General features: G+C 39.7%; 126 protein-coding genes, 1 tRNA gene, 1 pseudogene, 1 riboswitch and 1 other annotated feature. Of the genes and pseudogenes, 92 read left to right on the forward strand and 36 right to left on the reverse strand.

The features are described from left to right. Positions 1 to 76 precede the first annotated feature (76 nt). The 12 genes from Q7A53_RS07105 to Q7A53_RS07160 all read left to right on the forward strand — a co-directional run bounded on the left by Q7A53_RS07105 (position 77) and on the right by Q7A53_RS07160 (position 7,918). Complete coding sequence (locus tag Q7A53_RS07105; protein WP_411788447.1) at positions 77 to 427, forward strand: VOC family protein; 351 nt, start codon at positions 77 to 79, stop codon at positions 425 to 427. Between the two features lie 142 nt (positions 428 to 569). Then, complete coding sequence (locus Q7A53_RS07110) at positions 570 to 767, forward strand: hypothetical protein (protein WP_411788448.1); 198 nt, start codon at positions 570 to 572, stop codon at positions 765 to 767. 481 nt (positions 768 to 1,248) lie between these two features. Continuing rightward, positions 1,249 to 1,905, forward strand: coding sequence for a Type 1 glutamine amidotransferase-like domain-containing protein (locus Q7A53_RS07115; RefSeq protein ID WP_411788449.1), 657 nt, complete (start codon positions 1,249 to 1,251; stop codon positions 1,903 to 1,905). Between the two features lie 199 nt (positions 1,906 to 2,104). Beyond that, positions 2,105 to 2,941: an alpha/beta fold hydrolase gene (locus Q7A53_RS07120; RefSeq protein ID WP_411788450.1), complete on the forward strand. Its 837-nt coding sequence runs from the start codon at positions 2,105 to 2,107 to the stop codon at positions 2,939 to 2,941. 108 nt (positions 2,942 to 3,049) lie between these two features. Further along, positions 3,050 to 3,610 carry a nucleoside/nucleotide kinase family protein gene (locus Q7A53_RS07125; protein ID WP_411788451.1) on the forward strand — a complete coding sequence of 187 codons (561 nt, stop codon included), beginning with the start codon at positions 3,050 to 3,052 and terminating at the stop codon, positions 3,608 to 3,610. A gap of 103 nt (positions 3,611 to 3,713) precedes the next feature. Continuing rightward, complete coding sequence (locus tag Q7A53_RS07130) at positions 3,714 to 4,364, forward strand: DUF3108 domain-containing protein (RefSeq protein ID WP_411788452.1); 651 nt, start codon at positions 3,714 to 3,716, stop codon at positions 4,362 to 4,364. 276 nt (positions 4,365 to 4,640) lie between these two features. Further along, positions 4,641 to 5,096: an NUDIX hydrolase gene (locus tag Q7A53_RS07135; RefSeq protein WP_411788453.1), complete on the forward strand. Its 456-nt coding sequence runs from the start codon at positions 4,641 to 4,643 to the stop codon at positions 5,094 to 5,096. Positions 5,097 to 5,215: 119 nt separating this feature from the next. After that, positions 5,216 to 5,389, forward strand: a complete 174-nt coding sequence (locus tag Q7A53_RS07140) for a hypothetical protein (protein WP_411788454.1) — start codon at positions 5,216 to 5,218, stop codon at positions 5,387 to 5,389. 281 nt (positions 5,390 to 5,670) lie between these two features. Continuing rightward, positions 5,671 to 6,105, forward strand: a complete 435-nt coding sequence (locus Q7A53_RS07145) for an NUDIX hydrolase (protein ID WP_411788455.1) — start codon at positions 5,671 to 5,673, stop codon at positions 6,103 to 6,105. A 187-nt stretch (positions 6,106 to 6,292) separates the two neighbouring features. Further along, a complete protein-coding gene (locus Q7A53_RS07150; protein ID WP_411788456.1) occupies positions 6,293 to 6,817 on the forward strand; it encodes a P-loop NTPase family protein in 525 nt (174 codons plus the stop codon). An 88-nt stretch (positions 6,818 to 6,905) separates the two neighbouring features. Further along, positions 6,906 to 7,382, forward strand: a complete 477-nt coding sequence (locus Q7A53_RS07155) for a YjdJ family protein (RefSeq protein ID WP_411788457.1) — start codon at positions 6,906 to 6,908, stop codon at positions 7,380 to 7,382. Positions 7,383 to 7,564: 182 nt separating this feature from the next. After that, complete coding sequence (locus Q7A53_RS07160) at positions 7,565 to 7,918, forward strand: hypothetical protein (RefSeq protein ID WP_411788458.1); 354 nt, start codon at positions 7,565 to 7,567, stop codon at positions 7,916 to 7,918. Between the two features lie 148 nt (positions 7,919 to 8,066). On the opposite strand, the gene Q7A53_RS07165 is transcribed toward Q7A53_RS07160, so the two are convergent. Then, the gene (locus Q7A53_RS07165) at positions 8,067 to 8,705 is read right to left on the reverse strand and encodes a YczE/YyaS/YitT family protein (protein WP_411788459.1); all 639 of its coding nucleotides are present in this window, start codon (positions 8,703 to 8,705) and stop codon (positions 8,067 to 8,069) included. A 245-nt stretch (positions 8,706 to 8,950) separates the two neighbouring features. On the opposite strand from Q7A53_RS07165, the gene Q7A53_RS07170 reads away from it, so the two are divergent. Then, on the forward strand, positions 8,951 to 9,499 hold the full coding sequence (locus tag Q7A53_RS07170; protein WP_411788460.1) for a GNAT family N-acetyltransferase: 549 nt from the start codon (positions 8,951 to 8,953) through the stop codon (positions 9,497 to 9,499). An 86-nt stretch (positions 9,500 to 9,585) separates the two neighbouring features. Next, complete coding sequence (locus tag Q7A53_RS07175; RefSeq protein WP_411788461.1) at positions 9,586 to 9,888, forward strand: TIGR04104 family putative zinc finger protein; 303 nt, start codon at positions 9,586 to 9,588, stop codon at positions 9,886 to 9,888. Positions 9,889 to 9,955: 67 nt separating this feature from the next. Here the strand turns inward: Q7A53_RS07175 and Q7A53_RS07180 are convergent, their stop codons facing one another. The 3 genes from Q7A53_RS07180 to Q7A53_RS07190 are packed head-to-tail and all read right to left on the reverse strand — an operon-like array spanning position 9,956 to position 14,018. Beyond that, positions 9,956 to 11,815 (reverse strand): ABC transporter ATP-binding protein, encoded by a 1,860-nt coding sequence (locus Q7A53_RS07180; RefSeq protein WP_411788462.1) that lies wholly within the window; start codon positions 11,813 to 11,815, stop codon positions 9,956 to 9,958. Further along, positions 11,812 to 13,536 (reverse strand): ABC transporter ATP-binding protein, encoded by a 1,725-nt coding sequence (locus Q7A53_RS07185; protein WP_411788463.1) that lies wholly within the window; start codon positions 13,534 to 13,536, stop codon positions 11,812 to 11,814. The genes Q7A53_RS07180 and Q7A53_RS07185 overlap by 4 nt, the downstream gene beginning before the upstream one ends. Then, positions 13,533 to 14,018: a MarR family winged helix-turn-helix transcriptional regulator gene (locus tag Q7A53_RS07190; protein ID WP_411788464.1), complete on the reverse strand. Its 486-nt coding sequence runs from the start codon at positions 14,016 to 14,018 to the stop codon at positions 13,533 to 13,535. The genes Q7A53_RS07185 and Q7A53_RS07190 overlap by 4 nt, the downstream gene beginning before the upstream one ends. Before the next feature lie 324 nt (positions 14,019 to 14,342). On the opposite strand from Q7A53_RS07190, the gene Q7A53_RS07195 reads away from it, so the two are divergent. Both Q7A53_RS07195 and asnB read left to right on the forward strand, forming a co-directional pair. Beyond that, positions 14,343 to 14,798, forward strand: coding sequence for a lipocalin-like domain-containing protein (locus tag Q7A53_RS07195; RefSeq protein ID WP_411788465.1), 456 nt, complete (start codon positions 14,343 to 14,345; stop codon positions 14,796 to 14,798). Positions 14,799 to 15,087: 289 nt separating this feature from the next. Beyond that, entirely contained in the window at positions 15,088 to 16,932 is a 1,845-nt protein-coding gene (gene asnB, locus Q7A53_RS07200; protein WP_411788572.1) for an asparagine synthase (glutamine-hydrolyzing), read from the forward strand. Between the two features lie 13 nt (positions 16,933 to 16,945). On the opposite strand, the gene Q7A53_RS07205 is transcribed toward asnB, so the two are convergent. Then, positions 16,946 to 18,709 carry a glycoside hydrolase family 13 protein gene (locus Q7A53_RS07205; protein WP_411788466.1) on the reverse strand — a complete coding sequence of 588 codons (1,764 nt, stop codon included), beginning with the start codon at positions 18,707 to 18,709 and terminating at the stop codon, positions 16,946 to 16,948. Positions 18,710 to 19,005: 296 nt separating this feature from the next. On the opposite strand from Q7A53_RS07205, the gene Q7A53_RS07210 reads away from it, so the two are divergent. The 5 genes from Q7A53_RS07210 (at position 19,006) to Q7A53_RS07230 (ending at position 25,240) form a co-directional block, all read left to right on the forward strand. Continuing rightward, positions 19,006 to 20,289, forward strand: a complete 1,284-nt coding sequence (locus Q7A53_RS07210) for an extracellular solute-binding protein (RefSeq protein WP_411788467.1) — start codon at positions 19,006 to 19,008, stop codon at positions 20,287 to 20,289. Between the two features lie 71 nt (positions 20,290 to 20,360). Then, on the forward strand, positions 20,361 to 21,644 hold the full coding sequence (locus tag Q7A53_RS07215; protein WP_411788468.1) for a carbohydrate ABC transporter permease: 1,284 nt from the start codon (positions 20,361 to 20,363) through the stop codon (positions 21,642 to 21,644). Position 21,645: 1 nt separating this feature from the next. After that, entirely contained in the window at positions 21,646 to 22,488 is an 843-nt protein-coding gene (locus Q7A53_RS07220) for a sugar ABC transporter permease (protein WP_411788469.1), read from the forward strand. A gap of 39 nt (positions 22,489 to 22,527) precedes the next feature. Beyond that, positions 22,528 to 24,066, forward strand: a complete 1,539-nt coding sequence (locus Q7A53_RS07225) for an alpha-amylase family glycosyl hydrolase (protein ID WP_411788470.1) — start codon at positions 22,528 to 22,530, stop codon at positions 24,064 to 24,066. A 145-nt stretch (positions 24,067 to 24,211) separates the two neighbouring features. After that, positions 24,212 to 25,240 (forward strand): LacI family DNA-binding transcriptional regulator, encoded by a 1,029-nt coding sequence (locus Q7A53_RS07230; protein WP_411788471.1) that lies wholly within the window; start codon positions 24,212 to 24,214, stop codon positions 25,238 to 25,240. A gap of 47 nt (positions 25,241 to 25,287) precedes the next feature. Here Q7A53_RS07230 and Q7A53_RS07235 read toward each other — a convergent pair whose 3' ends face one another. The 3 genes from Q7A53_RS07235 to Q7A53_RS07245 form a co-directional block, all read right to left on the reverse strand. Further along, on the reverse strand, positions 25,288 to 26,148 hold the full coding sequence (locus Q7A53_RS07235; RefSeq protein WP_411788472.1) for an SDR family oxidoreductase: 861 nt from the start codon (positions 26,146 to 26,148) through the stop codon (positions 25,288 to 25,290). A 63-nt stretch (positions 26,149 to 26,211) separates the two neighbouring features. Further along, positions 26,212 to 27,105: a DUF4349 domain-containing protein gene (locus Q7A53_RS07240; RefSeq protein ID WP_411788473.1), complete on the reverse strand. Its 894-nt coding sequence runs from the start codon at positions 27,103 to 27,105 to the stop codon at positions 26,212 to 26,214. Positions 27,106 to 27,158: 53 nt separating this feature from the next. After that, on the reverse strand, positions 27,159 to 28,019 hold the full coding sequence (locus tag Q7A53_RS07245) for a DegV family protein (protein ID WP_411788474.1): 861 nt from the start codon (positions 28,017 to 28,019) through the stop codon (positions 27,159 to 27,161). A 188-nt stretch (positions 28,020 to 28,207) separates the two neighbouring features. On the opposite strand from Q7A53_RS07245, the gene Q7A53_RS07250 reads away from it, so the two are divergent. Beyond that, a complete protein-coding gene (locus Q7A53_RS07250) occupies positions 28,208 to 29,056 on the forward strand; it encodes a YitT family protein (protein ID WP_411788475.1) in 849 nt (282 codons plus the stop codon). A gap of 64 nt (positions 29,057 to 29,120) precedes the next feature. Beyond that, positions 29,121 to 29,960 (forward strand): BsuPI-related putative proteinase inhibitor, encoded by an 840-nt coding sequence (locus Q7A53_RS07255; RefSeq protein ID WP_411788476.1) that lies wholly within the window; start codon positions 29,121 to 29,123, stop codon positions 29,958 to 29,960. 203 nt (positions 29,961 to 30,163) lie between these two features. Here the strand turns inward: Q7A53_RS07255 and Q7A53_RS07260 are convergent, their stop codons facing one another. Next, positions 30,164 to 30,427, reverse strand: coding sequence for a NifU N-terminal domain-containing protein (locus tag Q7A53_RS07260; protein ID WP_411788477.1), 264 nt, complete (start codon positions 30,425 to 30,427; stop codon positions 30,164 to 30,166). A gap of 133 nt (positions 30,428 to 30,560) precedes the next feature. On the opposite strand from Q7A53_RS07260, the gene Q7A53_RS07265 reads away from it, so the two are divergent. Then, a complete protein-coding gene (locus Q7A53_RS07265; protein WP_411788478.1) occupies positions 30,561 to 31,388 on the forward strand; it encodes a DUF2785 domain-containing protein in 828 nt (275 codons plus the stop codon). A gap of 14 nt (positions 31,389 to 31,402) precedes the next feature. Beyond that, the gene (locus Q7A53_RS07270) at positions 31,403 to 31,819 is read left to right on the forward strand and encodes a hypothetical protein (protein WP_411788479.1); all 417 of its coding nucleotides are present in this window, start codon (positions 31,403 to 31,405) and stop codon (positions 31,817 to 31,819) included. Positions 31,820 to 32,016: 197 nt separating this feature from the next. Here the strand turns inward: Q7A53_RS07270 and Q7A53_RS07275 are convergent, their stop codons facing one another. The 3 genes from Q7A53_RS07275 to Q7A53_RS07285 form a co-directional block, all read right to left on the reverse strand. Beyond that, complete coding sequence (locus tag Q7A53_RS07275) at positions 32,017 to 32,223, reverse strand: DUF3813 domain-containing protein (protein ID WP_411788480.1); 207 nt, start codon at positions 32,221 to 32,223, stop codon at positions 32,017 to 32,019. A gap of 2 nt (positions 32,224 to 32,225) precedes the next feature. After that, positions 32,226 to 32,372, reverse strand: a complete 147-nt coding sequence (locus tag Q7A53_RS07280) for a hypothetical protein (protein ID WP_411788481.1) — start codon at positions 32,370 to 32,372, stop codon at positions 32,226 to 32,228. A gap of 95 nt (positions 32,373 to 32,467) precedes the next feature. Beyond that, positions 32,468 to 33,292 carry a Cof-type HAD-IIB family hydrolase gene (locus Q7A53_RS07285; RefSeq protein WP_411788482.1) on the reverse strand — a complete coding sequence of 275 codons (825 nt, stop codon included), beginning with the start codon at positions 33,290 to 33,292 and terminating at the stop codon, positions 32,468 to 32,470. A 182-nt stretch (positions 33,293 to 33,474) separates the two neighbouring features. Between Q7A53_RS07285 and Q7A53_RS07290 the strand changes: the two genes are divergently transcribed. From Q7A53_RS07290 to moaD, 5 genes are all read left to right on the forward strand, one after another. Next, positions 33,475 to 34,239 carry an alpha/beta fold hydrolase gene (locus tag Q7A53_RS07290; RefSeq protein ID WP_411788483.1) on the forward strand — a complete coding sequence of 255 codons (765 nt, stop codon included), beginning with the start codon at positions 33,475 to 33,477 and terminating at the stop codon, positions 34,237 to 34,239. A 73-nt stretch (positions 34,240 to 34,312) separates the two neighbouring features. Then, entirely contained in the window at positions 34,313 to 34,624 is a 312-nt protein-coding gene (locus Q7A53_RS07295) for a metal-sulfur cluster assembly factor (protein ID WP_411788484.1), read from the forward strand. Between the two features lie 62 nt (positions 34,625 to 34,686). Beyond that, entirely contained in the window at positions 34,687 to 35,205 is a 519-nt protein-coding gene (mobB, locus tag Q7A53_RS07300) for a molybdopterin-guanine dinucleotide biosynthesis protein B (protein ID WP_411788485.1), read from the forward strand. A 4-nt stretch (positions 35,206 to 35,209) separates the two neighbouring features. Next, positions 35,210 to 35,674 (forward strand): molybdenum cofactor biosynthesis protein MoaE, encoded by a 465-nt coding sequence (locus Q7A53_RS07305; protein ID WP_411788486.1) that lies wholly within the window; start codon positions 35,210 to 35,212, stop codon positions 35,672 to 35,674. Next, the gene (moaD, locus tag Q7A53_RS07310) at positions 35,674 to 35,907 is read left to right on the forward strand and encodes a molybdopterin converting factor subunit 1 (protein ID WP_411788487.1); all 234 of its coding nucleotides are present in this window, start codon (positions 35,674 to 35,676) and stop codon (positions 35,905 to 35,907) included. The genes Q7A53_RS07305 and moaD overlap by 1 nt, the downstream gene beginning before the upstream one ends. A gap of 49 nt (positions 35,908 to 35,956) precedes the next feature. On the opposite strand, the gene Q7A53_RS07315 is transcribed toward moaD, so the two are convergent. Continuing rightward, positions 35,957 to 36,763 carry an undecaprenyl-diphosphate phosphatase gene (locus tag Q7A53_RS07315; RefSeq protein WP_411788488.1) on the reverse strand — a complete coding sequence of 269 codons (807 nt, stop codon included), beginning with the start codon at positions 36,761 to 36,763 and terminating at the stop codon, positions 35,957 to 35,959. A 214-nt stretch (positions 36,764 to 36,977) separates the two neighbouring features. Then, positions 36,978 to 37,151: a YjzD family protein gene (locus Q7A53_RS07320; protein ID WP_411788489.1), complete on the reverse strand. Its 174-nt coding sequence runs from the start codon at positions 37,149 to 37,151 to the stop codon at positions 36,978 to 36,980. A 137-nt stretch (positions 37,152 to 37,288) separates the two neighbouring features. Between Q7A53_RS07320 and Q7A53_RS07325 the strand changes: the two genes are divergently transcribed. Continuing rightward, positions 37,289 to 37,837, forward strand: coding sequence for a hypothetical protein (locus Q7A53_RS07325; RefSeq protein WP_411788490.1), 549 nt, complete (start codon positions 37,289 to 37,291; stop codon positions 37,835 to 37,837). Positions 37,838 to 37,918: 81 nt separating this feature from the next. Continuing rightward, entirely contained in the window at positions 37,919 to 38,869 is a 951-nt protein-coding gene (locus Q7A53_RS07330; RefSeq protein WP_411788491.1) for a BMP family ABC transporter substrate-binding protein, read from the forward strand. Between the two features lie 259 nt (positions 38,870 to 39,128). Here the strand turns inward: Q7A53_RS07330 and Q7A53_RS07335 are convergent, their stop codons facing one another. Continuing rightward, on the reverse strand, positions 39,129 to 39,317 hold the full coding sequence (locus Q7A53_RS07335) for a hypothetical protein (protein ID WP_411788492.1): 189 nt from the start codon (positions 39,315 to 39,317) through the stop codon (positions 39,129 to 39,131). Between the two features lie 344 nt (positions 39,318 to 39,661). On the opposite strand from Q7A53_RS07335, the gene Q7A53_RS07340 reads away from it, so the two are divergent. Together Q7A53_RS07340 and fabF are read left to right on the forward strand one after the other, a co-directional pair. After that, positions 39,662 to 40,594 carry a beta-ketoacyl-ACP synthase III gene (locus tag Q7A53_RS07340; protein ID WP_411788493.1) on the forward strand — a complete coding sequence of 311 codons (933 nt, stop codon included), beginning with the start codon at positions 39,662 to 39,664 and terminating at the stop codon, positions 40,592 to 40,594. Positions 40,595 to 40,612: 18 nt separating this feature from the next. Further along, positions 40,613 to 41,854: a beta-ketoacyl-ACP synthase II gene (fabF, locus tag Q7A53_RS07345; RefSeq protein WP_411788494.1), complete on the forward strand. Its 1,242-nt coding sequence runs from the start codon at positions 40,613 to 40,615 to the stop codon at positions 41,852 to 41,854. A 129-nt stretch (positions 41,855 to 41,983) separates the two neighbouring features. On the opposite strand, the gene Q7A53_RS07350 is transcribed toward fabF, so the two are convergent. Next, positions 41,984 to 43,000, reverse strand: a complete 1,017-nt coding sequence (locus Q7A53_RS07350) for an LCP family protein (protein WP_411788495.1) — start codon at positions 42,998 to 43,000, stop codon at positions 41,984 to 41,986. A gap of 155 nt (positions 43,001 to 43,155) precedes the next feature. On the opposite strand from Q7A53_RS07350, the gene Q7A53_RS07355 reads away from it, so the two are divergent. Then, a complete protein-coding gene (locus tag Q7A53_RS07355) occupies positions 43,156 to 43,362 on the forward strand; it encodes a hypothetical protein (protein WP_411788496.1) in 207 nt (68 codons plus the stop codon). Between the two features lie 92 nt (positions 43,363 to 43,454). Beyond that, the gene (locus Q7A53_RS07360; protein WP_411788497.1) at positions 43,455 to 44,219 is read left to right on the forward strand and encodes a YjbA family protein; all 765 of its coding nucleotides are present in this window, start codon (positions 43,455 to 43,457) and stop codon (positions 44,217 to 44,219) included. 24 nt (positions 44,220 to 44,243) lie between these two features. Here the strand turns inward: Q7A53_RS07360 and trpS are convergent, their stop codons facing one another. Further along, a complete protein-coding gene (trpS, locus tag Q7A53_RS07365; protein ID WP_411788498.1) occupies positions 44,244 to 45,245 on the reverse strand; it encodes a tryptophan--tRNA ligase in 1,002 nt (333 codons plus the stop codon). Between the two features lie 55 nt (positions 45,246 to 45,300). After that, positions 45,301 to 45,499, reverse strand: a binding site (T-box leader). A 52-nt stretch (positions 45,500 to 45,551) separates the two neighbouring features. Further along, a complete protein-coding gene (locus Q7A53_RS07370; RefSeq protein WP_411788499.1) occupies positions 45,552 to 45,923 on the reverse strand; it encodes a DUF3899 domain-containing protein in 372 nt (123 codons plus the stop codon). A 407-nt stretch (positions 45,924 to 46,330) separates the two neighbouring features. Here Q7A53_RS07370 and Q7A53_RS07375 point away from each other — a divergent pair, with 407 nt between their 5' ends. The 8 genes from Q7A53_RS07375 (at position 46,331) to spxA (ending at position 55,121) form a co-directional block, all read left to right on the forward strand. Then, positions 46,331 to 48,016, forward strand: coding sequence for a peptide ABC transporter substrate-binding protein (locus Q7A53_RS07375; protein ID WP_411788500.1), 1,686 nt, complete (start codon positions 46,331 to 46,333; stop codon positions 48,014 to 48,016). A 179-nt stretch (positions 48,017 to 48,195) separates the two neighbouring features. Beyond that, positions 48,196 to 49,122: an oligopeptide ABC transporter permease gene (gene opp3b / locus Q7A53_RS07380; RefSeq protein WP_411788501.1), complete on the forward strand. Its 927-nt coding sequence runs from the start codon at positions 48,196 to 48,198 to the stop codon at positions 49,120 to 49,122. A gap of 6 nt (positions 49,123 to 49,128) precedes the next feature. Continuing rightward, positions 49,129 to 50,259, forward strand: a complete 1,131-nt coding sequence (gene opp3C / locus Q7A53_RS07385) for an oligopeptide ABC transporter permease (RefSeq protein ID WP_411788502.1) — start codon at positions 49,129 to 49,131, stop codon at positions 50,257 to 50,259. 16 nt (positions 50,260 to 50,275) lie between these two features. After that, positions 50,276 to 51,334 (forward strand): ABC transporter ATP-binding protein, encoded by a 1,059-nt coding sequence (locus Q7A53_RS07390; protein ID WP_411788503.1) that lies wholly within the window; start codon positions 50,276 to 50,278, stop codon positions 51,332 to 51,334. Further along, on the forward strand, positions 51,331 to 52,272 hold the full coding sequence (locus tag Q7A53_RS07395; RefSeq protein WP_411788504.1) for an ABC transporter ATP-binding protein: 942 nt from the start codon (positions 51,331 to 51,333) through the stop codon (positions 52,270 to 52,272). Before Q7A53_RS07390 ends, Q7A53_RS07395 begins: the two co-directional genes overlap by 4 nt. A 176-nt stretch (positions 52,273 to 52,448) precedes the next feature. Beyond that, the gene (locus Q7A53_RS07400; protein WP_411788505.1) at positions 52,449 to 53,666 is read left to right on the forward strand and encodes a putative glycoside hydrolase; all 1,218 of its coding nucleotides are present in this window, start codon (positions 52,449 to 52,451) and stop codon (positions 53,664 to 53,666) included. A gap of 159 nt (positions 53,667 to 53,825) precedes the next feature. Then, entirely contained in the window at positions 53,826 to 54,419 is a 594-nt protein-coding gene (locus Q7A53_RS07405; protein WP_411788506.1) for a GNAT family N-acetyltransferase, read from the forward strand. A gap of 306 nt (positions 54,420 to 54,725) precedes the next feature. After that, entirely contained in the window at positions 54,726 to 55,121 is a 396-nt protein-coding gene (gene spxA / locus Q7A53_RS07410) for a transcriptional regulator SpxA (RefSeq protein ID WP_411788507.1), read from the forward strand. A gap of 58 nt (positions 55,122 to 55,179) precedes the next feature. Here the strand turns inward: spxA and Q7A53_RS07415 are convergent, their stop codons facing one another. After that, a complete protein-coding gene (locus Q7A53_RS07415) occupies positions 55,180 to 55,848 on the reverse strand; it encodes a TerC family protein (protein WP_411788508.1) in 669 nt (222 codons plus the stop codon). A gap of 298 nt (positions 55,849 to 56,146) precedes the next feature. On the opposite strand from Q7A53_RS07415, the gene mecA reads away from it, so the two are divergent. The 3 genes from mecA to pepF all read left to right on the forward strand — a co-directional run bounded on the left by mecA (position 56,147) and on the right by pepF (position 59,957). After that, the gene (mecA, locus tag Q7A53_RS07420) at positions 56,147 to 56,851 is read left to right on the forward strand and encodes an adaptor protein MecA (RefSeq protein WP_411788509.1); all 705 of its coding nucleotides are present in this window, start codon (positions 56,147 to 56,149) and stop codon (positions 56,849 to 56,851) included. Between the two features lie 94 nt (positions 56,852 to 56,945). Continuing rightward, a complete protein-coding gene (locus tag Q7A53_RS07425; RefSeq protein ID WP_411788510.1) occupies positions 56,946 to 58,088 on the forward strand; it encodes a competence protein CoiA in 1,143 nt (380 codons plus the stop codon). Positions 58,089 to 58,151: 63 nt separating this feature from the next. Then, positions 58,152 to 59,957, forward strand: a complete 1,806-nt coding sequence (gene pepF, locus Q7A53_RS07430; RefSeq protein ID WP_411788511.1) for an oligoendopeptidase F — start codon at positions 58,152 to 58,154, stop codon at positions 59,955 to 59,957. 127 nt (positions 59,958 to 60,084) lie between these two features. Here pepF and Q7A53_RS07435 read toward each other — a convergent pair whose 3' ends face one another. The 4 genes from Q7A53_RS07435 to Q7A53_RS07450 all read right to left on the reverse strand — a co-directional run bounded on the left by Q7A53_RS07435 (position 60,085) and on the right by Q7A53_RS07450 (position 62,260). After that, positions 60,085 to 60,264, reverse strand: coding sequence for a hypothetical protein (locus Q7A53_RS07435; RefSeq protein WP_411788512.1), 180 nt, complete (start codon positions 60,262 to 60,264; stop codon positions 60,085 to 60,087). A 78-nt stretch (positions 60,265 to 60,342) separates the two neighbouring features. Then, complete coding sequence (locus tag Q7A53_RS07440) at positions 60,343 to 61,227, reverse strand: ClpXP adapter SpxH family protein (protein ID WP_411788513.1); 885 nt, start codon at positions 61,225 to 61,227, stop codon at positions 60,343 to 60,345. Continuing rightward, positions 61,224 to 61,625 carry a globin domain-containing protein gene (locus tag Q7A53_RS07445; RefSeq protein WP_411788514.1) on the reverse strand — a complete coding sequence of 134 codons (402 nt, stop codon included), beginning with the start codon at positions 61,623 to 61,625 and terminating at the stop codon, positions 61,224 to 61,226. The genes Q7A53_RS07440 and Q7A53_RS07445 overlap by 4 nt, the downstream gene beginning before the upstream one ends. Positions 61,626 to 61,678: 53 nt before the next feature. Next, positions 61,679 to 62,260 (reverse strand): CYTH domain-containing protein, encoded by a 582-nt coding sequence (locus tag Q7A53_RS07450; protein WP_411788515.1) that lies wholly within the window; start codon positions 62,258 to 62,260, stop codon positions 61,679 to 61,681. A 167-nt stretch (positions 62,261 to 62,427) separates the two neighbouring features. On the opposite strand from Q7A53_RS07450, the gene Q7A53_RS07455 reads away from it, so the two are divergent. The 3 genes from Q7A53_RS07455 to Q7A53_RS07465 are packed head-to-tail and all read left to right on the forward strand — an operon-like array spanning position 62,428 to position 64,759. Next, complete coding sequence (locus Q7A53_RS07455; RefSeq protein WP_411788516.1) at positions 62,428 to 63,063, forward strand: GTP pyrophosphokinase; 636 nt, start codon at positions 62,428 to 62,430, stop codon at positions 63,061 to 63,063. A gap of 20 nt (positions 63,064 to 63,083) precedes the next feature. Beyond that, positions 63,084 to 63,890 carry an NAD kinase gene (locus Q7A53_RS07460; RefSeq protein ID WP_411788517.1) on the forward strand — a complete coding sequence of 269 codons (807 nt, stop codon included), beginning with the start codon at positions 63,084 to 63,086 and terminating at the stop codon, positions 63,888 to 63,890. Then, on the forward strand, positions 63,890 to 64,759 hold the full coding sequence (locus tag Q7A53_RS07465) for an RluA family pseudouridine synthase (protein ID WP_411788518.1): 870 nt from the start codon (positions 63,890 to 63,892) through the stop codon (positions 64,757 to 64,759). The genes Q7A53_RS07460 and Q7A53_RS07465 overlap by 1 nt, the downstream gene beginning before the upstream one ends. Before the next feature lie 31 nt (positions 64,760 to 64,790). On the opposite strand, the gene prpE is transcribed toward Q7A53_RS07465, so the two are convergent. Then, entirely contained in the window at positions 64,791 to 65,525 is a 735-nt protein-coding gene (gene prpE / locus Q7A53_RS07470; protein ID WP_411788519.1) for a bis(5'-nucleosyl)-tetraphosphatase PrpE, read from the reverse strand. Between the two features lie 355 nt (positions 65,526 to 65,880). Beyond that, on the reverse strand, positions 65,881 to 67,053 hold the full coding sequence (locus Q7A53_RS07475) for an FtsW/RodA/SpoVE family cell cycle protein (RefSeq protein WP_411788520.1): 1,173 nt from the start codon (positions 67,051 to 67,053) through the stop codon (positions 65,881 to 65,883). A gap of 187 nt (positions 67,054 to 67,240) precedes the next feature. Here Q7A53_RS07475 and mgtE point away from each other — a divergent pair, with 187 nt between their 5' ends. The 4 genes from mgtE to Q7A53_RS07495 all read left to right on the forward strand — a co-directional run bounded on the left by mgtE (position 67,241) and on the right by Q7A53_RS07495 (position 72,366). Then, positions 67,241 to 68,605, forward strand: coding sequence for a magnesium transporter (gene mgtE, locus Q7A53_RS07480; RefSeq protein WP_411788521.1), 1,365 nt, complete (start codon positions 67,241 to 67,243; stop codon positions 68,603 to 68,605). 16 nt (positions 68,606 to 68,621) lie between these two features. After that, a complete protein-coding gene (locus Q7A53_RS07485) occupies positions 68,622 to 70,481 on the forward strand; it encodes a cation:proton antiporter domain-containing protein (protein WP_411788522.1) in 1,860 nt (619 codons plus the stop codon). A 173-nt stretch (positions 70,482 to 70,654) separates the two neighbouring features. Then, a complete protein-coding gene (gene fabI, locus Q7A53_RS07490) occupies positions 70,655 to 71,431 on the forward strand; it encodes an enoyl-ACP reductase FabI (protein WP_411788523.1) in 777 nt (258 codons plus the stop codon). A gap of 413 nt (positions 71,432 to 71,844) precedes the next feature. Further along, positions 71,845 to 72,366 carry a CotO family spore coat protein gene (locus Q7A53_RS07495; protein ID WP_411788524.1) on the forward strand — a complete coding sequence of 174 codons (522 nt, stop codon included), beginning with the start codon at positions 71,845 to 71,847 and terminating at the stop codon, positions 72,364 to 72,366. 45 nt (positions 72,367 to 72,411) lie between these two features. Here the strand turns inward: Q7A53_RS07495 and Q7A53_RS07500 are convergent, their stop codons facing one another. Beyond that, entirely contained in the window at positions 72,412 to 72,912 is a 501-nt protein-coding gene (locus tag Q7A53_RS07500; RefSeq protein ID WP_411788525.1) for a CotY/CotZ family spore coat protein, read from the reverse strand. Between the two features lie 191 nt (positions 72,913 to 73,103). Here Q7A53_RS07500 and Q7A53_RS07505 point away from each other — a divergent pair, with 191 nt between their 5' ends. The 5 genes from Q7A53_RS07505 (at position 73,104) to Q7A53_RS07525 (ending at position 75,217) form a co-directional block, all read left to right on the forward strand. Then, positions 73,104 to 73,322 carry a hypothetical protein gene (locus tag Q7A53_RS07505; RefSeq protein WP_411788526.1) on the forward strand — a complete coding sequence of 73 codons (219 nt, stop codon included), beginning with the start codon at positions 73,104 to 73,106 and terminating at the stop codon, positions 73,320 to 73,322. 63 nt (positions 73,323 to 73,385) lie between these two features. Continuing rightward, on the forward strand, positions 73,386 to 73,718 hold the full coding sequence (locus tag Q7A53_RS07510) for a DUF1360 domain-containing protein (RefSeq protein WP_411788527.1): 333 nt from the start codon (positions 73,386 to 73,388) through the stop codon (positions 73,716 to 73,718). Continuing rightward, entirely contained in the window at positions 73,715 to 73,930 is a 216-nt protein-coding gene (locus Q7A53_RS07515) for a hypothetical protein (RefSeq protein ID WP_411788528.1), read from the forward strand. The genes Q7A53_RS07510 and Q7A53_RS07515 overlap by 4 nt, the downstream gene beginning before the upstream one ends. Positions 73,931 to 73,990: 60 nt before the next feature. Then, positions 73,991 to 74,287: a hypothetical protein gene (locus tag Q7A53_RS07520; protein WP_411788529.1), complete on the forward strand. Its 297-nt coding sequence runs from the start codon at positions 73,991 to 73,993 to the stop codon at positions 74,285 to 74,287. Positions 74,288 to 74,311: 24 nt separating this feature from the next. Beyond that, entirely contained in the window at positions 74,312 to 75,217 is a 906-nt protein-coding gene (locus tag Q7A53_RS07525; protein WP_411788530.1) for an MBL fold metallo-hydrolase, read from the forward strand. Here the strand turns inward: Q7A53_RS07525 and Q7A53_RS07530 are convergent. The 4 genes from Q7A53_RS07530 to Q7A53_RS07545 form a co-directional block, all read right to left on the reverse strand. Further along, entirely contained in the window at positions 75,214 to 75,888 is a 675-nt protein-coding gene (locus tag Q7A53_RS07530) for a YetF domain-containing protein (RefSeq protein ID WP_411788531.1), read from the reverse strand. The genes Q7A53_RS07525 and Q7A53_RS07530 overlap by 4 nt on opposite strands. 94 nt (positions 75,889 to 75,982) lie before the next feature. Continuing rightward, positions 75,983 to 76,408: a GNAT family N-acetyltransferase gene (locus Q7A53_RS07535; protein ID WP_411788532.1), complete on the reverse strand. Its 426-nt coding sequence runs from the start codon at positions 76,406 to 76,408 to the stop codon at positions 75,983 to 75,985. Positions 76,409 to 76,410: 2 nt separating this feature from the next. Then, entirely contained in the window at positions 76,411 to 76,932 is a 522-nt protein-coding gene (locus Q7A53_RS07540) for a YjcG family protein (protein WP_411788533.1), read from the reverse strand. A 44-nt stretch (positions 76,933 to 76,976) separates the two neighbouring features. After that, the gene (locus tag Q7A53_RS07545; RefSeq protein WP_411788534.1) at positions 76,977 to 77,702 is read right to left on the reverse strand and encodes an alpha/beta hydrolase; all 726 of its coding nucleotides are present in this window, start codon (positions 77,700 to 77,702) and stop codon (positions 76,977 to 76,979) included. Between the two features lie 257 nt (positions 77,703 to 77,959). On the opposite strand from Q7A53_RS07545, the gene Q7A53_RS07550 reads away from it, so the two are divergent. Both Q7A53_RS07550 and Q7A53_RS07555 read left to right on the forward strand, forming a co-directional pair. After that, positions 77,960 to 78,032, forward strand: a tRNA-Val gene (locus Q7A53_RS07550). Between the two features lie 325 nt (positions 78,033 to 78,357). Beyond that, positions 78,358 to 79,062, forward strand: a complete 705-nt coding sequence (locus tag Q7A53_RS07555; protein ID WP_411788535.1) for a hypothetical protein — start codon at positions 78,358 to 78,360, stop codon at positions 79,060 to 79,062. Between the two features lie 473 nt (positions 79,063 to 79,535). Here the strand turns inward: Q7A53_RS07555 and Q7A53_RS07560 are convergent, their stop codons facing one another. Then, on the reverse strand, positions 79,536 to 80,261 hold the full coding sequence (locus tag Q7A53_RS07560; protein WP_411788536.1) for a hypothetical protein: 726 nt from the start codon (positions 80,259 to 80,261) through the stop codon (positions 79,536 to 79,538). Between the two features lie 268 nt (positions 80,262 to 80,529). On the opposite strand from Q7A53_RS07560, the gene Q7A53_RS07565 reads away from it, so the two are divergent. Next, entirely contained in the window at positions 80,530 to 80,805 is a 276-nt protein-coding gene (locus Q7A53_RS07565; RefSeq protein ID WP_411788537.1) for a hypothetical protein, read from the forward strand. A 191-nt stretch (positions 80,806 to 80,996) separates the two neighbouring features. Continuing rightward, positions 80,997 to 81,182 (forward strand): hypothetical protein, encoded by a 186-nt coding sequence (locus Q7A53_RS07570; protein WP_411788538.1) that lies wholly within the window; start codon positions 80,997 to 80,999, stop codon positions 81,180 to 81,182. A gap of 170 nt (positions 81,183 to 81,352) precedes the next feature. Here Q7A53_RS07570 and Q7A53_RS07575 read toward each other — a convergent pair whose 3' ends face one another. After that, the gene (locus tag Q7A53_RS07575; RefSeq protein WP_411788539.1) at positions 81,353 to 81,649 is read right to left on the reverse strand and encodes a hypothetical protein; all 297 of its coding nucleotides are present in this window, start codon (positions 81,647 to 81,649) and stop codon (positions 81,353 to 81,355) included. A 434-nt stretch (positions 81,650 to 82,083) separates the two neighbouring features. Between Q7A53_RS07575 and Q7A53_RS07580 the strand changes: the two genes are divergently transcribed. The 5 genes from Q7A53_RS07580 (at position 82,084) to Q7A53_RS07600 (ending at position 85,751) form a co-directional block, all read left to right on the forward strand. Further along, positions 82,084 to 83,043, forward strand: coding sequence for an ATP-dependent 6-phosphofructokinase (locus Q7A53_RS07580; protein ID WP_411788540.1), 960 nt, complete (start codon positions 82,084 to 82,086; stop codon positions 83,041 to 83,043). Between the two features lie 474 nt (positions 83,044 to 83,517). After that, positions 83,518 to 83,700: a YjzC family protein gene (locus Q7A53_RS07585; RefSeq protein WP_411788541.1), complete on the forward strand. Its 183-nt coding sequence runs from the start codon at positions 83,518 to 83,520 to the stop codon at positions 83,698 to 83,700. Between the two features lie 309 nt (positions 83,701 to 84,009). Continuing rightward, positions 84,010 to 84,609: a pyroglutamyl-peptidase I gene (locus Q7A53_RS07590; protein ID WP_411788542.1), complete on the forward strand. Its 600-nt coding sequence runs from the start codon at positions 84,010 to 84,012 to the stop codon at positions 84,607 to 84,609. Between the two features lie 91 nt (positions 84,610 to 84,700). Continuing rightward, positions 84,701 to 85,216 (forward strand): DUF3189 family protein, encoded by a 516-nt coding sequence (locus tag Q7A53_RS07595; RefSeq protein WP_411788543.1) that lies wholly within the window; start codon positions 84,701 to 84,703, stop codon positions 85,214 to 85,216. Between the two features lie 310 nt (positions 85,217 to 85,526). Continuing rightward, positions 85,527 to 85,751, forward strand: coding sequence for a hypothetical protein (locus Q7A53_RS07600; RefSeq protein WP_411788544.1), 225 nt, complete (start codon positions 85,527 to 85,529; stop codon positions 85,749 to 85,751). A gap of 216 nt (positions 85,752 to 85,967) precedes the next feature. On the opposite strand, the gene Q7A53_RS07605 is transcribed toward Q7A53_RS07600, so the two are convergent. Beyond that, the gene (locus tag Q7A53_RS07605) at positions 85,968 to 87,080 is read right to left on the reverse strand and encodes a 5-methyltetrahydropteroyltriglutamate--homocysteine S-methyltransferase (RefSeq protein WP_411788545.1); all 1,113 of its coding nucleotides are present in this window, start codon (positions 87,078 to 87,080) and stop codon (positions 85,968 to 85,970) included. A 67-nt stretch (positions 87,081 to 87,147) separates the two neighbouring features. Continuing rightward, positions 87,148 to 87,251, reverse strand: a riboswitch (SAM riboswitch). Between the two features lie 542 nt (positions 87,252 to 87,793). Here Q7A53_RS07605 and Q7A53_RS07610 point away from each other — a divergent pair. The 11 genes from Q7A53_RS07610 (at position 87,794) to Q7A53_RS07660 (ending at position 93,432) form a co-directional block, all read left to right on the forward strand. Beyond that, positions 87,794 to 88,162, forward strand: coding sequence for a rhodanese-like domain-containing protein (locus Q7A53_RS07610; protein WP_411788546.1), 369 nt, complete (start codon positions 87,794 to 87,796; stop codon positions 88,160 to 88,162). After that, complete coding sequence (locus tag Q7A53_RS07615; RefSeq protein WP_411788547.1) at positions 88,149 to 88,409, forward strand: metal-sensitive transcriptional regulator; 261 nt, start codon at positions 88,149 to 88,151, stop codon at positions 88,407 to 88,409. Before Q7A53_RS07610 ends, Q7A53_RS07615 begins: the two co-directional genes overlap by 14 nt. Positions 88,410 to 88,482: 73 nt before the next feature. Further along, the gene (locus tag Q7A53_RS07620; RefSeq protein WP_411788548.1) at positions 88,483 to 88,962 is read left to right on the forward strand and encodes a DsrE/DsrF/DrsH-like family protein; all 480 of its coding nucleotides are present in this window, start codon (positions 88,483 to 88,485) and stop codon (positions 88,960 to 88,962) included. Between the two features lie 83 nt (positions 88,963 to 89,045). Continuing rightward, complete coding sequence (locus tag Q7A53_RS07625) at positions 89,046 to 89,345, forward strand: rhodanese-like domain-containing protein (protein ID WP_411788549.1); 300 nt, start codon at positions 89,046 to 89,048, stop codon at positions 89,343 to 89,345. A 12-nt stretch (positions 89,346 to 89,357) separates the two neighbouring features. Next, the gene (locus Q7A53_RS07630; RefSeq protein WP_411788550.1) at positions 89,358 to 89,933 is read left to right on the forward strand and encodes a sulfurtransferase TusA family protein; all 576 of its coding nucleotides are present in this window, start codon (positions 89,358 to 89,360) and stop codon (positions 89,931 to 89,933) included. Positions 89,934 to 89,949: 16 nt separating this feature from the next. After that, a complete protein-coding gene (locus Q7A53_RS07635) occupies positions 89,950 to 90,348 on the forward strand; it encodes a DsrE/DsrF/DrsH-like family protein (protein WP_411788551.1) in 399 nt (132 codons plus the stop codon). Positions 90,349 to 90,364: 16 nt separating this feature from the next. Beyond that, the gene (locus tag Q7A53_RS07640; RefSeq protein ID WP_411788552.1) at positions 90,365 to 91,498 is read left to right on the forward strand and encodes an MBL fold metallo-hydrolase; all 1,134 of its coding nucleotides are present in this window, start codon (positions 90,365 to 90,367) and stop codon (positions 91,496 to 91,498) included. Positions 91,499 to 91,521: 23 nt separating this feature from the next. Further along, on the forward strand, positions 91,522 to 91,749 hold the full coding sequence (locus Q7A53_RS07645; protein WP_411788553.1) for a sulfurtransferase TusA family protein: 228 nt from the start codon (positions 91,522 to 91,524) through the stop codon (positions 91,747 to 91,749). Positions 91,750 to 91,802: 53 nt separating this feature from the next. Next, a complete protein-coding gene (locus tag Q7A53_RS07650) occupies positions 91,803 to 92,582 on the forward strand; it encodes a sulfite exporter TauE/SafE family protein (protein ID WP_411788554.1) in 780 nt (259 codons plus the stop codon). A gap of 38 nt (positions 92,583 to 92,620) precedes the next feature. Then, on the forward strand, positions 92,621 to 92,983 hold the full coding sequence (locus Q7A53_RS07655) for a rhodanese-like domain-containing protein (protein ID WP_411788555.1): 363 nt from the start codon (positions 92,621 to 92,623) through the stop codon (positions 92,981 to 92,983). A gap of 62 nt (positions 92,984 to 93,045) precedes the next feature. Beyond that, a complete protein-coding gene (locus tag Q7A53_RS07660) occupies positions 93,046 to 93,432 on the forward strand; it encodes a DUF302 domain-containing protein (protein ID WP_411788556.1) in 387 nt (128 codons plus the stop codon). A gap of 699 nt (positions 93,433 to 94,131) precedes the next feature. On the opposite strand, the gene Q7A53_RS07665 is transcribed toward Q7A53_RS07660, so the two are convergent. Then, on the reverse strand, positions 94,132 to 94,953 hold the full coding sequence (locus Q7A53_RS07665; protein WP_411788557.1) for a polysaccharide deacetylase family protein: 822 nt from the start codon (positions 94,951 to 94,953) through the stop codon (positions 94,132 to 94,134). Between the two features lie 103 nt (positions 94,954 to 95,056). Between Q7A53_RS07665 and Q7A53_RS07670 the strand changes: the two genes are divergently transcribed. Further along, positions 95,057 to 95,587, forward strand: a complete 531-nt coding sequence (locus Q7A53_RS07670; RefSeq protein ID WP_411788558.1) for a hypothetical protein — start codon at positions 95,057 to 95,059, stop codon at positions 95,585 to 95,587. Between the two features lie 66 nt (positions 95,588 to 95,653). Here the strand turns inward: Q7A53_RS07670 and Q7A53_RS07675 are convergent, their stop codons facing one another. After that, positions 95,654 to 95,791, reverse strand: a complete 138-nt coding sequence (locus Q7A53_RS07675; protein ID WP_411788559.1) for a YjcZ family sporulation protein — start codon at positions 95,789 to 95,791, stop codon at positions 95,654 to 95,656. Positions 95,792 to 96,367: 576 nt separating this feature from the next. Here Q7A53_RS07675 and ilvE point away from each other — a divergent pair. The 11 genes and pseudogenes from ilvE to Q7A53_RS07730 all read left to right on the forward strand — a co-directional run bounded on the left by ilvE (position 96,368) and on the right by Q7A53_RS07730 (position 108,324). After that, entirely contained in the window at positions 96,368 to 97,273 is a 906-nt protein-coding gene (ilvE, locus tag Q7A53_RS07680) for a branched-chain-amino-acid transaminase (protein ID WP_411788560.1), read from the forward strand. A 364-nt stretch (positions 97,274 to 97,637) separates the two neighbouring features. Continuing rightward, positions 97,638 to 99,353 carry a biosynthetic-type acetolactate synthase large subunit gene (gene ilvB / locus Q7A53_RS07685; RefSeq protein WP_411788561.1) on the forward strand — a complete coding sequence of 572 codons (1,716 nt, stop codon included), beginning with the start codon at positions 97,638 to 97,640 and terminating at the stop codon, positions 99,351 to 99,353. Further along, the gene (gene ilvN, locus Q7A53_RS07690) at positions 99,350 to 99,871 is read left to right on the forward strand and encodes an acetolactate synthase small subunit (protein WP_411788562.1); all 522 of its coding nucleotides are present in this window, start codon (positions 99,350 to 99,352) and stop codon (positions 99,869 to 99,871) included. Before ilvB ends, ilvN begins: the two co-directional genes overlap by 4 nt. A 27-nt stretch (positions 99,872 to 99,898) precedes the next feature. Further along, positions 99,899 to 100,930, forward strand: coding sequence for a ketol-acid reductoisomerase (gene ilvC, locus Q7A53_RS07695; protein ID WP_411788563.1), 1,032 nt, complete (start codon positions 99,899 to 99,901; stop codon positions 100,928 to 100,930). Beyond that, complete coding sequence (locus Q7A53_RS07700) at positions 100,917 to 102,461, forward strand: 2-isopropylmalate synthase (RefSeq protein ID WP_411788564.1); 1,545 nt, start codon at positions 100,917 to 100,919, stop codon at positions 102,459 to 102,461. The genes ilvC and Q7A53_RS07700 overlap by 14 nt, the downstream gene beginning before the upstream one ends. A gap of 15 nt (positions 102,462 to 102,476) precedes the next feature. Beyond that, entirely contained in the window at positions 102,477 to 103,583 is a 1,107-nt protein-coding gene (gene leuB, locus Q7A53_RS07705; RefSeq protein ID WP_411788565.1) for a 3-isopropylmalate dehydrogenase, read from the forward strand. A gap of 27 nt (positions 103,584 to 103,610) precedes the next feature. Further along, positions 103,611 to 105,029 carry a 3-isopropylmalate dehydratase large subunit gene (gene leuC, locus Q7A53_RS07710; RefSeq protein WP_411788566.1) on the forward strand — a complete coding sequence of 473 codons (1,419 nt, stop codon included), beginning with the start codon at positions 103,611 to 103,613 and terminating at the stop codon, positions 105,027 to 105,029. A 4-nt stretch (positions 105,030 to 105,033) separates the two neighbouring features. Continuing rightward, positions 105,034 to 105,647 (forward strand): annotated as a pseudogene (leuD, locus tag Q7A53_RS07715) (3-isopropylmalate dehydratase small subunit). A gap of 14 nt (positions 105,648 to 105,661) precedes the next feature. Further along, on the forward strand, positions 105,662 to 106,624 hold the full coding sequence (gene ilvA, locus Q7A53_RS07720) for a threonine ammonia-lyase (RefSeq protein WP_411788567.1): 963 nt from the start codon (positions 105,662 to 105,664) through the stop codon (positions 106,622 to 106,624). Between the two features lie 322 nt (positions 106,625 to 106,946). Next, entirely contained in the window at positions 106,947 to 107,912 is a 966-nt protein-coding gene (gene dapF / locus Q7A53_RS07725) for a diaminopimelate epimerase (protein WP_411788568.1), read from the forward strand. A 13-nt stretch (positions 107,913 to 107,925) separates the two neighbouring features. After that, positions 107,926 to 108,324 (forward strand): secondary thiamine-phosphate synthase enzyme YjbQ, encoded by a 399-nt coding sequence (locus tag Q7A53_RS07730; RefSeq protein WP_411788569.1) that lies wholly within the window; start codon positions 107,926 to 107,928, stop codon positions 108,322 to 108,324. Between the two features lie 47 nt (positions 108,325 to 108,371). Here Q7A53_RS07730 and Q7A53_RS07735 read toward each other — a convergent pair whose 3' ends face one another. Continuing rightward, positions 108,372 to 109,613: a YeeE/YedE family protein gene (locus Q7A53_RS07735; protein WP_411788570.1), complete on the reverse strand. Its 1,242-nt coding sequence runs from the start codon at positions 109,611 to 109,613 to the stop codon at positions 108,372 to 108,374. A gap of 582 nt (positions 109,614 to 110,195) precedes the next feature. On the opposite strand from Q7A53_RS07735, the gene Q7A53_RS07740 reads away from it, so the two are divergent. Next, entirely contained in the window at positions 110,196 to 110,435 is a 240-nt protein-coding gene (locus Q7A53_RS07740) for a hypothetical protein (protein ID WP_411788571.1), read from the forward strand. Positions 110,436 to 110,492 lie beyond the last annotated feature (57 nt).

A 110,492-nucleotide genomic window follows, 5' to 3' on the forward strand; every position in this document is an offset into this window, starting at 1 on the left:
CGGAAGTTATTCTACATAAGGCAATTTTGAGGATTAACGAGAAAGCTTAAATTCAAAATACCATGGGGGTGTAAGAATGAAAGTCAAGCGAATTGTTGCAAATATTGAAACGCAGGACACTTCCAAAGCAAAACAATTTTACGAGAAAATCCTAGGTCTCGATCAATTAATGGACCTAGGATTTATTGCAACCTATGGGTCTAATGAGAAAATGGCTACTCAAATAAGTTTTTTATCTGAAGGAGGGTCTGGTACACCAGTACCTGATTTGTCAATTGAAGTTGATAACCTAGACGAAGTTCTTACTCGTATAGAAGAAGCTGGAGTTCCATTTGAATATGGACCAACTACAGAACCGTGGGGAGTTCGACGTTTCTACGTTAGAGATCCGTTCGGGAAACTAGTCAATATTTTAACTCATGTATAAATTAATCAGGCAGGTTTGAGTTTTTACTCAATTGGGTGGAGCTGCCAGTTTTTGTGTTAGTTACTAGTTACTACAGAATAGGGACATTAGTCAATAATAGCCGTCTTTTCTCACTATAATTGCGATCGAGGAGTCTCTTCTTATGTTTAACGTTCTAGAAAACATATATGAATTATCGATAGCTATACTACTCTTATGTTCATTATTTTATGTAAGGCAGTTGAAAAAAACAAAGCGAAAAAGAAAGCTCACAACCTTTGAATTTGCTATGTATTTACTAACACAAATTGCAATTGTGTTATGGGTAAGTAGCTTTCTCCTTCTAAGATATGGAATTTAAGCTTTAAATTTTAATCGTTAAAGGGTGCTAGAGTTAAAAAACACTAAGATATCTCGGACCCGAGTCTGTGTCCAATTCTATAACAGAATAATTGCCCTCTTCTTAATGTATTTGACAGAAGTTGTAATGGAAATATGTCGATTAAGGTAATTAATTCCAATTATGATAAACTTATATTATCTAAGTTTACTGTATAAAGGTAGGGGATTAAATATGAAAAGAATTCTAATGGGTTCTATAATTTTCTCGTGTTTTTATAATCGGGGTGTATTGGTGAAAATTATGATTTTATTCCTCCTACCGTTACAATCTCGAATTTGTACGGCTCAAAGCAAGGAGAATTAGAAGAAGCAAATATAAATTGGTTTCCTCATTTGCTGAAGAACAAAATTAAATGGACTTTAGTTCTAGTGAGCAAAGAAAACAGTAAGAGTAACACTGGGAATGTATGATGGTTAACATTTTACTAAGGGAGGTACTTATGAAAACACATTATTATTTAGGTTGGTTTGAAAATTTATTTCCTGAGAATCTTAGTAAGGTTTTAAAGGAGGATATCACTGATAGAAAATCTATGGTTATGATTAGCTCGAATCCATCTCTTTATGGAGATGATGGTGCTACTGAACGGTCATGGCTTGATCAGGCAGGCATTATGTTTGATGAGTATCATTTAATAAATTATCGCGTCCAGAAGGAGGAAGTCCAAAAGTTAATTCACAATGCTTCAGTTATTTTCTTATTGGGTGGAAACATTCTTAATCAAAATGTTTTTTTGATGGAATATAAATTATCGGAATGGATTAAAAATAGCAGAGCCGTGGTGATGGGCGCAAGTGCTGGTGCAATCAACATGTCCGCTAAATGGTTATGCTCAAAAAACTTTGGAGATGAAGTTGAAGTAAGTTCTGTTTACAAAGGAATCGGCCTTGACGAAATTTCCATTTTATCTCACTTCGATCTTGAAAACAACATGGAGCTTGTTCAAAGAGAACTGTCTCCCTTGTCAGAAGAAATAAATATTTATGCGTCTAACAAAGATTGTGCTGTTCGTATAAAGGGGAACACAATTGATATCATTGGGGATGTATATTTAATTTCTCAATCACAAATTCAGAAATTGGATGAGACGATCTAGTTAAGGTGATTGGCTAAAGATTAATTGTAATAATTTTTTTTAGCATCTCTCTATTTTGCATTTAGTTATGGAAAACATGTAAATGTATTACATATTCTACGTCAACCGAGTAAGCTGAAAGTATAAGAGTATCTCGAATACAAGTCTTATAGAACGGAGGCTTATACGACAAAGACAGTTCCCAATTCAGGAGGTAAAAATGCTATCAGAAATAATAACATTAGCAGATAAATTAAAAGTAAAGATATATAAGTGGGGAAATCACCAAAAACAAACGATTGTATTATTGCATGGTCTCGGAAGTACGGGGATTAGTTTTGACGAATTAGCAAGAATGTTAAGTGAAGAATTTAGAGTAATTGCATTAGATTTGCCCGGTCATGGGGGTTCCTCACTTATTAATGATAATGGTGATATTTCTGTTGACTATTTAACAGAATGGCTAAAAAAGGTTATAGAACATTATGGCTTAAATAATTTACATATTGCTGGGCATTCAATTGGTGGATATATTGGGTTAGCTTATGCTAAAAAACATTCCTTAAATTCACTGATATTATTGGATGGAGGATATATTAGAGCAAGTCATATGCCTGAAAATTCTCTTAGAGAAGAATTGATGAAGGTGGAGCAGCATATTAGCAATTACAGATTTTCATCCTGGGAAGATTATGAAAATGAACTTGTGGATGCAGGATTATCCAATAGCTTGATAAGATTATCCAAACAAAGTATGAAAGAAAATAATGGTCAGGTAGAATTAATCGTAAGCTCTAATACGGCAAAGGAATTAGTAAAATGTACATTCTATGAACCATCTGATGATACTCTATCAGGAATAGAAATTCCTGTATTGTTACTTAAAAGCACAATACCCGAAGAATTCAATTTAGTTAGAAATAATGAAATTCATAGATTAAAACAGTATATGAATTTAAATGTCATTGATGTTGAGGGTGTTTCTCACGATCTCTATTGGGAAGCTCCGAAGTATATTTGTGATCAAATGAATAAATGGGTAATAAACCACAAATAAAACCTAATTCAAGTTTCAGCAATTTTTAAAATGTCCATTATCTCGATTTCAAGGCGTCAAGTGGCTATTTCCTGTAAATTTTAAACAATAGAGAGGGTGGTTAATCAATTGTATAAGACAAAAGTGATATCAATTGCTTCAGTTTCAGGTGGGGGAAAAACGGCAGTAACTAAGGAGCTGAGAAACAGGTTTAGACACGCTGAAACATTGTTTTTTGATAACTATGATTTTCATGGGGCTCCGGACGATCTAACTCAATGGGTTAAAGAGGGTCCTGATTACAACCAGTGGAACTTGGACCCTCTTATTGCAGATTTAAAGTCGTTAATAGAAGGAGACGTTCCCCCTGAATACATAATAATGGATTACCCGTTTTCATATAAGAATGATAAACTGAAAAACTTTATTGATTTGTCGATTTATATTGAAACTCCATTAGATATAGCTATGGGGAGACGATTGATAAGGGACTTTCCTTATGCAGCGTCTATTGAGATCCTAAATGATATAGAATTCTATTTAATTTCAGGAAGAGATGCCTATTTAGAAATGGAAGATACAATAAAACCTAACGCAGACTTTATCATGGATGGAGCTATGACAGTTTCTAAATTAGTAGATGCTATCTTAAAAAAGTTGAAAATCGAATCTTCATCAACGGTGTCTTGATATTGAATCTTACGGTTTAGGTAGTGGTAGTTACACAACAGTTATCGCCTTTCTACTAACGAGCAACAATGTGAAGAAGTAAATTGCATTAAGGGGGAGGAAAATGGCGTTTATTTTACCAGGAGATCCATCTGTTCCGTGGTCTTCTTTCAAGAATATAGTGGATAAGAAGGTAGTAATAATCCAAGAAAGAAACTTAAGAAAACAAGTTGGATTCACGACTGAAAGAATTACTAAAGAAGTATATAAATCCAAAAAAATGATAAAAAGGAGTCAAATATTGAAATCTGATTTGTTAGGAGATATAGAAGCAACATCAATATTTTCCAAAGATACATTTAAACCATACACACATCATATTTCTAGAAAAGGTTCTTTCAAAAAAGTAGAGTATTTTGAATCGTTCATACGGTTAATTCAAGGTGATTCGGAAAAAATTATAAAAATAGAAAACCAACTATTTGAAAGTCATTCAGTTGAGATGGTTATTCGGTTATTACCCTTACATCAAAGATATATTACTAACCTTTTTGCTTTTCACCCTGGTAAAGAGGAAGTAATAAATGTTGTTATAAGGGTGGTGTCAACTGACTTTGTAAAAAAGTGCGGAATGGATTGCGTTGAATCTTGGCAAGTTGAAGTGAACTTTGACGGTAATATACAGTTTTATTGGATTAGCATAAATGATAAAGAACTATTTAAACAAGAAAATGTTTTATCTCCTAATAAAAAGATGATATTTGAAAGGGAATAATGGGATGTAGTTTTAACGGGTCTATTGAAGAAATCTCAAAGTCTTACACTTACATAGCCCTTTCCATTGAACAAAATGACTTTGAACACCCATACAAAGAGTTAATGGATAGGAATATAAACACTCTGTCAAATTGAAGAAGAGATAGTCGTGAAAAAAATGATTAATTTTTACAGATCCTGATGGTCATAAAATTGAGTTTCATAGTGGTACCCTACAAGATCGTATTAATTCTTATAAGTATATAGATTTTTATGAATAGAAAGGAGTGTGTCCATGGCTGACTATATTATGAAAGTACGTAAAAAAGTTGGAACTATGCCCCTCGTTGTTAGCGTGGCAGGTTGTCTAATTCTAGATGAGCAAAATCGGGTATTAATGCAGCATAGAAAGGATAACCATCAATGGTCTCACCCTGGAGGAGCAGTGGAAGTTGGAGAAGCAGTAGAAGATACTGTTAAAAGAGAAGTATTTGAGGAGACAAGTTTACGAGTACAGGATCTAGAGCTTTTTAATATTTATTCTGGGGACTCTCAACATTACATTTACCCAAATGGAGACGAAGTCTATTTTGTTAACGTTATCTACATAAGTAAAAAATACGAAGGTACACCTACAGTAGATCTAGATGAGACAAGCGATTTACGTTTCTTTGAACTAAATTCTTTACCTCAAATGACTCCTAATAACCAAACAATCTTAGATGACCTAAAGAAGACAATATTGTATTAATGTTATTCGAAATAACTCGAAGTAGAGTAGTAAAACGACTATTCTACCCCCCATGTATTCAAAAGAAAAATGGAACAAGAGTTTGGATTAAATATAAGTAGTAGGAGGAGAATTGTAAGATGAATAAAAGAACAAAAGATCGTCTTATCTCTGCACTTACTTATGCAGTCCCTGCTATTCTCTTCGGATACTTCATATTTGGTGAAATAGAATGGGCACTTGTACTAGGCTTAACGATAGGCGGTTTCACTCTTCCTATAACAGGAAAGTTTGGACGTAGAGACAAATCGTAAACACCTCTTGTTTTAGTTTTCCAATAGTATCTTGACTTCGAGTCTAAAACAACCTGGGGCGATTGTTCAATTTAGTATTCTGCCTTTACAGCTAACTTCTTAAAGGTCTCTTAGAGAAAACGGTATTTAAAATATTTCTAGGGAGTGGTTCAAATGAGTAAAGTTAGAGTCTCTAAGGTGGATATAACTCCACAGTTTCCTACTGATGCTCAAAAGATTTTAAAATATTGACTAACCTATTTAAAAACATTGTTTGTCAATATGACTAGGAGGCAAAATATATGTTTTACCTTAATGTTGAAGCAGCTGTTAAAAAAGATAATAAGTGGTTAATAATTGGACGAAGTGAAAAAGAAGAACATGCTGGAGGACTTCTGTCGCTTGTGGGCGGCACTGTTGAAAAAGAAGGAAACTCCAGAAATATTTTGGAGCGAACTTTAAGGCGGGAACTTTTTGAGGAAGTCGGAATTAAAGTAGGAGATAAGATGGAGTATGTTAGAAACACTTCTTTTCAATTGGATGATGGTAGTGAGGTAATTGATATTGTGTTCTTATGTGAGTTAGCAGACGGTGCTCCATTTGTTAAAAGTCCAGATGAAGTTGACCATGTATATTGGATGACAACTGATGAAATAATTAAACACCCTAAAAGTCCAGTGTGGTTAATCGATAGTATAAGGGAATCTGATACTCTTATGAAATCGAAAGTTAAATAGATGTTAATGATCGCTAGCTAAAGCTTAAATTGATAATATCTCGAAACCAAGTGTTTAACTAGTGGGGAAGAGAGATATAAAGTAGCTGACTTTGTTATTACAAACCAGACGGTATAGCGGACGGGATCAGAGTTCCTCGGGTCTACACTGAAGAACAAATGAGCATCCAAAAGGTGGTTTTTCTTAAATGGCAATTCCAAAAAAGATACATATTATTGGCTCTGTCGGAAGTGGTAAAACGACTTTAGCAAGAGAATTATCGTCAAAGTTAGATATACCATATTACGAATTAGATAATGTAGTTTGGATACGGAAAAAGTCTGGAGATATAAGAAGAACTGAACAAGAAAGAGAAGAGTATCTAAATAGTATAATACTATCTGAAAGTTGGATAATTGAAGGAGTTCACAATGAAGATTGGGTAAGCAACAGTTTGCATAATGCAGATATGATCATTTTTTTAGATACAAGATATTCAATAAGAACCTATCGTATTATAAAGAGGTTTATTAAACAAAAACTCCGATTAGAAAAATCAAATTATAAACCCACATTCAAAATGTTCCTTAAAATGTTTAAATGGAACCGATATTTCGAGAACGTGGGAAAAGTTAATTTTTTCAATATCTATGGCAGACATAATGACAAGATAGAAGTTACTACAAACGTCAAATTAATCAAGAAACACTTAACTAAAGTCTGCGAAAGTTAAAGATTTATTCAGAGATATCTCGAAACTTTAATATCCCATTAAATTATGAATAAACAAAGCTGAATTTAATGTATTAAGGGGGATTCATGTGTTGATTTTAATACAGTTCTCTATTTTAATTGTATTACTCACGGGTTCCACACTAGTTGCTTGGTATGAGGGAAGTACCCTCCTGCAGAAACCCTGGGAATGGAATTATTCGACCCCGATTTCGCACATCCTTCACGGGGGAGTGGAAAGCAGGGATCAAATTTCACAAGTTGATTACTTTGTATATGCCGCGAAGTTTCAGCCTGCCTTTCCTATAGTTATGGTCTTAAGCAGTGTATATATCATCTTCCTTATTGGCTATCACTTTTTTAAATACAGACCAAAAAGATTTGCATATTATCTTTCCTTCTGGGGAATCATCTTTCTGATTCTTAACCTATTAATACATCATTCACCTACAGTAGGCGGGCAAATTTTATTTTATATCTGGTCGTTATTTGCTTTCTTATCTTTAGGAATAGCAGCGATCCTGTATTTCGGCTCATTTAATATAGGCAAGGGAGGCACTGCATAGGCGAAGCACAAGGAACAAAACCATTTTTTCTGTCTTAAACAAACTTCTAACCATCGTACATAGAAAAGATTTACACAGAATTCGACTTTAACTGAAAACCAGGCTAGGGCAAAGGAAGATAATGAAAGATACAAAGATATGAATCAAAAAGAGAAAGACGTTGTATAAAAAGAAGGGATACTTTGTTTAAAAAACTATTTTCAATTATTTTTGGAACTACGACAGCGCTATTTTCAAGTTTAGCTTTAATGACACATAATGGTGAATTACTAGTATCTCCGTCAATACAAATAATGTTGGGATTGGCTACAGGAAGTACTGTAGTGAATGGAATATCTGCTTTTCATAAAAAACAAAAGGGAATAGGCTTGTTTTTTACTTTTATAACTCTATTTTTGCTTACTGTTATCCTTCTAAATAACACCATGACTACCGAAGGAATTATTCCTGTATTAACTGTGTATATTATTTTCGGAGTTCCAATAGGTATCATTGCGATGCTTGAGCAGCGAATACATACTAGAAGTGAATGTTGATATAGGTATTTTAGTAAACGGTCCATTAATGAAATAAGCCCAATTAAAAAAGAGGAACTCCCGTGAAATAGGAAGTTCTTCTTTGTCAGGGAGCTCATAACTATACTAAACCTTTACCGTGCCATTCGATTTGTCTAACCAAGAGCATTTAGACAGCCTCTTGATAAACGCGTTCTCCGTCAGGATGAAATTTATAATAAAGCGGGTAGGCTCTAATATAACAAAGCTGGATAACTGGACCTAGGAATAACATAGGAGCTAATGTTCCAAGCCCTACAGGTCCACCTATCAACAAGGCAAGAGACGTCATGATTACTGCTACTACTGTTTGTCCAGACTGAATGCTTAAGTTGAAACGAGCGCTGACGGCTAAGAATAACTGATCCACAGGTGCACGCGGGAACTGAGGCAGAATGTAAATGGCGACCCCCAGCCCAATGATCACTACCCCTGCTAATAAAGTTAATACTTGCAATACAAAAGGTGCTGAAGTTAGATTTACGTTTTTAAAAACGACTTCCAGCCAAAAATCCAGAGTAATACTTTCTAAAAATACAGGAACAACTGCCCTTGGTTCGGGCCGCTGCTTCATTAATTTCGCATTAACGAAAATGATGATGAGTTGAAATGTACCGTACCAAAATCCTACCGTAAAACCGAGGTGGTCTGTGACACCGATAAAAAATGATGTCCAAAATCCAGCCCCTAATGAAGCATTAATCAAGAGCGCAACTCCAAAGAAATTAATGAGCATTCCTGCCAGGTAAACAAAGGAACGATAAAGCATGACGAACTCCTCCCTTCCATAATAAAGTCATGATAATAGAGACCTTCCTCTAAAAATCTGAACACAATTTTATTAGGGATTGATTTTACCGTCAATCGTAAAATCTTATAGAATTATTCTGATTTTAGTTAGGGTCCATAAGAAAACAACCATTGCGGGAAGGTAAGGGTGAAGCATTTGCTTATCCAATTAAAGAAGATGAAGGATAATTGACAAGCGCAAAATGAGAGAAGGAGAGATCTACCTTGGAACTACAACATAAACAATTTCACAATCATGAAGTGGAATACTGGATTAGATCGGCACGAGAAGAGGATGCTAAGCGCTTGTCTGAAATCAGACTGAAAATTGACGGGGAAACCGAGAACTTAGATAGAGAACAAGGGGAAGATTATATCGATGAAAAAGCTTTTAAACAACTCATAAAGGAAGATGCACAGCGGGGAAATAATCTTTTTTTAGTATCAGAAGTAAATGGGGAAATTGTAGGCTATTCCAGATGTGAAGGGAAAGTGTTGAAGAGAAGTGCCCATAAAGCTGAATTTGGCTTGGCTATTTTAAAAGCATTCTGGGGATTAGGGATAGGGGGGAATTTGCTGCGAGAAACTGTTCACTGGGCAGATGAAGCTGGAATTAAGAAAGTAACTTTGAATGTCATGGAAACGAATGATAAAGCTATTAATCTCTATAAGAAATTTGGTTTTGTAATCGAAGGTATTTTAAAGAAAGACAAGCAGCTATCGGATGGGGAATTCTATAATACCGTAATGATGGCAAGATTTCATGGGGAATGAATTTTTATAGATGAAACGTAGAACGAACAAGGAGCTATTACCTCATTGCGCCTGAAACGGCATGCAATCTTAGAGAGGGGGAGAATATGAAGAAGTGCAGCTCTTGCGGCAACCGCATATCACGTTGGTACATTATTAAGGAAACGTTAGGGAAGAAACAATATCCATTGGTGTGTGATCAATGTGGACAGAAACTATATTTTACAGCAAGGTCATTGAAAATCTCTTACTCTTTAGTGCCCGTTTTGCCAATAGTGCTTCTTCTTTTACTCCTATTCCATATCCCAGATTGGATAGCAGGCGTTGTTATTTTAATTCTCTTAACAAGCTTGTTCGTTATATATCCCTCTATTGTTCAATTGACAAATGATGAAGAAAGATGGTTTTAACTAGAAGTGAGGCTCACACAACATTATGTATGTAAAAGAGGGAGCGGCATTCGCTCCCTCTTTGCATTTACCCAGCGGCTTTCTTAGAAAACTGGCTATTGTACAGGTCAAAATAGAAACCTTCTTGAGCTAAGAGCTCTTCATGTGTGCCTTGTTCGATAACGGTGCCCTGATCCATGACGAGAATGAGGTCAGAGTCACGGATTGTAGATAGGCGGTGGGCAATGACGAAACTGGTACGCCCCGCCATTAGATGATTCATGGCCTGCTGGATCAGGACCTCAGTCCGGGTATCCACGCTTGAGGTAGCCTCATCTAATATCATAATCGAAGGGTCTGCTAAAATGGCCCGAGCTATGGTTATCAGCTGTTTCTGGCCTTGAGAAATGTTGGATGCTTCTTCATTTAAAATCGTGTCATAGCCTTCTGGCAGAGTCCGAATGAAATGGTCCGCATGGGCCATTTCTGCAGCCAAAATAATTTCTTCCTCGGTTGCGTCCTTTTTACCATAAGCAATATTTTCTTTAATGGTTCCGTTGAACAGCCAGGTATCCTGAAGAACCATTCCAAAGTTTTGACGCAGTTCGCTTCTGGATAGCTCTCTTGTATCTATCCCATCTATTTTAATGCTGCCGCCATTCAATTCATAAAAGCGCATTAACAGATTAATAAGCGTCGTTTTTCCAGCTCCGGTAGGACCAACGATTGCTACGGTCTGTCCTTGCTGGACCGCTATGTTCATATCCTCGATAAGTAAATCATTCTCATACCCAAAGTCCACGTGTTCGAAAGTGACGGTGCCGGATTTTTCACCTATATGCTGGGATGCATTTTCTTTTTCCTCTTCTTTCTCATCAAGCAGTTCAAATACTCGTTCAGCTGCAGCGACAGTAGATTGGATGATGTTCGCGATATTAGCGGTTTGGGTAATAGGTTGAGTGAACTGTCGTGTATAAGTGATAAACGCCTGGATATCACCAATCGATATCGCCCGCTGTGTTACCAGTATCCCGCCTACCACACTGATTAAAACATAACTGATATTTCCTATAAAGGTCATGATCGGCATGATAATCCCAGAGATAAACTGAGCCTTGCTGCCTGCTTGATATAATTCATCATTAACGTCGTCGAACTCGTCGCCTGCTTTCTTTTCATGGCCAAAGGCTTTAACGACTTGATGACCTGTAAACATTTCTTCAATATGGCCGTTCAATTGACCTAGTGTTCGCTGCTGGTCTGCAAAATATTTCTGGGACCTTTTTAAAATTGGCCTGATCGCAAAAATGGAGAGTGGCAGACTCACGATCGAGATTAAAGTCAATAAAGGACTTATGGATAACATCATAATGACAATCCCAACAATCGTTACGATTGAGGTGATAAACTGAGTTAAGCTTTGCTGCAGTGTACTGCTGATCGTATCGATGTCGTTAGTCATACGGCTGAGAATATCCCCGTTAGAATGACTGTCAAAATAACGCAGCGGCAGTTTTTCCAGCTTCTGGTTTACATCTTCCCTAAGGTCATAGGCCGTCTTTTGGGCGACGCTGGACATAATATACTGCTGGATAAAGTTGAAGATACTGCTAATTACATAAAGTCCAGCTAATATGAATAAGATTTGTGCAATCCGATGAAAGTCAATTCCACCCCCCTGGACGCCTTTCATTTTATCATAAGCGCCTTCGAACAATTCAGTTATAGCAGTACCCATAATTTTAGGTCCGACAATCGAAAAGACTGTACTTAATATCGCAGCGAAGAAAACGGCCGTTAATGCTTTGCTGCGAGGTCTCAAGTAACCTATGAGTCTTTTTAAAGTTGCTTTGAAGTTTTTTGGCTTTTGACCCATCATCATCATATTCCCGCCGCCAGGGCCAAATCCCGCCGGTCCTCCGCGTTGAGGTCTTCGTTGGTTACTCATGCTGATTCCTCCTCTGTGAGCTGTGACTTAACAATTTCACGGTAAACATCGCTCGTTTCAATCAGCTCTTCATGAGTGCCAGTGCCTGCAATACGGCCTTCTTCTAGAACGATAATCCGATCTGCATCAATGACGGTACTCACACGCTGAGCGACAATGACCACCGTTGCTTCTTTTGTTTCTTCCATTAAAGCGGAACGGAGGCGAGCATCCGTTTGATAATCCAAAGCGGAGAAACTGTCATCGAAAATATATAGATCTGGCTGCCTGATCAGCGCTCTTGCAATAGATAACCTCTGCTTTTGACCTCCGGATAAATTTGATCCGCCTTGCTCGATTTCTGAATCATAACCGTCTGGAAGCTTGTTAATAAATTCTTCTGCCTGTGCAATTTGCGCCGCGTGGACGAGCTCACTTTCGGAAGCTTCTTCTTTACCAAACCGAATGTTTTCAGCGATGGTTCCAGAGAAAAGCGTCGCCTTTTGAGGAACCAGACCAATTTTAGAGCGGATTTCCCTTTGAGAAGCTTCTTTAATATCCACTCCATTCACACGAATCGCGCCGTTAGATATTTCATAAAAGCGTGGAATTAATTGAACCAGGGTAGATTTCCCTGATCCTGTACCGCCAATGATAGCCGTAACCTCACCGGGATTTGCTGTGAAACTAATCTCTGACAATGCTGGTTCCTCAGCTCCTGGATAATGAAAGGTCACGTGGTCAAACTCAAGAGTTCCTTTGCTGCGATCAGCTTGTTGATCACCGTTATCTCCAAATGCCGGTTCCATTTCCAAAACCTGGTTTATTCGTTTTGCGGAAACATCTGCCCGAGGAACCATAACGAACATCATGGATGCCATAACTAATGCGAACATAATTTGCATGACGTATTGGATGAAAGCCATTAGATCACCAATTTGCATACCGCCATGGTCAATACGTATTCCGCCGAACCAAATAACTAAAACAACCGTTAAATTCATAACTAACATCATGACAGGCATCATAAGCGCCATGATTTTGTTTACTTTAATCGATACATCTGTTAACTCTTTATTTGTTCGTTTAAGTCGTTCTTTTTCTTCTTTTTCGCTGCTAAATGCACGGATTACTCGAATTCCCGTGAGGTTTTCTCTGAAGATAAGGTTTAAGCGGTCCAGTTTTTTCTGCACCGTCCGGAACAAAGGAATTCCTTTGTAGAGAATTAACAGGATGGATCCAATAAGGACAGGCATGATCAGCACAATGACTAGAGCAAGCTTGGCATCCTTTAAAACCGCCATAATAATCCCGCCGACCAGCATAATCGGAGCTCCTATAATCATTCTCAGCATCATAATGGTCACTTGCTGAACTTGAGTAATGTCGTTTGTAGACCGGGTAATGAGAGAGGCGGTTCCTACCTCATCAAATTCCTGGAGAGAGAAATTCTCAACATGATAAAAAAGTTTCCTTCGTACGTCTCTCCCTAAGCCAATCGCTGCTTTAGAGGAATAGTAGCTCGCTATTACAGATGCAATCGCTCCAAGAGCAGAAACAGCAAGCATGACTCCACCAATCTTCCAAATATACGAAACATTACCCACGACTACCCCCTTGTCAACAATGTCAGACATAAGAGTGGGAAGGTAAAGATTCGCCATTGATTGTAGGAAAATAAGAACGAAAACAGCGATAATCATCCATTTGTAAACGGATAGATGTTTTAATAATTTGATCATGTATGATCATCCCCTTGTTCCGATGTTTGCTCTTCAAAAAAGATAGAAAGCTGTTGAAGCGAAGACAAAAATTCTTTAAATTGTGTTTCTGAGAACAGGTCTGCAGCAGAATTTGTTATTTGGTGAATGCTACCTTCTTGCAAATGGATTCTCGAAAGGAGTTCTAACCCTTGTTCGCTAAGGGAAAGCTGCACCTCCCGGCGATTATCTTCGACTTGTTTCCGATGGAGAAGCCCAGCTTGAACTAGGCCATCTACCGACTGACTCAGCGTACTTTTTGGTAAAAAAGTTTTTTTGCCTACTAATTTTTGGGTCATTTCCTTTTCGAGAGAAAGGGTGATTAAAATGGTGTATTGAGGTACGGATAAATTGTTCATGCTTGCAGTTTTCTGGACAAATTGTGCGATATTTTTATTTAGTCTTGAGAATCCTCGCAGCAGTTGAATGCCTCGGGGAAGGTTATCTTCATTTTTCATACTCATTTCTCACTCCTTTAGTATAATTCAATTAGGAACTGTTCATATTGGAACTATTTAATTTTAGATCTAATTGGATGAAGAGTCAAAGATAATTTTTCCCAATTTAAAACTATTTTAAAGAGGGAGAGGAGAAGATAAGCATATAGAAAAAATTTCGAATAGAAAATCCCGTAAATAAAAGGAGGAATTATCCGCGATTCAACGTTCAAGGTGTTCACCATCCTAACTTTCGTGAAATTTGTTAAAATGTAAAGAGTAATAAAGGAGTTAAGAAGATTAAATCTTGATACTAATGAGAATGAGAAGTGAAAAAGGGGTAGTAGATGTATGGAAAACAAGAGATTAACTATACAAGAAATGCTTCCAGGTGCCTGGGAGTTAGTGAGTTATCAGGTAATGGATTCAAGAGGAAATGTTACCTATCCACTTGGAGCTGATGCCACAGGAATGGCTATTTTTCTTGCAGAGGGATTTATGTCCGTGCAAATCATGAGTTCAGGAAGGCCGTTGTATGCTGGTGGGGACATTCATCAAGGACCGGATAATGCTATGATCGCAGCAGCTAAAGGCTACCTTGCCTATTCAGGTTCCTATCAGATATTTGAAGACCAAGGTATGGTGGAACAACAAATGGAAGTGAGCTTAAACCCGAATTGGGCAGGAGATAACCAGCCGAGGTACATTCAATTCCTAGATGAGCGCCTAATTATTAATAGTCAGCCTGTGTTTATTCATGGTCAAGAACAAAATACTAAACTGATTTGGAAGAGGGCGGAATCTTAATAACTTTTAAACCCTCTTGAATTAGAAAGAAGCACCGAGCATGAATGCCCGGTGCTTCTTTCCTATGTTCTTCATCGACTGGCTAGGGGGGTAGATCTTGCCATTGGGGATATGGCTGTTATTAACAATGATAATCATTATCAATGAAGAAGTCAATGTTTTTCTCATTAGGTTTTCATTTCCTGCATATAATCAGTTATGATGTTTTTTTATTCGTCCCTGCAGCTTTCCATCAGAGAAGCTGAATATAGGGGACGATCACTTCAAGCGGCAAGGGATGGTGAAGCTGATGTGCGGGATCGTGGGCTGGATCGATTACAAGAATAAATTAAATGAAAAAGAAAAGGTATTAGATAAAATGGCGGCTACCTTAAGTCATCGGGGTCCAGATGACTACCAGAAGTGGATAAAAGGAGCCGCCTCCTTTGGTCACCAGCGGTTAATTGTTGTGGATCCCCAGGGTGGAAAGCAGCCGATGGTTCGAGAAGCTCGTGATGAGCGTTTTGTTCTCTGTTATAATGGAGAACTTTATAATACCGATGAGGTAAGAGATTCTTTAAAGTCAAAGGGATGGAGCTTTAACTCTCATTCCGATACAGAAGTAGTGCTGGTCAGTTATATGGAATGGGGGAAAGGATGCGTAGAACATTTAAACGGCATCTTCGCTTTCAGTATTTGGGAGGAGAAAAAACAACGACTCTTTTTGGCGCGTGACCGTTTAGGGGTAAAACCCTTGTTTTATAGTGATCATTCCAGCGGACTGATGTTTGCTTCGGAAATGAAAGCGATTCTTGCTCATCCTGATGTAGAGGCTAAAGTAGATCGGGAAGGTATCCATGAAGTGCTTGCTCTTGGGCCCTCACGTACACCGGGAAATGGAATATTTAAAAATATTAATGAATTACGCCCCGGTCACCGGGCATGGTGGGAGAATGGAAAGTTAGTTACAGACAGGTATTGGAATGTGAAAAGTGAACCCCACAAGGATTCATGGACGGATACGGTAGCGAAAGTAAGAGAATTGTTTCTCGATGCTGTAAATCGGCAGCTGGTCTCTGATGTTAAATTAGGTACTTTTCTTTCAGGAGGATTGGATTCCAGTGCCATTACAGCTATTGCCGCTGAAAAGTATAAGAAAGACCAGCTTAGTCCTCTTTATACATTTTCTATTGATTACAAAGATCAGGAGAAATTCTTTAAAAGAAATTCCTTTCAGCCAGATCGAGATGAAGAATATATAAAGCTGGTCAGCCAGCAGAATCAAACGCATCATTTAGTTATGAAAGCTTCCTCGGATGAACTGGTAGATCGCTTAAAACGGTCGGTTGAATTGCGTGATTTACCAGGAATGGCGGACGTTGATTCCTCTCTGCTTTGGTTTTGTGAGAATATTAAGAAGCATGTAACGGTAGCTCTATCTGGGGAATGTGCCGATGAAATCTTTGGAGGGTACCCATGGTTTTACCGGAAGGAAGATAAAGAAAGAAAAGGTTTTCCTTGGATCCGTTCCATTAATGAAAGAGTCGGTTTAATGCGCGATGACTTGGAAAATCAGTTCAATGTGGAAGACCATATGCTGAAAAGGTACCAGGAAACATTAGACGAAACACCTCTGCTCGCGGGGGAAAGCGAAGCTGCTAAACAGCAGAGGTATATGTTCTATTTAAATATGAACTGGTTTATGCAGACGTTATTAGAACGTAAAGACCGGATGAGTATGGGAGCAAGTTTAGAAGTCCGTGTACCATTTTCTGACCACAGATTAGTGGAATACGCCTGGAATATTCCTTGGGAAATGAAGTTCTACAAAGATCAGGAAAAAGGACTACTACGCGAAGCACTGCGCGGAGTGCTTCCAGATCGGGTATTATTCCGGAAGAAAAACCCCTATCCGAAAACGTTCCATCCGGATTATACGAATGGAGTCTGTGCGTGGATGGAAGAAATTCTTGCAAATACTCAATCTCCGCTATTTGATTTGTTTGATCGCAGCAAGGTGCGAAAATTAACAGAATCAAAAGGAAACTCCATTCAGACACCTTGGTTTGGCCAGCTTATGACCGGACCGCAGCTTATTGCCTATCTATGTCAGGTGGACTACTGGCTGACATCCTATCGAATTCAATTAAACTAATACAGCAAACCGCTCAGGATGTTCCTGAGCGGTTTTTCCTTTTATTGGATTCGATTACAATATAACCTTGTGGCAAGATTTCCAGGTTATTATCTATGATTTGAGTCTCACCGTCACTAAGAAGAGTTCGGACAGGCTCAAAAGGAAGATAGAACTGCTCTTTTTTCTCTGAATTATTTAAGCAGAAAAGTAAGGATTGTTCCTCTGTTTGCTTGTGATAAACAAGCACATTTTCGTATGCTCCTTCGAAAGAAAAAGATCCGTGGTTTCCAAATGCGATTTCTTCTTTCCGCAATTGAAGAAGCTGCTGAATAAAGTGATAAAGGTCTAGATCCTGCTGTTCTTTATTCCAAACCATGCAGGCACGGCATTCTGGATCTGCTCCACCCTTCATGCCTACTTCATCACCATAATAAATGCAGGGTGTACCGACGAAAGAAAGCTGAAACAAGTACATAAGTTTAACTTTGTGGATATTTTCACCTGCCAGCGTCAAAATTCTCGGCGTATCGTGACTATCGAGTAAATTGAAAGACACCTCGTTCACCGTTTCAGGATACATATGAAGCACTTTAACAATGATATCTTTAAATTGCTGAACAGACAGGTCTCCTTTAGCAAAGTAATTGATGACTCCATTGGTAAACGGATAGTTCATAACCGCATCAAATTGATCCCCATGAAGCCAGGGCATGGAGTCATGCCAGATCTCTCCAAGAATATAAGCGTCAGGCTTGACTGATTTTACTTCTTTTCTAAATTCTCTCCAAAAGGCATGGTCAATTTCATTTGCAACATCCAGCCTCCAGCCGTCAATATCAAATTCTTCAACCCAATATCGCGCGACTGTAAGCAGATAGTTTTTCACTTCCTGGTTCTCTGTGTTCAATTTGGGCATGCTTTTTACAAACCCAAACGTGTCGTAATTAGGTGGATCGGTGTGAATTTCATCTCCCCATATGTGAAACCAATTCCAATAAGGGGATTGTTTTCCTTTCGCGAGAACATCCTGAAATGGCGGAAAGTAATATCCGCTATGATTGAAGACTGCGTCCAGCATGACGCGAATGCCGCGATGGTGGCAGGCTTCTACAAGCTCTTTGAAAATTTCTTTATCTCCAAATTGAGGGTCAATCTCTAAGTAATCGATCGTATCATACTTGTGGTTAGAATAAGCAGTGAAAATAGGAGTAAAGTAAATCCCGTTAATTCCAAGCTCCGTTAAATAATCGAGGTGTTCGAGCACACCTTCAAAGTCTCCACCAAAAAAGTTTGAAGGGGAAGGTGCAGCTTTCCCCCAAGGCAATGTGCCATCAGGATTATTTGCAGAATTTCCATTAGCAAAGCGTTCCGGAAAGATTTGATACCATACCGTATCCTTTACCCAATCAGGTGCTTGAAAGACATCTGCCGCGTTTAAATAGGGGAAACAAAAGTGGTTCCCAATATCCTTAAGTGGTGGCTCATCAAAGAATCCTCTTTCCGTAAAGACCGTATGTTCTGTTTCACTTTCTACTATAAACGAATAGCGGAGGCGGCGGTAAGGGGGCTCTACAGAGGCAAACCAATAGTCAAACAAATCATCGCTGCCTGACTTGGACATGACCTTTCTATAAGTCTGCCATTTATCTTCTTTCCAATCATAAGGATCTCCGTATAGTAGAGTGACTTGATCGACGTCATTTTTTTTCGTCTGCAGTCGTAAATGAATCGTCTTTTCATCATAAGCGTAGGAGAAATTGTTACCAGGTCGATGGTAAATGGCTTCTTTTATCATTAAATTCATCCTTTCTGAACAAACGATTGCATTAAAATAAGCTCGTTTCTAAAAAATATTATATACTACTAAACTATATAATATAGGAGGTAGAGTCAACGCATGTATTCAAAAAAACATACGTATAATCCATTTTAACTTTATAATAGCAGAAATAAGAAATAAAAGTATTTTTATGAAACCGCTTGCATTAAATGCTAAAAATTGTATAATAAAAATCGTGATGTGTGCAATCGTTTTCCTGTTGCATCGATTTCATACATAATGAGCAGTAAATATTTGAAGGGGGAATATTCATGAAGAAATGGTTAGGGATGTTATTATCAGCGCTACTTTTAATTGGGGTGATGGCAGCTTGTGCTCCAGATCGTTCAAAAGAAGCAAATAGTTCCAGTGAAGGATCAGGAGATTCTGCCGATTCTCAAGATAAACCTGAAAAACTAGTAATCTGGGAAGATAAAGACAAAGGGGTAGCCCTTAAACCAGCAATTAAAAGTTTCGAAGAAAAATATGGGATTAAAGTGGAGTTTAAAGAACTTGATATGGCAACGAAAATGCGTGAACAGCTGCGGCTGGATGGCCCTGCTGGTACTGGCCCTGATGTTTTAACACTCCCGCATGACCAAATTGGTCAGTTGGCTACTGAAGGATTGATTGAACCATTAGATGTAGAATCCTCTGTCACAGATATGTATACAGATTCTTCTATTCAAGCCGAGACGTATGATGGAGAACTTTATGGCCTTCCAAAAGCTACTGAAACTCCAGTATTTATTTATAATAAGGATCTAATGTCTGAACCACCTGAAACTTTTGAGGACCTTTATAATTTTTCAAAGGATTTTGGCGGAAAAGATAAATATGGATTCCTAGCTCTCTGGGACAACTTCTACTTCGGAAACGCAATCATGGCGGGGTATGGCGGATATGTGTTTAATCGCCAAGATGGCAAGTTAAACCCTCAAGATTTAGGGGTGAATAATGAAGGAGCTATTGAAGGAGCGCAATATATCCAAAAATGGTATGAGAATATTTTTCCTTCTGGAATTATAGGCGAAAATGGCGGCTCCGCAAAAGACGGGCTTTTTCAAGAAGGAAAAGTAGCTTCCACAATGGACGGTCCTTGGGCTTATCAAGCTCTAGATGACGCGGGAATTGACTTTGGTGTGACGCCTCTTCCTAAACTTCCAAACGGTAAGTATCCTCAGACTTTCGTTGGGGTAAAAGGATGGCATTTGTCTGCACAATCTGAACATAAAGAGTGGGCAACTAAGTTAATCGAGTGGATATCTAATGAAGAAAATGCAAAAATTCGCTTTGAAAAAACTTCTGAGATTCCTCCAATCAAAACTTTAATAGATGATCCGATTATAGCGGAAAATGAACGAGCAAAAGCTGTTGCTGTTCAGTCACAGCGTGCAAACCCTATGCCTAATATTCCAGAAGTAAGTGAGGTTTGGGAGCCAATGGCCCAAGCGCTGCAATTAGTGGCTACGGGAAAATCTGAACCAGAAAAAGCTTTAAATGAAGCTGCAAAAACGATTAAGAGTCAAATTGAACTGAGTCACTCAGAAAATTAATGAATGGTGGGGCAGTACCTGACGATGAGGTGCTGCTTCCATTTTTTGTGATTTTAGAAAGGAGATATTACATGGGGGAACAAGTAAGCAGCACTAGTCATAGAAAAGTAGCTCTCGCTCTTTCCGTGATTCCGGGCATTGGTCAATTTTATAATAAACAATGGATGAAAGGACTGGTATTTTTAATATTAACCTCATCCTTCTTTGTAGTATTTGGGAACCTGCTGCAGTATGGCTTTTGGGGACTAGTTACCCTTGGGATCGATCCCGAATTTGATCATTCTATCTTTTTACTAGTTAAAGGGATTCTAGCGGTTCTGGTCACACTTATTGGATTTGGGATTTATTACTTGAATTTAAAGGATGCCTATAAAGTAGGAAAACAAAGAGATTTAAATGAGCGGCCAAACTCTGTAAGAGAACAATACCATACGCTGGTGGGCAGCGGATTTCCATACTTAATGATCTCTCCTGGATTTTTATTACTTATCTTTGTTGTAGTATTTCCGATCTTATTTGTCATTCTATTGGCATTTACCAACTATGACCTCTATCACTCTCCGCCAGCTCACTTAGTGGATTGGATTGGATTTCAAAACTTTGTGGACATTTTTAAAATACCTCTTTGGAGAGAAACCTTCTTCAACGTACTCGCTTGGACCATTGTATGGACTTTCGGTGCGACTACTCTGCAAGTGGCGTTAGGTATATTCCTAGCTGTTCTCATGAATCAGCCGGGCATTAAGTTTAAACGGGTGATCCGGACTATTTTTATTCTGCCTTGGGCTGTTCCGGCTTTTGTTTCTATATTAGTGTTTGCAGGAATGTTTAACGAGACCTTCGGAACCATTAATAATAATATTCTTTCAGTCTTTGGAATTGGTAGTATTCCCTGGATGACAAATGCATTGTACACGAAGATAGCCTTAATATTCATTCAAACGTGGCTTGGTTTTCCGTTTATATTTGCCATGACAACCGGAGTTTTGCAATCTATTCCTAACGAGCTTTATGAAGCGGCAAATGTAGATGGGGCAACTGTTTGGCAAAAATTTAAAAACATAACACTTCCTTTAGTGCTCTATGCAACTGCCCCGATCATTATTACCCAGTATACTTTCAATTTTAATAATTTTAATGTGATTTTCCTGTTTAACGGTGGGGGACCAGCTGTAAGCGGACAGAATGCAGGAGGTACAGATATTCTTATTTCTTGGATCTACTCGCTGACAATGACTTCTGCGCAATATGGAAAAGCTGCAGCAATAACTATGATTCTGTCACTTATCGTAATCGTCGTTGCCTTATGGCAGTTCAGAAGAACAAAATCATTCCAAGAAGAGGATATGATGTAATATGAATCAAAAAAGACAAAGAATTATTAACCTTACGTTGTCGTATGTCGTGATTATTATTATGGCTGTCATTATTCTTTATCCCATTCTGTGGATTATTGGTTCCTCTCTTAATCCTGGAAATAGTTTATCAGGATCTTCAGTCATTCCAAAGGATGCTACATTTGCTCATTACAAGGATCTATTTAATACGGAGAAAAGCAACTATTTACTTTGGTATTGGAATACTATGAAAATTTGTGTTCTAACGATGGTGGCATCAGTAGCTTTAGTAAGTTTTACTGCCTATTCCTTTTCCAGATATCGCTTTATTGGAAGGAAAAATGGTTTAATGACCTTTCTCATATTGCAAATGATTCCTAACTTTGCAGCATTAATTGCTATTTATGTTCTAGCTGTATTAACAGATTTACTGGATACTCATCTTGCCTTAGTTCTTGTTTATACGGGAGGCGCAATACCTATGAATACTTATCTCATGAAGGGTTATTTAGATACCATCCCTAAAGAGTTAGATGAATCAGCTAGGATGGATGGAGCCGGTCATTTTCGGATTTTCTGGCAAATTGTCATGCCGCTTGCTAAACCAATGATTGCTGTTATAGCTCTTTTCACTTTTATTACACCCTTCACAGACTTTATCTTAGCTAGAATACTTCTTAGATCAGAAGATAAGTTTACACTGGCCGTAGGGTTGTTTGAAATGATTTCGAAGCAGTTTGGAAATGAATTTACAAAGTTTGCTGCAGGGGCGGTACTTATTGCAATTCCAATATCTATATTATTTTTATCGTTACAGAAATATTTTATATCCGGTTTGACGGCTGGTGGTACAAAAGGATAATCTTATAGGCGTATATAGAAAAGTTAAGGAGGAGCGGAGATGAAGAAATTTGCAGCTTTATTCATGATCATCCCGTTTCTTCTTTTTTGCGCCCTTCCAGTAGGTGCCGCCGAAAAAGAAGAACGAGCATGGCAGGATGAAAGTATCTACTTTATTATGGTTGATCGATTTATGAACGGGGACGCGAGTAATGATTATGATGTGAACCCTGATGACCCGAAAGCTTATCATGGCGGAGATTTACAAGGGATTATTGATAAATTAGACTACATAAAAGACATGGGTTTTACCACCATTTGGCTGACCCCCATCATGGATAATCAGAAGAAGGGTTATCATGGCTATTGGATCAAAGATTTTAAAGCAGTGGATGAACACTTTGGTACGATGGAAGATGCCAAACGTCTTGTGAAAGAAGCTCATAAACGAGATATGAAAGTTATATTTGATTTTGTCGTCAACCATACAGGCGACCAGCACCCATGGGTAAGTGATCCTGCAAAGAAAGATTGGTACCATGAAGAACAGCCTATTATGGGGGATAGTCAGGGCGAGTTGGAAAATGGATGGTTATCTGGACTGCCAGATTTAAATACTGAAAATCCAAATGTGAAAAACTACCTTTTTGATGCTGCAGACTATTGGATCAATCAAACGGATGTGGACGGATTTAGGCTGGATACAGTTAAACATGTTCCTAAGGAATTTTGGTCCGAATTCGCCGCGCATGTAAAAGAAACGAAAAAGAATTTTTTCTTATTAGGAGAAGTATGGAGTGAAGATCCTTCTTACATAGCCGATTATGAAAAGACAGGAATTGATTCTTTTGTGAATTATCCATTTTATAAGGAAGCTTCTAAGACCTTTTCTGATGCTGGAAATTCTTTAAATGAGCTGTACACGGTTTGGGAACGCAGCCAGCATTATTTTAAGTCACCGAAAGTGCTGGGCAACTTTCTTGATAATCATGATAATGTAAGGTTCACCCATTTAGCTGTTCAAAATAAAAAGAATCCAGTTACTCGGTTAAAGCTGGGGTTAACTTATATGTTTACTTCCCCTGGAATTCCTATTGTTTATTATGGAACGGAGGTTCCTCTCGATGGCGGGGAAGATCCTGATAATCGCAAGATGATGGATTTCAAATCTTCTGATGACGATCTGACTAAGCTGCTCGATAAACTTAATGCGATGAAGAAACAATATCCTGCCTTGACTAAAGGGGATTTTAAAGAGCTTTTTAACGAAGAGGGATTTGCCATATTTAAGAGAACTTACAAAGACAATACGATGATTATTTCCATAAACAATGACACAAAAACACGGGCGGAATCTCTTAAGGATCTCCCGGATAATCAGCAGCTAAGAGGTCTATTACTAGATGGGATTGTTCGTCAAAGCAAGGATGGCAGTTATAAACTAGGAATGGACAGGGAAACTGCAGATGTATTTGTCGTTGAAGAAGATGAGGGATATAATTGGCTCTTCATTGGATTTGTAGGGGGAGTACTGGGATTGTTTGTCTTAGCTGTTACCATCATAAGTATAAAAAATAAAAAAACAACAACTGAGCACTAGAAGATAAATCTCGTGATTATGCAAAGCTTTTAAACAGGGCAGTCTAGAAGCTAATGGTATAATAGGAGCAGCACTTGTGAAATGAGAGCGATTTCAATCTTCATAACCATACTTACAACCATTAAATAATTAGAAGGTGAACTATATGGCAGTAACGATTAAGGACGTGGCCAGTGCGGCAGGTGTAGCTCCGTCTACGGTGTCCCGGGTGATTGCGGACCATCCTCGAATCAGTCCAGCTACGAAAAAAAGAGTAAAAAAGGCCATGAAAGATATGGGCTATCATCCGAATGTAAACGCAAGAAGTCTGGCCAACCGTTCTACACAAGCCATCGGAGTAGTTATGTCTTCAAGCGCAGATAAAGCCTTGCAGAACCCTTTTTTTCCAGAGGTGTTACGAGGAATAAGTGCGATTGCTCATAGTCTTGATTATTCGATGTTACTGTCAACCGGGGGAACAGATGAGGAAATGCTTGAAGGGGTAGAACGAATGGTTTATGGGAATCGGGTGGACGGAATTATTTTGCTTTATTCTCAAATTAATGACCCTGTTATGAATTTTCTGCTGGAAAAAGAGTTTCCTTTTACAATGATAGGGAAGCCCTTTGATCGGGTGGATGAGATTACCCATGTAGATAATGATAATATTCGCGGCGGGAAAGAAATTACCAATCATCTTATTGAGCTAGGCCATGACCGTATCGCCTTTATTGGAGGTTCTACAGATTTAGTCGTTACCCTTGACCGCCTAAAAGGATATCAGGTGGCGCTGCAAGAAGCTGGACTGCCGATTCGAGAAGATTATCGTGTTCATACAGAGTTCTTGAAATCCGGTGGCCGGGATGCAGTCCACCAATTATTTTCGTTGGAAAATCCTCCGACTGGGATTGTCATTGCTGATGACCTGATGACCATTGGAGTGATTAACATGCTAGAGGAATTTGGGATGTTAGTACCTGAAAATATCTCTATCGTAAGCTTCAATAACGTTTATTTAGCAGAGGTAACGAGACCCCCGCTTACTACGGTAGATATTCATATCTATGAGTTAGGGAGTCAGGCGGCTAAGTGTCTAATTGAAAAGGTTAGAAATAAGGACGAGCCGGCAAAGCGTATCATCGTGCCTTTTAATATTAAGCATCGTCTATCAACTCAACGAAATGAAACATTGTAAAAAGATCCGCAGTTTATCTACTGCGGATCTTTTTTGTGTAAAATAATTCAGCCATTAACAATAACTCCGCCGTTCACATGTATGACCTGACCGGTTACATAGGAGGAGTCCTGACAAGCTAAATAAACGTAAGCAGGCGCCAGTTCACTCGGCTGTCCCGGCCGCTGCAAAGGGACGTTAGAACCGAACTCTGAAACCTTCTGTTTATCAAAAGTAGAAGGAATTAAAGGGGTCCAGATGGGTCCTGGGGCAACAGCATTAACTCTTATTCCTTGAGTCGTCAGAGATTGTGACAGCGAACGAGTGAAAGAAGTAATGGCTCCTTTGGTTGCTGAGTAATCTATTAAATCTTTACTTCCTGCATAGGCCGTGATGGAGGTGGTGTTAATGATAGCCGCTCCATGTTTCATATGAGGAAGCAGAGCCTTTGTCATGTAAAAAAAGCTGAATATATTAGTTCTAAATGTTCGCTCCAGCTGTTCATTAGAGATGTTTAAAATGCTTGGCTGAGGATGCTGTTCTGCAGCATTGTTTACAAGCACATCAATCGCACCATAGTGCTGAATAATTTGCTGTGCCGCATCTGTACAAAAATGAAAATCTGCCAGATCACCAGAAATTAATAAGCATTTTCGTCCTTCTGCCTCGATCATTCGTTTCGTTTCCTTAGCATCCTCATGCTCATCATAGTAGATAATGCCGAGGTCTGCCCCTTCACGGGCAAAATGAACAGCAGCTGCTCTGCCAATTCCACTGTCTCCGCCCGTAATTACCGCAATTTTGTTGTTTAATTTGCTGCTTCCTTGATAACTGTCAGAAATAATTTTAGGCTGAGGAAACATCTCTGATTCAATACCTGGCTGACGATTTTGCTGCTGAGGGGGATTAATCGGTTTTTTTTCTGCCATAGTGATCCTCCTAAATCGGATTTATGGTTTAAGGATTCCCAACTATGGAGAGATTACTCTTCATCACTGCTGTCTTCTGGACCTTCGTGAGTAAAGCAGCCATCCTGCAAAGATTACTGCCCCCACTAGAAATAGAAACGGTGAATAACCAAGAATGAATACTGACAGGCTGGACAGAAAGCGGGTTAAGTGATTAATGGAGGAAGCGAAAGCTTGTTTGATTTTTTTCCAAGTATTAAAATGGTCGTTTTCAATTTTAGGAACGATCACATTCGTTTCTTTGATAGATAAAGTAATGGTGGAATAATCGGTTTGATTTTTATAATAGTTTATTTTACCTTTTATCACTTCGATATCTTCCTGCACACGTTCGAGGTCTTGAGAAATCTGAATTAAATCTTCAGTTTTTTCAGCTCCTTCCATGAAGTCAAGAAGGCGGGACTCAATCTTCTCTTTAGCTTTTAAGCGGGAGTTTAGATCTACGTACTCTGTAGTCACATCATTGGCGGAAACCTCTTTAGAAGTGACTTCACTATACTGGCTTACCCCGTCTAGAAGAGGTTGGAAATTTTCTTTAGGCACGCGTAAAGTAAGAGTTCCGGACCGATCTCCTTTTGCAGATTTATGAATATCTATTTGAGTGATGTGTGCCTTATATTTCTCGAGTTTTGTTTGAAGGGTACGGTAGAATTGATCGTAGTCTTCCGTGTTGAGCTGGACATGTGCCTTTTGAATAAGTAGAGCATCTTGAAGAGGTTTATCATTGACTGCTTTATCTGGCGGAAGCATTTCATCTGAATTTATAGATGAGGCGGATGAGTCAGTAACCTTTTGCTCACTGCTGATGGCTTCCGAATCAGCCATAGAAGAAGAGTCACTGCTGCTCTGATTCTGGGTGCAGGCAGCAAGCAGAATAAGCAGACTGATCCACATGATTCGGTTGAAGTTACTTTTCATTAGTAAAACCCCCTTTTAATTATAGTCGATTAAAAGGGGGGAAGAGTTACATATTATTTATATGGATGATTTAAAAAGAAAAGGGCAATGGTTCCTGGACCCGCGTGAGCGCCAATTGTTGAACCTACCATATCAATATGAATATCCTTAACGGTAAATTCAGAGCGAATTAGGTCTGCTACATATTCTGCAGTATCTCGTGCGTCGGCATGACTGATAGCGATTCGCTGATTTTGTAAATCGGTTCCGCGCTCAGCCATGACTTCAATCATGCGCTTAAACACCTTTTTTGAGCCGCGAATTTTTTCCAGAGGAACAAGGTTTCCATCTTCCATATGCAATAACGGCTTAATTTTAAGTAAGCTTCCGACAAAGGCGGAGGTCCTGCTTACGCGGCCGCCGCGGTATAAGTATTCCAAATTATCTACGGTAAATATATGTTCCATGTGTTCAGCATGATAGGTGCCTGTGTCGACGATTTCTTTTAATGAAGCCCCTTCTGCTGCAAGTTCTGCGATCCGAAGAATAACCAGTCCGTAACCTAAAGAAGCTGCCTTAGTATCCCTAACTTCAAATTTGGCGTTGGGATATTCGTCCTTCACTTCCTGTTCCACCATCTTTGCGGTTTGATAAGTGCCAGACAAGCCTGAAGAAAAAGCAAAATATACAAAGGGCTGCTCGTTTTTAGCATAGTTGATAAAGGCATCACGAAAAGCTTGAGGAGAAACCTGCGAGGTCTTAGGAGCAGCTCCTTCCCTCATAGCATCGTAAACTTCCTTCGGTGAAATGGTAATCCCATCTTCGTATTCTTCCCCTTGAAGAGTTACTCTGAGAGGCACCATATCAATACCAAACTGCTCTAAATCTTCTTGAGATAAGTCCGATGCAGAGTCGCAAAGAATTTTAACTTTCATATTATTTCTCACCTCCTCAATAAATTTCCATCTAAAAATAGTGTAGGCTTATCCTGATGCTTAGTCAAAATATATTGATTTATCTGCTGAGATTAACTAAAGTGGTTTAAGGGACACTATTATAATAAGCTTGCTGTTAAATTTAAACAGAAATAAAACCTATATGGTCGAGCGGTTAGGAGGTTACTATGTTTGCGTTTGAATTAAAAAGGATCATAGTGGTGATTTTTGGAGCGGTACTAAATGCCATATCACTTAATTTATTCTTAATCAAAGCGAATGTTTATGCAAGTGGTTTTACTGGGGTTGCCCAGCTTTTAACCAGTATTTTTCAAGATTTTCTGCACATCCCTGGAATCAATACAGGAATTATCTTGTTTATACTTAATATTCCAGTTGCTATATTAGGGTGGTATAAGGTTGGGAAAGGATTTACAGTCTATAGTGCTCTATCTGTAGTTTTTACTACTTTTTTCCTTACCGTTATTCCCGTTCAGCAATTATCCAATGATATTATCTTAAATGCCGTTTTCGGCGGGGTTATTGGAGGAATTGGAGTAGGAATAACGCTCAAGTGGGGGGCTTCAACAGGAGGACTCGATATTATAGCTATGGTTCTGTCTCGTATGAGAGACCGGCCAATTGGTATCTACTTCCTGATCATTAATAGTGCGATTATTGCTATTGCAGGCCTTCTTTATAAGCCAGAAAATGCTTTATATACTTTATTGACTTTGTATGTAACGACCAGAGTTATTGATGCTGTTCATACACGTCATGAAAAGCTTACAGCTATGATTATTACTTCTAAAGCAGCCGATTTAGAAAAAGCAATTCACGCCCAAATGGTCCGAGGAATTACTACTCTTCCTGCACGAGGTGCCTTTACTCAGCAAGACAAAAATATGCTGGTTATGGTTATTACAAGATATGAACTCTATGATCTTCAGCATATTATCTCAGAGGTGGACCCTTCTGCCTTTACGAACATTGTGCAAACGACGGGTATATTTGGATTCTTTAGAAAAGATGATTAGCAGGGTAACTATTTTTCCCGAAGTTCGTCTAATAGAATAAATTATACGAAAGGGAAGTGAAGCTATGATAAGGCTTCTGGCAGTTACTGCGGGGGTTATGATCATTCTTTTAGCCGGTTGTGTCACTCCTTCTGGCAAGGAGAAAATAAAGGAAGATGAGAAAGACAAGAACGAGGAGCCTGCTGCTCAAATGGAAGCTTTCATTGATCAATTATCTATGGATGCTACGGTAGAGGCAGCTTCCAGTCAGGTTGTGTTTAATTTTTCGCTCACGAATACAGGAGACAAACCACTCATCCTAGGATTTAATTCCGGCCAGCAATATGAAGTAACTGTGAAAAATAGTGATGGAAAGATTGTCTACTCTTATTCTGATGGTAAGATGTTCACGCAGCAGCTGACAACGAAAGAATTGGAAGGAAAGCAGGTATTACCCGGGAAAGAGACTTGGAATAAAGTAAAAGAGCCTGGAGAGTACTCCGCTCAGATCACTTTCTTAATTACGTCCATTAATGATCAGCCTGTTGAAGCTCAGCCTTTTCAAGTCAGTCAGTCGTTTACCATCGAGGATTCACAAGAACAAGTCAATGATCCAGACTCTAAAGCTTTCCGTAATGTGGAGATCACCGGTGAGCAGGGCAGTTACACGGTAAAGGGAGAGGCTCGCGTGTTTGAAGCAGGTTTTCTTTATAGTGTAGAGGACGGGCACCGGGTGCAAGTAGCACCGACTTCTGTTCAAGCTGAAGCTGGTGCGCCCGAGTGGGGGGCGTTTACTATTAAGATTAACATTCCTAAAGACCAGCTTCCTGACTACGGAACTTTAAATTTAACTCTTTATGAAGCCAGCCCGAAAGATGGACATCCTATTCATGTTCAGTATTTTCAATTAGAAGACTTTAACTAATAAAAGAAACTGGCTGGGATAACACTAGAAAACCCGAACCTTTAAATGATCGGTTCGGGTTTTCTGTGTTTTACTTTTAATGAAGGTGCGCTGATTTCACTAGCTTCGCCTTCTGATTTTCCAAGAAACGTTCCTATTCTACTGTTCGGCGTTCACCTGCAGATTATGAAGTTTAACCCCACCTAATTTCAGGGTTTTCTCCATTAATAGCCGTATTCTGCTAGTAAACCTTCAACTTTAGGTGTTAATGTTTCCCATTCAGCATTTGGAAGTTTGTTTACCGTAATAAAATTTTGGAAGCCGAATACATTATCTACTTCCTCGAAATTCATTAAGTCATTCATAATTTTATGTTCGCTCGTTTGCCCTGGCATAACGGAAACACTGCCGTCACCTTGAAAAATCAAAGAATCGGTAGTGAATTTGAGTGCGTTTGGGTTCGGTGTTTCTTCTACTTTAACAGACATACAAAAAATCCTCCTCTATAACATCTACTCCTATTCTAGCAGATAATTACGCTTGGCTAAACTAAACCAATCAACTTTATATGAAATTCACGTAGTTATGATACAATGAACTAATCTTTTCAGGAGGGATATTATGGATACAAGGCTCATCGATACACTACAGCAAATTAAAGATCAGGATTATGAAATCCCGGATCGTTTAAACTTGCAGGAATTAACCACTATGATGCTGCAAAGGATTGGAGCTGTGGATCCTATACTGCGTGATGATTTAATTCACCACCTTTTCAGCTATTTCATCGAGAACAACTATTATAATAATGACCAGTTAAAGAATATATTACAGTCTATTCTTAATAAGAATTATCTTTTCTATATGATTAGCTCAGCTAAAAAAGAGGAGGATGCGGTCTTTAAGCGAAGTTTCTCTGTTCTGCTTATTTCTCCAATCTTAAGAAAGCATCAGGAAGCTCCTTTTCTAAAGGAAGAGGAAGTGCATCGAGTTTGGGAAAACTTAAAAAAGTACATGCAGCAGGAAGCGGATCACCGAGCTTATGTGGAAGGCAAAGGCTGGGCCCATGCGATGGCCCATGCGGCGGATGCCTTAAACTGGACAGCCTCCTGTGAGGAAATTACATCAGAAGAAGTCATGAGTATGCTTCCGATCATTCGTACACAATTTCTAATAGATCAGCCTTATTTGTTTGATGAAGAAGAGCGTATGGTTACGGCTGTATTAACCATGTTTAATAAAATCAGCCAGAAAGATCGGATAAAATGGCTGGAAACGTTAATTTATGAGAGAGAAGGGTGGTCGAACCCAAAAGAAGAAATCATTATTAATAATAGTAAACACTTCTTAAGAGCTCTGTACTTCCGTATGCTGGATGGCGATCATCGTGAACTTCGTCAAGTGTTAGAGAATTTGCTAAGAGAGCTAAGGAAGCAGGAAGCTTATTAATTTGGGGGAATGATATGATTACCAAGGGTTTATGGGCGGGCACGGTGTCTGGGCTGGTTCTTGGGCTGTATATGTGGGCTGCAGAAGAGATAACTGGTTTGAAAGTATATACATTGTTAATGAATGTTGACTTTGTGCCTTTATTACAGGGGATAGAATGGCCATGGTTCATGGAATGGTTATTCCATATGAGTATTGCCTGGACCATTGGAATCGTTTATGCTTATTTGCTTGCTAAAATGAGTGAGAATAAAACAATCACCCGCTGGGTAACTGCTGGGGGTTTAGCCTTTCTTGCCGCTCTTTCCTACATTCCTCTTACTTTGCTGGCTGTGAAACAGACTCCTTCATTAACAAGTGGAGCAGCTGTCTTCCTTTGGCTGATTGGCCACTTGTTGTATGCAGGGAGTTTAAGACTTGCCTGCAGGTAAACCTTTTAACCTAAACAAAAAAGTCCCATGCGGTGCACTAGCCGCAAGGGACTTCTCTGCAATATAATTAGGGGAGATATTACTGTTATATTACCCTAACCAGAGAAAAGATAACTCCGTCAATAGACCGATCTTTTTTCCGTCTTTAGGATAAATTTAAAGAGATCAGACCCATGAGGGTCTGATCTCTTCCATTATTAACGCATGCTTTGGTTTTCATTATCAAGCTGCTGTTCCAATTGCTGTAGCTGTTGTTTCTCTTCTTGAGAACATTGGCTATATGCAGATTGGATCGCTTGCTTGGCTGCCTGCATATCTTCTTGACTAGCGGGTTGAGAACCATCACGTTTTTGTTTGAAACGACTTACCGCATCACGTGCATTTTCAAAAAGGGAATTGGCCATTTTTAGAACCCTCCTACAGTATGCTGCTGGGATTCGACTTCTTTACGGTCAGCTTCTGTAAGCCTTTTTGGCTCCATCTTGCTTTCATCAAATTGACGAACCTCTGTCCAGCGACGATCTTTGGTTTCTTGTTTCTTTTGCTGTTCCATGACAAGTCCTCCTGTCATAAAAAAAGCCTGAACGCTTTGTGCGTCCAAGCTTAGTATGGCTGACTGCCATCTGCTTATACATGAAAATTATTACATTACATGGCTTGTTTGTTTAATTTCAAATAATCGGTTAGAAATTCACTGATTCCGTCCTGCTCGTTCGTATCAGCAACATAGTCAGCTAAGTTTTTTAATTCATCAATCGCATTTCCCATGGCTACTCCTACGCCGGCATAATCAATCATTTCCAAATCATTATCTTCATCGCCAAACGCGATAATCCGCTCTTTAGGAATATGATAGTAACGCGCGATTTTTTCAAGTCCTACTGCCTTATTAAGCCCTGCTTTAACAATTTCGATAACATGCCATGGAGCTCCCCATTTGCGATGTTCAATAAGAGAGGCATGGTTGTCCAATTCTTTCCTTAATGCCTGGATTTTATCTTCTTCAGGATGAATTAGAAGGGAAGTAGGATCTTCGAGCAAGTTGTTCTGAAGGCTTCCGATCTTAATTGGATGTTCATCGCTATTATGGAAGATCTTCATAATTTCTTCATCCTGCCGATCCAAATACACCTTATCTTTTACCTCAGCTAATATGTTCTTCACACCAAGCTGGTAGCATTGGTGAATAATTTTCTTAGCGGTGCGAATACCTAGAGGAGAGTGCAGCGCATCCCATCTATGGTCTTTAGGGTGATGGATAAGTGCCCCATTAAAATTAACCATCGGGGTATTGAGCCCCATTTCATTATAATAATCAATACTCGCACGGTGCGGGCGGCCGGTAGCAATACAAACTATATGGCCTTGTGCTATGGCTTCAAGGACCGTGTTCTTCGTTCGTTCAGAAATCGATTTTTCATCTGTTAATAATGTGCCGTCTAAATCTAAAGCAATTAAATGTCTTTCTTTCATAACCTTCACCTCATTTGTATATTTAGTTTAGCTGGTAAAAAGGTGAAATGTAAAGAATTTCTCCCCTTGAGTAAAATGAAACACTTTCCAATGAATACGTGCAGTGTTACGATTACATTGTATCTTACTACTATTAGCAGTATTTTAAAGGAAAGTAAAGTTTAAGAAAGGGATAGAGAAAAATGATTGGAATTTATCGGGAAACTATAAAGAGTATTCCAGTATTAACGGTTGTGGATTCAAGGAAAAAAGAGGAACCGTTACCGGTATTTACATACTTTCATGGCTTCACATCTGCTAAGGAACATAACCTGCCTCAAGCTTATTTGCTGGCTCAACAGGGGTATCGGGTTATTTTACCAGACAGTATGTATCACGGGGAACGTGATGAGGAGATGTCCTCCCAAGAGCTGAATTTCAAGTTCTGGGAGATTGTATATCAAAATTTGAAAGAGCTGCAGGATATTAAAGATGATTTAGATGTCAATGGGCTGATCGATAAGCGTAGATTTGGGGTCGGAGGAACATCAATGGGGGGCATTACTACGGCCGCTGCGATGACGATGTATCCATGGATTCATGCCGCTACAGTGATGATGGGTTCACCTAAACCGACTGCCTTTGCTGAAAAACTCATCCATGATATTGCAAAGACTGGAATTGTCCTTCCGATTTCTCAGGAACAGCTGGATGAACTTTTTGAGTCATTAAATGCCATTGATCTATCCAAACAACCGGAAAAACTAGCTGGACGCCCCATTTTCTTTTGGCATGGCGATGCTGACCCGGTCGTTCCATTTGAACATTCTTATGATTTTTACAACGATACCATTCCGATGTATAAGAATCCGGAAAACATCAAGTTTTTAAGAGAAGTCGGCAGAGACCATAAAGTCAGCCGGTTTGCTGTTCTAGAAATGGTCAATTGGCTGGACTTAGTACTTTAAAGGACTTCTTTAGTTTATTCTAGGGAAGATTTTGTTTATAATAGGTTTGAACAATCAGGAAGGGGGAATTACTTTGGATACAGCACTTGAAGAGAATATTATGGGTGCTCTGGAGAATGTAATTGATCCAGAGCTCGGTATTGATATTGTTAATCTAGGTCTGGTATATGGTGCCGATATGGATGATAATGGAAACACCACCATTACGATGACTTTAACAGCTATGGGGTGTCCTCTAGCAGGTCATATCGAACAAGATGTGAAGCGGGTAGTATCGGATATTCCTGAAGTTAACGAAATTACAGTAAATATTGTATGGAATCCGCCATGGACGAAAGACAGAATGAGTCGTTACGCGAAAATCGCCCTGGGAATTCCGGATTAATGGAAGAAAACCCCTACCGTTCATACGGCAGGGGTTTTTACATAAGGAAAGGGAGGATGGCTATGCGAAAGGGGACGCCGGTCTTTCAAATAGTAGGGTATAAAAATAGCGGGAAAACTTCTTTGTTATCTGAACTCGTTGCCTATGGCACATTGGAAGGAGACCGAATTTCAGCGATTAAACGTCATGGACATGATGAACCTTTAAAAGTGATGCACAGAGAAACCGATAGTTACCGCCTACATGAATCAGGAGCGTTTATGACGGGGGTAGACAGTGCAGGTCGGTTTCAACTGGAATTAGATCATAAAGAAAATTTTCCCCTTTCTCAGCTAATTGACCTTTATTGTTTCTTTAAGCCTGATTTAATAGTGATTGAGGGCTACAAACACGAGCTTTATCCTAAAGCAGTGATTATAAAAAGAGAAGAAGACTTAAAGCTTTTAAACGAGCTGTCCAATATACAATTTGTTATTACTTGGAACGAAACATGGACGGAGCACTTGTCATTACCTGTTTATCGATTAAGTGAATGGAGACAGTGTCTACCGAAAGTGTATCCAATTGCTAAAGGGAGTTAGGAAGATGACTAAAAAGTTTTGGATTACAGAGCAGCCTCTATCCATCAATGAGGTGGTGGAGAGAGTATCCCGAAGAGAAGCGGGAGCAATTAATACTTTTATTGGAACAGTGAGAGAATTTACACACGGTAAAAGAACACTTCATTTGGAATACCAGGCTTATCGGTCAATGGCTGAAAAAAAGCTTGAACAAATTGGAGCGGAAATTGCAGAAAAATGGCCTTCAGCTGAAACAGCTATTGCCCATCGCATAGGTTCTTTGAAGATTGAAGAGATTGCGGTAGTTATTGCTGTCTCCACACCTCATCGATCTGAGGCATTTGAGGCCAGCCGTTATGCCATTGAACGGATAAAAGAAATCGTTCCGATATGGAAGAAAGAACACTGGGAAGATGGAGAAGAATGGATAGGAAATCAAAAAGGTACAAAAGAGTATGTAAATGGGGTGCCGGATAAGGAGGAGAAGTGATGAATCAAATTTTGTTATTCGCGGACCTGCGGGAAAAGACTGGGAAATCTGAAACAGAATTAGATGCAGCGGGGAAAACAGTGAAAGAAGTGAGAAATCTGCTTTTTCAAACGTATCAGCTTCCTGCAATCCAAGAATCAATGGTAGCCATTAATGAGGAATTTGCAACGAATGGTACGGTGATCAGTGAGCGGGATGTAGTAGCTTTCATTCCTCCCGTCAGCGGTGGGTAAATAAGGATAAAAAAATCAGCCATCAAAGGCTGATTTTTTTAGTGAAAAGCTATAGAAAAATTAACACGACGGCTCCAACAATAAAGCAATAAAAAGCAAAATATTTTAAATTTCCTTTTTCCATAATATTCATGAACCATTTTAACGACCAGTAGGAAGCGATTAATGAAGCAATGAACGCAATGGCATAACCTACCCAAAGATTTGCTAAGTCCTGACTCAGTAAATCATCAATGGACAAAAGCATTGTCCCCAGACTAACCGGTATATATAAGAGAAAGGAAAATCGGAGAGCGGTCTGCTGCTTCATTCCTAATAGCATCGCTGCAACAATGGTGGCACCCGAACGACTGATTCCGGGTATAAGAGCAACGGCTTGAGCTAAACCGACAATTACCGCATCTTTCCACGTTAACTGTCCTTCACTTTTACTTCCACGCAAGTTTCGAATAATCCATAGAGCGATGCCGGTTATAATTAGCGTAATACCTACGACTTCTACAGTTTTTAAACCTTCAATCGCATCTCCAAGTAAAATTCCGAGTACACCAGCCGGAATGGTTCCGAGGATAAGAAAGATAATAAAGTCAAACTCATCTTTCTGACGAGGGTCCTTTGTGATTAGGTAGCCAATACCATTTCTAATTAGTCGGACGATATCGTTTCGATAAATAATTAGGACAGCAAGTAATGAAGCGAAATTCACCAATACTTCAAACTGCAGGCCTTCGAGCTTCATATGTATCAAGTCTTGCAATATTACTAAATGACCGCTTGAAGAAATAGGGATAGGCTCAGTGAAACCCTGAAAGATCCCCAAGAATAAATATTTAATTAACACCCAGAAGTCTTGCATAAACGTTGTTCCTCCTCAAGATATAAACTTTCAAAGTGATGCAGTTAAAAACAATCATGATCTAACTATACCGCTTGTTGAATTTTATGTGCAATAGGTAATGTTATTCTTTATTAGAAATGTCCACCTTGCTGAGCATGTGCACGCTATTATAAAAGACATGTTTTTTCACAAAAAGAAAGGTGCCACCAAATGGATGGCACCTTTCTATAATTTATGCTTCCTGTTTGATTAAGCCTTCACCAAGAGCTATCACTGTTCCGCTGAATAAAACAGTCATGACGATAGCTTGCAGAAAAGAAAAATCAGTTCCTGTCATGTTACTGACAACATACGCCATCATTAAGCTTAATAGGAAAGCCCAGAAAACTGTCCAAAAAATACGCATCGTTGCTCACCTCAATTTCACAGTCTACCCTTATTTTATCAAAGTATAATTGAAATTGGAATATGAAATCGCTTAAGCTTGCATGTTTTCAAAAATTAATGAATAAAATGGAATTATTATGGGGGAGGTCTACACACATGATGACCACGATCTATCATTGTTTCCATTGGATTGGCTACCATTTAACAACAAACCTGCTTCAAGAAGGATATGAAGTGATTGGGATAGACCCGATGTTCTCACCTCTTAGTGAACAGTTATATATGTTTGTTGGGAGAAATAGTAACTTCCAGCACTTTTACACCGTTCAAGACAAAGAGAAGCATGTGCATACTAATGAAGAGGAAATAATGATCAATATTCAAGGTAATGTGTTAGTTATTGAAGAAACAGCAACTTCTAAAGCAACAAACTGTATTGAACTGCCTCCTTTATTTGGAGAATGGATGGATCTGGATGAGCTTGGCATAACTCAGAAAGAGGAGCTGGCAGAGTGGGTGGCTGACACAAAGGCCGTTTATATTGAAGACTTAGTTCAAGTCCTCATTCCTGCTATATCTAAAGGGGAATGGCATCCATCTTTACACTCGCTAGAGGGGCGTGAAGAAAATTTAGAAAAGAAAATTGCAACGACTTGGGAAAGTTATTTTCAGCTGCAGAAGCTTAATTCAAAGAATTCTTATTAAAACCTCTCCTATATTTACTTTTTATACACCCACAGTGTAAAATAAAGAACAGAATATAGTGAAACTGTAGGAGTGCTGTTTGTGAGAGTGTATGGGGTAGCTTTCCTGATCATCCTTGTGTTCCTTTCGGGGTGCAGCAGGACAACAAGTCATGGACAAATAAATAAAGTCGGCATGCTTGTGGAAACAACCATCCACGATCAGGCTTGGGGCCAGCAGGGGTATAAAGGGCTGTTGTCCATCCAGAAGGAATATGGCACTGATGTTTATTTCAAAGAAGGAATAAAGAATTATAATCAAACGGCAGAGGCTGTTGATGAATTGGTGAATAAAGGAGTCCGAGTCATTTTCGGTCACAGTAATATTTACGGAGAATATTTCCAAGAGCTTCATGACTCTTATCCTGATGTTCATTTCATTTATTTTAATGGAGATTATGCAGCAGAGAATGTGACCAGTTTAAACTTTAGTGCAAATGCCATGGGTTTTTTCGGTGGCATGGTTGCAGGGGAAATGACCTCGTCTAACCATGTAGCCGTTATTGCCGCATATGAATGGCAGCCAGAAGTGGAAGGTTTTTACGAAGGTGTTAAATATCAGAACCCTGACGCCAAAGTGGAGATTTCGTTTGTGAACAGCTGGGACAACACACCGAAAGCAATGGTTCTTTATAATCAAATGAAAGAAAACGGGGCCGACGTTTTTTATCCGGCAGGCGATCAATTTAGTGTTTCGATGGTTCATCAGATTCAAGAAGATCAAAAATATGCTATCGGATATGTGACAGACCAGTCCTCTCTAGGGGCGAATACAGTGCTAACTAGTACGGTTCAGAAAGTAGATGTCGTTTATAAACTTGCGATGGATCGACTTATGGATGGCAGCCTTCCTGGGAAATCAATCGAATTTGATTTCAAAGAAGGGGCGATTACCATGGGAAAATACAGTCAGAAGGTGCCCGGCTCTTTTGTGAAAAAAATGAAGTCAACGGTTGCTGAGTATTCTCGGACAGGCAATCTCCCCAACCAGTGAAATATAACGGGGCAGGTTAACCAGGATAGCCAGCGGAACTTCTAAATAATGAACGCTCCACACATAAGACCCGAACCGTTTGGTTCGGGTCTTATGTTGCGGGAAAAATTTTTGTCCCTGACTCTGGATCCAGTTGTTTTCTCCTTCGCAGTCCCTCGTTGCTCGTGACCTTAGCCATTCTTTTCAGTGGCAAAAACCTCCACGTCAAGTTTTTGCTTAGGTATGCCAAAGCTCAACAAGGCCATACCGAAATTAAATTTTACTTCTTAAATTTTTGGATGAAGGGTTTAACCATTGGGGAGATTGAATCCCAAGTTTTATTTACCTCTTGAAGCAGGGCTGGCCAATCGGTTTTCTGAGTTTCCTTCTGCGGCTGTTGTTGAGGGGACTGTGAGTGTTGGTTTCCAAAGAGCATAGAATCAAATGGAGAACGGTTTTGTTTTGCCAATCCAAACACCTCCTTATACTATAAAGTATGAAACTATGAGTCAGCTATGTGGGCAGGGCAATCCAAATAGTTTTATTAGTAGAAGCCGTGAAAGAATAGGAAACGTTTTTTCTATAAAGATAGCGGGGAAGGAAAATAGTGTTCGAGTACCGTTCGAAGAGGGGCAATCGTGAGGGGCGGTTAATTTTAAACAGTTCTCCAAATAGATAAGAGATCTTCCTTGCTGATTTCTTAATGGAAAAATAACAACTAAGAAACTTGCAGAATAAATAGGGATGAATTAAAATTAGTACCAAGTCATAAGAATGGATAATAGACTTTATTACCTTTAAGGGGATGAACATATGAACGCTGGAATTATCGGAGTTGGGCATTATGCCCCGGAAAAAGTATTAACCAATAAAGACTTAGAGAAAATGGTTGATACGAGTGATGAATGGATTCGTTCAAGAACTGGGATTGAAGAGCGAAGAATAGCGTCTGATGATATGGATACGTCAGACATGGCGTTTCGTGCAGCTCAAAATGCTCTCGAAGATGCAAACTTGGAGGCTGAAGACTTGGATATGATCTTGGTAGCAACGGTTACCCCTGATCATCCATTTCCATCCGTGTCCTCTATGCTGCAGCATCGACTAGGTGCGAAAAACGTGGCAGCTATGGATGTGAGTGCTGCATGTGCAGGATTTATGTACGGAGTCATTACTGCTAAACAGTTCATTGAAAACAATGAGTATAAGAATATCCTTGTTATAGGGGTAGAGAAACTTTCTAAAATCACTGACTGGTCAGACCGTAATACTTGTGTGCTCTTTGGTGATGCAGCTGGGGCAGCAATCATAGGTCCCGTAAGTGACGGGAAAGGTATTCTTTCTTTTGAATTAGGCGCAGACGGCAGCGGCGGCCCGCATTTGTATCAGGATGAATTTCTAAAAATGAATGGCCGGGAAGTATTCAAATTTGCTGTACGTCAAATGCCGGAATCTTCAGTTAACGTCGTTAAGAAAATTGGCTTAAGCGAACAGGATGTCGATTATCTTATTCCACACCAGGCGAATATCAGGATTATGGAAGCAGCTAGACAGCGGCTGGGAATTCCAGAAGAAAAGATGGCAACCACAGTTAAGCGATATGGCAATACTTCATCGGCATCTATTCCGGTAGCTTTGTCAGAAGACGTAAAGGCAGGTAAAATAAAAGATAATGATCTTGTTGTTCTTGTCGGGTTTGGCGGAGGCCTCACATGGGGAGCCGTTGCACTGCGATGGGGGAAGTAATCAAGGAGGAATTCATTTATGGATAAACGTCGTGTAGTAATAACAGGGATGGGGGCGATTACCCCTGTTGGAAACACAGTAGAGAAAATGTGGCAGAGCATTAAGACAGGACAATCCGGCGTAGGTGAAATTACCAAGGTGAACAAAGAGGATTATCCTGTAAGTGTAGCTGCAGAAGTGAAAGATTTCGATCCAACCGAATTTATGGATCGAAAAGATGCAAGAAAAATGGATCCTTTTGTACAGTATGCGATGGCGGCCTCTCATATGGCTGTGAAAGATGCTGCATTGGAAATTACGGAAGAGAATGCTCCCAGAACGGGTGTATGGATCGGTTCAGGCATTGGCGGAATGGGAACTTATGAGTCCCAGTTTGAAACTTTCCAGAAGAAAGGCTATCGCCGAGTCAGCCCATTCTTTATTCCGATGATGATTCCAGATATGGCTGCTGGACAAGTTTCTATCTCCCTTGGGGCAAAAGGGATTAATTCCTGTACTGTCACCGCATGTTCATCCGGAGCAAATTCCATTGGAGATGCATTTAATGCTATTCAACGTGGAGACGCTGATGTCATGATTGCAGGTGGAACTGAAGCCCCAATGAACAAGATGTCTTTTGCTGGGTTTGCAGCAGCAAGAGCCCTTTCTCTTAATGAAGATCCCCGTACGGCAAGCCGTCCGTTCGATGCAAATCGCGATGGTTTTGTAATGGGCGAAGGGGCAGGAATTCTTGTTTTAGAGACTCTTGAATCAGCTAAAAAACGCGGAGCAAAAATTTATGGTGAATTAACTGGTTATGGCTCCACAGGTGACGCTCACCACATCACTGCACCTGCACCGGAAGGAGAGGGAGCTGCCCGGGCTATGCAGCAGGCACTCGACCGAGCTGACTTGAAGGCAAGCGATATCGATTACCTTAATGCACATGGAACTTCGACGGATTTAAATGATAAATATGAAACCATTGCAGCCAAGACTGTATTTGGAGAGTATGCTTCAAGTCTTGCTATTTCTTCCACTAAGTCAATGACTGGACATTTACTGGGTGCCGCTGGTGCAATAGAATCCGTCATTTCTTTGAAGGCAATTAATGAAGGAATAATTCCACCAACCATTAATTACGAAACTCCTGATCCGGAATGTGACCTTGATTATGTACCGAATGAAGCCCGTCTACAAGAAGTACGAACAGTTATGAGTAATTCACTTGGATTTGGTGGACATAATGCTGCACTGATTTTTCAAAAGTATCAGGATTAATAAAAAAGAGAGTACGGTAAAGAAATTTACTTCACGTCTCAAAATAATATGAATAAAGCGTCAAATCGAAGTGTTAAACTTTGATTTGACGCTTTTTTGTGCAGCTATATTTTATAACGGCTTGATTTCTTAATTACTTGTATTGGAATCATCCTTAGTACCATTCAGGAAGTTCTGGATATCTTCCCTTGTTTGCTGTTCATTATGGGAAAGAACTAATCCTATTGGGTAAGGCTTACGAACGTTTTGGATGTTATCTTCTTCTGGAATCTTTGTCGTTTGAATATCGTCTACCGGGTTTAATAGAAAGTCCTTGGCAAGGGAAATAATTTTTCCTTTCCCCATATTCGTGTCAACATAAGGTTGAATATTCCCTATCAAACGTGGGGCTTTTAAAATCCCGTTAAAAGATATTAATTCATCTTTCAGCAATTTAATAACCTTTTGCTGTCGCTCTACACGGCCAAAGTCTCCTTGACTATCATGTCTGAAACGCGCGTAGCCCAGTAATTCTTCTCCGTCTAGTTTTTGTTTTCCTTTTTTAAGATCAAGATCGATGGTTCCAGCTCCATCCTTATATTTCATATCTTCTTCTACATTAACCGTTAATCCATTAGGAGCTAGAGTATTCGCGATTTGAACAAACCCATTAAAATCTACTATTGAATAGTATTCTAAATCTACTCCGAAATTTTTTGAGATAGTCTGACGAAGCAGTTCAGGGCCACCAAAAGCAAAGGCAGCATTTATCTTGTTGTATCCATGTCCAGGAATATCCACGTAAGTATCCCTCATAATTGATGCCATTTTCGCGGTATTGTTCTTCGTATCATATTGAGCAATGATAATCGTATCTGACCTAGGAATTTCATTACCTCGCTGATCGACACCTAATAACAGTACTCTTACTTTCCCGTCTTCACCTTTAGCACCCTTAAAGTCATCTTTATATTTACTTGTGGTATCTTTCAGGCTGGATGCGTCATCGGAGCCGGAAAGATTACTCTTTGCTTCGTTTTTCCCCGCAATATATTCATAACCTGTATATCCTATAGCTAATAAAAAGAACAGGATTAAAAGAAATAGGAATAATTTACGTCTTCTTCTTTTCTTGCGGCTTTTTCGCGATTTGCGAGAAACAGCCATGTGAACCATCCTTTCTAACCCAAAACCTCTGCTAATTAATTTACCTTTTATTTGACCGCAAGTAAAGGGGGATGGTGTCAGAATCTATCGGACAGCAGAGAGAATGAACAAGCTCTTCTCAGCATACTAATAGAACAGGAGGACAAGCCGGAGGGATGCATGTGTGGAAGTGGGTTTTATTCCTGACAGGATTTGGATTCTCGGTTGTTGGAGGAACTGTCACGATCGCTTATCTCAACCTCGTACCAGCCGGTTTGGGCTGGTGGGAGTTTCTAATTTTATTGCAGTCTCGAGTGGAATGCTATTTATTTCCTTTAGGACTAATTATGATAACTTTGGCAATTATGCTTATGAAAAATTGATTTATGTAAAATATGGTTTTAAAGAATAAAAAACCCAACATTGGTCATAATGTAACCTAAAGAGAAGCTCTTAGTGAAAGTGAGGGTCAGATATGCTGTATATGCATGATCTATGGGTAAACTGGTTTGAAGGTGAAGAAAATGGTTACAATATTTGCCGGTTTCATGAATGGCGAAAAGAAGATGGGATTGAATTAATCGACCAAATTCCTCTCGTCCTAGTGGATGATGAACTATTTGATTTTATTGAAAACGATTTGCAGGACTTGCCGCTATCATTACTTCAGGATATTCATCGAAGAACGTATATGAAGAAAAACCAGGAAAGAATTACGGTGGAGTACGCCGCCGTGGTAACAAATGGGAAGGATGTGATTGTATTTGATACACTAGGATACACGCTTCCCGTGAAAAAAAGCCGTCTCATTCCACGCCAGGAAAGATTAGTGTTTGAAATGGTAGAGGGCAAAAAGCCCGAAAGTTTTAAGATAGAGTCTTCTTCTTTGAAAGAACATCATATTCTATCTTTAGAACCTGGCAGAATGTCTGGATTGACGAGGAGAGAGCGTCAGTTAAAACAATTACTAATGATGGCACTGGACCAGCTTAAGCATTCAGATCATCCCGAAGAGGTAAGGTACTGGCTGACCGAGTGGGATCCCGCGCAGTATCCATCTATTAAGCAAATGACTAATGAAGATGCATGGGCGCATTTATATGAAGGAACGATAAATGGATGGGGCGTTCATCATGAAGATTTGTGTGAAAAACTTATTAAAGGGCAGCCTTTCTTTGAAACAATTTGGCAGGGAGAACATTCAGATGTTTCTACTCACCATTTAAACAGCCAGAACTGAATGATTTCAGTTCTGGCTGCTTCTTTATTTTCTCTTCTTTTTTACTCTTCCAAGCCCCATAGCTTTTTTAGCTTTCTGTAACATCTTGTTAGCAGTAAAGGAAGCTTTCTCGGCTCCTTTATCGAGAATTTCGTCGAGCTGATCGGAGTGGATGAGTTCTTCATATCGCTCTTGTATGGGTTTCAAAGTCTTTACTACAGCTTCAGCAACATCTTGTTTGAAATCGCCATAACCTTTATTTTTGTACTCCTCCTCTAATGAAGGAATTGATTTTCCAGTACATATCGAATAGATAGTTAATAAGTTAGCTACTCCTGGTTTATTTTCTTTATCATACTTTACAATTCCATCTGAATCCGTGACCGCGCTCTTAATTTTCTTGATAATTTTCTTTTCATCATCAAGCATGGAAATGAAAGATTTCTGGTTCTCATCTGATTTACTCATTTTCTTAGTAGGATCCTGCAGTGACATAATTCTTGCCCCTACTTTAGGAATACTTACTTCCGGAACGGTGAAGATGTCATTGAATTTAGAATTGAAGCGCTGGGCTAAATTTCTAGTTAATTCCAAATGCTGCTTCTGATCTTCCCCAACAGGAACAATATCGGTTTGATACAGCAGGATATCAGAAGCCATTAAAGGAGGGTAGGTAAGCAATCCCGCGGAGACCCCTTCTTTCCCCACAGTGGATTTATCCTTAAACTGAGTCATTCGCTCGAGTTCGCCAATATAACTGACGCACTGAAGCATCCAGCCGAGCTGGGTATGCGCAGAAACTTCTGATTGAATGAATAGGGTTGATTTGTCGGGATCAATCCCTGATGCCAAATATAACGCGGCTAGAGATCGAATGTTTTCGCGAAGCTTTAACCGATCCTGTGGGACGGTAATCGCATGCTCATCCACGATACAGAAGTAACAATTATCCTCTTCTTGTAAATCTACAAAGTGTTTCATTGCTCCAAGATAGTTCCCTAGAGTAAGAGTTCCGCTTGGCTGAATTCCTGAAAAAATAGTACTCATCTACTTCACCTCTCTAAATTTTAATACAAAAAAAATTCACCCGAACCTCCAATATGGAAGGGACGAATGAACCGCGGTGCCACCCTGATTACTTTTAATAGTAAAAAGTCAACTTGTTTCGTTAACGCCGAATTACGCCGATAGGAAGCTCAGAAGGCCCAATTCCTATTATCCGCTTCAGCTGTTTTCACCGGCCACAGCCTCTCTGATTTGAAGACCTGGATAAAAGTACTTTTCTTCTTCAACGCTTTTAATATTAGTTTGATCTTTAAAATTATATAAGAAAGCTGACGATGATGCAAACAACTATGCTTTATAGTAAAGAGCAAGTAAACCGAGCAGACCTACTGATAATGTAATGCCTTGGAACATAAAGAACTTGAGCCATGTACTATTAATAGTTTGAGAAGGAAGAGGCTTCTTCTCCCATTCGTCCATATAATCCCTGTTTTTAGCGAGTTTTCCGTGAAATCGTCTGAAACTGTAAGTGACGGCATCAAAAAAACCTCCGCGAATGACCAGCATCAGCAATCCTACAAACAAATAGAAGTAGGCAATGTAAAACAGTTGATTAATGTAATTAAAAAGATCATAGGCAGGTGCCCAGATAAAGAAAAACAAGGTTGTAATCAATAAGTTGAATATAATCATAAACCACTTATTTTTAAAAAGAGCCACGATCTTTCCACCTTTCATAAAAATCTCCCAACTATTATACCATGATTTTGAATATTGAGGTATTGTAAAACCTATTAATAAACAGAAAATTCTGGAATGACAAAAAAATGAATGTAATATTCACTCACTTTAATAGATAAACGCGTTAAAAGGTTGATATGATAAGGTTTATGTTTGTTTTTTATACAATATCCTTCATATTTAATTAAAATAGAACCTATTTCTTTGTAAAATAAACTAGGTAATAAGTCTCATTTTATGTCATCGAAAAGTAACAATGATGGGCTTTAATCTAGTTTTATGAAAAATATTTAATGCAAAATAGTTAGAAAACTTGTATAATTCGATATGTGGACAACCTGTCCGCGATAAAATTTAGAAAATCATTAGGGGAGGTCATTTTCTACATGAAAAAGACAAATTGGTTACTGCTAGTACTCGCACTAGTACTTAGCATGTTCCTTGCTGCATGTTCTGGCGGCGGAGATAGCTCAAGCTCTGACGACAGCAACAGCGGGGATGATAATAGTTCTTCAGACGCTTCTGGAGACAGCAAACAAGTACTTAATATTATGGACACAGCTGAAATTCCTACAATGGATGCTTCACTTGCAACTGATACCGTTGCCTTCCAATGGCTGGGTTCAACTACAGACGGACTTTATCGTCTAGGCAAAGATGCAAAAGCTGAGCCTGGAATTGCAAAATCTAATGACGTAAGTGATGACGGTCTTACATGGACATTCCATTTACGTGATGATGCTAAATGGTCTAATGGCGACCCGGTAACAGCTAACGACTTTGTATACGCTTGGCAGCGTGCTGTAAACCCGGATACTGGATCTGAGTATGGTCCTTACATGATGGGCGGCGTTATTAAAAACGCTGAAGCTATTGCTAACGGAGACAAGCCAGTAGATGAGCTTGGCGTTGAAGCAAAAGACGATACTACATTTGTAGTTACTCTTGAAAAGCCAATTCCTTACTTCAAATCTCTAACTACTTTCGGAACATTCCTACCATTAAACAAGAAATTTGTTGAAGAAAAAGGCGACAAATATGCACTGGAAGCGGACACTCTTCTTTCAAACGGTCCTTTCAAAATTACTGAATGGAATCATGGTGAAGGCTGGACGCTAGAAAAGAACGAAGATTACTGGGATGCAGAAAACGTTAAACTTAAAAAGATTAACGTTAAAGTTGTAAAAGATACTGCTACTGGTGTAAACCTTTATGAAACAGGTCAAGTTGACCGTACAAATCTATCTGCAGAATTTGTAGATCAGTATCGTTCTTCAGATGACTACAAGATTAAAGAAGAACCAACCTTGTTCTATTTGAAAATTAACCAAACAGCTAACGACATTCTAGGAAATGTTAAAGCACGTAAAGCTATGCAAATGGTTATTGACCGTAAGAGTATGGTTGACGTAATTCTTAATAACGGTTCTATTCCTGCTGTAGGTGACGTTCCTAAGAACTTCGTTAAAGATCCAGAATCTGGTGATGACTTCCGTGATGTTAACGGAGATCTAGTAACTTATGATGTGGATAAAGCTAAAAAACTTTGGAACGAAGCTAAAAAAGAAGTAGGAAAAGATTCATTTGAAATCGAGTATCTTGGCGGCGACACTGAAACTGCGAAGAACATGGATGCTTACATTAAAGATCAGCTTGAACAATTAGATGGTCTTACAATTAAAGTAACTTCTGTACCATTTAAAGAGCGTCTGAAACGTGATACTGCTATGGATTATCAGCTTCAGAATTCCGGTTGGGGTCCTGACTACATTGATCCAAATACCTTCTTAAATATGTGGGTAACGGATGGTGGAAACAACATGACTGGTTACTCCAGCGAAAAATATGACAACCTTATCAAGCAAGCTAATGATGAGTATGCTCTTGAACCAGAAAAACGTTTCCAAAACTTCTTGAAAGCTGAAAAAATGCTAATCCAAGATGACGCTGTACTAGTACCGCTTTATCAGCGTGCACTTGCACAACTTTGGAAACCTTATGTTAAAGATGTTCAAGTTAACCCAATGGGGGCAGACTATAGCTACAAATACGCTTATATTGAAGGTAAATAATTACCATTTGAACCTTTTCGAATTAAATATAGGCTGACTTAATAGGGGAGAGAGTATATAGCCATCTAGCTGGCGTATGCTCTCTTTTTCCCTGTAAACAAAGTTTTCTAATAATAGACAAATTTCTGTCATTTCAATAAACTATAGGTAAGGGTTTAAATTTAATAGGAGGTGTGGAGATGACTCGTTATATAATTCAAAGACTAATCTACATGATTATAACGATGTTCTTAATTGCTACATTTACGTTTTTCTTAATGAAGTTCCTGCCAGGTACTCCTCTGACAGCTGCAGATAAGCTATCAGAAGCTCAACAAGCTATTGTATTAGAGAAGTATGGCTTGAATGATCCTGTTCCTGTTCAATACTTTGACTACATTACCGGCTTGTTCCAAGGAGATTTAGGGATTTCTTTCCAGTTTGATAATCGTGAAGTTTCCACGATCATCATGGAACGCATGGGACCCTCACTTCAGTTAGGTTTCCAGGCAATGCTTATAGGAACAATTTTTGGTATGCTGCTTGGATTAGTTTCCGCAATTTATCACAATGGTTTCTTAGACTATGGTTCTGTATTTCTTGCGGTAATTGGTAAATCAATTCCTTCGTTTGTGTTTGCTGGAATTTTGCAATACTTTATCGCTGTAAAGTTAGGCTGGTTCCCAGTTGCATTGTGGGAAGGCTGGGAATACTCTGTCTTACCAACGGTCGCGTTGGCCATCTTCCCAATTGCAGTTGCAGCCCGCTTTATGAGAACAGAAATGCTCGAAGTATTGGGATCCGATTACATTACTACTGCCCGTGCTAAGGGTGTAAACAAATTTGGTGTCGTATTTAAGCACGGTGTCCGTAATGCTTTGATACCTCTTGTAACGGTACTTGGGCCATTGGCAGTAAGTTTGATGACGGGTACATTGGTTATAGAAAACATCTTTGCTGTACCAGGGATTGGTGAGCAGTTCGTAAAAGCGATTAATACTAATGATTTTCCTATTATTATGGGTACTACGTTATTACTTGCTTTCCTTTTCATCTTCATCATCCTGGTCATTGACTTGCTATACGGTGTCATTGATCCTAGAATCCGACTTGCAGAAGGAGAGTAGTCATTTATGGAAAACCAAAAACCATCGAAAGATTTATTTGTACCCGTAGATACGCAGAACTCAGAAACTGAGAAGATAACCCGGCCAAGTCTTTCTTTTTGGCAGGACTCATTTAGGCGCTTACGTAAAAACGTAGGAGCTATGATTGGATTAGCGGTTTTAATTATTTTGATTTTAATGGCCGCTTTTGGACCCTATATGAATCAATACGGTCAATATGAACAAGATCTATCAAGAGCTAAAATGCCGCCTAAAGTTGAAGGGCTGGAGTGGCTCGGCCTTAATGGCACACTTTCAGACACATCGAAAGGCGATACAGTAGAAGAAGCAACAAAGAAAGCTATGATGAGATTTAACAATCAGGAAGATTACATTAAAACAGAAGTTGTAAATGATGGAAGTAATGGAAATCCGGCAAAAGTTAAAGCCGTATATGATGTATATGCAGCAAAGGATCTGAAAGAAAACTTTTGGTTTGGTACAGACGGACTTGGCCGTGATTTATGGACAAGAACCTGGGAAGGCACACGTATCTCTTTATATATTGCTTTCTTAGCGGCCGCGATTGATATGCTGATTGGCGTTGCTTACGGTGGTATTTCTGGATATTATGGAGGAAGAATTGATAACTACATGCAGAGAATCATTGAGATTCTTTTAGGTATTCCTAACCTAGTCGTTGTCATTCTAATGATTCTGATTCTAGAACCAGGGTTATTATCCATCACCATAGCGATAACGGTAACCGGCTGGATATCGATGGCAAGGATCGTCAGAGGACAGATTCTGAAGCTGAAAAGCCAGGAATTTGTTTTAGCCTCGAAAACATTAGGGGCACCTGATGGTAAAATTATTAGAAAACACTTAATTCCGAACGTTACTGGTTTAATTGTTATCAATACAATGTTTACGATTCCAGCAGCTATTTTCTTCGAAGCTTTCTTAAGCTTTATTGGTCTCGGTATGCCGACGCCAATTGCTTCACTGGGAACATTGATTGAAGACGGTTTTAAATCGTTGCAGATATATCCACATATTTTATTATTCCCGGCCATAGTTATTTCTCTTCTAATGATAGGGTTTAACGTATTGGCGGACGGTCTTCGTGATGCATTTGATCCGAAGATGCGCGAATAGGAGGTAGGTGTACAGAATGGAAAAATTTCTTGAAGTTAAAAATATGCATGTATCCTTTGACACCTATGGCGGTGAAGTAAAAGCTGTACGTGGGGTAAGTTTTGATTTAAATAGAGGAGAAACGCTTGCCATTGTTGGAGAATCAGGTTCTGGTAAATCTGTAACAACGAAGGCATTAATGCGGTTAATCCCTTCTCCTCCGGGTCGTATCAAAGAGGGAGAAATCCTGTTTGAAGGAAGAGACCTGGTTAAGAAAAGTGAAAAGCAAATGCAGAAAATTCGTGGTAAGGAAATCTCTATGATTTTTCAGGATCCTATGACTTCACTAAATCCGACGATGAAGGTCGGAAACCAGATTATGGAAGGTCTGATTAAACACCAGAAAATGAACCGCTCCCAAGCGAGGAAACGGGTTATTGAATTACTGGATTTAGTAGGAATTCCTGATCCTGAAAACCGTATTAAGCAATACCCGCACCAATTCTCTGGTGGAATGCGTCAGCGTGTGGTAGTAGCCATTGCGCTTGCCTGTAATCCTAAATTGCTTATCGCAGATGAACCTACAACAGCGCTTGATGTTACGATTCAAGCTCAAATTCTTGAATTAATGAAAGACATTCAAAAGAAAACGGATTCTGCTACGATCTTTATTACTCACGATCTTGGTGTTGTCGCCAATGTCGCAGATCGTGTCGCCGTTATGTATGCAGGTAAAATCGTCGAAATCGGCACAGTAGATGATATCTTTTATAATCCTAAGCATCCATACACTTGGGGACTGCTTGGCTCAATGCCTTCCCTGGACAGTGAGGATGAAGAATTATATGCGATCCCTGGGTCGCCTCCTGACTTACTAGACCCGCCAAAAGGAGACGCTTTCGCAGCTCGTAATGAATATGCGATGAAAATTGACTTGGAGCAAGAACCTCCAATGTTTAAGATTTCAGATACTCATTATGCTGCTACTTGGCTATTACATGAAGATGCGCCAGACATTGATCCTCCAGCAATCATTAAAAAGCGTATGGAAGGTATGGCTAAATCATCAAGCAATGCGAAAGGTGATCATCTATGAGTGAAAAACAGAAATTATTAGAAATACAAAACCTGAAACAGCATTTTAAAACTGGTAAACACAGTGTCGTAAAAGCCGTAGATGGTTTAACCTTTGATATTTACAAAGGAGAAACCTTTGGATTGGTGGGAGAGTCAGGCTGTGGAAAATCCACAACCGGCCGGACGATTATTCGTCTCTACGATGCCACAGACGGAGAAGTTTATTTTAACGGAGAAAATGTTCACGGTAAGAAAGACCGTGCCGAGTTAAAGAAATTCAATCGTGAAATGCAAATGATTTTCCAGGATCCTTATGCTTCCTTAAATCCAAGAATGAAAGTGTTGGATATCATAGCAGAAGGCATGGACATTCACGGTTTAGCTGAGAATGAGAAACAAAGAAAAGCCAGAGTTCAAGAATTACTTGAAACTGTAGGCTTAAATAAAGAACATGCCAACCGCTATCCTCATGAATTCAGTGGTGGCCAGCGTCAGCGTATTGGAATTGCCCGAGCTTTAGCGGTAGATCCAAGCTTTATTATTGCGGATGAACCTATTTCAGCTTTGGATGTTTCGATTCAAGCACAAGTAGTAAACTTACTAAAGAAACTTCAGCGTGAACACAACTTGACGTACTTGTTCATCGCTCACGATTTGTCGATGGTTAAGTATATCAGTGACCGTATCGGGGTTATGTACTTTGGGAAAATGGTTGAATTAGCGGATGCAGATGATTTATACAAACATCCTATTCATCCGTATACTCAATCCCTGCTCTCTGCCATTCCATTACCAGACCCGGATTATGAGCGTTCAAGGGAACGGTTCACATACGATCCTAATGATCATGATACCAGCGAACAACCGGAGTTTCGTGAAGTTCGTCCCGGCCATTGGGTTTCTTGTACAACCAAAGAATTTGAGCATTATAAAAAAGAACATGGTGTAACCGTATAGAAAATTCCAAGAAAGGCCTTGCTAGTGCAAGGCCTTTCTTTCATGGATGAAGAAATTTAATAGGTCAATAGGTTCAAAATATGGAAATATAACAAAAATTTGCCTGGAGGATCTGTTCATAGCTAGTCATTCTCTTATATAATTAAGGAGAAATCATAAACGGAAGTAGGGTTTAAATGGAAAAAAAACATAGGAACATGATTATTATTCTGGGGATGCTGATTTCTTTCGCTTTACCTATACATAATGTAGCAGCTGAAGATAATAGTTCTTCTAAAGAAGGGAAGCTCTTGACCGGAAAGGAAATTGCGTTAAAGAAACTGGAAGTTCCAAGTCCTGCTGCCCGATATATGTATGACTCCGGGCTCAACTTCAAATACCCTGATGCAGTAAGAGGGATTTATGTTACAGGACCATCAGCAGGCGGACAACGAATGGCGGGATTAACGAAATTAGTGGAATCGACTGATTTAAATGCTATGGTTATCGACATTAAAGAAGAAAATGGAGATATCACCATTAAGCCTGAAAAAGGTTCGCCATATGAAGATATGGCTGAAGACTTTATCGACGAACCTAAGAAATTGCTCAAAACACTTGAAGAAAAAGGAATTTATCCAATTGCCAGAGTGGTGGTTTTTAAAGATTCCGAACTGGCAAAAAAACGTCCGGACTTATCTTACACGGACAATGGCAAGGTATGGACAAACAGTAAAGGGGAAGCCTTCGTTAGTCCTTTTATGAAAGAAGTGTGGGAATATAATGTTGGTATTGCCAAAATGGCTGCTGAACTCGGTTTTCAGGAAATTCAATTTGACTATGTACGATTCCCCGAAGGATTTGGTAACCGCGACCATAAGCTATCCTATAGTCAGGGGGATTACGCGGATCTTGAATTGACGGATGTAGAGAAACGTGTGAAAGCAGTAACCGATTTTGTGAGATATGCTAAGGATAAATTAAAGTACTATGGTGTTGACGTTTCTGTTGATATTTTTGGTTATTCAGCAACGATTAAAGAAGCTCCAAACATCGGGCAGAATTTCTCGAAGATATCGAGCAATGTCGATGTCATCTCATCGATGATTTATCCAAGTCACTGGGGCCCTTACTTTAATATTGCAAAACCCGACACGGAGCCATATAAGTTGGTAAGTGCTTATGCAGAGGTTGAAAATCAAGTCATCAGCAAACTCGATCACAAGCCTACCTCTCGTCCTTGGATCCAGGACTTTGAAGCTCCATGGTTATACTCTGGACCCACGAAGCAGTATGGTAAAGCTGAAGTAGAAGCACAGATTCGAGCGCTCAATGAACATGGGATAAATGAATTTCTGCTTTGGAATGCAGGCAATAGTTACACTTCAAATGTCGACTATACTCCAATGGACTAAAGGGCAGAGGAATAGTGCCGGCAGTTAACCGGCACTATTTTTATGGTTAAATTTGTCTTATACAGGGTAAAGTATTAATGATAGATGCTTTCAGGGGATTTAACAATTTGGAAATAATTCGGTATAATAGAATTGACTAAATGACAAGGGAGTAGATCAATGAATTGGTATGAAAAGTTAAACGAATATTTTCCAGTACAGGAAATGAAATCGAAAGAACATATGGAAGCTTTATTAAAAGAGAAAAGTGAAGTTTACTATAAAGATGAAGGTGAACATCATGTTATGATGTATGCCGAGTTCGATTCTTTTATTTTTATTGACTATGTATACGTTTCCACTGCTTCACGCGGTCAAGGTCTTGGCCATAAATTAATTGAAAAAATGAAGGCGAGACAAAAACCAATCATCCTGGAAGTAGAACCGGTAGATTATGAAGATACCGATTCGGAAAAGAGACTTCGTTTTTACCAGCGTGAAGGGTTCAAGCATGCTCAGTCTATTGGATACACTAGAAAGTCTTTAGCGACTGATGAACCTAATCAAATGGAAATTCTTTATTGGTCACCTGAAGATGCATCAGAAGAGCATATTTACGAACAGATGAAAAAAATGTATGAAGAAATTCACACATATAAAGATGATGAATTTTATGGGAAATCTTACCAGCCGGTGGATGAAGTTCTCACCCTGGACGATGAACGTGAAACGAAGGATATTCTTGAAGAGTTAGGAAAGTCTAACAAAGCTTAATTTTGAAAATACCCACCATAATAAATTGGTGGGTATTTTCAATCTCTATTAGTAGTTGAAAATATAATCAAATACATTTAGAAAATTATCTTTTTTAGGTTTTACATAGGTTAATTAGTGGTATACAGTTCTGTGTAAACAAATTCAGTGATTACAAATGCCTGCTATATAGGTTTCTATTCAAGCAAATATAGATTTTAATTGACAAGTATGTTATAGTTTAGACAGGGTTAATTTATAGTGATTTTAATCTAACAAGTATTTAAATTCTTTATCATAATACATTTTGAGGAGTGAAGTTTCTGTATGGTAACACTTTATACCTCACCAAGTTGTACATCTTGCCGTAAAGCAAAAGCTTGGCTTGAAGAACATAACATTTCGTATACTGAAAGAAATATTTTTTCTGAGCCATTAACACTTGATGAAATCAAGGAAATTCTGCGCATGACAGAAGATGGAACAGAAGAGATTATCTCCACACGCTCTAAAGTATTCCAAAAACTAAAAATTGATTTTGATCAGCTTCCTATGCAAGACTTGTTTGATCTCATTCAAGAGAATCCTGGATTGCTTCGCCGTCCGATAATCATTGATGACAAACGTCTGCAGGTTGGATACAATGAAGATGAAATTCGTCGCTTCCTTCCAAGAAGCGTACGCACTTTCCAATTAAAAGAAGCTCAAAAATTAGTTAACTAAATAGTGGAAGGCTGTCCAGCTCACCAGAGTCCGGCAGCCTTTTTTATTTAAAAAATTTTCATATGACTTCTGAGGAATTCCTTTTGTTCAGTACATAACCAGACACTATTATGATAATGACCATTGCTATGGGCAAATAGTGTTGAATGTAAGGGTAGGATAAGATTATTCTCAGCACTTGCTGATCTTCCAGCACCATTTCTGCAGCCGTATAAGCAAGAATTCCTGCCCCAAAATAAATAAGAAGTGGAAAATGATCCATTAGCATAAGGATAAAACGGCTTCCCCAGACAATAATAGGGACAGATACAAGTAAACCCACTATGACCAGCGCAATGTTATCATGGGCTGCACCAGCAATTGCCAGAACGTTATCAAAGCCCATAACAATGTCGGCAAATACAATAGTTCTTACAGCGGAAAATAAACTGTCACTTGCCTTAATGTTTTCAGAATCATCCTTTTCCGTCAACAATTTCATGGCGATGTAAAACAGAAGCAAGCCGCCAATAAGTTTCAAAAACGGGATTTGCAATAAATAAAGGGCAATGGCTGTGAGAAGGACTCTGGCAGCAACGGCTAAGCCTGTCCCAAGGAAAATGGCTTTATTTCTTTGGTGGGGAGGAAGTCTGCGGCTAGCTAGAGCAATGACGACCGCATTATCACCACCTAAAATTATGTCGATGCTGATGATGATTAATATGGGTTCAAGTGTTTCCCAACTCATTTGAAATTTCCTCCTCTATGTAGTGACAAACTGATAAAAATAGTCTAGAATAAAACATCAACTTAAAAATTCTTGGTTCTTTTGGAAAGGTGGAAAGCTTGGTTCTGGTTATAAGCTGATTTAAAAGCAATTTGTTTTCCATTTAGCCATTACTGTCATACAATAGAAGTACACCATTTCTTACATCTATACATCAAGATGATTGAAGTATGAACCTAAAGGGTAAGGATAAAAAATAGCGATGTTAAGGGTGAACAATCCCTTCCCCCTGATTACATGACAGAAGGGAGCGAGAATTATGGAAATAGAACGGATAAATGAAAACACCGTTAAATTTTATGTTTCTTATCAAGATGTCGAACAAAGAGGTTTCGACCGAGAAGAAATTTGGTATAATCGTGAACGAAGCGAGCAGCTTTTCTGGGAAATGATGGATGAAGTTAACGATCAAGAGAATTTTCAGGCAGATGGTCCTCTATGGATTCAAGTTCAGGCAATGGACAAAGGTTTAGAAGTGATCGTAACAAAGGCACAAGTTTCTCAAGATGGTCAAAAGTTGGAGCTGCCGGATGAAGACGGTAAAGCCATTGACGTACCAGTTGACGAGAAGCTCGAATCGCTGCTTGATAATAAATTCAGCCATACAGAAACTAATGAGGAACAAGATGATGATGAAGAGTGGGATGACGACGACAAACCATTTGAACCGTTAAACTTTACTTTGAGATTTAATGAGTTTGAAGATGTTATTCAATTGAGTCATTATATCGCACCAAGTTATTCTGTAGATAATCGTCTATTTCATTTTGAAGGCCACTACTATTTATATATTCAATTTAATGATGAAAATATGAGTGATGATGAGCAAGAAAATATTTTAAGCCAGATTATGGAGTATGGTCTTGAATCCACATTAACCATATACAGACTGCAAGAGTATGGGGTATCTATCTTTAGTGAAGATGCTTTAAAGCAAGTAAAACAGTATTTCCCGATTCAATAATAGATAGAAAGCACACGAATATAGTGTGCTTTTTTTTGTTTTTTTAGAGGGTTTTCATTTATCGTGGAGAATAATATCGAAAGGAGGTGGAGGAATGTTTTATGCTCTTAACCAAAATGGCAAAAGGTGTTCGCTTTATCATTTACCTAAATCCCATTTGGAAAAGTTGAAATTAGAAGAGTTTCACTGCCCAGTGTGTAAGGAAGCCGTACATATAAGGTCAGGGCCGAAAGTTACAGCGCATTTTGCTCACTATGCGAAGAGCGACTGTGAGACATTGACTGGTGGGGAAGGAGTCTATCATGAATCAGGGAAGTGGCTGCTTTATCAGTGGCTGAATAGTCAGAATTACTCTGTACATTTAGAGCATTACATTTCAAGTATTAATCAGAGGCCGGATATATGGCTGTCTTATAAACAACGGAAGATTGCTATTGAATTTCAGTGTTCTAGAGTTCCTATCAAAGTGATTGAAAGTCGCACTAGAGCTTATCAGAAACATGGAATCTTTCCGTTTTGGATTATCGGGTGCAACCAATTTGAGCGTCAAGGGCGGCAAGGATTTAAATGGAATCAATTCTTACAGTCTTTTCTCTACAAATTTCATGATTCTTTACACCTTTTTTTCTTCGATGTTCACTCTCAACGGTTTATTATTTGTCACTCCATACAAACACTCTCCAATCGCAAAGCTTTTCATCACCCTTTTATTATTTCCCTTTCAGAGCTATCTTTTCCACAACTCTTTACCCCCCGTGCAAATTCTACGTATTCCTTATTTCAAAGATGGGAAAGACTAATGTATACCTATCGAACGACCCCTCAAAATTCTCTGCATCAGAAAGAACACCAATTTCGCCAGTATTTATACTTAAAGGGGATTTACTCCTCGTTAATTCCAGCCGTATGCTTTCTCCCTGTAAGAGGTCAATCACTGCTGGATATTCAGCCCTATATGTGGCAGACACGACTATTACTGGATCATTTCCATGAGAAGTCAATTGGGGATAGAGGTAGATTTCCTCAAAACCGAGTAAAAGGTTTGACAGGATTTACTTTGAATCCTATTCAGGAGTATGAACAACTGTTAAGTCAATTAGGATTTCTTGAGCTGAATTCTCAAGGGGGATGGGTAAAGAAAAAGGAATTAATTTTCCCGAAACATATCGATGAAGCTCTAAAAGATGATAAAAATATACTAAAATTATTAAAAAATAACAAAAATTATAACAATTAGGAAGGGATTCAGCTGAAAATCGAGAAATCTTTAGGGTGACGAATTTTAGAAGGAGGATGTTCAATGGCATCTACGAAACAATTACCAAAAAGAGAAGAGGTTCCTGTAGAAAGGACCTGGAAATTAGAAAACATATTTGAAACAGATGAGAAGTGGTACGAAGAATTAGAAAGTATTAAAAAAATGCTCCCTGAGATAAAAGAATTCAAGGATAGTCTAGGTGAATCGGCAGAGAATTTATATAATCTTCTCTCCTTTCAAGATAAAATTTCTAATAAGATCGGTCGATTATTTGTATACGCCCATATGCGTTATGATCAGGATACTACCAATTCTCACTATCAGGAGATGAATGCTAAGGCTGAGAACCTGTATACAAAAGTCGCCTCGGAGATGAGTTTTATCATTCCCGAAATTCTCTCGCTGCCTGAGAACACAATCAAAGAATTTCTTGAAGAATATGAGCCGCTTCAGCTGTATGAGCACACTCTGAATGAAATTACTCGTCAGCGTGCCCATGTGTTGAGTGAAAAGGAAGAGAAACTGCTCGCTGGATTTTCTGAAATTGGAGCTAACCCATCTCAAACGTACGGAGCTCTAAATAATGCTGATTTAACTTTCCCGTCCATAAAGAATGAAGATGGCGAAGAAGTGGATCTGACCCATGGCCGTTATATCGGCTTCTTAAAGTCTGAAGATCGTCAAGTTAGGAAATCGGCCTTTGACGCCATGTACGATACATTTGGCTCTTTCAAAAATACATTTGCTTCTACATTAGGCGGAAATGTGAAAAAAAATAACTTTAATGCTCATGTTAAAAAATATGATAGAGCTAGACAGGCGAAGCTGGATAACAACAATATTCCGGAAACCGTTTATGATAACCTTATCGAGGCGGTTAATGAGAGGCTTCCGCTGCTTAACCGCTATGTAGAACTTAGAAAGAAAGTTCTAGGACTTGATGAGCTGCACATGTACGATCTCTATACTCCGCTCGTCAAAGATGCGGAGCTTGAGGTTACTTACGATGAAGCGAAGAGTTTAGTTCTCAAGGGGCTTGCTCCTTTAGGGAAGGAATACCTCTCCATCATAGAAGAAGGCTTTGAGAATCGTTGGATTGATGTGGAAGAGAATAAAGGGAAGCGGAGTGGTGCATATTCTTCCGGGCACTACGGCACCAATCCATTTATACTGATGAACTGGCAGGATAATGTAAATAATTTGTTTACATTAGCACATGAGCTCGGTCATTCCCTTCATAGCTATTATACGCACAAGAACCAGCCGTATCGCTATGGCAATTATTCTATCTTTGTAGCAGAGGTGGCATCGACCTGCAACGAGGCATTGTTAAATGATTATTTGCTGAAAAATACCAAAGAAGAAAAAGAAAAACTTTATTTGCTTAATAACTTCCTGGAAGGGTTTAGAGGTACAGTCTTCCGTCAAACCATGTTTGCAGAATTCGAGCACGAAATTCATATGCACGAACAAAATGGTGAAGCGCTGACTGCGGATAAGCTGACTGAGCTCTATTATGATTTGAATAAGAAATATTTTGGGGAGAATGTAGTGGTGGACGAGAAAATAGGCTGGGAGTGGGCACGGATTCCTCACTTCTATATGGGATATTACGTCTATCAGTATTCCACGGGCTATGCTGCTGCGACTGCTCTTGCTGATCAAATACTGACGGAAGGCGACCAGGCTGTTGAACGTTATAAAGGCTTTCTAAAGGCAGGAAGCAGCGATTACCCAATAGAAGTACTTAAGGCTGCCGGAGTGGACATGACCTCAAAAGAGCCAATATTAGCAGCGCTGGATGTATTTGAAGAGAAATTAAATGAAATGGAAAAGCTTCTTAAATAAATTAGGCACACTAAGAAAAAGAATACAAAGGAGAAAACCCGAACCGTTGATATATCCATTGGTTCGGGTTTTCTCTAATGGCGTCCATGATTTCTCCAGTTTTGTAGTCCGCGGACATAGCCGGAGTCTATTTTATGAAACCTTTAAAGCTTTTTTTGTGAGACATCAAGGAAATAAGTAAGTATAGGGCAGCGAACAGCAGAGGAGAAGTCAAATAAAGAGGAAACAGTCTCATCAGGGCTAGGATGTGCAGCATTACTAAAAAGAGAATGACTACAATCCCAGTGAAGATTGTCCAACGCTTCATAAAATTCCCCCTTTGGTTCATACTTATGAACTCAGGACAAAAATAGAACAATTAAAAGCCTCCCATTATGGGAGGCTTTTATCCGATATATTCCCAGAAAGCCCCATGTTTTACGGGGACTTCTCTGACTTTTTGCTTCAGTACTAGTTTTTTCATTTCTTTTTTAGCCTGCTGCTCGCTCCAGTCGTACACAACTGCGATTTCTTTGTTAGCTACAAATCGGTAGTGCATTAAGAAATCTTCCAGCTCGGGTTTTACAGAAGGTTTAGGTTCCTTTTGGAGCATTTCCTGTAAAACTTTCACGTAAACTTCGTATGAATAAATTCCAGTGATCTTCAGACCTGCATCTTCTTCATATTCATTGAAAATAACTAAAGTTGGAGTAGTCTCTACTTCCATTTCATGAGTGAGTTTCAAATCGCACTGCAATGCTCGCTTAGCAGCTTCAGAGTGCAGATCTTTTTTAAATTCATGGACATCTAGTTTGCTTTTGTTCGCACATTCGATTAAAATCTCTTCCTCAGAAATATTCTTCTTCTCCAAAAATACGTATTCCTGTACTTTTCTTAAGAATCGCATTCCTGCTTTTTTGCCTTGCAGTTCTGCTGCTTTCACAGCTAGTGACGTAGCCAGCGGGGAAGAAATGGGGTTCTCCAGCCAGACATCCCCATCACAGCACATTCCCGTTCGTGTTGCTGTGTTGTCCCATACTTTTTTCAGCTGCTCAGGCTTCTCAACTTTATTCTGCTGCAATGAAGCCAGCTTTCCGCTAATAATCGGCCGAAGTGTAAAAAATCGGCCATATTCGATAGTGAGCTTTTTCAGAAAGGGTTCAAGAGACCAGCATTCGGGACAAAGTGGATCAATAAATACATAAATTTCAATAGGGCGTTTTAATAAATCAAAAAATCCGCTCGCTGTCCCTTTGGTTTCGTCCTTACTGTTGAGGCTTTTCCAACTCACATCGATTCTCCTTTCTCTTCTTCGGGTGTGTTCATCATGTGGTTTGCGGTCATAGTTAAACGTTCAAAAATAGCAGTAAAATACGGCTCCTCGATTTCTGTTTCAATAAGAGCCGCTTCCATACATGCAAGCCAAGCATCTCTTCGTGCCGGGGTTATTTTAAAAGGGAGGTGCCTGGCTCTTAACATAGGGTGTCCATGTTCTTCTATATAGAGCGCTGGTCCGCCGAAAAATTGAGTTAGGAACTGCTTCTGTTTCCTGGCGGTTTCCGTTAAATCTTCCGGAAAAATCGGAATTAGATCTGCATGCTTGCTGACTCGCTGATAAAAAGCTTCGACCAGCTCACTGATTTTCTCAGGTCCAATCGCTTCATAAATTGTATTAGGCTGATTTCGCATAAGATCCCTTCCTGTCTTTAACTAATTTTAGCAACGACCAAGGGTTCCGGCAACTATTCTGATTGAAGCTTTGCCTGGTAAAACCTCTTAATCTTATTGTCAGTCTCTCGTTTTGGAATATTCAGTTCTTCTAAAAGCTGCTTTATAACCTGTTGTCCTTGTTGAACAGAAGCTGCTTCAATTTCCAATTCATAGTCTTCACGGCCATAATACAAGCTATGGTCCAGTACGACTGTAGTCCCTTGATATTCCATTTCTTTTCTTCTTGTTGTAAGGGATCCTAAATAGATTAAGTCTTTGCTTTTGACACCAAGCCCCTTCAACTGCTGGACAATATCTGGTTTATCAACGGGTTTGTTCTGAATCCATAAATTAGCTTCTTCAGCTGTTAAGGATGCATGTGTTTCCAGTAATCCTTCTGAATGAGGCTGCTTTAAAGTCAAAGTCCATTGGTTATCTTTTTTTCTAATTCTAAGAGCGGATCCCTGAGCTCTTAATTGAAGGTTTTTCGTTTCAAAGTAATAATTGGTTTGTTCAATAAGTTCGACAGTATCAAAGGAAAGACGGTTTGATAACCGAGTAAATTCTTCCTCAGTAAGTAAGTTTTTAAATTCAATTTCTATTTCTTGGCTCAAAGGGGAGGACCTCCTTATTATTATGATTTATTTTTAGGCATAAATGCAAAGATTAGCTAATTCTGCCATTGATATTTCTGCTAGGTCTTAACTTTATGATACAATGAATATGAGTCAAAACGCACATATTTACTATATAGATTGGATACATAAAGGTGGTGCGCGGCATGAATTGGGACACATTTATTGCACCCTATGCACAAGTAGTGGATGAATTAAAGGTTAAACTAAAAGGAATGCGTCAACAATTTGAATACGAGCGAGAGCAATCGCCGATTGAATTTGTCACCGGGCGGGTAAAGCCTAAATCAAGCATTATTGAAAAAGCAAGAAGGAAAGCCATTAATCCTGAACAGCTAGAACAGGAACTTCAGGATATAGCAGGCGTCCGTGTGGTTTGCCAGTTTGTAGATGACATTTATTCTGTTGTGGAGATGCTGAAGAATCGTCATGATTTTAAAATTGTAGAAGAAAAAGACTATATCTCTGAAAAGAAAGACAGCGGGTATCGATCATTCCACGTGATTATAGAATACCCAGTCGAAACTATTCATGGGGAGAAGCTTGCGCTAGCAGAAATCCAAATAAGAACACTTGCTATGAATTTTTGGGCGACGAATGAGCATTCTTTAAATTATAAGTATGCAGGTAAAATCCCAGGTGAAATAAAATCTCGTTTGAAAAGGGCCGCTGAGGCAGCTTTTCAACTGGATGAAGAGATGTCTAAGATTAAGCACGAAATTCAAGAAGCTCAGAAAGCTTTCCGCAGAAAAGAAGAACTGAAAAAACAGATGAAGAAATAGAAGAGGAGTTGAAAAGCCCTATGAAGTTCTCGATTTTGTCAAAAGGTGATCAAAAATCGAATGAAATCCGTTCTAAAATTAAAAATTATTTAACTGAATTTAAATTAGAATACAGCGAGGAAGAACCGGATCTCGCCATTTCTGTGGGAGGGGACGGAACATTACTGGAGGCTTTTCATACTTACGTCCACAGACTTGACAAAACCGCATTTATTGGCATTCATACTGGTCACCTGGGATTTTATGCAGACTGGATGCCGGAAGAGCTGGAAAAACTTATTATTGAAATTGCCAAAACTCCTTTTCAAGTGGTGGAATATCCCCTTCTAGAAGTCATAATCAGACCTCAGGATGGGGCAGAAGAAGACAGCTATCTTGCTTTAAATGAATGCACCATTAAAACTTCTGAAGGATCAGTCGTATTTGACATAGAGATAAAAGGGGACCACTTTGAGACCTTCCGCGGGGACGGTCTCTGTATTTCCACCCCTTCTGGAAGCACTGCCTATAATAAGGCATTGGGAGGAGCGATTCTTCACCCCTCATTAGAAGCGATCCAGATTGCAGAAATGGCATCTATTAATAACCGTGTGTTCCGAACAATTGGTTCACCTTTAATTCTGCCAAGCCATCACACCTGTTTGCTCAAACCATTAAATGACCGAAGCTTTCTCATAACAATTGATCACATTACGAGGACGTATAAGGATGTGAAATCGATTCAGTGCCGGGTATCTAGTGAGAAAGTCCGCTTTGCCAGGTTCCGTCCTTTTCCATTTTGGAAGAGAGTTCACGATTCGTTCGTTTCTGATGAGTACTCCCATTAATGCGGACCGAGAGACAATGGGTCATTCAAGAGCACAGCAATGGAATGGCGGTTAGAGAATTTCTGAAACAAGAAGCACGTTTTTCGCGCCAATTTTTCAAAAAGGTGAAGGAGTCCGGGGCTGTTTACTTAGACGGTAAGCAGGTTAGGCTTCATAAATCTTTAGAAACAGGTGGAAAGCTTAAGGTAATCTTTCCTGAAGAACGAAGATCAGCCCGGATCCTTCCTGAAGATCTGCCGCTGTCAATAATTTATGAAGATGAGGATTTCATCGTAGTGAATAAACAAGCAGGGATAGCGGTATCTCCAAGTGTACAGCATCCAAGTGGAACGATTGCTAATGGACTGGCTTATTATTACGATCAGCATAATATTTCTTCAGCGGTCCATATTGTTACCCGGCTTGATCGAGATACGAGCGGGTTAATGGTGGTTTCCAAGCATCAATACGGCCACGCCCTTTTGTCGGAGCACACCGATCTGAAACGTCAGTACGTGGCGCTTGCCGAAGGGATGTTCAGTGAAGAAAGTGGACGGATTAGTGCTCCGATTGGGAGAAAACGTGGTTCTATTATCGAACGGGAAGTTCAGCCTGAAGGAAGACCTGCTGAAACGGATTATAGGATCATTCAAACCGGTAAAGACAGGACACTGGTTGAATTATCTTTATTGACGGGGAGGACCCATCAAATTCGTGTTCATATGAGTCACATCGGTCATCCACTATTCGGAGATACCCTTTATGGAGGGAAACCTTCCCCCTGGTTAACGGGGCAGGCTCTCCATTGCTGCAGAGTGGATTTCAAACACCCTTTTACCAGCGAATTTCTTACCTTTTCTCTTCCGATTCCTGATAACTGGCAATACTAAAAAACCAGCTTTTTCTAGAAAGGCTGGTTTTTTAGTATCTGAATTTGTCTTCGATATAAGGCATTGTAGAGGGAACACTAACAATTTCTTCTTCAGGAAGGCGGAAGGCGGTGAGTTTATTTCCAAATACACAGCCGGTATCGATATTGACTGTCTTATTCACAAATCTTGGTTCGTGGACGGGCGTGTGCCCGTAAACAATCCATTTGTCTCCATTATAGTCTTGAGCCCAATCTCTTCTCACCGGGCGGCCATCCGGAAGTGTTTCCCCTGTGATGTCTCCGTATAACACAAACGAAGCTACCTGTTTATTGGTTTTGCCGATATCAATTTCACGAATTCCCGCATGTGCGACTACAGCATTCGCTTCAGGGAGCAAGTGATAAAGAGGGGAAGATTCTATCAGCTCCATAAATTGTTGTTTAACATCTACTTGTTCAGGTTGAGTTAATTGCTTGTATTCTTCTATGGTTGTTTCCAGTCCATGCCTCTCCTTTACAGGGTTGCCCAAAAAATATCGATACAGCTTATTACAGTGGTTCCCGGGTACGTACAATCCCAGCTTTTCTTTCACAACTAATTTATACACCATTCGAATGGTTTCAATTGATTCCGGACCTCTATCCGTTATATCTCCAACAAAAACTGGAACACGTCCATCCGAATGGACAGGAAGGTCGTTTTGCCACGCATAATCTAATTTAGTAAATAATGATTTGAGTTCTGTTAAACACCCATGGACATCACCAATAATATCGAATTTCATAGTCATTCTCCTCAATCAAAAATGGTGAAGATTTATTAAGCATCCCCACCGTTTCTAATCTGTATTCTTGCCTTGAGGATCTAAAAGCTCCTCTTCGCTTTTGGATCATCCAGCTGCGAGTCGCAGATCCACGCGGTTCTAAGCTATCAACTTCCAGAGGGGGAAATTCGCCCCTCTTGCAGCTGCTAGCTTAGCCCGGAGGATCTAAGCGCTCCTCTTCGCTTTTGGATCATCCAGCTGCGAGTCGCAGATCCACGCGGTTCTAAGCTATCAACTTCCAGAGGGGGAAATTCGCCCCTCTTGCAGCTGCTAGCTTAGCCCGGAGGATCTAAGCGCTCCTCTTCGCTTTTGGTAACTACTCAAACATATAGGTTCGTGTTCTTGATTTGACGTTGAGTACGATACCTATGGTTAGTAGATAGGCGAGTGTCGAGCTTCCTCCATAGCTGAGGAATGGAAGCGGCAGGCCGGTAATTGGTAATAGCTGCAGGGACATTCCAATGTTTTGAAATACTTGGAAAGTAATCATAGCAACGATTCCGACAATCAAATAGCTGCCAAACGAGTCGTTACTCTCCATAGCTACTTGCACCATTCGATAAATTAATAAGAAAAATAATGTGACGACTATGCTTGAACCGACAAATCCGAATTGCTCGGAAACGGCGGTAAAGATCATGTCGGTGTGACGTTCAGGTACAGCTACTTCTAAATTCCCGACACCTTTACCTATTAATTGGCCGGACCCAATTGCGGTAATTGCTTTAATTAACTGTAAACCAGCTCCCTGTTCATTCTTTTCTGGCTGCAGCCAACCGTAAAATCTTGAATCTACGTGAGCAAAGATGGATTCTTCCATAAAGGTAGTAACTTGAGTGAAGTCGATATAGAACATCAGTGTGACACCAGCTACTAATAGAACGAAGAATCCCAAAATGGATAAGATGATTTTCCATTGAATGCCGGAGACTAATGTCATAAAGCCAGTTATGGAAGCAAGAACTAGAAAAGTTCCCAAGTCAGGCTGGACAGCTACAAGTCCCATAGGAACAATTGAAATGAGAACGATTTTTCCTAAAAGGTAGAAGTCCGTTTTAATGGTTTTCGCAGCATTTTTTTCATTGTGCCGGACGATTATGTGAGCAAGTGTTACGACTAAAAAGACTTTCATAAATTCAGAGGGCTGAACGGTGACTCCTCCAGGAAGCTTAAACCAGCTCACTGCCCCGCCTGATTCATGGACGATGGAAGGCGGGAAATTAAAAAAGATCATCAGAAGCATGATAACCCCAAACCCGTAAAGGACCCAGACGATTTGATGAAGACGGTCATAATCCAGAAGCATGACCACTCCTGCTCCTGCCCCGCCTATTATGTACCATACGATTTGTTTCACATAGACGCCTTGGTCAGCGGCTCCTAATATCGGATTGATTGTATATAAGGTAAAGCAGCTGATGGCACCAAAAGCTAAGACAACGAGTATTATTGTAAAGTCTATCGGTGATGTTTGTTGGTTTTCATTCATGTTTGTTCCCTTTCTCTGCAGCAATCTGTTAAACTACGGTTATAATTGTAAGTTTACATCATTCCTGTTGCTTTTTTAAGTAACTGTGACCAATTAATAAAAAAGAAAAACTTTAATTGACAAACATGAACTGCCCAATTAAGATTAAACGGTTGAAAAACCTGTTTCTCCAAAGGAGGGAAGGCTGATGGAACATTTAGAAGATCATGAACGAAAACAAATGTGGGAAACCATTCAGGATGCTCTATTTAATGATCATATTGATCAATTCCGAGCTGAATTTCTTGAATTGCACCCATACGATCAGGCTCGTATTTTTGAAGAAATGGATGCTGACGTCCGTTTGCAAATTTATACGTATTTATCTCCACAAGAAATTGCGGACGTCATGGAACATATAGATTATGAAGAAATCGAACCTTTCTTTGCTGAAATGGATCCCCGTTTTGCAGCCCAGGTCTTTGCTGAAATGTCGACCGATGACGCGGTGGATATCCTGAATGAATTAGATAAAGATAAGGTAGCGAGTTTCTTAACGATCATGGATGATGATGCTGCAGATGAAATAAAAGACCTTCTTCACTATGAAGAGAAAACTGCAGGATCCATTATGACCACCGAATTTGTTGTGGTTAAAGAGGCAATGACTATTCGAGAAGCTATGCTTCACTTAAGAAAAGAAGCCCCGGATGCAGAGACTATTTACTATACTTACGTGATTGATGAAGATAAAAGATTAGTCGGTGTTATTTCATTAAGAGATCTCATTATTTCTGAAGAAGAGTGGTTAATTTCGGATGTAATGAGTGAACGTGTCGTGTCTGTTTCAGTAGGAGAAGACCAGGAAGAAATTGCACGCATGATGCGCGACTATGACTTTCTTGCCTTGCCCGTCTTGGATTTTCAGCATCATTTACTTGGTATTATCACTGTAGATGATATTATGGACGTTATGGAAGAAGAAGCAAGTGACGACTATTCCAAACTTGCCGGTATTTCTGATGTTGAGAGTGCGGATGAAAATGCTATTCAATCTGCTAAGAAAAGACTGCCCTGGCTGATTATCCTCTTGTTTCTAGGGAGTTTTACTGCCAGTTTGATCGGCCGTTTTGAAGAGACTTTAGATAAAGTTGCTATCTTGGCGATATTCATCCCATTAATTGCAGGTATGGCAGGAAATACAGGTACTCAGGCTCTTGCCGTTGCTGTACGAGGTATTGCAACAGGGGAAATTGATAAACAAGGGAAATGGAAATTGATTCTTAGGGAAGCGGCAACGGGATTGATCACTGGCATTTCTTGCGGAGTGTTAATCACCGGAGTCGTTGCACTGTGGCAGAATAATATATATCTTGGATTATTGGTAGGTCTGTCTGTTGCATTAACTCTGGTAGTCGCAACATTGGCAGGTTCTCTCGTTCCTCTCTTAATGCATAAGTTTAACATTGATCCAGCCGTTGCTTCCGGACCTTTTATAACAACGATCAACGATATTATTTCGATTCTCATTTATTTTGGAATGGCAACTGCTTTCATGAACTTATTGATTTAGGGAAAGGAGGTTGACTATGGAGCATAGTGCTTCTGTTACCTCTCTCGTTATAGTAATACTCGCAGCATTTATCACCCCCATTCTATTGCACCGCTTGAAACTAACGATCATACCGGTCGTAGTTGCTGAAATTATTATCGGTCTCATTATTGGTAAAAGTGGGTTTGATGTAGTCCATCCAGGAAGCTGGCTGGAGATTCTCTCGACACTGGGATTTATTTTTCTCATGTTTTTAAGTGGATTGGAAATTGACTTTTCTATATTTGGACGCAAGAAACGAAAGCAGTCTAAGCAGGAAGAGAAAGGGTCGCCTAATCCCGTAGTTGTGGCCCTTCTCATATTCTGCGGCATTTTTGTCTTATCGTTAGGCTTATCTCAATTATTCGTTCTAGCAGGCTTTATTGATAATGCGTTTTTGATGACCCTGATTATATCTACCATCTCTTTAGGTGTCGTCGTTCCAACACTGAAAGATGCTCAAATGATGAAAACATCAATAGGGCAGACAATCCTGCTGGTTGCTGTTATAGCTGACCTGGCTACGATGATTCTACTTGCAGTGTTTGTATCTCTGTACGGAGAAGATGGGGGCAATACTTGGTTATTACTCGTATTATTTGGAGCTGGGGTGCTCTTATATTTTGTAGGCAAGCAGTTCAGACATCAGTCTTATTTGGAAACAATGGCTAAAGGAACGATTCACATTGATACAAGAGCTGTATTTACTCTCATTATTGTGCTGGTTGCTCTTTCAGAAACTGTAGGAGCTGAAAACATTTTGGGGGCGTTCCTGGCCGGGACTTTAGTTTCCTTATTATCACCAGACCCTGATATGGTGAAAAAACTGGACAGCTTTGGATATGGATTTCTAATCCCAATCTTTTTTGTAATGGTAGGCGTGGACATTGATATATGGAATTTATTTACGGATTCCAGGGTGGTTGTGCTTATTCCGTTATTATTTATCGCTTTATTAGTGTCAAAAATTTTCCCTGCTTTTCTATTAAGAAAATGGTATGACATGAAGACTGTTATGAGTGCAGGATTTCTCTTAACTTCCACGCTTTCTTTAGTGATTGCAGCTGCTACCATAGGAGAAAGAGAGGGAATGATTGATAAGCAAATGGAAGGCGCACTCGTGCTTGTGGCAGTCCTAACTTGTATAGCTGCTCCAATTGTGTTTAAAAAACTTTATGGACGCTTTGAAGAGGAGGATCATAAGCAGGTCGTCTCCTTTATTGGTTCGAACCGAATGACTTTGCCCGTCGTACGCGAGCTGGATGCTCATTTATTTGAAACCCATCTTTACCACACGAAGTTAGATAGTGTAGATGAAAAGATCAGCCGGTCTTGTTTTGATATAAGAGAGCTAAATGGTTACCAGGTTGAAGAGATGAAGGAATTAGGGGTCTTTGACGTGGATATTCTGGTCGCTTCTACGGGGGAAGAACATAAAAATGCAGAAATTGCTAAATTTGCCAAAGCAGAAGGCGTAGAGCATGTGATTGTTAGGGTAGAATCTTCTGAACTCGATCAAGAAATGAAAGATCACGACATCAGTGTGTTTTCAGTATTCTTATCTTCCAAAGCGTTACTCAAAGCCATGATTGAAGCACCCAATGTGGTGGACATTTTTACACAGCAAGATAGTGCCCTTTATCAGATCAATATGAATAACTCTTCCTACGACGGCATGTATATTAAAGAGTTTCCATTTACCGGAGATGTGATTATGGTACGTATCTTCAGAGGGAATGAATCGATTGTGCCTCATGGAGATACTCAATTAATGATGAATGACCGCTTAATCGTGACGGGTTCTACAGAGTATGTAGATGAACTTAGGATGCAGCTGGAATACTGCGAGTGGTATTAGCTGTTAAGGTCCTGATATAAATAGAAATATATTCTTTAGAAGACCCGGACAGCAATGGTTCGGGTTTTCTTTTTTTACATTGGTACCTTAAATTGTATTTTGGAAGCGTTTCATATAAAATGACAGCAGGTACTGATCATTAGTAAAGTATACAAAATTCAAGGAGGAATGGAATGAACTTATCATTAGAAGGACGTACTTATGTGGTCATGGGTGTAGCGAATAAACGAAGTATTGCCTGGGGAATTGCGCGGTCCCTGCATGAAGCTGGTGCCCGGTTAATATTCACTTATGCTTCTGAACGCTTTGGTAAATCTGTAAAGGAACTTGCCGGTACTTTAGAAGGTCAAGAATCATTATTCTATGAATGCGATGTTACCAATGATGAAGCGATTATCCATACCTTTGAGCAAATTCAGCAAGACGTCGGAGTAATTCACGGTCTTGCCCATTGTATTGCTTTTGCTAATCGTGAAGAATTAAAAGGTGAATTTCTAAATACCAGCCGTGATGGATTCTTAACGGCACATAATATTAGTTCATATTCCTTAACAGCTGTTGCGAGAGCGGCCCAGCCTTTGATGGGTGAAGGTGGAAGTATTCTGACTATGACCTATCTTGGCGGTGAACAGGTGGTAGAGAATTATAATATTATGGGAGTTGCTAAAGCCAGTCTTGATGCTAGTATGAAATACTTAGCAAATGATCTTGGAAAGCACAACATCAGAGTGAACGCCATTTCTGCAGGTCCGATCCGCACATTGTCTGCGAAAGGTGTTTCGGACTTTAATAAAGTGATCGAAGAAATCGAACGCCGCGCTCCTCTTCATCGTCCTGTTACACAGGAAGAAGTCGGAGATACAGCCTATTATTTAATGAGTGATTTATCCAGAGGGGTGACTGGGGAAGTCATCCATGTGGATGGTGGATTTAGTATCGTAGCTTATTAATAGGGATTATCGCCAAGACGTTTGCCCTGTCCATGAGTCGGTTGAGATCCTTGCTTTAAGCCATTTGAAGGCGAAATAGAAAAGAATACAAGCAGACTACATGCAGGACAGGGGTAGTAGGTAGACTGTTTCAAAATTTAATTATTAAACCCGAATCAAATGGTTCGGGTTTTTTGTTGTGATCATTGAAGGATGAAGACTCTGCTTCACTTCTTTCGAGTTCATTTAATGTTAAAAACTAATCTTAATATTAATAGCAAAAAACTCAGTGTTTTACTCCGTATTCGTTAAGGGATTTGTTAAGAACCTTTCTGGAACTATCACAATTTGAGAATTTCTCATTAAAGGGAACATGGACTACAAACTGGGCATATACATAAGATGATGACCGACTGAGAAAAGGAGAGATCAATATGGTGAATAAGAAACAACTGGCAAAGCCGCCTATGCTCTATATTACTCAGCCCGCACTAAAGCCCGCGGAAGTGACCATGCAGACGAGTTTCAGAGGGAAAAAGCAGAGCAGTAATACGGGAGAAAAAGCAGGAACTTCATCAATCGAAAAAGAAATCCGCCATCGAAACAAAGGGAAGATTTCAGAAGAGCCTGTACAAAAACAGGCAGCAGAGGCAGGAGAAAATGAGAATCAGGTTAATGAAGGTCAGGAAGAAACAGGACAAGAAAAATCAGAAACACCTGGAGAAAGAAGGCAGCGGTTTCGCGATATGAGTATTGAGGGGAAAGTGAATTATTTCTTTAATTTGCCGCCGCATCTGCCAAAAATGAAATGTGAAGTTTCTACAGAAGAAGAACAGTATCGGGGATACATTAATAAGTATGAAGATGGAATTGTATACATGAAAGTGTTTCAGCGGCCGTTTCAAAGAGAGATTCCATTTACCGAAATTCAGGATATTCGTTTGATTGGATTTTAAAATTAAAAAAACCGCGCTTCAACTAGCGCGGTTTTTTTCTTGTGATTATAAGGCTGCAACTGCTGGAAGACATGTCACATGACAGAAGCAGTTAAGGTCAACAGTGATGCAGATACCGGATGCTTGAAGATTGTTGCAGTTCTGGTCTGCTGGTGACTCAGGATCATAGTTTCTATGACGGCTGTCATTAGACTCTGAAGATGAATCCTCAAGGTCATGATGACGCTCTGATAGCAATAGCTCTACAATTGCACAGCCATTGTCGTCCACTGATTTGACTCGGAAGAAAAAGCTTCCTTTAACATTGCAATAGTCATCGAATTTTCTGGAGCCGAAGCCTTTAAAAGGTTTGCAAGTTCCTTTGCAGTAAAGGATAACAGGAACAGTATCAAGTCCTGAACCTCCTCCAGTATCTCCTAATAAATCTGCGATTGACTGTTCGCAACTTGTCATACAGTCAGTTATTACATCGTTTTGAGCGTCAACGATGTCTCTTAAAATGTCGATTACACAGCTACCTGAATCGAAATTTTTACCACAACTCATTGAATATTTCCCCTTCCCAAACGTTTTGACGTAATGTCTTTATTAGAATATGTCTAGGGGGAGGGTCGGTGTGGGCATTTGTCATCTTTCTTAAATTCCGGAAGTTTTTATCTTTTAATGGGCGAATGACTATACTAACCAAGGCAAATCACCATAGAGTAACAGTGACTTTTAATAAGGAGATGAAACAAATGTCTGAAAATCATGATAAGAAAAAGGTCATCTATGTAAAAGACCTTGTTATAAAAGCGGATAATGTTGTTATTGAGCCCCAACGGCATGAGGGTCATGATCGGGTAGATCCTTTCTTTGGAGGTCCACGCAGAAGAAACGAAGCTGAAGAGAGCAGTTCTTCCCATAATAATGATGAATCCAATAACAATAACCGTGGTGGATTTTCCTGGATTTAACCTGTGAACGAATGACCACTACCTCTGAGTAGTGGTCATTTTGTACATAAAGGAGGAGAAAGAATGAACTTGAGCTGGATAGAACTACTCGTGCTTTCCTTAGCAAGCTTCAGATTTACGCGGTTAATTGTAGATGATTTAATAATGGAATGGCTTCGTAAACCATTTATGAAAATTACTTCCCATACAAACGAACGGGGAGAGCAGGAAGAATGGATTGAGCCTAATGGATGGATAGGGGAAGGCCTTAGCTGTCACTGGTGTGTAGGGGTTTGGTCAGCTTTACTTATGCTGAGTATTTATATATTTATTCCTTATGGATATTTGCTGAATATTCTATTAGCCGTAGCTGGTATTCAATCCATTATTTATGGACTAAGCCGGAGATACCTGTGAGCAAACCTAAACCTAAGCCGCTCCATCAAATCCTTCAGGAGATTCATGAAGAAAGAAGTAAAATGGGCGGGATCATCAAGCAGCCTGAGAAAAAATTTAATGGCTGGGAATCTGACTTTAACTCCTGGGAAAATAGGTTTAACAAGCGGATAAACGAGATGGAGAAATTTCTTAACAAGCAAATGGGAAAGATAGAAAAGTTCTTTGAATAGCCTATAATAAGGTTTTTTTCTTTCACCGCGGGGTAAGAAGTAGTTAAGGAGGAGATAAATATGGGATACATTTTGCCGATCACACATCATCAATACCATGATTATCATAAAAGAACTACTCAAACTGCACGTTCTCCTTTTGAATTAAACCATGTATTCAAAGCAACTCTTGACACTAAATTGCAGCAAAGAAATAAAAGGAGGGAAGAGGATCGCAAAGATTACCAGCAGTTCACCTCTTCCGTTTTTACTCCAGAACACTTTCACCTTTCCCCTCAAACCCGGAGAACCACTGGTGAGGAAAAAGTATTTTCAAAAATGACAGGAAAAGGAGAAAACTTTAGCGAATCTATTTAAAAACAGCTAAAGGAGTACTTATTTATGTCTTTTCAGCAAATCAATCAGCACTGCTATTATTATCATAGCAGCGTTAATATCGGATATATAACGAACGGGAACACCGGAATGCTGGTGGATACAGGTATAGATAAATCCACCAGCAAAAAGGTTCTGAAAGAGCTTCATACCAGGGATCTTCCTTTAACTCACCTTTTTATTACTCATGCTCATACAGATCATTATGGAGGCGCACAATATATACAATCTAATTACTCCGTTTATACGCTGGCCCCTGTTTTAGAAGAGGCAATTATGAAATATCCGCTTCTAGAACCGCTTTACTTGCTGGGTGGCAATGATCCCTTCAGTGAAGTACAGAACAAGTTTCTCCAGGGTTCACCCCTTCAAGTGGACGAGCTAATTACTGAAGGAGAATTTCAAGCAGGCGAGTTATTGCTTAAGGCTTATCTTCTTCCAGGTCACAGCTATCATCAGCTTGCCTTAAGTTATGAACGAGTATTGTTCGCAGCAGACGCTTATTTTGGGCCGGAAATTCTATCGAAGCACGGGATTCCTTTCGTCACTGATGTAAATAAAACATTGGATAGTCTCCGTATATTATTGCAATTAGATGTGAGCGGGGCAGTACCCGGACATGGGATTTATGAAGAAGAATTTCAGAATTCGGTACAAGCAAATATTGACTATCATCAAAATTTATTAACATGGCTGACTGAATATATAAGGGAATATCCTGACGGCATCTCATTAGAACAAACCATTGGAGAAATGTGCCGTTTTTACCAAGTCCCTGCTGATAGACTCGCACAATTTCTATTGTATCGCACTGCATGTACAGCCTATGTGCTTGCTTTAAAGAGTCAGGGTGTTATATCGGATAAAATTGAACAGTACCGCTGGTGTTTTTACCCAGAACCGGAGGATTAGAAGGGGAGCACAAACAACGGTTCTCCTTCTTTGTATTCTGCATATAATACTTGATTAACTTCATTAATTTCCTGAAATTTCAGCTGCTGAGTCAGCCAGCTTTCATCATAACCTGTTTCTTTTAAGTTATCTTTAAGAATTTCCCCATCGCTAATTAAGGTCATAGGCAGGGGAACTGGCTTAAGCGGGATGTTTAAGTCTGCTTTGGTCGCATTCTGCTGAGCGGGTTTCTTCATAACGGATACCGTCCCATCAGTTTCAAGGACAGCGTATTCTACATCCTGAATGGAGAATACATCTTTGGCCCGTAGTAAATGCTGCATTTGGTTAATATCTAAGTTACACTGCTTTAAGGCATCTCGGTTAATCTTCCCCTTATGAATAATGAGAGATGGTTTTCCTTCTAATAACGCACGAGTTCCTTTGAATTTCTCCGTAAGGATCTCTGTAGTGTAAATCAATACACCCCAGACGATAACAGAAAATCCCACCTTCAATATTCCAATTTCATTATCATACAAGGCATTTCCCACTAATTCACCTAGCACGAGAGCTGAAATAAAGTCAAAGGCCGTAATTTGTGTGATCTGTGTTTTTCCAAGAAATTTGGTTAATAAGAAGAGAGCCAAAAAGCCAAATAAGATTTCCACCAATATTCGTAAATAATCCATACCTTCACGTCCCCGATTTGTATATGCTTTTCTCCATTTTGGTCAGCCAGGTACTTTTTTATACAAAAAAACCTGTCCGTGATGGGACAGGTTGTTAATGCAGATCTTTCATCATCGTTACATGCGGAATGCCTGCATCTATAAATGAATCTGAAATTGTCTGATAGCCTAGCAGTTTATAAAAGCCTTCCGCATGGGTTTGAGAATTTAACTTTACTTTGCTGCATGATTTTGAACTAATTACATCTTCCATGTATTGAATGAGCTGGCGGCCATAGGATGATCCGCGTTCACTTTTTAAGACACAGATCCGTTCTAACTTTCCATAATCATCTTTAAATTGAATTCTGGCTGCAGCCACCGGTTTTTCATGTAAATACCCTACCAAATGGAGTGCCGTTTCATCAAACTCATCGTGTTCACGATCTTCTGGGACATTCTGTTCTTCAATAAAAACGAGACGCCTTACTTGAAAGGCGTCTTGTTTCTGCCGGTCATTTTCAACTAATTCAATTCGCATAGTTATAGTGTCTTTTCTCCAAGACGAAAGGTTTCATAAACACTCCATGCTCCGTTTTCCAGTTGGTAAAGAAGCTGGAAACGATCGATGTGATCGTGAAGATCGAATTTGCCCATACTCAAACTTCCATAGACATCTGAAAATTCATCGTCAGAAAGCTTTTGCGCAATCGTGATATGCGGAACAAAGGAGAATTCCATTTCACCTGGTAATTTATCAGAATGAAGCCTGTTGTTTAAATTAGAAATTTCATCAGAATTCTCGACTTTTAGATAGATCGTATTCGTCACAGGTGAAAAAGTACTTACTTTGAAAATGCCAATTGAAAAAGGTTCCGTGACTGACGCAACTTCTTTCAATTCTGGAATGATTTTCCCATTAATTTCATCTTCTTCCGCTTCAAAAGGCTCTTTAAGAGTAATATGTGGCGGAATAAGGGCGTAATGGGGGTCATAACGTTTTCTGTAAGAATTAGCTACATCTTGGATTTTTTTCGATGGAAATACTGCTATCCCGTATCTCATTTGCATGTTCCCTCCTGGATCTATTGTTTTATAAAAGTATGTGTTTAGTCACCGAACACTGTGGTCAATGCCCGCTTGAAATCCTGCTGCCAGTACTTCCAAGTGTGGTTCCCATCTAATTCGTGAAAGGTATAGGAAATCGGCTGTTTTTCAAGGAAGTCTTTCAGCTCCCGGTTTGGCTCAAGAAAATTCTTTCTGGCACCCTCGGTAGTTTCTACATCTGACTCCTGATTTCCAATTGTATGGTAAACCGTGAGAGAAGATAAGTCTTTAGTAGAACGGACAACTTCCAACACATGTTCATCTACATAAGGACTCTGCATAATTACGTTTCCGAATACATTTGGAAATTTGACCGCTGTCATTAGGGCAAGCGTGCCTGCAAGGGAATCTCCAACTAATGTTCTTCCCCTTCCCATATGGTAGCCAGGCAGCTTTTCATCTAGAAAAGGGACGACTTCACGAATGAGGAAATTCACGTAATCGCCTTGTTTCTTCCCATCTGGATGATATTTATCCTGACGGTCATACTTATCATTATAATGTATCCCAATGAAAATTGTATTTTCAATTTCCTGTTGTTCATGCAGCTGATCACTGAGCGTCGCTGCACGACCCATTTGAAAATAATCGTTACCATCCTGCATGATACAGAAGTGGTACTTATACAAAGGGGAGAAATTTTTAGGGGTATACACTTTCAGCTTCATTGTCTCATTTAAGTATTTACTATCAATTGTATAGTCAGTCATGGTGCCATCTCTGCCCAATTAGACCACCTCCTATTAAGCAAGGAAGTTTCTAAAGAAATTCCCGCGTCTGAATCAATATAAACTTACCATATCCATTTTATCATACAATTGTCAAAAAAGTAGAAAAGATCGCTCTTAGGAACTTAAGAATTATGAGCAAAGTAACGATGTTTACAAAAACCACACAAAATATTAATCTATCGTTGACATTGCTCTAAATCCATTGTATATTAATATTTGTCCAATTCAAACGGACGAACGAACTACATACCCATGATTCCGTAGCTCAGCTGGGAGAGCGCCACCTTGACAGGGTGGAGGTCGTTGGTTCGAGCCCAATCGGAATCATCCATACTAAGTGCCGGAATGGCGCGGTTTCTCAGCAGAGGAGAGGCCGCGTCATTTCTTTTTGTTTTCTTGAAGGTGTACCAATTATTGACCAAATTTAATTTTCACTTTCTTTCCGGCTATAAAATACATCATCCATTTTGCTGACTGCTTCTTGGACTAATGATGTTAAAGCATGATCCTACGTATCCATCGTGATCCGTACATCAGATTGTCCTAATCCCTCAGAAATTTCGCATGAGTACCTTGGTTAACCTATAGGTTTGATAAGTGATGCCAATTCAGTTTTAAATGCAGAATATTAAATAACGGAGGGGAGTAAAGAATGAATAGCAAAAAATTAATGGCAGGTTTACTAAGTATAAGTTTTGTAGGAATGTTATCTTGGTACATAGGAAATCATGATACCAAAACTGTTGTTCAAGCAGAAAAGCAGAATAATGTAGTTACTGAAGAGAAGACCGAAAAGAGCAAAGAAATCACATCTAAAGATATTTACGGAACTTCCGAAATTGAAAACAGTTGGGTAAAGGATCCTACAGTACCTGAAAACTTACTTATCAAAGGATTAACTTCAGTTGTCCAATTAAAAGTTCTTTCAATTGGTGAAGCAGAAATTCTTCCTAAAAAAGGTAAGTTTTATTCACAGGATCCATTCACTCCAATTCAAGTTGAAGTAAACGACACTATTTCAGGTAATCCTATGTCTGGAGAAAAGACGATCTATATCAATGGTGGAGATATAAAAATATCTAAGTTAGAAAAGTCTCTGGATAAAGGAACTATTCAAAAAATGGAGTTAGACAAATTAACCAGTAAACAAAAAGAAACCGAGTATATTTCATATGTTTCTGATCATGATTTTAGGATGAAAACCAGAAAAGACTATACTGTGATTTTGGTTAAACAAGCTGATGATATCTACACTGTTATCGGAAATGGATATGGAATATTTAAGGCGAGTAACAGTAAAAGAACAAACATGTTTAAAAATGTGTTAACTGGAAAAGAATCAGATTTACAATTTTAAACAAACTTCCCGAATAAAGAAAATAAATTAGTCCAATGCAAAAGGATTCCGATCAAAGGCTAAACACGATCGGAATCCTTTTTATATTATTACTATTCACAGCTAATCCCCTCTCCAGCACTATTTAAATGATGGACATAACCAGGATCCCTGCGTCAATTCCTTATAATCCATATGATCATTAGATCTTTAGTAGGGGACAAAAGATTTCACTATAAAGTTTATTTGCTGTTTCACTCACCTGTTTCTCACAACATAAACAGAAAATGTTAAAATTCCGAACGCCAGCACCATTCCTAGGAACTGAGTAATTTTACTTGGAAACCAAAAGGAAACAGTGAAAATGACTGCAAACACCATATATATTAATAGGTAATTAAGTGGCTTGGGCACAAATTCAACTCCTTCACTAAGAGCTGTTTACATAAGCTCGAACCTAATAATAAACAAATATCTATTTGCCGTTCCCCGGCTTATTGGTTCTTAAGTTCTTTTCCAGAATCAACCGCTTTTTTAATTGTTTCCATTGGATTATTTTTATTCGATTCAATTACATAAACGAATTGATCTTTCTGCCACTGTATTAACGTCTGAGGCGAGTCTTTAAACCCACGGATTTTAATTACTCCTTTATCCTTAGGAGCAGGCAGATAATGATTTTCTAAATAGTCAACAATAGTAGTAGCGAGGTCCATATTGTCTGGATATTTCTCAGGTGCATTTTGAGGATTATTTGGATAATCTATCTTAATTAACCAATTTCCTTCGTTCCAGACGATATATTGGTGGCCTGCTCCTGCATCCTGAGAAGCCTGAATCCCATGACCTAGGTCGACGTTGGTCTGTTCTACCGTGCGGTAATCCTTGATATAATTGGTTGCTTCTTTTGCGCTGTTAAATGAGTGTCTTTCTATACCGTCTTCCGTGCTATCACTTGAATTCTTGTTAGGTGAAGAATCAGCAGTATTGTCGCTTGTATCTTCATCTGAATTACCATCTTCATTATCTACCTGTGTATGATCTTTGGACTCAGTATTCTCTAGTGACTCATCATTCCCAGTATCATTCACTTCGCTTGCCTGGTCATTTGTTTCACTTTGATTGGCCTCCGTATCATCAGATACTTCTGAGTTTGAACTGCAGCCAGATAGGACGGCACTTATAAAGAACGCTGCGATGACCAAATTCTTTAAGTTCATAGTCTATTCCACCTTAGTAAAGAAATATATTTTAGTTTTTCCAAAGAGGCTGCTCTGTTGGAAGTAACTTAATTATAAAGTTCACTAAGCGCGATGTGCGTAAACCAAAAATCCATCTTTTCAGCAATCAAGAAAAGGAAATGAAGAATTGTAAGGTCATTTATAAATGGAAAGTTTTATTAAAGGAGAAAAGGGGAGTGAGCTTCACTAATTAAGGGAATAGAAAGGTATAGGTGTCGAACAAAGTCGAATTAGAGGTGTAATGTGAATGGAATGCTCTAAGGAATTACATCAACTTATTTCAACTTCTTTTCTTGTCACTCATACTAAGTGGAATAATGTGGACGAATTTGAACGTGGACTTCCTATTGATCTTATGGAAAGTATAAATCATTTGCGGTTCATAGAAGATTCTGCTCTAGACAAATATATTCAAACAAATAGTGACTTTTTAAACTGGAACCAATTTATAATTTACTTAACTGAGGAACATTTAGTTAAAGAGTTAGGTTACAGGTTGAAAGACTATAATCCTCGCCCCTAATAGGGGCTTTTTTGTGTAGAGAATTGCAGAAAAGTTGAAGCAGTATCGACTAAAAGAAGGCTTCATGAAAATACCAGCAGTAATAGGGAATTCAGAAGCATCTGTACCTCCAACCCATTAACCTGAAATTCATAACCATTGTTCTGGTTCAGCGGTTATGAGAACATTTACATAAAGGAGGCGGGGGTACATTGACGAAGTATATTTTACAGGTGGTTCGTGTTTTGAGTGTGCTTTTGTTAGTTTATTGTTTGTCTCAAGTTATGAAAAACACATACAGTCTTGAGTTAAATGGTATGGTGTTTGGCTTAATATTGGCCGTAATCACTACGATAGGGATTGAATTCTTTTATAATGATGGAAATGAGGATGGCTAATCATTCTAAATTACTTTGCGGACTTACATAGAAGCGTAACCTTTGTTTCCTAACTATTGTTCTTACAATTTAAGGGCAGACGACCATGACTGCCAGTTTTCAGTGAAATTAAGGATGGTTGCTGAATTCTTTTAAATAGGAAGAGCGGCCTATCATTCATGACGCTTTTTTTACGCTCCAAATAATTCTAAGATTTTACGGAATCCGTAGGACAGATCTGTGGTTAAAAGGTAAAAATGAATTCCGAACAGCCCAGTCAACACGGCATAAACGGGAAGCGTGACAGATACATACCCTTTCTTAGACAAAACCAGCACAGCAAGCCATATGAGTAATGGAATTAACCCCAGCATGAGAATGGCTATAGTACGTTCATTGCTCATCACAACTCCACCGATGGAAATTAGAAAGTTTTGGAGTATCAACAACCCTGATAGGATCAAAAAAATAGTATTTGCTTTTTTCATACTCATCCTCCTAACTCATTATTTTTCCGTGTGATATAAAACCATGGCGACCAAAAGGATTATTTTTCCATTATAACATAGGAAGAGTGCAAGCATTTGAAGATTGCGTATTTATGAAAAGGTTCATCGAATAGGTGTACCAGCTTCTTCATTCCCTTCTTATCGCAATAATGAGGCACATTTCCCTTCCTGTGATGTGCCTCCATTTTCCGTCGTTAGACACCTGCGTTTCATAACATCAAACTTTGAGACGCCATCCATTTCCGGGTAACAGTCGTCTGAATTATTTTCGAGAGATCTTGTCTTCATAAATTAGTCATTAGGCTACTATTGTTTGGGTGATATTATTCTAAATTCGGCTTTCCCTTGTTACATCAGTATATTAAGTATAAAATAGCAATCAGTGATTTTGGAAAAGAAAGAGAGTGGTAACTATGAATAGAATTGGTGTCTTAACTAGTGGGGGAGACGCACCGGGAATGAATGCAGCTATCCGGGCTGTAGTGCGATCCGGCTTATATTATGGAAAAGAAATGATTGGGGTCAAATATGGTTTTCAAGGATTATTAGATAAAAACATAGAAAAAATGCGCGCTGGCTCTGTTGGTTCAATTATTCAGCGTGGAGGGACAATCCTGCAGTCTTATATGAGTGAAGATATCTCTACTGACGCAGGTCAAGAAAAAGCGATTGATAATATGAAAGAACTCGAAATCGATGCCCTTATTGTCATTGGTGGGAGAGAGGCGATGAAAACGGCAGAATCTTTATCGGAAAAGAATTTTCCATGCGTGGGTATCCCTGCTGTGATTGATAATAATATCCCGGGAGTGGAAGAATCGATTGGATTTGATACTGCTCTAAACACTGTTATTGATTACATTGACCGGATTCGCGACACCGCTTCTTCCCATGAAAAAACTTCAATTATAGAAGTGATGGGAAAAGACACTGGTATTCTAGCCCTATGGTCCGGACTGGCCGGCGGTGCTGAGAATATATTAATTCCTGAAAAGAAAGAAGATGTAGAGGGAATAGTGGAGCGGATCAAACGCGGTGAAGGACGTGAAAAGAGATATAGTATCATAATAGTAGCCGAAGGAACTGTAAGTGGGAACGATCTCACCGTTAAATTAAAACAAGATGCCGGAATTGATTCTCGATTAACTGTCCTTGGTCATACCCAGCGCGGAGGTGCCCCTTCGGCAAGAGATCGAGTGCTTGCAAGCAGACTTGGAGCATATGCCATAGATCTTTTGATTAATCATAAATTTGGTAAAGTGGTGCAGATAAGGAATAATAAACCGGTAAGTATGAACTTTAAGGAAATCTTCTCTCAAGCGTCTCTAATTGATGATGAGATGTATGATTTATCAGAAAGGTTGTCTTTATAAAGAATAACTGCAATTATAAAAGAAATTTTCCTTCGTCTTGAACGTATCTTATTAATATTGGCGTTTCAGATAATTAGCTGTAAAATTATGCCGGTTAGATAAATAAGGAGAAAAGTGCCATTCAGGGATCCTGAGTGGCTTTTTTCTATAAAAATTAAAGTGCAAGAGGTGTTCAGTTCTGTTTCAAGTGGCCCAGATTGGCTCTGATTAGAAGGAGAATTAAGTCCCCTTGGCAGCTGGATTTTAAAAGAGGGAGCAAGAGGAACCGATTGGACTTGAACCCAATGCCTGGGGGCGTATCATCTCTTATTTTTCTTTCCAAATATATTAGATGAAATAGTACACCTTTAAAATTAATTGAATTTTTTTACATTTGAATTACATTTAGGTGAATTCAGTTATAGTGGATTAAAAGCCGGGTATTTAGTTAATGTAACACATTCCAACTCAAGTAATTCATGGAGGTGAAGCATTATGGACGATAGAAGGTATCAGACCGGTGATGAAGCCCCTAAATCAGGAATATACAAGCTAGAGAGTCTAATGAATGGAGCACCATCAAAGGAAGATAATATCAAGGTTAAGGTTGATCAAGGTGAGAAACTGCCACCTTCTCCAATATCGAAGGAACCTGCTTACTGGGTGAGGGGTTTTTAATTAAGGAACTCGACCAGAACTTTTTAGAGTTGTAGAGAGTTTAAACATTGATTGGATTCCAGAAGTGGAAGAGGATTTAATTATAGAAAGAGTCAAGGAGAAAATTTCTAATGAGAAAGGCGTTCCCTTTGAGAAAATTGAAATAAAGAAAATTCTTGAATATATGCGTAGGTAAACAATTAAATAAACTATTTCAAAAGAAAGTACTTACATTAGTGTGAGTACTTTCTTTTGAAATAGTTTGATATTTTTTTAGATTACTCACTTGTTAACGGTCCTAATAAACGAACGAATAGGAGTGGATTATTCATGAAAAAGCTATTGCTTACAGGATTCGAACCTTTTCTTGACTTCCCGATCAACCCAACGATGCAAATTGCCGAAGATTTAGACGGGCAAGTCATTCATCAGTATTGTATTATAGGCAAAGTTCTACCTGTAGATTTTCAAAAATCTGGAGAACAGCTCGTTAAACTGTTGGAAGAGACTAATCCTGATACTGTCCTCTCCCTTGGCCTCGCTGGAGGAAGAACGGCTATTACTCCTGAACGGATCGCCATTAATTGTAATGACGGCGAAAGAGATAATGATCATTATCAACCCAGGGGAGAAACCATTATTAAGGATGGGCCGGATGGACTCTTTTCAACGTTACCAATTCAGAAATTGAAAGAGACGTTGAACAGCAACGGTTTTCCTTCTCGGATTTCTAATACCGCCGGGACTTATCTGTGCAACCATGTAATGTATCAACTTCTGTATTTTTACTATAAGAACCATAAGCAGGTTCCTGCCGGATTTATTCACATTCCAGCTTCACATCAGTTAGCCATTGAACACGTAAATCTTCCAAGCTGGTCACAGAAAGATTTACATGATGCCCTTACTCTTGTGATCCACACCTTGTGACGCGGCCATTCTGTAGGAATGGTGCAGTATATTTCCTAGAACATTCGTTCACACTAATCCTTAGCAAATGAATTTTAAGGATGGATGAACCGTGATCTACATTTATAACGATTATGGTGGGACGCACACAACTTCCATGGCAGCCGCATTTCACTTAAACCTGATAACTCCTACTACTGAGCCATTTACCAAAGAACAAATTCTTTCGATCCCATTTTTTAATCAATTAACTAAAAAAGATGCTGGCAGAATTCTTTTTCATGGAAAAGATAACGAAGGCCATCCAGTTTATACAATAGGAAGAAAATCATCAAAGTTAGTTGTGCCTGCGCTTAAGGATTTGAGTTTACTTTTCCTGAACCTCTATCATGGCGAGGAACGAATCATATTTTCGAATACTTCTCCGACCGTGCCGTTCGTCATGACGATAGGAGGAGGATTATCAAGGGGACTAGGGATTGACAGCCTGGGCGTACCTCTCTTAATTAAAGGTGCACAAAAGGCAAGCAGCACAATTCATCATTTGGTTGAAAACACTAAACAAATGGCGCATTCCCATGGAGAAGAACAAGTCCTTGTTCTAGATAACGATCAATTTAAAATTTAGCATAGAGGAATGAACGTGTGCATAAAATAATGCAGTAGAGTGAAAAAGGATTTTTTGAATGTTTTCTCTCCAAAGAATGGAGAGTAAGCAATCCAAAAAGTCTTTTTTAGTTACTTGCCTTTTCCGTTATCATTCGTAAGCTTACTTAGGAATTGTATATTGTATTTTGCCTGCACAGGAATGCACAGTACAGCATCACATTGCTGAGTCTAAAGATTAATACCAGGGGATATTAGATTCCCTATCGTTTAGCAACAACAAGAGATGGAAAAGATAGACATTATCATGATTAAATAAAGGAGAGGTTCGTGTGGAACGAGAGGAACTGCACCGTAAGATTATATCGTTGAAAGGAAAAATTTGCTCAGGTCAGATTAAATTTGATGGAAGTGATCACTATATTCTTTCACAATTAGATAAAGTAAAACAGCTCGAGGACGGTATGGTAGATGTTAATACTGTACCTGCTGCACTGATTACGTTAATAAATTTAGACAGTTTAAACCCGCCTCAAAAGCAAGAGGCTGGGTTGTAAAGAAACGAGTCGATTAGGGCGGACATAGCTGCATAAAGCCTAGGCGTGTGAGGGAAGACATTTTTGTGAGTGCTATAAGGAAGCAAAAATTTAGAACAACAAGGATAATTTACGAGCGGTGTTCGGTCAGGGAAGTATTCATAAAAAAGCAGGAGGAAGAAAATGATTCCGCCCTGCTTTTTTATTTTTGTCTAATTAGAGGAGGTTAGTTCCTAATTATGACGTCCACACTTCGTTTGAGAGCTCAACCACGTGGCGGATTTTCGCCCATTGATCTTCTTCAGATAATAAATTCCCTTCCTCAGTGGAAGCAAATCCACATTGTGGACTTAGACAGAGCTGTTTATAAGGAACGTAGTCAGCTGCCTCTGCTATTCTTTTCTTAATTGCCTCTTTGTCCTCGAGTTTTCCTGTTTTCGAGGTGATCAAACCAAGAACAATGTGGAGGTCTGATCGATTTACTTTGCGAAGAGGGTCAAAGCTTCCAGACCTCTCATCGTCAAACTCAAGAAACAATCCATCCACGTTCAGTTTTCCGAAAATGGCGTCAGATACTGCTTCATAGTCTCCTGAAGCTAAGTAAGTAGAGCGGAAATTTCCTCTGCAAATATGCATGGTAATGACCATATCATCAGGCCGTTCGGAAATAGAGTCATTCACCGCCTGAACAAATAATTCGCGAAGCTTGTCTGGGTCCTGCCCTTTATTTCTCATTTTCTGCAGTCCTTCTTCTGAAAAGAATCCTGCCCAGGAGGTATCATCGAGTTGAAGATATCTGCATCCCGCCTCATAAAATGTCTGAATAGCTTTCTGATATGCGCTGGTCAAATCCTCAAGAAGTTCTTCTTCTGTATTATAAACGGTTTGGTTAATGTCACCCCGTGCCAGCAGCATGTTTGGACTGGGAATCGTAAATTTTGGTGTGTGGTTCTCTCCGACCACAGAATGAAGAAACTTATAATGATCGATCATAGGGTGGTCAGAAAAATCTATTTTTCCCACAACTCTTACTGAATGTGCCTTCGTTTCTACACCCTCGAACTGGATACCTGAATCTGTTTCATAGCCTTCGACACCAATAAGTCCTTCCAAAAAGTCAAAATGCCACCAAGCCCTGCGTAAATCTCCATCAGTGATCGATTGCAGACCTGCTTGTTTTTGTTTTTCAACCAGTTTAATAATTTCCTCATCTTCAATTTTCTTTAATTCATAATCAGAAATTTCTCCATAGTCCCGGCTGATTCTTGCCTTTTTAATTCTTTCTGGTCGCAGAAAGCTTCCCACATGATCCCCTTTGAAGGGAGCCATAGTCGTTTGAGTGAATGACATTTTATCCTCTCCTTTTCATAATAAAAAGCCTCTTCCATAAGAAGAGACTTCATCGATTAATGGCCGCTTCTTATCTTTCAAGCTAAATTAGCTTGCAGGAATTAGCACCTTGTACAATTACAGGTTGCTGAGGTGTCGCCGGACCTATTCCTCGACCTCTCTTGATAAGAAATATATGAATTTTTCAAAAAATACTATGGATGTAATCTTAACAACAACTTTTGAAAAAAGAAAGGGAGATTTCTCAACATAGGAAAATCATTATGAATCACTCGAAAAAAAGAGGGGGGTATATAGATCATTTTAGTATTCTATCGATCATCTTGCTGCTCTTTGGTTATTAAAAAACTCAACAAAGAGTACACCTGAAAAAACATCCCGAACCAAACGATGCCCCAGGACGTATCTTTAATGGAGGTGTTCAGACGGCTTTTAAAGGTTTGATTCTTCTCATCGAAAGGGTAAGCGAATGAATTTTTATGACAGGAATAATGATAAGCGCAGCCTAATATGTTTCCACGACCATTCAGTGAAAGTGATCATTAGTATGGATGGAGATGTTTTATGAGGAGCGAATCAGGTTACATAATTAAAGTACCCACTACCGTATATTGCTGTGTGAAAAATCCATATAAAAATTAGTGGTAACGGGTTGACTAAATACCATAAGGGGTATATTATGAAAAACAGATTGCAAAGCAAAGGGGAATAAAATGAATATATGGATTGGGATCATAGTTACTGTATCCTTTGTGTATCTCTATCGGCGATATCTGCCTGTGCCAGGCGTTAATCCAATAAATATATATGAAGAAAATGAATCATTGGAAGGACTGGTTATTGTAGACACTCGAGATTATCAGACTTCTTCTCGTGACAAAATTCCATCAGCTTATTGTATGCCGCTTCCTTATTTGAATCGTCACTACAACGAACTTCCGGATCAGGGCATTATAATTTTTGCTGCTGATTATGTAGAAAAGAACTTAAGCGCCCGCATATTACGCAGTAAAGGAAAATGTATTGCGGGGTACTGTCTAGCAGGAAATTTAGAAAGGAACGATCGAATTGGAATACAATAAACAAATAAAAAATAGAGTGAAACGAATAGAAGGCCAGGTTAGAGGATTATTAAAAATGATGGAAGAAGAGAAAGACTGCCGAGAAGTAGTCACTCAATTATTAGCAGTCAGAAGTGCGGTTGACCGTACAGCTGCCTTAGTGGTTAGTGAAAACCTAGCGGAATGTATTCGAGAGGAAAAAAATAATCAAGAAAGCTCTGAAGATATGATTAAAGAGGCTGTACAGCTTCTTGTAAAGAGCAGATAAAAAGTTTAAGTATATATTTTTTTATGAAATGAAATACCCATACAAGTATATGTATTGAAAAGGAGAATGAAAGATGGAAGAAAAAAAGAAAACGACGATTGTATTGTTTAGTGGGGATTATGATAAAGCGATGGCTGCTTATATTATTGCAAATGGGGCAGCAGCTTATGACCACGAGGTTACGATTTTTCATACCTTCTGGGGTTTAAACGCGCTGAGAAAAGATGCACTGGTTGATGTTAAAAAAGGATTCATGGAAAAAATGTTTGGAAAAATGATGCCTAAAGGCGCAGATAAAATGGGACTTTCTAAAATGAATTACTTAGGTATGGGACCTAAGATGATTAAAAATGTCATGAAGAAACACAATGCTATGCCGCTGCCAGATTTAGTAGAAATGGCACAAGAACAGGATGTGAAACTTATTGCCTGTACCATGACCATGGATTTACTTGGTCTTCATAAAGACGAACTGCTGGATGATATTGAATATGCAGGGGTTGCCGCCTATATTGGCGACGCCCAGGATGGCAATGTTAGTTTATTTATCTAAAAAATTTAATATAATCAGTACCCTGCCAGGTATGGGAGTTTTGTACTGGCAGGTTCAACTATCATTACTATGGAGGGATAAACATGAAGGAAATTACAGCTAATGAACTAGCAAAAAAAGTGAACAATGGGGCACACGTGAACATTATCGATGTGCGAGAGGATGATGAAGTCGCTCAAGGGAAAATTCCAGGTGCTCGTCATATTCCATTAGGTCAAATCTCAGAACGCCTATCAGAAATCGACGAAAATGAACATCATTTCATGGTTTGCCGTTCTGGCGGCAGAAGTGGAAAAGCCACATCTTTTCTGAGTGAGCAAGGGTATGACGTAACCAATATGGCAGGCGGAATGCTTGCTTGGGAAGACAAAATAGAGAAATAAGGAGGAAATTACATGACTATAACTGCGAACGAAGTATTGGATGCTAAAGGACTGGCGTGTCCTATGCCTATTGTAAAAACGAAAAAAGCGATGAAAAACCTTGAGGCAGGCCAGGTTATTGAAGTTCAAGCAACGGATAAAGGGTCTACGGCAGATATGAAAGCCTGGGCAGACAGCACAGGGCATCAATATCTTGGCACTGTAGAAGAGGCAGAAGTACTGAAACACTTTTTACGCAAAGCAAGTGATGCAGAGACGAAGGAAGAAACGAAGCACGAAGAAGTAATTAACCTGGAAGATTTTCAAGCAAAAGTTGAAGTAGAAGAATCCGTTTCAATTATTGACGTTCGCGAACCGGCAGAATTTGCTTTTGGCCATATTCCAGGCTCAGTAAATATACCGCTTGGTGAATTGGATGATCGAATGAGTGAAGTTGAGAAGAATGACGAGGAACTTTATGTGATTTGCCGAACAGGAAATCGCAGTGATTTGGCTGCACAAAAACTGACAAGTAATGGATATAAAAAAGTGAAAAATGTAGTGCCGGGCATGTCTGAATGGCAAGGTACAACAGAAAAGAACAATTAATGAGGAGGTTTTATAAATGGCTGATACAAAAGTAGCGATTATTGCAGCAAATGGTAGTTTATTTGATGCCTATAAAGCATTTAATGTCGCAACAGCTGCAGCAGCATCTGATGCAGAGGTTGGGATCTTCTTTACATTTGAAGGTTTAAACTTAATTCACAAAGAGCAGCACAAGAACCTTCCACTTCCAGAAGGAAAAGAGCATTTTCAGGAAGGGTTTGAAAAAGCCAATGTGCCTTCAATTGAAGAGCTTGTAAGCATTGCACAAGAACTTAATATTAAACTAATTGCTTGTCAAATGACGATGGATGTCATGAATTTAGAAAAAGATGATTTTGTCGAAGGAATCGAGGTTGGCGGAGCAGCTTCATTTATAGAGTATGCCAAGGATGCCAATATCTCATTAACATTTTAATTAAAGAGGTGAAACCATGAGTTTGAAAACTATGACCACTGGTCAACTTGCAAAAAAGATAGTTCAAAATGAAGAAACTCTGATTTTAGATGTTCGAAATACCGATGAATTTGAGGATTGGAAAATAGAAGGCGAACATGTAGATGTCATCAATGAGCCTTACTTTAATTTGCTTGATGGAGTAGAAGAAATAGAAGATAAGCTGAATAAAGACAGGGAAATCATTGTGGTTTGTGCTAAGGGAGGCTCCTCTCAAATGGTAGGCGAAGAGCTTGATGAAGCCGGATTTACTAATGTTTACTCCTTAGAAGGCGGCATGAAAGCCTGGAGTGAACACCTGGAACCAGTGAAAGTTGCTGATTTGAATGACGGAGGAAGCTTATATCAATTTGTTCGCTTAGGTAAAGGCTGCCTGTCTTACTTTATTGAATCAGATGGGGAAGCAGCTATAGTAGATGCCAATCGAATGACCGATATCTATGAAAACTTTGCTAAAGAAAAAGGCGTGCAAATCAAACATCTTGTGGACACTCATTTACACGCGGACCACATTTCCGGCGGCCGTAAGCTGGCAGAAGATAGGAATGGCACGTATTATTTGCCGGCGAAGGACGCTGAAGAGGTCACATTCAGCTATGAGCCTTTAGAAGAAGGAAAAGATATAACCGTAGGAAATACAACGGTTAAAGTGCAGCCCATTTACTCTCCAGGTCACACAAAAGGAAGTACTTCTCTTATTATCGAAAATCAATATTTGCTTACAGGAGATATTTTATTTGTTGAGTCCATCGGACGTCCTGATCTAGCTGGAAAAGCAGAAGATTGGGTCGGAGACTTGCGTGAAACTTTGTATGAAAAATATAAAGAGCTTTCTGATGATTTAATCGTATTGCCAGCCCATTATTCCTTTGCAAAGGAACTAGGGAAGGGCGGTCAAGTATCTGCACGCTTAGGAGATCTGTACCAAAAGAACAAAGGTCTTCAAGTGGACGATGAACAGGAATTTAGAAATATGGTAACGGAAAATCTTCCGCCTCAGCCGAACGCTTACCAAAAGATTCGCGAAACCAATATGGGAAAAGTGGATCCGAATGAAGAGGAACGAAAAGAAATGGAAGTTGGGCCGAACCGCTGTGCGGTACACGGTTAATCTCAACAAAAAGGAGAATGAAAATGGAATCAAATAAAGTGTTAGATGCAAAAGGATTAGCATGTCCAATGCCTATTGTTAAAACGAAAAAAGCTATGCAGGAAATCAACTCAGGAGAGGTTCTTGAAGTGCATGCAACCGATAAAGGGGCAAAAAGCGACCTTTCTGCCTGGGCAAAATCCGGCGGCCATGAATTAATAAAAGATACCGAAGAAGACGAGGTATTAAAGTTTTGGATTAAAAAAGCATAAAGGAATGAAGGAGGGGGGGTTCTTGCCCCCCCTGTTCATAAGGGGGGAGACAAATGGACCTGGGTCTTATCATTACCATATTTTTTATAGGCTTTGCAGGTTCCCTATTGTCCGGAATGCTGGGCATTGGCGGAGCGATTATCAATTACCCCATGCTGCTTTACATCCCTGTCTTTTTCGGTTTTACTGGCTACAATGCTTATGAAGTGTCAGGAATTGTGGCCATCCAAGTATTTTTTGCGACCCTGACAGGTGTCTGGTCTTACCGAAAAGGTGGTTATTTAAACAAGAGCCTGATCGCTATTATGGGGGCTAGTATACTACTGGGGAGTTTTCTTGGAGGGTACGGATCGCATTTTTTATCTGAAGCAGGCATTAATTTCGTTTATGGTATATTAGCTGTTATTGCTTCGGTTATGATGTTTGTACCTAAAAAGGGAAGAACTGACGAGAGTACTGCACAAATCAATTACAATAAACCTGTAGCAGCTATTTTAACGTTTATTGTCGGAGTAGGTGCAGGGATTGTAGGAGCAGGAGGAGCTTTTCTGCTTGTACCCATTATGCTTGTCGTATTAAAAATTCCAACGCGGATGACCATTGCCACTTCGCTTGCCGTCACCTTTATCTCTTCCATAGGTGCTACTACAGGGAAGGTATTAACGGGCCATGTTCCATTGGGTCCTGCGGCTATTGTAATTATCGCAAGCTTAATTGCCTCTCCAATAGGAGCAAGCTTTGGGAAAAAGATGAATACGATGCTCCTGCAAGGGATATTAGTTGTATTAATTGTAGGAACAGCGATTAAAATCTGGATGGATATCCTATTATAAAAAACTTAGAGTGGTTTTCTTAAAAGGAAGTGGAGAACTTGGAAACTTTTATTCAATGGGTCATTATTATTGGAGTCGCCTGGTTTGTATTCAGCCGGCTTCTCCCTGCAAAGGGAATATCGAATATTTCGACACAGGAAGCAAAAAATAGGTTGAAAGAGAAACAAGTACAATTTATTGATGTCAGAACTCCTCAAGAGTATAGATCCAATCATCAAAAGCCATTTAAAAATATCCCATTAGCAGAACTATCGACAAGAACTTCAGAACTCGATAAAAATAAAGAAGTCTTAGTTATTTGTCAAAGTGGGATGAGAAGTATGAAAGCTTCAAAGACGCTTAAAAAACAAGGATTTGAAAAAGTAACCAATATTAAAGGCGGTATGAGTACCTGGAGATGAAAAGAGCATGAATGTATTTTCTGTTTTTTCTTGAAAAATTTTTGTAATGGAGAGGATTAAGCATGTTTCATTATACCGTTGAGACTAACAAAAGTATGGATGAAGCGGTTCGGTCGTTAGAAGAACGTCTAAAAGAAGAAAAATTCGGCGTTCTTTGGCAATTTGATATTAAAAATAAGTTGCAGGAAAAAGGATTTGATTTTAATCAGCCTTATCTTGTGCTGGAGGTTTGTAATCCTAAGGAAGCCCAGCGCGTGTTATCAAAGAATCAATTGGCAGGTTATTTCCTTCCTTGCAAAATCGTGGTCTATCAAGATGAAGGCAAGACTAAAATTGGAATGCCGAGACCTACTTCCTTAATTAAGATGGTCGAAGATAATGAATTAGTGGAATTTGCTGCCAGCATAGAGAATCGTTTGATCGAATGCATGGATAAGAGTGTTAAATAATCCATTGGAGAACGTCAGAGGCTAACCAGCCTCTCTGGCGTTCTCATTTTTTTTAGGGCATTTAATAATTACGGATGGCTTTGAAATTAAACAATAGGACATTAACTGCTGAAGATAAAATTTTTGAACGGAAAGCGGGATGCGTTTTGGCAAATGGTCTTCCTCATTACCGTTGGAACGGCCTATGTACTACTGTCACGATTTTCATCTAATTATTAAAATGTTTTTACTCATGCGGTAAACGAATGAACACCCTCGTTAATATGATATAGGAAGAGCATAGTAATGAGGTGGAAAAATTGGTTTTTGTTATTATTTTTTTAGGGATCGGATTAGTAATCGGTGCTTTTCATAAAGAACCGGACCATATGAGCCCTGAAGAAGAAGCCTGTTATATTTTCATTCTAGTGATGATTATAATGTCCTGGCCTTTATGGCTGTTATATAAATTGGGATTCCGATATATGGAAAAACACCGAAACTGAACTGGGATGACAATTACAACAGGATCAACGGCATAAATACGGGGTATTTTAAACAAAAAAGCTTAAATATTATAAAGATACTGGACACTAGTCTTTCAGCCATTAGTAAATCCGAACGATGATGAAATGTACCAACACTTCAATTTCGTTCGGATTTTTTTGTTCTGCATCAGGTCAGGTTTCTTGGCTTACAAGTGAATTCTGCAGCCAAGCTTTATTCTTTAGCATTTCCTGGTTCTCTATAAGTCCGATTCGTGTAAGGAGGGAGTTCATTTGAATATTTAAATGTTTTCATTAAGTTCAGGTATTTATAGTTCGGATTCATTCTTGTCAGCTCTGAGACGGTAACGAACTCGTACCCCTGTTTTTTTAATTCAGGAAGAATCTTTTTCAATGCGTTAATCGTCTGCATACGATTTCCTCCATAATCGTGAAACAAAATAATGTCTCCATTTCTTACATTATTTATAACATTTCGTACAATCGTGCTTGTTCCCGGCTGTTTCCAATCTAATGTGTCCTGATGCCATGACCACAATACAACGGTATATCCTTCCTCATTCGCTGTATAAATAATCGACTCATTATAAGCTCCGCCTGGAGGACGAAATAATTTTGGAGAAAAACCCGTTAATTGATGAATAATTTCGTTGGTCTGACGTAATTCTTTTATGAATGAGTCTTTATTCATCGTTCTAATATTTGGATGAGTGTAGGTGTGGTTAGCAACTTCGTGACCTGCTTTTACTTCTCTTTGCACGATTTCCGGAAAATTTTCGGCACGTTCACCTACCACAAAAAAAGTTGCTTTCGCTCGGTATTCTTTCAGGACATCCAGAACAAGCGGAGTATAGATTTCACTGGGTCCATCATCAAAAGTTAGAGCAATCATTTTTTTATTGGTGGGAATTTCCCAGATGGCCCGGCCTTGCTTTTCAAAGAAAAAACGGTCTGCTTTCGCGGCTGCTTCTTCATTTAAGAATAGGACAGGAATGAAAATTAATAAGGACAGTAAGACAAGAAATTTTCTTCTCACAAAGACACGGCCTCCTCTTTTTTCTTATCTTGCCGTTGATAAGCTGTTTTTATGATGAGAATTATTAACAATAACTAGACCTTTAGACCAGAGGAGCAATGAGATGGATCAAGAATTTTGGGCAAGTATTAGTCCGGATGCATGGCTGCAAACTGCAGGGGGAATTATTGGTGCTTTTGTTGGAACCTTATTAGCAGGATTGATTTCCATCTTCCTTTATAAGAAAGAAGCGCAAGATCAACGAGTTGAGAAATTTAGTCATTTTAAAAGAAATTATCTTATTTATTTCAGAAACAAAGTGATTAGCTTAGTCGAATTGTTAGAGGAATCAGAGAAAATAAATTTAAAACAATCTCCTTTTCAGTTGAAAATGATTAAAGTCAAAAATGAAGAGGTCAAGCGGTATTATTTAATGAATCTGGAACCTTGTGTTCCCATAGAGCTTCATGAGTCGTTTGAACATATGTACGGTCAAATCGTAAACATAGAGAGCTTTATTCACTTAATTTACGGTCATCACGATGCGGAGGAATTGATCACATTGCTGAATCTGCTGCCCATCATGAATGAATCCATACAGGAAATTTCTCATACACTCGACTTGATTGATACAAAAATAGCGGAAGATTTTTAAAATGAAAATAACCAGGAGTACCCCTGGTTATTGTTTGAAACAAAATAGAATTTACCATTTTTCCTATTAACGATAGAAGGAAGCTCCCACAATAATTAACAGGATAAACAGAACTACGATTAGTGCGAAACCGCCACCGTAACCGTAGCCACCGCCGCAGCCACCACCGTAGCCGCCGCCGAATCCGCCGCCATAAAAGCCCATGATTCCACCACCTTTATTGCTTTATATAACAGGGTATGTAGGGGGGACCATATTGGGAAGGGCATTTGTCCATGATTGAAATTCCTCGCTTATTTGAATGACTTAATACCTGGAAATTTATATGCTTGTATAAAATGAAAATCATCATTTATGAACCCTTGATTTTGGACAAGGAAACTGACTAATTTTCTCCGAATTTATAAAACACAGAATGATTTGAATGGAGGAATCCACCCCTGATTTTAGAGATAAAAAAGAAAAAAAGAAACTGATTATTTACCTGTAGAATTCAGCTATAGCCTGAATGAAAACGCTTTATCAAATACCTGAATAATCAAAGTGTTCAGAAAATTTAACGAAAACCTGTTGACCTTCACGAGAAATCGGTTTAAAGTAGTCCTCAATCAACTAAACCGAAAACGCAATGTTCAAACAGTAAACGGATAGTTGGTTCATGTGGAATGACCATTGGACCCTGAAAAGTAAGAGTGCATGCTTACCCCCCAGGGTCCACATAAACAACTTTATTCATTATCCATATTAACCATAACTATACAAAAGAAAGGAGTGCTGAGAATGAGCAGCCAATGGATTTATATGAGCGGCGAATTCGTAGACAAGAGTGAAGCTGTCGTATCCGTCTACGATCATGGTTTCTTATATGGGGACGGGGTGTTCGAAGGCATTCGAGTTTATGAAGGCAATGTCTTTAAGTTAGAAGAACACTTAAATCGCCTCTTCGATTCTGCTAAGTCAATCATGCTTCAAGTACCATATGAAAAGGAGGAATTGGAAGAAATTATTGTTGAAACTGTCCGCAGAAACCAGCTGGAAACCGCCTATATTCGAGTAGTTGTTTCCAGAGGTGCTGGGAACCTCGGACTGGATCCTTCCAGTTGTTCAAATCCTCGAGTGGTTGTCATTGCTGAAGCACTCGCTTTATTTCCTAAAGAGCTGTATGAACGAGGTGTCAGACTTGCTTCAGTATCCAGCAGGCGTAATCGACCGGATGTACTTCCTCCGCAAGTGAAATCATTAAATTATTTAAATAATATTTTAGTTAAAATGGAGGCTAACCAGGCAGGCGTTGATGAAGCATTAATGATGAACGACCAAGGTTATGTGACAGAAGGTTCAGCAGACAATATCTTTATTATAAAAAACGGCACAATCTTAACTCCACCTACCTATTTAGGTGCACTTGAAGGAATTACGCGAAATGCCATTATAGACTTAGCCCGGGAAAAAGGCTATGAAGTAAAAGAGCAGCCATTCACCCGCCATGATGTGTACGTGGCCGATGAAGTTTTCTTAACAGGCACGGCTGCTGAAGTGATTGCCGTGGTAGAAGTGGATCAGCGTGAAGTAGGCGATGGAAAACCAGGCGCAGTCACAAGTCATTTACTTTCTGAATTTAGAAAAATCACCACCACAGACGGGGTGAAAGTAAACCCTCAAGAAAGTAAAGCACAAGTCAGCTGATGAACGTACTGACAAACAATTTCATCTTAATAACTCGTTGACAGGAATAAAGGAATAAGAAATTGTATTCACAGAGAGCCGGGGTTGCTGGAAGCCCGGAAATACAACTTATTCTGACATCATCCTTGAGTGTCTTAGCTGAACGGTATCTAGTAGGCGGGACCAGGTGTTCACAGCACCTGTTATCAAAAAGAAGTTATCCAGGATAACTTCATGAGGTGGAGCCGCTGGCTTCACGAACGAGGGTGGTACCGTGAAAGAACAAAGGCCTTTTCACCCCTCTCTTTCCTTAACGCAGTGCGTGTAAGGGGAGTGCAGGGGGAGAAGGTCTTTTTTTATATTTTTTATCAGGAGGGATTTAAAAATGAAGGTAGAAGCAAAGCCGATGGAACAGACGACTACAAGGACGGGGGCAGATTTACTTGTAGAAGCTTTAATTGGGCAGGAAGTCAAAACGTTATTTGGTTATCCAGGTGGAGCGGTATTACCTATTTACGATGCTTTATATAGAGCAAAGGGTAATTTCGATCACGTTCTTCCTCGCCATGAGCAAGGAGCTATCCATGCGGCTGAAGGATATGCAAGAGTTTCAGGACGGGCAGGCGTTGTGATTGGAACCTCAGGACCAGGAGCAACCAACCTGGTCACAGGCATTGCAGATGCCATGATGGATTCGATTCCACTCGTTATTTTTACGGGGCAGGTAGCCAAGGGTGTCATTGGTACCGATGCTTTTCAGGAATCCGATATTATGGGCATCACTACACCCATTACCAAGCATAATTATCAAGTCCAGCAAATAGAAGAACTTCCAAGAATTGTGAAAGAGGCATTTCATATTGCTACAACTGGAAGACCTGGTCCAGTAGTTGTGGACATTCCAAAGGATATTGCAGCAACGGTAACCGAAGCGAAAGTAGAAAATCACTTTCATCTGCCGGGCTATCAACCCACTTTAAAGCCAAATCCAATGCAAATTAGTAAGCTTCATGAAGCATTGAAAACTGCTAAAAAACCAATTGTTTTGGCTGGATCAGGAGTGATTCACGCAGGAGCTTCAGCGCAGCTCAAAGAGTTTGTAAGAAATTATCAGCTTCCTGTTACCACAACATTACTCGGACTAGGCAGTTATCCAGGGAATGATGAGTTGTCCTTAGGAATGGCAGGTATGCATGGAACCTATGCTGCCAATATGGCTCTTTATGAGTGTGATCTTCTGATAAATATCGGCTCTCGATTTGATGATCGTTTAACCGGTAACCTGGATCATTTTGCTCCAGGAGCAAAGGTTGCTCACATTGATATCGATCCTGCTGAAATCGGAAAAAACATTCCTACCCATATTCCGATTGTATCGGACGCGAAGGCAGCACTTGAATCATTGAATAAGAAGGATATCAACCAGCTTGATCATCAAGAGTGGATCAGCCTGGTGAACAGTAATAAAGCTGATTTTCCATTGTGGCACGACCTGCCGGAAGAAGCACTCATCCCTCAGTGGCTGCTCAGAAAAGTTTACGACTATACCAAAGGTGAAGCTGTTGTAGCTACGGATGTCGGTCAGCATCAAATGTGGGCAGCTCAGTATTATCATTTTAATTTGCCTAATCGCTGGGTAACTTCTGGTGGACTTGGCACGATGGGATACGGTTTTCCAGCTGCTATCGGTGCCCAGTTAGCAGATATGGAATCTACGGTGGTCGCAGTGGTCGGCGATGGAGGATTTCAAATGACCCTCCAGGAGCTTTCGGTATTACAGGAACGAAAGCTGCCGGTGAAAATTCTCATCGTCAATAATCAGGCGTTAGGAATGGTCAGACAGTGGCAGGAGAAATTTTATGATAAGCGATATTCTGAATCAATCATTGAGGTTCAGCCTGACTTTGTAAAGCTTGCAGAAAGCTACCAAATTCCAGGTTACAAGCTGGAAACTCAGGAGGAGGTAGAAGAAATGCTTCCTAAGATATTAAATGATCCTCATCCAGCGTTGATTGACTGCCGTGTTCTTCAAACGGAAAATGTCTATCCAATGATTGCTCCCGGCAAAGGGCTTCATGAAATGATTGGGGTGAAACGATGAAACGAATTGTTACAGCGATTGTCCACAACAGGAGTGGTGTACTGAATCGCGTCACCGGGTTACTTTCTAAGAGGCAATTTAACATAGAAAGTATATCCGTAGGACGCACTGAAACAGAAGGGATTTCTAAAATGACCTTTGTGGTCGATGTAGAAGACAATCGTAAGCTTGAACAACTCACGAAACAACTCAACAAACAAATTGATGTGTTGAAAGTATCTGACATTACGGATAAAGCAATTGTGGCAAGAGAGCTTGCGATGGTCAAAGTCATTAGTAATCCTCAGATACGCAGTGAGCTTCAGGGAATTATTGAACCATTTCGGGCTTCGATCATCGATGTAAGTAAAGAGAACATGACTGTTCAAGTCACCGGGACATCAGATAAGGTTGATGCTTTAATTGAATTGCTTCGGCCTTATGGGATTAAAGAACTGGCAAGAACTGGGCTGACCGCCTTTACTAGAGGTCAGCAGCCGCAAACGACAGAAATTAAATCTTATTCACTATTAAAATAATAATAATGATTGAAAGGATGATATAAAATGGCAAAAGTTTACTATCAAAATGACATTCAGGACGAGGTACTAAAAAATAAGAAAGTGGCAGTGATTGGCTACGGATCTCAGGGTCACGCTCATGCTCAGAACTTAAAAGAAAGTGGCTATAATGTGGTAGTCGGTCTAAGAAAAGGAAAGTCCTGGGATAAAGCAGTAGAAGATGGTCTTGAAGTGAAAGTAGTTGCAGAAGCAGTCGCTGAATCAGACGTAGTTATGGTTCTGCTTCCTGATGAACATCAACCATCCGTTTATGAGGAACACATCAAACCAAATCTAAACGCAGGAAACGCTCTTGCATTTGCTCATGGATTTAACGTTCATTTCAACCAAGTGGTCCCACCTTCTGACGTGGATGTATTCTTAGTTGCCCCTAAAGGACCAGGACACCTGGTAAGAAGAACTTTTGAAGAGGGGGCCGGTGTTCCTTCCCTTATCGGTGTAGAACAGAACGTAACTGGAGAAGCGAAGGAGATCGCACTTGCCTATGCGAAAGGTATCGGCAGCGGGCGTGCCGGCGTTCTGGAAACAAGCTTCCAGGAAGAAACGGAAACTGATCTGTTTGGTGAACAAGCGGTACTGTGCGGAGGACTTTCAAGCTTGGTGAAAGCTGGATTTGAAACCTTGACTGAAGCAGGCTACCAGCCGGAAGTCGCTTACTTCGAATGTATGCATGAATTGAAACTGATTGTGGACCTGATGTATGAAGGCGGTCTTGAGTATATGCGTTATTCCATTTCTGATACGGCCCAATGGGGTGACTTTGTATCAGGACCACGCGTAGTAAATGAAGACACCAAACAACGCATGAAAGAAGTATTGGGAGATATCCAAACCGGTAAATTTGCCAAAGGATGGATTCTTGAAAACCAGGTAAACCGTCCAGAATTTAACGCGATTAATGCACTTGAAAATAATCATCAAATTGAGAAGGTGGGAAGAGAATTAAGAGAATTAATGCCATTCGTGAAGAAGCCCCAATCTAAACAAAAGGATGTGGTCAAGCATGGCTCACGTTAAAGTATTCGATACAACGCTACGTGATGGAGAGCAGTCAGCAGGGGTAAACTTGAATCGCCTGGAAAAATTGGAAATTGCTAAGCAGCTTGAACGTCTGGGTGTAGATATTATGGAAGCAGGATTTCCTGCTTCCTCACAGGGAGATTTTGAAGCTGTCAAAGAGATCGCCGAAACCGTGCGAGGTTGTTCAGTTACCGGTTTAGCGCGCGCTCATAAGAAAGATATTGATATTGCCTGGGAAGCTCTTAAAGGCGGAGCAGAGCCAAGGCTGCATATCTTTCTTGCTACCTCTCCTATTCATATGACTCACAAGTTGAAGAAGTCCCCAGAAGAAGTGGTCGAAGCCGCTGTTGAAGCTGTATCATACGCGAGAGAAAAATTCCCTTACGTCCAATGGTCAGCGGAAGACGCTTGCCGCTCAGACTATGATTTTCTAGTTCACATTATTGAAAAAGTTATAGATGCTGGTGCCACGGTGATCAACTTGCCTGATACCGTCGGCTATACTACTCCAGATGAATATGGGAAACTTTTCGACTATGTGAAGCAGCATGTTCCGAATATTAACAAGGCGACGTTGTCAGCTCATTGTCATGACGATCTGGGAATGGCAGTCAGCAACTCACTAGCAGCAATTGAACATGGGGCCACTCAAATTGAAGGAACAATTAACGGTATTGGTGAACGAGCTGGTAATGCAGCACTTGAAGAAATTGCGGTTGCCTTGCAAATTCGACAAGACCGTTATGATTTTCAAACGAATATGGTGCTTAAAGAAATTAAACGAACCAGTGATCTTGTCAGTCGTTTGACTGGAATGATGGTGCCAGGTAATAAAGCAGTGGTAGGACGGAATGCATTCGCTCATGAATCCGGCATTCACCAGGACGGCGTGCTGAAAGAAACCACCACTTACGAAATTATCACACCGGCTATGGTTGGCATCGATTCCAACCGCATGGTTATTGGAAAGCATTCTGGCAGACATGCCTTTAAACAGAAAGCTGAAACGTTTGGATTTGAATTAACTGAAACGAAACTGAAAGAAGCATTTGAATCCTTTAAGAATTTGACTGCGAAGAAGAAAGAAGTTACAGATGATGACTTGTTTGCCATCTTGACGGATACTCAGACCGCAAATGAGGATCAGCCGAAATACGAACTCAAAGCCTTCCAAGTTCAGTATGGAAGTATTAATAAACCAACTGCTACTATTCTTCTCACCACACCAGATGGAGTGGAAGTCGAGAGAGCTAATACTGGAGAGGGCAGTGTTGAGGCCATTTACAACACCCTGGATGATCTAATAGACGAAGACGTCCATCTTCAGGATTACCAGTTAAGTTCCATCGGCCGTGGCCGAGATGCTTTAGCAGAAGTTCATGTGCAATTGACTGTAAATGATCGCCAGGCGTCTGGTAGAGGATCAGCTCAAGATGTGCTTGAAGCCTCTGCACAAGCCTTCCTTAATGCAGTAAATCGTACACTTTATAACTTTAATAAGCCACCAATTCAAAAAGCACAAGTATAAAGGAGGAGTAGGACAATGAATAAGCACATCGTAATGCTGCCCGGTGACGGAATCGGCCAAGAAGTATCCAAAGCTGCGAAACAAGTACTTGAAGCAGTCGCAGAACGTTATAATCATACTTTCACTTTTGAAACACATGAAATTGGCGGGGCGGCAATTGACAGTCAAGGCACTCCTCTTCCAGAAGATACAGTGGCTGCCTGTAAGAAATCAGATGCCATTTTACTAGGAGCTGTTGGAGGGCCGAAATGGGACCAGCTTCCTGGGCATATGCGGCCGGAGAAAGGCTTGCTTGGTATTAGAAAGAAAATGGGTCTATTTGCAAACCTTCGCCCCATCAAGGGATTTAAACAATTACTGCATGCTTCTCCCCTGAAGCCGGAAGTGGTGGAAGGCAGTGATTTGCTTATAGTTCGAGAGCTGACAGGCGGGTTGTATTTCGGTGAACCCAGTGAACGCAGAAATAATGGCCAAGAGGTCGTTGACACTCTTGCCTATACGAGAAGTGAAATAGAAAGAATTGTCGATCAAGCTTTTCAAAGTGCCATGGTGCGTAGAAAACATTTAACTTCCGTAGACAAGGCAAATGTTTTGGAATCAAGCCGCATGTGGCGTGAAGTCGTTGAAGAGAAGAAACACGATTATCCGGAAGTCACCGTGGACCATATGCTAGTTGATGCAGCAGCGATGAAACTAATTACTAACCCTGCATCCTTCGATGTAATTGTAACCGAGAATATGTTTGGTGACATTTTGAGCGATGAAGCATCGGTATTGACCGGATCCTTGGGGATGCTGCCTTCGGCGAGTATCCGGAGTGATGGTGTCGGTCTTTACGAGCCCGTCCATGGTTCTGCTCCTGATATTGCTGGAGAAAATAAAGCGAATCCATTGGCAGCTATTTTATCTACAGCGATGATGCTTCGCCATTCATTCCAGATGGAGGAAGAAGCGGATCAAGTGGAGACAGCTGTGCAGGAGGTATTGGCAGCTAAGTTCCACACTGCAGATCTTAGTCTTGAAAATGGAGTGAAAGTAACGGGCAGTGAAATGGCCGCTAAAGTGATTGAACAGATTAGTTCCAATGATACGACGAAAAATATTATGCAATGTTATGCCTAAGTCAAACTAAAAAGGAGTGGATCCATCATGAGTCAACCTAAAACAATTATTGAAAAGATTTGGGATCAACACGTTGTCCATGAAGAGGAGGGTAAGCCTAATCTCATTTACATCGACCTCCATTTGATCCATGAAGTTACCTCTCCACAGGCCTTTGAAGGTTTGCGGATTAGCGGCAGAAAAGTCAGGCGTCCAGAGAATACTTACGCTACGATGGATCATAATGTACCTACGATTCACCGACATGTGATTAAAGATGCCGTATCAAAAAAACAAATGGAAACATTAAAAGAAAATTGTGAGGAATTTGGCATTCGTTTAGCCGATATTGACCACCCTGACCAGGGAATTGTCCATGTCATAGGACCTGAATTGGGTCTTACACAGCCGGGTAAAACCATCGTATGCGGAGACAGTCATACTTCTACCCATGGAGCGTTTGGAGCCCTTGCGTTTGGAATAGGGACAAGTGAAGTGGAACATGTACTTGCAACTCAGTCCCTTTGGCAGGCGCCTCCGAAAACTCTCCAAGTGAAAGTGGATGGTGAGCTAGGTACAGGGGTTACCGCTAAAGACCTTATCCTGGCCGTCATTGGTAAATACGGCGTACGATTCGGCACGGGCTATGTAGTGGAATATACGGGAGAAGCCATTCGAAATCTATCTATGGAAGAAAGAATGACTGTCTGTAATATGTCTATAGAAGCTGGGGCACGAGCAGGTCTAATCAGCCCAGACGAAACAACAATTGAGTATCTTCGGGGTAAGCGTCACGTTCCTAAAGACCAGGAATTTGAAAAAGCTGCAGAGGACTGGTTAGCCCTTGCTACTGATGAAGGTGCCGTGTATGACGCGGCGGTCGAGATTAATGCCGCTGAGATCGAGCCTCAAGTAACTTGGGGAACGAACCCGTCTCATTGCGTTCCTATCGGCGGCCGTGTACCTGATCCTTCTTCCCTTAGTGAAGATGAGGATCAAGACGGTGTCCAAAGGGCCATTGAATATATGGGGCTTGAAGCCAATCAAGCGATTCAAGACATCCCGGTTGAACACGTCTTTATTGGTTCTTGTACCAATTCCAGATTAAGTGACCTACGGAAAGCCGCAGAGATTGTCCAGGGCGGCCAAGTGCATAAAGATGTCACAGCCTTAGTGGTCCCCGGTTCTAAATCTGTGAAGGAAGCAGCCGAAGCGGAGGGGTTGGATACCATCTTCCTCACGGCAGGATTCGAGTGGAGAGACGCTGGGTGCAGTATGTGTCTGGCCATGAATGACGATGTCATCCCTCCTGGTGAACGTTGTGCTTCTACGTCCAATCGAAATTTCGAAGGCAGACAGGGAAATGGGGCCAGAACACATCTGGTGAGCCCGGAGATGGCAGCAGCTGCAGCTCTTGAAGGTTATTTTGTAGATGTCAGAAAATATGCAAGTGCAGTAGGAGGGTGAGGAAATGGAACCTTTAGCCCAGCATAAAGGACAGGTTTATCCATTAAACCGAAGTAATGTTGATACGGATCAGATTATCCCTAAACAATTTTTAAAACGGATTGAAAGACAAGGATTTGGGCAGTTTCTATTTTATAACTGGCGCTTTTATGAAGACGGGACACCCAGAGAAGATTTCACATTAAATGATTCCGTTTACAAAAATGCTTCTATTTTGGTAGGAGGAGAGAACTTTGGGTGCGGCTCTTCTCGTGAGCATGCTCCGTGGGCCATTCAGGATTTTGGTTTCAAAGTAGTGATCGCCCCTAGCTTTGCCGATATCTTTTACAATAATTGTTTCAAGAATGGTATCTTGCCAGTCCAATTAACGACAGCAGAAGTAAAGCAGCTTATGGAGAAAGCAGAACAAGATGCACTGGTTCTTTACGTGAATCTTGAAGATCAAGTCGTTCAAGACGACCATGGGTTCAAAGCAGAATTTGAAGTTCAGCCTTACCATAAAGAAATGCTTCTTAATGGTTGGGATGAGATAGCTGTCACACTAACCTATGAAGATAAAATTGATCAGTTTGAAAATGCATAAAACAAAAGGGAGTGAAGACGTTGGGAATTTCTTAACGCTCGCAAAAGTAATGGATGCACATGAAAAATTAGCAGAGGTGGTTCACAGAACCCCCTTGGAAACCTCAAAGACCTTTGATCAGTTAACCCATCAGCATGTGTATTTAAAAATGGAAAATCAACAAAGAACAGGAGCCTTTAAGGTACGAGGGGCTTCCTATAAAATCGCCAGGTTAACAGAGGAAGAAGCAGAGCGGGGAGTCATTGCCGCTTCTGCCGGTAATCACGCACAAGGTGTGGCTTTAGCTGCAACCAAGCGAGGAATTAAATCTACCATCTTTATGCCTGAAGGAACCCCTAAAGCTAAAATCCAAGCAACAGAAGGATATGGAGCTGACATTGTACTAATAGGTGAGTCCTTTCAGGAAGCCTATCAGGCGGCTAAAGCAGAGCAAAAGGTGAAGGGTGCGACATTTGTTCATCCCTTCGATGATTTTGATGTGATGGCCGGGCAGGCGACCGTTGCTGTAGAAATGCTGGAGCAGCAGCCAGAACTTGATACATTAGTTGTTCCTATTGGCGGAGGAGGTCTGATTAGCGGTGTAGCTTTTGCAGCAAAAAGTTTAAAACCGGAGATTCAAATAATCGGTGTGCAATCTGCAAAGGCGTCCGCCACGTATAATGCTTTTTACAAAACCGGACCTCAAAAGTTATCTTCTGTATCTACGATTGCAGATGGAATTGCTGTTAAAGAAAGAGGAAGGCTAACCTTTCAGTGTATTCAGAAATATGTGGACCGTATTATAACTGTGGATGAGCATCATATTGCTAAAGCAATGCTGCAATTACTAGAAAGGGAGAAAACCCTTGTCGAAGGGGCTGGAGCTACGGCCCTTGGAGCGTTACTCGATGAAAAGTCTAATATTAAAAGTAATCATTGCGGCGTTATCTTAAGCGGAGGAAATATGGACCTATCACGGCTGCAGTCGGTCCGCGAGCTAGCCACTCCTAAAAAAATTGTCATTGCGAAATGAAAAATAATGTGTAAGGAAGATATTCAACAACGAACCCGGACCATTCATTAAGATTGGTTCGGGTTTGCTATGTTTTGCCATAATGATTTCTTTCTGGATTCACAACTATGAAAATGGTCAGAATCCGGTCTCCCTTCTAATTTTGATCTAGTCTTTGTGGTGAATATGTGATTATAAACCTCGGTTCACTTTTAAGAATGAATGCCATAAAAAAACTCACGTTTGGCCGGATATCTTTAATCTAGAGACATGATTTCACTTAGAAAACCGCGGAATATGCTATCATGGATAATGGAATTGTTGATAGAAGGAGAGATCAGCTATGAATATTGAATATATTAAGTGCCATGGATCCGGAAATGATTTTATTCTAATAGATGAAATAACTCATAGTTACCCTTTTACAGAAGAGGAACGCAGAAAGATTTCTATCCTCCTCTGCGACCGGAGTACAGGCGTGGGGTCTGATGGAATATTATTTGTGATGGAAAGTAAAAAGGCGGAAGCAAGGATGCGGATGTTTAACTCTGACGGGACGGAAGCGGAAATGTGCGGCAACGGCCTTCGCTGTGTGGCCCGTCATGTAATTGAACAACTTGGAAAGACAAAAGTAGAGATAGAAACGGAGAAAGCAGTACTCTCTGTAAGTCAGGTACCTCAAATCTTTGAAGGAATTGATACATTTTCTGTTACCATAGAACCGGTTTCATTTAAAGCAGATTCGCTGCCTATGATTGTGGAGCAAGAGGAGGCGATAAATATTGCGATTCCTGAGCTATCCAATCAATTTACTTTTACTGCATTGAGTGTACCTAATCCTCATATTGTCTCGATGGTGGAGGATTATGAACAAGAAGAGCTTGCTGCTATTGGAAGGAAAGCGAATGAACTTCATGAGGTTTTTCCAAATGGAGTCAATGTTAGTTTTGTTCGAACAATAGACAAAAATAAAATCTTTGTGCAAACCTATGAACGTGGGGTTGGTTTAACTAATGCATGCGGGACAGCGATGTCTGCTTCCTCGATCGTATCGACGCTTCTCGGACCCAATGATCTAAATCAGCCGATTGTAGTCATAAATAAAGGGGGTTTAGTGAATTGTTTGGTCGAGAAGAATGGTGAGAGTTATTCCATCCAACTAAGAGGCAATGGAACGAATGTTTATCAAGCAGCAGTTGAGGTAAATATTGAAGAAGGGGTATGGAAATATTCCAAAGATCCTGAGTACAACCAAGAGGAAAACGACACTTACGAGAAACTAAAAAACTACGCAGCTTCACAAAGCTAAAGGAGTTTTACAGATGCTAAAAACATTTGAATTAAGAACCGATCATCATGATCAAATGATTGATGTAACCTCTGAAATTGAAACATGGATAAAGGAGCAAGAGGTCCAAGATGGAATAGTTATCGTAACCACCCTCCATACGACAGCAGGACTAACTGTAAATGAAAATGCTGACCCTGATGTGAAAACAGATATGCTTCGCAGGTTCTCTGAGGTTTACCCTTGGGAAGACTCTAAGGATTTACACGGAGAAGGTAACACGGCAGCTCATATGAAAACGAGTACTGTCGGTCATTCCCAAACTTTGATTATTGAACAAGGCAATCTACTGCTTGGAACGTGGCAGGGGTTATACTTCTGTGAGTTTGATGGGCCAAGAAACCGTAAGTTTACGGCTAAGGTTATACAATAAAAAAAGCGGAGAATCACAATTTGTGGTTCTCCGCTGTTTACATGAAATTAACAAATTGAATTTTTTGGATCGGGATTTTTCAACCCAAATAATGGACGTATAAATAAGGCTAGGAAAGTACCGGCAAGCGCCATAATCATCCACAACCAGCCGTGAAGACTGAAAGAGGCAATCCCGCCAAAGTAAGCGCCGATATTACAGCCGAATGCCAGACGAGCACCATAGCCCATGAATGCGCCGCCAATAATGGAGGCCATGCCAACCCCGGGCTTTATTTTCCCAGGTTTGAAATCACCCTGAAAAGCAGCAGCAATGAACGCCCCTAGAATAATGCCGAAGTTCATGACACTGGTGGAGTCAGCCAGTACAGTAGAATCTAGTGCTTCCGTATTTCCTTGCCAATATTGCCAGTTGGAAACATCGACACCGAAAAGCTGGATAAACTTAGAACCCCATAAAGCGAAAGCAGATGTAATTCCCCACGGCTTTCCTCTCACAGAAAGGGTAATGGCATTGAGTACTCCGAGGATTACAGCAGCTAACAGCAGTGGCCAAGCCCCGCGCCAGAGTTTTTTCAATCCGGATGTAGTAGCGAGCGGCTTCATTTTTGGCGGGTTTTTCTTTCTTGCAATTTTAACGGTTATGACGTAGATGCCTATAAAAATAAGCATTTGCAAGACCCAGCCGCCAAAATACCCGAGCCCTGTTGACGTAGCTAAGGAAATCGCAGGTAAAGAAGGAAGGTCACGCCAAAATCCGATCTGGTAGGCACCGAGAACCGAGCCGCCAATAAAACCTAGTAAAGTAAGAAGCATAGAAGATTTTCCGCCTCCAACAGTATATAAAGTCCCAGAGGCACAGCCGGATCCCATTTGCATGCCGATACCAAACATGAATGAACCGGCGACCACGCTCCATCCGACAGGGAAAACATAGCCTGCAGGTCCCTGACCAGTGAAGCTGAATCCAGTAGACAATATAATAGCAAATAGTGTGGACGCAACGGCCAACATTAACATGTGGGACTGTAATCCTTGCACATTTCCGACGGATAGAAGTCTTCTAAATGCTGACGTGAATCCGAAACGGGCATATAAGAGAGATAAACCAAAAGCGATCCCAATAATAAATAAGACTCCTTGAGTCAGTGTGCTCACAGTAACGATTGCAGCAAAGAGAATGAGCGAGACAATAATTCCAAGAATGACTAACGGCTTTTGAACTGGATTAAGTGTAGCTCTTACAGTGGAAGACTTTTGATTCCAGTTTTCAATAGCAGGTTGGGCCATAAATTTATACCTCCTAAATCCGATTTGAATAGTATGAATTAAGCTTGATTTATAGTAAAACATAATCAGCATCTTTGTAAACTTTTTTGCATAGACTAAGTTAAGCCAGTCCACTATTTACAAAGATTTAACACTACAATAGAGGACAAGTTGGTAAACTAACCGTGTAGACAGGATTGCTAAAATTTAAGTTGGAGGGATGTCTTATACCTGTTGTTTGCCTTATCTTCACTCGTTGGTTTTTCCATTCACGCATAAAATCAAATCGAAGAACAGCTTGGCGGACATCTGGCGCTCCTCCCCCTACATATAAGAAACTGAAAGGCTGCTCTTCTCATGAGCAGCTTATTCTTTTTTCGTATGACTTTAAGAAATTTACATAATCTAACCAATAGGATGAAGGAACCGAATAGATAAATGCTCCTCTGTTTCATAGAGAGAAGAGAGAACCTCTCCCTCCCGTTTATTTATCGCGGAACCAGTATAGAGAAAGAATAATGATGTGAACTGAAAATGTAAGATTAACTAAAAAATGGACAGGGTAAATGACAAGTAATCAATTGTTTAGGGATGGTGAATGAAATGGCAGAAGCCAAAAAATCTTGGCATGTGATTTTCTTATTGGACAGCACCCGGATTGTGGCTCACGATTTGGAATTAAGTGAAGAAATGGATGCTCGGGAAGCTTCAGAATTTATCACAAAGCAGCTGGACAGAGGATCCTGGTGGTTTCTTGAGGATGGTGTGGCCATCCACACAGAGGGTGTAGAGTGCTTTTATTTAGATCGGTGTGCCAAACATACCCGCTTTTCTACCAGCTAAATAAAAAAAGCCCGGCTCACTTTGAACTGTCCCCCGTTATTTGGACAATTTATAAAA

Origin of the sequence: Halobacillus rhizosphaerae (genome assembly GCF_046719735.1) — a bacterium.
GTDB classification, from domain to species: Bacteria; Bacillota; Bacilli; order Bacillales; family Halobacillaceae; genus Halobacillus_B; species Halobacillus_B rhizosphaerae.

Coding starts and splice junctions, on each gene's coding strand:
- Q7A53_RS07105 (WP_411788447.1), top strand. CDS start 77: ATGAAAGTCAAGCGAATTGTTGCAAATATTGAAACGCAGGACACTTCC.
- Q7A53_RS07110 (WP_411788448.1), top strand. CDS start 570: ATGTTTAACGTTCTAGAAAACATATATGAATTATCGATAGCTATACTA.
- Q7A53_RS07115 (WP_411788449.1), top strand. CDS start 1,249: ATGAAAACACATTATTATTTAGGTTGGTTTGAAAATTTATTTCCTGAG.
- Q7A53_RS07120 (WP_411788450.1), top strand. CDS start 2,105: ATGCTATCAGAAATAATAACATTAGCAGATAAATTAAAAGTAAAGATA.
- Q7A53_RS07130 (WP_411788452.1), top strand. CDS start 3,714: ATGGCGTTTATTTTACCAGGAGATCCATCTGTTCCGTGGTCTTCTTTC.
- Q7A53_RS07135 (WP_411788453.1), top strand. CDS start 4,641: ATGGCTGACTATATTATGAAAGTACGTAAAAAAGTTGGAACTATGCCC.
- Q7A53_RS07140 (WP_411788454.1), top strand. CDS start 5,216: ATGAATAAAAGAACAAAAGATCGTCTTATCTCTGCACTTACTTATGCA.
- Q7A53_RS07145 (WP_411788455.1), top strand. CDS start 5,671: ATGTTTTACCTTAATGTTGAAGCAGCTGTTAAAAAAGATAATAAGTGG.
- Q7A53_RS07150 (WP_411788456.1), top strand. CDS start 6,293: ATGGCAATTCCAAAAAAGATACATATTATTGGCTCTGTCGGAAGTGGT.
- Q7A53_RS07165 (WP_411788459.1), bottom strand. CDS start 8,705: ATGCTTTATCGTTCCTTTGTTTACCTGGCAGGAATGCTCATTAATTTC.
- Q7A53_RS07175 (WP_411788461.1), top strand. CDS start 9,586: ATGAAGAAGTGCAGCTCTTGCGGCAACCGCATATCACGTTGGTACATT.
- Q7A53_RS07180 (WP_411788462.1), bottom strand. CDS start 11,815: ATGAGTAACCAACGAAGACCTCAACGCGGAGGACCGGCGGGATTTGGC.
- Q7A53_RS07185 (WP_411788463.1), bottom strand. CDS start 13,536: ATGATCAAATTATTAAAACATCTATCCGTTTACAAATGGATGATTATC.
- Q7A53_RS07190 (WP_411788464.1), bottom strand. CDS start 14,018: ATGAGTATGAAAAATGAAGATAACCTTCCCCGAGGCATTCAACTGCTG.
- Q7A53_RS07195 (WP_411788465.1), top strand. CDS start 14,343: ATGGAAAACAAGAGATTAACTATACAAGAAATGCTTCCAGGTGCCTGG.
- asnB (WP_411788572.1), top strand. CDS start 15,088: ATGTGCGGGATCGTGGGCTGGATCGATTACAAGAATAAATTAAATGAA.
- Q7A53_RS07205 (WP_411788466.1), bottom strand. CDS start 18,709: ATGATAAAAGAAGCCATTTACCATCGACCTGGTAACAATTTCTCCTAC.
- Q7A53_RS07210 (WP_411788467.1), top strand. CDS start 19,006: ATGAAGAAATGGTTAGGGATGTTATTATCAGCGCTACTTTTAATTGGG.
- Q7A53_RS07215 (WP_411788468.1), top strand. CDS start 20,361: ATGGGGGAACAAGTAAGCAGCACTAGTCATAGAAAAGTAGCTCTCGCT.
- Q7A53_RS07220 (WP_411788469.1), top strand. CDS start 21,646: ATGAATCAAAAAAGACAAAGAATTATTAACCTTACGTTGTCGTATGTC.
- Q7A53_RS07225 (WP_411788470.1), top strand. CDS start 22,528: ATGAAGAAATTTGCAGCTTTATTCATGATCATCCCGTTTCTTCTTTTT.
- Q7A53_RS07230 (WP_411788471.1), top strand. CDS start 24,212: ATGGCAGTAACGATTAAGGACGTGGCCAGTGCGGCAGGTGTAGCTCCG.
- Q7A53_RS07235 (WP_411788472.1), bottom strand. CDS start 26,148: ATGGCAGAAAAAAAACCGATTAATCCCCCTCAGCAGCAAAATCGTCAG.
- Q7A53_RS07240 (WP_411788473.1), bottom strand. CDS start 27,105: ATGAAAAGTAACTTCAACCGAATCATGTGGATCAGTCTGCTTATTCTG.
- Q7A53_RS07245 (WP_411788474.1), bottom strand. CDS start 28,019: ATGAAAGTTAAAATTCTTTGCGACTCTGCATCGGACTTATCTCAAGAA.
- Q7A53_RS07250 (WP_411788475.1), top strand. CDS start 28,208: ATGTTTGCGTTTGAATTAAAAAGGATCATAGTGGTGATTTTTGGAGCG.
- Q7A53_RS07255 (WP_411788476.1), top strand. CDS start 29,121: ATGATAAGGCTTCTGGCAGTTACTGCGGGGGTTATGATCATTCTTTTA.
- Q7A53_RS07260 (WP_411788477.1), bottom strand. CDS start 30,427: ATGTCTGTTAAAGTAGAAGAAACACCGAACCCAAACGCACTCAAATTC.
- Q7A53_RS07265 (WP_411788478.1), top strand. CDS start 30,561: ATGGATACAAGGCTCATCGATACACTACAGCAAATTAAAGATCAGGAT.
- Q7A53_RS07270 (WP_411788479.1), top strand. CDS start 31,403: ATGATTACCAAGGGTTTATGGGCGGGCACGGTGTCTGGGCTGGTTCTT.
- Q7A53_RS07275 (WP_411788480.1), bottom strand. CDS start 32,223: ATGGCCAATTCCCTTTTTGAAAATGCACGTGATGCGGTAAGTCGTTTC.
- Q7A53_RS07280 (WP_411788481.1), bottom strand. CDS start 32,372: ATGGAACAGCAAAAGAAACAAGAAACCAAAGATCGTCGCTGGACAGAG.
- Q7A53_RS07285 (WP_411788482.1), bottom strand. CDS start 33,292: ATGAAAGAAAGACATTTAATTGCTTTAGATTTAGACGGCACATTATTA.
- Q7A53_RS07290 (WP_411788483.1), top strand. CDS start 33,475: ATGATTGGAATTTATCGGGAAACTATAAAGAGTATTCCAGTATTAACG.
- mobB (WP_411788485.1), top strand. CDS start 34,687: ATGCGAAAGGGGACGCCGGTCTTTCAAATAGTAGGGTATAAAAATAGC.
- Q7A53_RS07305 (WP_411788486.1), top strand. CDS start 35,210: ATGACTAAAAAGTTTTGGATTACAGAGCAGCCTCTATCCATCAATGAG.
- moaD (WP_411788487.1), top strand. CDS start 35,674: ATGAATCAAATTTTGTTATTCGCGGACCTGCGGGAAAAGACTGGGAAA.
- Q7A53_RS07315 (WP_411788488.1), bottom strand. CDS start 36,763: ATGCAAGACTTCTGGGTGTTAATTAAATATTTATTCTTGGGGATCTTT.
- Q7A53_RS07320 (WP_411788489.1), bottom strand. CDS start 37,151: ATGCGTATTTTTTGGACAGTTTTCTGGGCTTTCCTATTAAGCTTAATG.
- Q7A53_RS07325 (WP_411788490.1), top strand. CDS start 37,289: ATGATGACCACGATCTATCATTGTTTCCATTGGATTGGCTACCATTTA.
- Q7A53_RS07340 (WP_411788493.1), top strand. CDS start 39,662: ATGAACGCTGGAATTATCGGAGTTGGGCATTATGCCCCGGAAAAAGTA.
- fabF (WP_411788494.1), top strand. CDS start 40,613: ATGGATAAACGTCGTGTAGTAATAACAGGGATGGGGGCGATTACCCCT.
- Q7A53_RS07350 (WP_411788495.1), bottom strand. CDS start 43,000: ATGGCTGTTTCTCGCAAATCGCGAAAAAGCCGCAAGAAAAGAAGAAGA.
- Q7A53_RS07355 (WP_411788496.1), top strand. CDS start 43,156: ATGCATGTGTGGAAGTGGGTTTTATTCCTGACAGGATTTGGATTCTCG.
- Q7A53_RS07360 (WP_411788497.1), top strand. CDS start 43,455: ATGCTGTATATGCATGATCTATGGGTAAACTGGTTTGAAGGTGAAGAA.
- trpS (WP_411788498.1), bottom strand. CDS start 45,245: ATGAGTACTATTTTTTCAGGAATTCAGCCAAGCGGAACTCTTACTCTA.
- Q7A53_RS07375 (WP_411788500.1), top strand. CDS start 46,331: ATGAAAAAGACAAATTGGTTACTGCTAGTACTCGCACTAGTACTTAGC.
- opp3b (WP_411788501.1), top strand. CDS start 48,196: ATGACTCGTTATATAATTCAAAGACTAATCTACATGATTATAACGATG.
- opp3C (WP_411788502.1), top strand. CDS start 49,129: ATGGAAAACCAAAAACCATCGAAAGATTTATTTGTACCCGTAGATACG.
- Q7A53_RS07390 (WP_411788503.1), top strand. CDS start 50,276: ATGGAAAAATTTCTTGAAGTTAAAAATATGCATGTATCCTTTGACACC.
- Q7A53_RS07395 (WP_411788504.1), top strand. CDS start 51,331: ATGAGTGAAAAACAGAAATTATTAGAAATACAAAACCTGAAACAGCAT.
- Q7A53_RS07400 (WP_411788505.1), top strand. CDS start 52,449: ATGGAAAAAAAACATAGGAACATGATTATTATTCTGGGGATGCTGATT.
- Q7A53_RS07405 (WP_411788506.1), top strand. CDS start 53,826: ATGAATTGGTATGAAAAGTTAAACGAATATTTTCCAGTACAGGAAATG.
- spxA (WP_411788507.1), top strand. CDS start 54,726: ATGGTAACACTTTATACCTCACCAAGTTGTACATCTTGCCGTAAAGCA.
- Q7A53_RS07415 (WP_411788508.1), bottom strand. CDS start 55,848: ATGAGTTGGGAAACACTTGAACCCATATTAATCATCATCAGCATCGAC.
- mecA (WP_411788509.1), top strand. CDS start 56,147: ATGGAAATAGAACGGATAAATGAAAACACCGTTAAATTTTATGTTTCT.
- Q7A53_RS07425 (WP_411788510.1), top strand. CDS start 56,946: ATGTTTTATGCTCTTAACCAAAATGGCAAAAGGTGTTCGCTTTATCAT.
- pepF (WP_411788511.1), top strand. CDS start 58,152: ATGGCATCTACGAAACAATTACCAAAAAGAGAAGAGGTTCCTGTAGAA.
- Q7A53_RS07435 (WP_411788512.1), bottom strand. CDS start 60,264: ATGAAGCGTTGGACAATCTTCACTGGGATTGTAGTCATTCTCTTTTTA.
- Q7A53_RS07445 (WP_411788514.1), bottom strand. CDS start 61,625: ATGCGAAATCAGCCTAATACAATTTATGAAGCGATTGGACCTGAGAAA.
- Q7A53_RS07455 (WP_411788516.1), top strand. CDS start 62,428: ATGAATTGGGACACATTTATTGCACCCTATGCACAAGTAGTGGATGAA.
- Q7A53_RS07460 (WP_411788517.1), top strand. CDS start 63,084: ATGAAGTTCTCGATTTTGTCAAAAGGTGATCAAAAATCGAATGAAATC.
- Q7A53_RS07465 (WP_411788518.1), top strand. CDS start 63,890: ATGCGGACCGAGAGACAATGGGTCATTCAAGAGCACAGCAATGGAATG.
- prpE (WP_411788519.1), bottom strand. CDS start 65,525: ATGAAATTCGATATTATTGGTGATGTCCATGGGTGTTTAACAGAACTC.
- Q7A53_RS07475 (WP_411788520.1), bottom strand. CDS start 67,053: ATGAATGAAAACCAACAAACATCACCGATAGACTTTACAATAATACTC.
- mgtE (WP_411788521.1), top strand. CDS start 67,241: ATGGAACATTTAGAAGATCATGAACGAAAACAAATGTGGGAAACCATT.
- Q7A53_RS07485 (WP_411788522.1), top strand. CDS start 68,622: ATGGAGCATAGTGCTTCTGTTACCTCTCTCGTTATAGTAATACTCGCA.
- fabI (WP_411788523.1), top strand. CDS start 70,655: ATGAACTTATCATTAGAAGGACGTACTTATGTGGTCATGGGTGTAGCG.
- Q7A53_RS07495 (WP_411788524.1), top strand. CDS start 71,845: ATGGTGAATAAGAAACAACTGGCAAAGCCGCCTATGCTCTATATTACT.
- Q7A53_RS07500 (WP_411788525.1), bottom strand. CDS start 72,912: ATGAGTTGTGGTAAAAATTTCGATTCAGGTAGCTGTGTAATCGACATT.
- Q7A53_RS07505 (WP_411788526.1), top strand. CDS start 73,104: ATGTCTGAAAATCATGATAAGAAAAAGGTCATCTATGTAAAAGACCTT.
- Q7A53_RS07510 (WP_411788527.1), top strand. CDS start 73,386: ATGAACTTGAGCTGGATAGAACTACTCGTGCTTTCCTTAGCAAGCTTC.
- Q7A53_RS07520 (WP_411788529.1), top strand. CDS start 73,991: ATGGGATACATTTTGCCGATCACACATCATCAATACCATGATTATCAT.
- Q7A53_RS07525 (WP_411788530.1), top strand. CDS start 74,312: ATGTCTTTTCAGCAAATCAATCAGCACTGCTATTATTATCATAGCAGC.
- Q7A53_RS07530 (WP_411788531.1), bottom strand. CDS start 75,888: ATGGATTATTTACGAATATTGGTGGAAATCTTATTTGGCTTTTTGGCT.
- Q7A53_RS07535 (WP_411788532.1), bottom strand. CDS start 76,408: ATGCGAATTGAATTAGTTGAAAATGACCGGCAGAAACAAGACGCCTTT.
- Q7A53_RS07540 (WP_411788533.1), bottom strand. CDS start 76,932: ATGAGATACGGGATAGCAGTATTTCCATCGAAAAAAATCCAAGATGTA.
- Q7A53_RS07555 (WP_411788535.1), top strand. CDS start 78,358: ATGAATAGCAAAAAATTAATGGCAGGTTTACTAAGTATAAGTTTTGTA.
- Q7A53_RS07560 (WP_411788536.1), bottom strand. CDS start 80,261: ATGAACTTAAAGAATTTGGTCATCGCAGCGTTCTTTATAAGTGCCGTC.
- Q7A53_RS07565 (WP_411788537.1), top strand. CDS start 80,530: ATGGAATGCTCTAAGGAATTACATCAACTTATTTCAACTTCTTTTCTT.
- Q7A53_RS07575 (WP_411788539.1), bottom strand. CDS start 81,649: ATGAAAAAAGCAAATACTATTTTTTTGATCCTATCAGGGTTGTTGATA.
- Q7A53_RS07580 (WP_411788540.1), top strand. CDS start 82,084: ATGAATAGAATTGGTGTCTTAACTAGTGGGGGAGACGCACCGGGAATG.
- Q7A53_RS07585 (WP_411788541.1), top strand. CDS start 83,518: ATGGACGATAGAAGGTATCAGACCGGTGATGAAGCCCCTAAATCAGGA.
- Q7A53_RS07590 (WP_411788542.1), top strand. CDS start 84,010: ATGAAAAAGCTATTGCTTACAGGATTCGAACCTTTTCTTGACTTCCCG.
- Q7A53_RS07605 (WP_411788545.1), bottom strand. CDS start 87,080: ATGTCATTCACTCAAACGACTATGGCTCCCTTCAAAGGGGATCATGTG.
- Q7A53_RS07610 (WP_411788546.1), top strand. CDS start 87,794: ATGAATATATGGATTGGGATCATAGTTACTGTATCCTTTGTGTATCTC.
- Q7A53_RS07620 (WP_411788548.1), top strand. CDS start 88,483: ATGGAAGAAAAAAAGAAAACGACGATTGTATTGTTTAGTGGGGATTAT.
- Q7A53_RS07625 (WP_411788549.1), top strand. CDS start 89,046: ATGAAGGAAATTACAGCTAATGAACTAGCAAAAAAAGTGAACAATGGG.
- Q7A53_RS07630 (WP_411788550.1), top strand. CDS start 89,358: ATGACTATAACTGCGAACGAAGTATTGGATGCTAAAGGACTGGCGTGT.
- Q7A53_RS07635 (WP_411788551.1), top strand. CDS start 89,950: ATGGCTGATACAAAAGTAGCGATTATTGCAGCAAATGGTAGTTTATTT.
- Q7A53_RS07640 (WP_411788552.1), top strand. CDS start 90,365: ATGAGTTTGAAAACTATGACCACTGGTCAACTTGCAAAAAAGATAGTT.
- Q7A53_RS07645 (WP_411788553.1), top strand. CDS start 91,522: ATGGAATCAAATAAAGTGTTAGATGCAAAAGGATTAGCATGTCCAATG.
- Q7A53_RS07650 (WP_411788554.1), top strand. CDS start 91,803: ATGGACCTGGGTCTTATCATTACCATATTTTTTATAGGCTTTGCAGGT.
- Q7A53_RS07660 (WP_411788556.1), top strand. CDS start 93,046: ATGTTTCATTATACCGTTGAGACTAACAAAAGTATGGATGAAGCGGTT.
- Q7A53_RS07670 (WP_411788558.1), top strand. CDS start 95,057: ATGGATCAAGAATTTTGGGCAAGTATTAGTCCGGATGCATGGCTGCAA.
- Q7A53_RS07675 (WP_411788559.1), bottom strand. CDS start 95,791: ATGGGCTTTTATGGCGGCGGATTCGGCGGCGGCTACGGTGGTGGCTGC.
- ilvE (WP_411788560.1), top strand. CDS start 96,368: ATGAGCAGCCAATGGATTTATATGAGCGGCGAATTCGTAGACAAGAGT.
- ilvB (WP_411788561.1), top strand. CDS start 97,638: ATGAAGGTAGAAGCAAAGCCGATGGAACAGACGACTACAAGGACGGGG.
- ilvN (WP_411788562.1), top strand. CDS start 99,350: ATGAAACGAATTGTTACAGCGATTGTCCACAACAGGAGTGGTGTACTG.
- ilvC (WP_411788563.1), top strand. CDS start 99,899: ATGGCAAAAGTTTACTATCAAAATGACATTCAGGACGAGGTACTAAAA.
- Q7A53_RS07700 (WP_411788564.1), top strand. CDS start 100,917: ATGGCTCACGTTAAAGTATTCGATACAACGCTACGTGATGGAGAGCAG.
- leuB (WP_411788565.1), top strand. CDS start 102,477: ATGAATAAGCACATCGTAATGCTGCCCGGTGACGGAATCGGCCAAGAA.
- leuC (WP_411788566.1), top strand. CDS start 103,611: ATGAGTCAACCTAAAACAATTATTGAAAAGATTTGGGATCAACACGTT.
- ilvA (WP_411788567.1), top strand. CDS start 105,662: ATGGATGCACATGAAAAATTAGCAGAGGTGGTTCACAGAACCCCCTTG.
- dapF (WP_411788568.1), top strand. CDS start 106,947: ATGAATATTGAATATATTAAGTGCCATGGATCCGGAAATGATTTTATT.
- Q7A53_RS07730 (WP_411788569.1), top strand. CDS start 107,926: ATGCTAAAAACATTTGAATTAAGAACCGATCATCATGATCAAATGATT.
- Q7A53_RS07735 (WP_411788570.1), bottom strand. CDS start 109,613: ATGGCCCAACCTGCTATTGAAAACTGGAATCAAAAGTCTTCCACTGTA.
- Q7A53_RS07740 (WP_411788571.1), top strand. CDS start 110,196: ATGGCAGAAGCCAAAAAATCTTGGCATGTGATTTTCTTATTGGACAGC.